A 111,525-nucleotide genomic window follows, 5' to 3' on the forward strand; every position below is an offset into this window, starting at 1 on the left:
AACGGCCGAAGTTACCTGGCGCATCATTGGCATAGATCAAAGGCGGTCGGACAACCACCAACTCCATACCTTTACCCCGGAGCAAAGTCCCCAGCTCCTGCTCAGCCTCGTATTTGGAGATGGCATAGGGCGCATGTGGGCCGGCTGGAGAATCTTCGTTGAAAGCCTGTTGCCGGGTGCTGTTACCGTTAACGCCAATTGAACTGACAAACACGAAACGCTTCACCCCAGCCTCGAGCGCACGGGTAGCCAACCGGACAGTCGCATCTCGGTTGACTTCACGAAATGCGGCGAGCGGGTCTGCAACCTTGTCAGTGAGTATATGGGCACGTCCAGCGAGATGAATAATGCAATCCACCGTCGGGAACTCGCCGGCAAACGTGGCTGGATCGGTCAGATCAGCTTCGATGTACGTCACAGAAGGTATTCTTTCAACAACCCGCCGTACCACCGCAATCACCGCATACCCTGTCCGAGCAAGCTCACAGCACAAGGCCGATCCGACGAATCCTGATGCACCGGTCACCATGACAGCTTTCATGCTGCGCGCCCATCAGCAAGGGCGTTCAACACCTGAAGAGCCAGACTCTCGTAGGTATAATGCTCCAGGACCGCATCACGCCCTCTTTGCCCCATTGTGCGACGCTCGTCTTCGCTCAGCAGCAACAGACGGAAGATGGCTGCAGTAATATCCTCAGGGGCATCTGGGTCGGCAGATACACCGCAATCGTAGTCACTAACCGGGTCGTTCCCTGCCTTGCAGGCGAAAATGACTGGCAACCCAACCAGCATGTAATCCCATAGCTTGTTGGGGCTCACGCCAAAGCGGAAGATCGGTTCTGACTTGAGCGAGATGTAGCCCGCCGACGCCAGCTTCAGGACAGCCATGATAGTCTCTTTGGGCTGCTGATCGAAAAACTCCACTAGCCCGCTGGCATCCTGTGCGGCAATCGCCTTGAGTTGCTCTTTGCACTCTCCCTTGCCCACCAGAATGATTCTGATACTTGCACCACGCTCGCGCAGCAGTCCGGCAGAGCGAACCAATCCCTCCAGAGCATTGGGTTCGCCGTGCGCTCCAGCATAGATCACAACGAAAACACCCTGCTCCTTGAGAACTTGTACATGCCGGACCAAATCACTTGAACTCACAGCGCTATCAGGAGAGATATCGCTGCTGTCAACGCCATTCGGAACCCACAGGAACTTTCCAGCGGCAAGTCCTTTGTCGGCCATGTGCGGCTCCGCACATGGCAGCAGACTGATGATCTTATCAGCTCGCGCATAGGAGAATCTTTCGATCCAACCGGTAACACGCACCAGGGGATTGTCAGCTTTCAAGCCTCCCAGTTCGACCAGACTCAAAGGCCAGATATCGCGCACCTCAAATACAAATTTCGCACCTAGCAGGCGAGCAGCCAGCCAACAGCTAACGACGCCAAACGGGTGAGGCGATGAGTAGATAATCGCATCCGGCGTTCCACGCTTCAGGGCCAAGATCAGGCAGAATGGCAGCAACATCATGGTAAATATGAGCATCGATAGCATTCTGCCCACGCCATTGCCCAAATAGCGCAAAGTAGGTACATATGCGTATTCGGCTCCATTTACACAGGTGACGCCCGAACGCTTTTCATCCGGTTCCAGCAGATGGTGATAGCCTGCCGAGATTATGACCGACCGATGCCCAGCCTGATTCCAAAACTTGGAGAAATAATAAGGCCGCCAATAACGACCAACTCCGGGGCCGCCAGCATAGGGATGCACATACCAGACGTTCATGGAACTAAATAAATCCTTTATTTAAACTCGACACGCAAAGCATCACAGCTTGGCAAGATATTCAGCAATCCGAGAAGAGGCTTGACCGCCTCCGTAAAGCTGACCATCGTCTTGAATGGTCTTTCCCAGGCTAGTCCGTGCAGATTCGACAATCATGTCGCGGGCCGCTCCCACAAGAACGTTGGCTCCACAGGTCACTAGCTCCACCCATTCGGTCTGGTCACGCATGGTCACGCAGGGCTTGCCGAAGAAGAATGCTTCTTTCTGAACACCGCCGCTGTCCGTGAGCACCAGGCCAGAGCGTTGCAACAGCCAGATCATTTCCAGATATCCGACAGGATCGATAACCTGCACTTCCAGCTTGAGCCCTAGGCGCTCGATGACACCGCGGGTACGTGGATGCAGGGGTAGCACCACAGGTGCAACATTAATCTGGATTTCATTCAGAGCCTCGACTATCGAAGTCAGGCGAACTGGATCGTCGGTGTTCTCGGCACGATGCAGGGTCGCGAGAATAAACCCATCTTGTGACGCAAGTCCAATTGGCGAGGTTGCACGCTGCGCAAAGAATAGAGCGCTATCCTGCATCACATCACCCACGTTGACTATCTTCGCAGCCTTTCTTTCGAAACCTTCATTCTTGAGATTATCAATTGCAACTCGAGTAGGGCAAAACAGAATATCACTAACCTGATCAGTAAGAATACGGTTAATTTCCTCCGGCATCCGCATATTGAAACTTCGCAGGCCGGCTTCGATGTGTGCGATAGGAACATGCAGCTTGGAGGCAGCCAACGCTCCAGCCAAGGTAGAGTTGGTATCGCCGTATACCAATACGCGATGAGGTTTCTCCTTGAGAATTACATCCTCGATCTCCATTAGCATACGCCCGGTCATTTGGCCGTGAGTACCACCATGGATATCCAACTGGTAATCCGGCTTTGGAATACCCAGCTGTTCGAAAAATATTTCAGACATATTGGCATCAAAATGCTGACCAGTATGAACGATGATTTCCGAAAGGGTCTGCTGCTCAATGATAGCCTTTGAAACCACACTCGCTTTAATAAACTGCGGACGCGCACCAATGATGGTCAGAATTTTCATATGGAATCTCGCTTACTCAGTAGATCGGAATAGAACCGCGCTAGTTTGCGCCCTTCCAAATCCCAGTTATAACGTTCGTTCACTGCCCGCTGGCCATTACGTCCCAGCGCTGCCGCCTCACACGGATTACTTACCAGATAGTCGATCGCTTCAGCAATGGCAGCAGGACTTAGAGGATCTACGCATATACCACAATTGCTACCTTCAACAATTTCCCGCCAGAGAGGAAAATTGGAAGCGATCACAGGGATTCCCGACGACATATACTCGAACATCTTATTAGGTTGTGCATCAACATGATTAGGCATTGGGAGAAATGTCACCAACCCGGCAACAGAGTCACCGAGTACACGACGAACATCTTCTCGATCAAGCTGACCATGTTCGTTAACGGAGTTCCATCCCTTGAGCGCTCTGACTTCTTTTTCTATCTCTGGCTCTGAAAACTTTCCCACTAAATTCAAGCGCGCCGAGGACTTCAAGCACTCAAGACTCTTAACGACTTCACGAACACCACGAATGGAAGTGATACCACCGACGTAGCAGACTTCAGTTTTCTTGCTTGCCCAAGGAACCATCGCATCCAACTCACCCAACATGGGAAAGTTATTAATATCTAGAACATTCCCATTAATATTTTTAAATTTTTCACGAATATGCGGCGTTGCCGTAAGGACTGCATCCAGCTTAGGGCATGCATATTTCTCATAGCAGGAAAATAACACAGCCACTACACGGCGTAAAAACGGTCGCATGTAAGGTTTACTCAGCAGTTGCTTCGGCACATCCTCATGGGAGTCGAAGATAACCTGCTTACCTTGCTTTTTCAGTCGAAGACCAACAGGTATCAGTTCGGGATCATGAAAATGATAGACATCAGCCCCAAGCGCCAAAGCCTGTTCATAAATTTTTCGGGTGGTTTTTAGAATACGATTCAAGCGACCTGAGAGTACTCCGACATCAACAATCCTTACACCATCCTTGACTTCATCACCCTTACCATCTGCGACAACCAGATACACATCGTATCCGTATTGAGAGAGTGTTCTACACTGCTTTCGAAATATACGAATATCATAACGCGAGTGAACCGATGTCAAATGAGCAACTTTAGTCATGACGGCCCCGGTCATCACGAGTAGACATTGATGCGACGACCCAGCGCACGCTGGACAATCATTTGAACTTTTTTCGCAATCCTCTGTCGAGAATCCCAGTTGGCAAACTCCGAATAGTCATGAACAGGTGCATTCATCAACTCTTCAAATTGAGCCTGGGTGATTCGCATCTTCTTGCAGAAATATTCGATATCAAACTGCAGTTCATCTGCATCATATAGCGGCTCAGCCAGTTTAGCCTGAGCTTCGTCACGCGTCATTTGCCCAGACAAAATCATGCTGGAGTAGTGCAGTTTGCGTTTATCATAGCCAAACTTGGTCGGTAGATAGTAGTTCTGGAAAAGCTTGGTGAAAATCGACTCTCCATGCTTTCGCGCGTAAGAACGATAGCCTATCGTTTCTTGAAGGAAGGTTTCAGCCTTGGCCTTATCATAGGCCATGAAATTCAACGGACGGACCGTTCTCATTCCTTTGACAAAGGGATACCAGAAATAGTACTCAAGAAAACTAATAGTCTTGTAGTCCCTTAGCGGACGCTCACCATATTTTTTGTGAATAGCCTTTAGGTTTATTGCATCCATAGCGCTGCCGTGCCATGTATCTGGGAATACTGCCTCAGTGGCCAAATTACCACCACTCAGAATGTACTTAATATTATTCTTCACAGCAAAGTGATACATACTAGCGAAGAAGGCATGATCTTGAGGCACATCCTGATTGGCGACAGCAGCTTTCATATAAGCCAACTGAAGATCACGAATTTCCTCCCAGTTTATTACATGAGTATGTAAATCAAAACCGCAATATTTTACAATCTTTTCAATATTACTGACTGCAAGTTCGCTATTCCAGCCGGCGTCCACATGCACAACCAGTGGGCGCAAGCCAAGATCCTTGACCTTTACAGCAAGATAGGAACTATCTACGCCGCCACTAAGGCCAATGATGCAGTCATAATCCTTACCTGAACCGTCCTTCTTGATCTGCCCAATTATCTTTTGAAGGCGCTGCTCACCACTAGCATCGGAAAACAGCTGCCGGGACTGAACATTGTCAAATTTATGGCAGTGATTACAGACTCCCGCCTCATCAAATACGATTTCAGCGTCAGATGTATCCATAACACAGCGCGAACAGATCTTCATCACAACAACCTCCCGAAGCACTCACCTCGGCCTGCCTAATGGAACGCCCCACTGACAAACTCAAATTTAGTTCGACAATCTTGAAGCGCATATAGCGTTGCCAACAAGCGTCCTTGCCATAAATAACTCAGCTCACTCTAACCGACGTCGAGCTTGTTGACATCCGGATAACTAATCAGTACCGCACGATGCTTGCCATGGAAAACGAATAGGCTTCCCGCCGCTACTGCCGACACACACGTACGCTCAAAAAGATCGATGAGGTCAGCGATGGAGCCAGCTCCACCACAGGCGATCACTGGCACATGGACGTTAGAAGCGATATTTTCCACTAGAGCGTTGTCGAAGCCTTTCTGCACTCCATCTCGATCAATAGAATTTAGAAAAATCTCACCCACTCCAGCCTCTTCGAGCGCTTGCGCCCACTCCAATGGGGAGCGTTTCATGTCGCGCGTCCCATTCTCTGAGAACACGGAGTGTCCTCCCCAGAAACCCTTGCGGCAGTCGATAGAGCCAACTACGCTTTGCGAACCAAACTTATCGGCAATTCTTCGAATCAACGAAAGATCCATAAGAGCGGCGGTATTTATCGAAACTTTTTCGACACCTAGGGAAAAGATTTTTTCCGCATGCTCCAATGTCTTGATACCGCCCCCATAGCAAATAGGCATAAAACACTCACCAGCCACTTCCGCGATCAACTCATAGTTAGGCTCTTGATTGAGCCTGGAAGCATCTATATCCAGCAAAATCAGTTCGTCGACTTCTTTCTCATTGAAGATGCGTATTGCGTTGATCGGGTCTCCAACGTACTTGGGCTCCTTGAACTTCACGGTTTTCACTAGACCGCGATCCTTGAGCAGCAAGCATGGGATAACGCGCCTCCGGACCATCAGACAAGCTCCACGAAGTTTTTGAATAACTGCATACCGAATTTATGACTCTTCTCAGGATGAAACTGAAATCCGAAAACATTATCCCGAGCCACCGCCGCAGTGAATTTTTGCCCATAATTACAACTCAACAGGATATCGTCTGGGTCTTTCGGAACCATATAATAACTATGAACAAAATAGAATCGGCTTTGCTCGTTTATACCGCTAAGTATAGGATGCTCCAATTGCGGGGACACTTGATTCCAGCCCATATGTGGAACCTTTCGGTCGTCACGCCTTTCGAAACGGACGCTATCCATATCGATCCATCCAAGCCCCGGTTCCGCTCCCTCCTCAGATCGCAGCCCCAGCATCTGACTCCCGAGACACACCCCCATGACCGGCTTTCGTTTGATCATGACCTGCTCTGTCAGTACATCCACCAGCCCACTCTTGCGTAGTGTTTGCATTCCGGCGTCAAAAGCACCGACACCAGGCAAAATCAGTTTCTCCGCCTGCTCGATATCCTCTCGGCTATCGGATGCCTTGGCTTTGGCACCAACTCGCTTCAGCATGTTCAAGACTGAAGCAATGTTACCTACACCGTAATCAATAACAACGATCACTTGGCATCTCCCTTGGCACACTGGAAGGACATCCAGAAATAGACAAAATACATAACAGCATATGCTATGGAGTAAAACCACAACACCGAGTCGACAGAGTCAGGCAAGGTAAAACAGATAAACGTCAGGAGCAACAAGGCTAGCTGCCACAACAAATCCATACTCTGCCGCTGGGCAATATAGATTGTATAGCTGAGCGGACTCACCACGAAACGCATATAAAACAACGGAACCATCAATACAGCATAACGCCCCGACTCAGCCCACGCTTCGCCAAAGACTAACCCAAAGGCCCACTCGCCAATGAACCAAAATATAATAAAAGGAGGTAGCGCGAGGACGGCAAGCAACCTGAAAGTCTTGAGGAAGATACCTCGGCAATTACCAAACTCTCGGTAGTCACGAGCGGCTTGTTCTTTGAACACATCGAGCACCGAAGCAGCCAACAAGGAAATGGGAGCTCCCATTATCTTCAGAGTCAGGGCAAACCAGCCTGCACTGTCTCCACCAAACTTTGCCGCCAATAAAATCACAGGCACCTGACTGGCAACCGTGTTGACCAGATCCGCAGGCAGAGAAAACTTCGGGAAATTGATGTACTGTACCGCTACTTGTCGTACCATACGCCACGGTGTCTCGATACAATTTAAAATCAGCGACTTTCCTACCCAAAGGGCCGCAAGCGCCGTGGCTACGACGACACCAAACAGCTGGCCATAGATCAGCCCTGATACGCCCTCCAGTAAATATGCAGCTGAAACTTGTGCAACGGCAATACATGCAGCCAGGCTTACACGAGCAACTCCCAACCGATTAAAAGATTGTTGAAATGTAAGTAACGACAAGACTAGCTTATTTATCCCCAACCCCAGCGAAGCCACCGCCAATGCGAACCAGTATTCACCGATCACAACTGGCATCGACTCAATCAGATGTCTACCTATAACAACAGCAATCGCCACGGCAACGAAAATCAATAGTGTCAACTGAAGTATCAGCTTGACGATTGCCTGGAGTTCGCCCTCTTCTCGAGTCGAAAAAATAGCCAACTCATAGCGCCCAGTAACTACAACTGCAAAAATCGTAGCGAACGATAGCCAAACACTGAAAGCGCCCATTTCAGCAGGAGAATACAGACGAACCAGTAGCAGAGTGACACCAATCGTTATGAGCTGTGCTCCCAAGGTGCCTACTAATACTCGTGCGACACGGTTGATAAAAGCCGCACTCATAGAGTTTTTCCTAAAGACATCTTGAGTGGAAAAGAAATTAGCGCAAGGAAAAGCAGCATCAAGAAAACACCAGAGCCAAGCATTACAGTTAGCAGGGACTGCTCAAGAATCTTTGTAGTAAATAACAAAGCAACCGGAATGGCCATGAATGCACCATACCTCGAAAATAAGAAATTCATGAGAACGACACTACCGCCCACCAACATCGACTCAGCCATAACCCCCACATAACCCAACTGCATATAGGCTATCGCGAAGAAGTTTACATTCGCATTCATATCGGGATTATTGAAAATTTCCGTCCCCAGACGAAAGCTCAACGGCTCAGTCCTACCCTGACCCAAGAGCGCGCCCAACAGGGTATCCCTGTAATAATTGGATCCGAACTGAGACACAAACTGATCAACTGCCCCCAACAGGGTGGAAGGCACAATAAAAGCACGACGTAGAAAATAATCATTCAAGAATGAATAGCCAAACACCTCATGTTCCAACGCCCCTAAAAGCAAAAGCATCAATAGTGCGCAGACAACCCAAGACACTCTGACCTGACCGAATCGTCGAAAATAAACCATCAGGCCATAAATTAGAAACAACACGACAAAAGGATACTTCTGTCCAAACGCTCCCCACAGCACTAGTGCATTGACAATACCCAGGACCAAGTAGAACCATTGTCGTCTGTAGACCCCCCAGGCAAACAACACAGGAAAGAATGCCTGGGTACCGATTGACGACAAGTAGCCGTTTGCAGAACCCGCAGCAAAAACCTCACGAGCAAGTGCACGGCGAGCATACTGCCCAGCAAAGTCAAAGGAAAAATAACCAGCGCTTTTAAAGAAAATAAACACAAGCACTACTATGTTGAGTACTGACAGTAGCACTAACATTCGCCTTCCTTGGTTTTCTCGCTGCAATGCACCTAGCGGATGGAATCTTATCTTATTGACAATGCCGATGATCAAAATACCAAAAGCAATTGCCAGAGGCACGCCAGCCCATGGTTGCGCATCCGGAGAATATTGATTAGCTCCATTAAGAACCAATGAATGAGGAACAAGTATTACAACTAATAATGTAACTAACAGATCACCTGGCCTGCGAATTGCCCCTCCACACAACAGGGCACAGATGAGCGCCAAGACCATCAAGTACGGATACAAGCCGAAGTCGACAGTTTTTTTCGCAGACCCCATATAATCATAGAGATGATAGATATAATTATTATTCACCCACACTGTCGCTGAAAAGAAAGCAAACAGTAACACTGTGTTCAGCAGAATAGACCTGTCGACTCGAGCAAGTATATACATCCGTCAATTCGTCAACGCAGCACAGATGATTTTGATGGATGCCGTATCCAGATAGGGATGCATGGGTAGGCTCATTACTTGAGTAGCAGCCTTGTCACCCACTGGTAGTTTCGCTTTCTCATCCGCAACAGCAGGCTGCTTATTAAGCGGAATAGGGTAATGCACAGCAGTTGGAACCCCGGCAGCTTTCAAAGAAGCCTGAACAGACTCTCGATTATCCATACGCACCGTATACTGGGCATAAACACTGATGTTATTCACTTCAATAAACGGCGTGCCGATACCGACCTGTTTCAGTGATAGGTCATACTCCGCGGCTACCTTCTGGCGCAACGCAATCTCCTCCTCGAAAATTTCAAGCTTCGGTAGAAGAATCGCAGCCTGCAATGTGTCCAACCGACTATTCACCCCCACACGAATGTGATGATAGCGGCGGTCCTGACCATGCCGGGCAATTTGACGAATAGCAGTAGCCAGTTCATCGTCGTTAGTGAAGATCGCTCCACCATCCCCATAGCAACCCAACGGTTTGCTCGGGAAGAAGCTGGTGCAGGCAACGGTACTCAGATTACAAGAACGCTTACCCTTGTACGAAGCACCGAAGCTCTGTGCAGCATCCTCAATGACAGGGATACCATATTTGGAGGCAATGGCGTTGATTGCATCGAAGTCTGCACACTGGCCATACAGCGAAACAGGAATGATAGCCTTCGTACGCGGTGTGATCGCAGCCTCCAGCAACTGCGGATCAAGATTGTAGGTGCGTGGATCAATATCCACGTAAACCGGCTTGGCTCCCAAAAGCGCGACGGTCTCCGCTGTCGCAACATAAGTAAAACCAGGGGTGATTACTTCGTCACCTGGGCCAACACCCAAGGCCATCTGCACAATCTGTAGAGCGTCAGTACCGTTGGCGCAACTGATGCAGTACTTAGCGCCGACGAAATCGGCGAGGCGATCCTCAAGCTCAGTGACTTCCGGGCCAAGAATGTACTGCCCGTGTCTCAGCACGCGCTGGATACCGGCATCGATCTTGTCCTTGATACGCGCTTGCTGGTTCTTCAGGTCGATGAATTCAATCATGGTCACACGTCCACCTTGCTCAGGATCTTTCCATTGAGTACATAGCGCGCACCGGAGTGTGAGCAGACAGCTTCGCCCTGCTCGTTCAGCTGCAGCTGCTCACCGAATTCGCTCATCCAACCAATCTGTCGAGCGGGCACGCCTACCATCAGGGCATAAGATGGAACATTCTTGTTAATGACCGCACCCGCACCCACGAAGGCATATTCACCAATAGTCACGCCACAGACGATAGTGCAGTTGGCACCAAGCGTGGCACCTTTTTTTACCAACGTGTTACGGTACTGATCCTTGCGCTCGATCAACGAGCGGGGGTTGTAAACGTTGGTAAATACCATGCTCGGCCCGCAGAACACGCCCTCTTCGAGAGTGACATTGTCATATACCGACACGTTGTTCTGGATCTTGCAGCGATCACCAATAACGACCTTGTTGCCGACGAATACGTTCTGACCCAACGAAACCCCTGCGCCAATCCGGGCACCTGCACAGATGTGCACGAAGTGCCAAACTCGGGAGTCGCTACCGATCTGCGCACCGTCGTCGACGATCGCGCTGGGGTGCTGATAATAACTCATGGCTTGAGACTCACACTCGATTGTGGTTGTTCAAACAGCCGCTGCAATTGACGGCTCGCGAAATATCCATAGCGGCGAGCCCCCACCTCGTTAAGGTGATGGCTATCCTGGTAAATAAGCTCTCCGTCCTGATAAGGAGCATCGGCGAAGAAGGCGCTGGTAGAAAAATCCATGAACCGTACGTTTGGAATACCCTCGGCTAGAGCACGCAACAGCTGGTTCGCACCTTGCCAGCTGGAGCTAACAAGCGGAGCTGACAAACCCAGCTCCCTGAAACGACGCACACGCTGCACGTTTGATTCGAACATCGGTATCTGCCCGAGTAGAACGACCTGCTTGCCGGCATAGCTGGTATCGACAAGGAAGGCACGCATAGCCTGGGCAAATGCCGGACTCTGCATCTGATACTGCCACATGCCCGCCACAATGATCTTGTCAAAGTTCAACATTGATTGGGCAACTGCATCAATCTGCGCTTGGCAGGGTTTCCGCGCCCAACGGGGCAAACGTTCAAGATCGAAAGCAGGTATAGGCACACAACTGCTTCCGGTGAGTACTCGGTAAGCCACACCTGACTCGTTGCCAACCACGTCGAAGAAGTAGTTAAGCTGCGCAGCATGGCTATCACCGATCACCAGCACACGGGGTACGGCATTGACGCTGCCTCGCTTGCACTCCCCTACCTGAACACCATGGCAGATCGACTCTGGTGCAGCGTAGCGCGTCAACTGAATTGGCGCCGGCGCCACAACCAACACATTGAACTGCGCCCCCCCCGTAACCACTATAGCTACCACACTGGCGGCCAACATCCACTTCAGCGCCTGCTGGCGCAGACCCACAGCCTTTCTGGCAGGTGTCTCGATGTAGCGGTATGAGAACCAGGCCAGCAGGAACGAACCTGTGAGAAATGCCAACAGCGCCACGAAGCTCAATTCGTATTGGCCGGTGTAGTAACGGATGAATGCCAGAATTGGCCAGTGCCACAGATACAACGAATAGGAGATACCACCTATCCAGACCATGGGCCTGCTGGCCAGCAGCAGGCTGGCAGGGCCACGTCGGGCAGCAATGAGCAGAGCGGCTCCCAGGCATGGCAGGAGCGACCAGAATCCGGGAAAGTGCTGCTTGTCGATGATAATGAAGGAGCAGACCAGCAACGCCGCCCCCAATAACCCCGCAAGTATCGCAAGCCTGGCGGGTAGCTCACGATCACGTAATGATAATGCGACAACAGCTCCCGACATGAACTCAGGTACACGAGCTAGCAAGGCGAAGTACTGAGCATCTTGGCTGCCGCTGAATACGCAATAGCCACTCCAAATGAACAGCAAAATAGCTAATAGGATGAACACCGGCAAGCGCCATCGACATGGCAGGCACATGAACAGTACAGGGTAGAACAGATAAAACTGCATCTCGATGGCCAACGACCAAGTATGCAGCAGCGGCAGCTCTTCAGCTCTCGGAGCAAAGTAACTACCAAAATTAGCGAAATAGTGATTACTGGAAAAAAATACAGATGACTGTAGACTTTTTTCAAAAAAAACATAGTCATCAGGCAGAAACAGAATTGTCGAGACAATGCAGACAATCGCCAACATGACGAAATAGGCTGGAAAAATACGTTTGATACGGCCCGCGTAAAACTCTACCAGATCAACTTTTACACCGCGCTCGACCAGTAAGGCGGTAATGATAAACCCGGAAATGACGAAGAACACGTCAACGCCGACAAACCCAGCCCTGAGCCAGGCACTGTTGGCGTGGTAAGCTAGCACAGCCAGAACTGCAACAGCCCGCAGCCCCTGGACATCCAGCCGAATGTTTCTGCCTGAACTTACCGCGACCATACCGTTCAGCAATTTAGAGCTACTAGATGACATGCTGATGAATGATCCTGCGGAAACCTGCTGTAAACAGGTGACCGAGGACGGCCACCTCCTTTTCTACCTCAACGCGCAAGCGCCGCGACGAACGGATGCCCTTCGTTATCAGAGGCCGGTACGATGACGGCGCTGCGAATGGTATTGACAGTTTCCACACAATGACGAGCGTCATCGATGCCATAACCACGACCAGCGAGAATTTCTTCGTAGCTGGTTGTATGTAGATCGGTAAAGCCTTCAGAGAACTCCATTTCCTCACCGTTGACGGTAATCGAACGATAGGTCGGCTTTTTGCCCTTGACCGACTCCGGCAGGTCGTTAGCATCCACGGACAGAAACCAACGCACACGGGCCTGCTCGTACTCCAGATAACCAGCTGCCTTGTACTCGGAAGTGAAGTGCACAACATTACGCTGCAGCTTGCCAAAGATGAAGTGCAGCATGTCGTAGAAGTGCACACCGATGTTGGTAGCCACGCCGAACGACTTACGTGGATCTCCCTTCCAGCTTTTCAGATACCAGTTGCCGCGGGAAGTAATGTAAGTCAGATCGACCTCGTACTTATGCGGACTTTTTTCGCGGGCGACCTTGTCCTTCAATGCGATGATCGCCTGGTGATGACGCAGTTGCAGAATGTTGTAGAGGCGCTTATCGGTTTCGCGCTCGATAACAGCCAACTGATCGAGCATCTCTGGGGTTGGAACAAGCGGCTTTTCGCAGATTACGTCGCAACCCAAGCGCAGACCTGCAGCGATATGCGGGTAGTGCAGGTAATTGGGCGAGCAGATCGATACGTAGTCCAGCGCGGTAGCAGAGTCGCGCTTGAGGTTGCTCGCATGATCAAGAAAGAACTCGAACTCGGTAAAAAACTCGCTCTGGGGAGAGATGCTATCAATAATACCGACCGAGTCATTGATGTCATAGGCCGAAACCAGGCAGTTACCGGTGTCTTTGATGGCGCGCATATGGCGAGGAGCGATGTAGCCGGCAGCACCGATGAGAGCGAAATTTTTCATGGTTCGTCCTATGGAAATGAGCGGATCCGCCCGGCCTTCTGGCACGAGCGGATGGACATGCTGGGATGGGTGATCAAGCCTTGATGATGTGTGCCGCCGGGGAGCGGTACTTGCCACGGCTGTCAACAACTAGCTTGGCTTCGGCCTTGATCAGCTCATAGTCAAACTTGTCATGGTCGGTCGCAAGCACTACAGCGTCGAACCTAGCCAGGTTTTCGGCAGTCAGCGGCTCACTGCTCAGTTCGAAGTGGTGTTCACGCATCTTCGGGAACACCGGCACATGCGGATCGCTATAGGCGACCATCCCACCCTTGGCTTCGATCAGCTCCATGATTTCCACGGATGGCGACTCGCGCATGTCGTCGACATTCTTCTTATAAGCGATACCCAATACCAGTACACGACTGCCCTTGAGGGCCCTGCCTGCCTCGTTCAGGCCATCCATGAGTTTGCCCAGTACGTATTCCGGCATGGCCTGGTTGACCTCACCAGACAGTTCGATGAAGCGGGTATGCAGTCCGTATTCGCGAGCCTTCCAAGTCAGGTAGAAGGGATCGATCGGGATACAGTGCCCGCCCAGTCCCGGCCCTGGGTAGTAAGGAGTGAAACCGAACGGCTTGGTCGCCGCAGCATCAACCACTTCAAAGATGTCGATACCCATGCGATCAGCAACGATCTTCATTTCGTTGACCAGACCGATATTGACCGCGCGATGAATGTTCTCCAACAGCTTGGTCATCTCGGCGGCCTTGGTGGAACTGACCGGCACGACCCGGTCGATGGCCTGTTCATACAGGGCAATGCCGACTTCCAGACACTGAGGAGTGTGACCACCGATCACTTTCGGAATGGTACGAGTCTCGAAGTTCGGGTTGCCCGGATCTTCACGCTCCGGAGAATAGACCAGGTAGATGTCCCGGCCAACCACGAGGCCACCCTCCTGCACGCGTGGCAACAACTCTTCCTCGGTAGTTCCCGGATAGGTGGTACTTTCCAGCGAAACCACCTGCCCTACGCGCAGATACGGTTTTAGTGCGTCGGTGGTATTGATGACAAAGCTCATATCCGGCTCGCGATACTTGTTCAGCGGCGTCGGCACACAAAGGATCAGGGCATCACATTCACTGACACGGCTGAAATCGGTCGTAGCCTCGAAACCGCTTGCACGGGCCTTAGCAATTTTGGCTTGCGGAATATGTTCGATATAGCACTGCCCGGCATTAAGCTTGTCAACCTTGACATCATCGATATCGATACCCAAGACATCGAAACCAATGGCGTTGTATCGCAGCATCAGTGGTAAACCGACATAACCCAGACCCACGATACCAATCAAGGCCTGTCGGCTTTTGAACTTCTCTACCACTGTGTTAACATCTATCATTTTCCAACTCACCTCAATTTTACCTGCCCGCGCCTGCGACCGCACAACGGGAACTTAAATCTTCCACGATTCATTCGTCAGTCGAGTGAATCCTTTCTGCGACCACTCTCGACATCTTCACAAGATCGATAAAGAAGGGATACTGTCGCTTTCCACAGCACCTGGCGGCAATGGCCAAAAATGAAGGGCGTCGTAATCATAGGCGCTAGGGAACCTCCGAGCAAGTTGGCTTTTGCCGTGCAGAACGGCACTCTGGTCCACCCATGCCCTTCCGGACCACAATGCTAACTCGCTTTCGAGCAGGCCTTCAGCCTGCCCAGCTCACGCAGGCTCCTATACATTTTGCGCCTCCACAGACCTGGTAACCGCCCTGGACTGCCAGTCAAGCCGAGCTTATCAGCATCCACGAAACCGGTTTTCGCACGATCCAGTTGACACCCGAAGACCCGACTCGACCCTGACCAAGCCTGCGCCGTATTAAGCACAGTCCTGTAAATCACCCCGCGATTGCCGAGCTTCGAATACGGCTACGACACGTAACGACCTGCCAGGCAACTTGGCATCTTCTCGCACACCCGACACCAGGAACCAGACACCACCGCAACAGACGTCACATACCCACAACCACAGCTCAACTGTTAACCTCTGCGTTCAAGGAGCCAAGGCACAGGAGACAGAGCTGAGGAAACACCGCATGGAAACGTTCTCACCCCTCAGCAATCGAGCCACCCAACGAAAACCTACTCCACAAAATTACTCGACCAAAGTACGTGCAACGCATCACCACTTCAATAACTAGCTCTTTCCTAACGAGCATACTTCTTCAAAAAAATCCGGCACAACGCCAGAAAACCACCAAGCACACCACCAATTATCAACCCAAAAATCAAAATCATCGCTCTCCTTGGACGAACTGGTGAGTCCGGCGTTTCTATCGGACCGTCTTGTCGAAAAACAGAAACCCGCTCCGAATTAACACGCAAGCTACTCAGCAATAACTGCTGCTCCTGAAGAGTACGCAACGCCGGAATAAAAGGATCATCAGAGCTACGCGCCTCCAATGTCTGAATCTCGGCCATAATCGCCTTACTGCCACGCATATACATCAGACTTCCATTCATGATAGCCGAGAGCTCCTCAGAGGATTGCCCACTGATCAGTGGAGGCTCCTCCAATTTCAGCGCACCTGCGACCTTCAACGCCTCCTTGAGCTGAACAATACGATCTTCACGTCTTGCCTTGGCATTCTCTCGCAAGTTCTGTATGCGCTGCTCAATATCTCGAGCCTTGACCTCAATCTCGCGATGCGCATTGTTCAACATTTCCTGAATAGAAATCTCGGCCGCATCAGCTATATACCGACGAACCCAACTCGCCGCACGCTCCGGATCCTCCTGTTCAATCGCAACAAGATAACGACCCGGAAAGTCTTTCCCCGGCAAACTAATACTTATCTGATCAGTGAACCTTTTATAGAGCGCATCACGCGAAACCGAACGAAGCTCTTCATCCAAAGAAGGCAAATAGGTCTCATTGAAAAAACGATGACGAGTTCCATCAGCCTGCAGGTTGCGAACAAAAACAGAGTACACATCCTGGACCTTGAAGGGACCAAGCCCGGTTTCCCTGGTACGTCCCTGATTGAAACCTGCCACATCACTCAACGACGGAGGCAAAATCGCTATGCGGGCCTCATAGACAGGAGTACTGAGAAAAGCGTAGATAGCTGCAAACAAAATACCTAGCAAAGAAAATATAAGAACTATCCACTTCTCCTCCCATAATCCTCGAACCAGCTCAACCAGATCGATATCGCCAGCTACACCGCCGTGCTTTTGTATTTCGTCAGTCATCGAAAAGTCCAGCTACTCTTCCGGCCAATCATTGAAAACCAATTATAATTAGCCAATTTTTAATTAGAAGTTTTACACACTAGCAAGGGAAAGACAGAGCGCCCAGAAGACACATTACCGACAGCGAACTCAACAGGATGAATTACGTGCAAGCAATACATGAAACTCTCCGCCAAAAGCCTCAATGCATCTTGACCATCAGAAACGAAAGTAGTTCCATAAAAGCTTGACCTTTGGCGAAGACCAACCGGGAGCGACACGATGCCATGAACCAAGCCTCCATCTACAGACTCCAGCCAAACCAGTAAGACATGGTAACTCAGCACCCCCTCTAACAGGACACCCATCCCACCCGACCTTCCAAGCATTGTGTAGTCATCTAGATGCGAATAGCACTCGAGCCCACAAAGACCAGGCAGGGACTCGAGCAGACCTCACCGCAGGGCGGTAGACTGAGATACTGCGAGTTCTTTTCGAGTACGAGACAGATCAGATCTTGCAGATCTGAGACGCACTTTGGCACGAGCCAGAAGAGGCACGCTGATCAACATACCAATAATACCGCCAGCAATAAATGCTAACGCAACATAAAGGACCACAGGTAAATCTGGCGTGGCAAGACCAAAGAGTTCAAAGCTGACGCTTTGCCGGTTCTCCAAAGCAACCACAATCATGAAAAGGGCGACAACTAACAGCCCCACCGCCATTAACGTACGCTTGACCCAAAGCATGGCAACTCCAACATCTGAACAAGGCAGAGATCACTCCGGCTCGTTGACCCGATCCCGCAACTCCTTGCCCGGCTTGAAGTGCGGCACGAACTTGCCGTCGAGGCGTACCGACTCCCCGGTCTTGGGGTTGCGACCGACGCGCGGGGCGCGGTAGTGCAAGGAAAAGCTGCCGAAGCCACGGATCTCGATCCGGTCCCCGGTCGCCAGGGCCTGGGACATTTGCTCCAGCATGGTCTTGATTGCCAACTCGACATCCTTCGCGGACAGTTGCCCCTGATGGGTAACGATCCGTTCGATCAACTCCGACTTGGTCATGGTTTTCCCTTCTTTTTCAAGCGGCTAGATCAGCTCAGGTCTCTTTTAGCATGCTGATCAGTCTTTGAACAGGTCCAAGAAGGGGAAAACGAAAAAGGGCGGCCTAGGCCGCCCTTTTTCATGATGGATCAGAGACTTAGCCCTGATTCTCCATCTGAGCACGGATCAGATCACCGATGGTGGTCGGACCAGCGCTTTCTACTTCCTGCTTACGCAGTTCTTTCATTGCGTCCTTCTCGTCGTCGACGTCCTTGGACTTGACGGAGAGGCTGATGACGCGGCTCTTGCGGTCGATGCTGATGATCTTGGCTTCGACTTCCTCGCCTTCCTTCAGGACGTTGCGCGCGTCTTCGACGCGGTCACGGCTGATTTCGGAAGCCTTCAGGATACCTTCGATGTCGTCGCCCAGGCTGATGACAGCGCCCTTGGCGTCGACTTCCTTCACGGTACCGCGGACGATGCTGCCTTTCTCGTGCAGGGACGCGTAGTTGGAGAACGGATCGTCTTCCAGCTGCTTGATGCCCAGGGAGATGCGCTCGCGCTCCGGATCGACCGACAGGATGACGGTTTCCAGCTCGTCGCCCTTCTTGAAGCGACGTACGGCTTCTTCGCCGACTTCGTTCCAGGAGATGTCGGACAGGTGGACCAGGCCGTCGATGCCGCCGTCCAGACCGATGAAGATACCGAAGTCGGTGATCGACTTGATGGTACCGGAGATACGGTCACCCTTGTTGAACTGGCTGGAGAAGTCTTCCCACGGGTTGGATTTGCACTGCTTGATACCCAGGGAGATACGACGACGCTCTTCGTCGATGTCCAGAACCTGAACTTCCACTTCATCGCCAACCTGGACGACTTTCGACGGATGGATGTTCTTGTTGGTCCAGTCCATTTCGGAGACGTGTACCAGGCCTTCCACGCCCTCTTCCAGCTCGGCGAAGCAGCCGTAGTCGGTGAGGTTGGTGACGCGGGCCATGACGCGGGTACCTTCCGGGTAACGCGCCTTGATGGCAACCCACGGGTCTTCGCCCAGTTGCTTCAGGCCCAGGGATACACGGTTGCGCTCGCGGTCGAACTTCAGGACCTTGACGTCGATCTCGTCGCCAACGTTGACGATCTCGGACGGATGCTTGATGCGCTTCCAGGCCATGTCGGTGATGTGTAGCAGGCCGTCTACGCCGCCCAGGTCCACGAATGCGCCGTAGTCGGTGAGGTTCTTGACGATACCTTTGACCTGCTGGCCTTCCTGCAGCGATTCCAGCAGAGCTTCACGCTCGGCGCTGTTCTCGGCTTCCAGGACGCTGCGGCGGGAAACGACAACGTTGTTGCGCTTCTGGTCGAGCTTGATGACCTTGAACTCGAGCTCTTTGCCTTCCAGGTGGGTGGTGTCGCGAACCGGACGAACGTCGACCAGAGAACCCGGCAGGAACGCGCGGATGCCGTTGACGTCGACGGTGAAACCGCCCTTGACCTTGCCGTTGATGACGCCCTTGACCACTTCGTCGGCAGCGAAAGCCGCTTCCAGAACAATCCAGCTCTCGGCGCGCTTGGCTTTCTCGCGGGACAGCTTGGTCTCGCCAAAGCCGTCTTCTACCGCGTCCAGTGCGACGTGGACTTCGTCACCCACCTTGATGGTCAGCTCGCCCTGTTCGTTGTAGAACTGCTCGACCGGGATGACGCCCTCGGATTTCAGACCGGCATGGACGGTGACCCAGTCACCATCGATGTCGACCACGATGCCGGTGATGATGGCACCCGGCTGCATGTCGAGGGATTTCAGACTTTCTTCAAAGAGTTCTGCGAAGCTTTCGCTCATGTTCATACCTGTAGTCAAAGGCCCGGAAGGGCCCGATTCCGCATCACCAGCCAATGCGGTCAAGTCATTAAATGAAGCCGCAGGACAATTTGCTGGTTTCCTGCTAGCTTCTGATTGCACTCCCGAATGGGAATGCCCAGTTGGGTTGTTCTGCGATGGCGCCAGGCAAGTCGGGAGGCAACCCTCGCCACACCTGCAAAACGCCACAACATAAGGTCTGGAATATTAGCAACCAGGCCCTATATCGTCAATTCCCGCGCCGAAACCTCAGACGTCCCAGCCCTGCCGCTCGCAGTGCCGGATGATCGTCTCGACCACCGCCTCGATGCTCATTTCGGTGGAGTCCAGCAGGATCGCGTCATCGGCCGGTTTCAGCGGCGCGACCGCGCGCTGGCTGTCGCGCTCGTCGCGCTCGCGGATTTCTTCCAGCAAGGCAGACTGGTCGACATCCGCGCCCTTCGCCTTCAACTGCAGGTAGCGTCGACGCGCACGCTCCTCCGCCGAGGCGGTGAGGAAGATCTTCAGAGGCGCATCGGGAAACACCACGGTGCCCATGTCGCGGCCGTCGGCCACCAACCCCGGCGCTTCGAGGAACGCCCGCTGGCGCTGCAGCAACGCATCGCGCACGGCCGGTAAGGCGGCGACCTGTGAGGCGCCGGCACCGACCTGCTCGGTACGGATCACATCGGTCACTTCCTCGCCTTCGAGAATGATGCGCTGCCCATGGCTGCCATCGGCGGCGACGAACTGCACATCGAGGTGCGCAGCCAGGACCTTCAGCGCCTCTTCATTGGTCAGGTCGACACCATGGTTGACCGCGGCGAACGCCAACAGCCGATAAAGCGCCCCGGAATCCAGCAGGTTCCAGCCCAGGCGCCGGGCGAGCAGCCCGGCGACCGTGCCCTTGCCGGCGCCACTGGGGCCATCGATGGCGAGCATCGGTACAGCGCCGTTCATCAATTGTTCTCCACGGCGACCCGGATACCGGTCTGGGCACACAGGGCGAGGAAGTTGGGGAAGGAGGTGGCGACGTTGGCGCAGTCGTGGATGCGGATCGGCCCGCTGGCACGCAGCGAAGCGACGCTGAAGGACATGGCGATACGGTGGTCGCCGTGCGCCCAGACTTCGCCGCCACCGAACGCACCACCCTCGATGACGATGCCATCCGGGGTCGGCTCGGCCTTCACGCCCAGGGCCTTCAGGCCGTCGGCCATGACCTGGATACGGTCCGACTCCTTGACCCGCAGCTCTTCGGCGCCACGCAGGACCGTGCGCCCCTCGGCGCAGGCGGCAGCCACGAAGAGTACCGGGAACTCGTCGATGGCCAGTGGCACCAGGTCCTCGGGAATGTCGATGCCCTTGAGCCGCGCGGAGCGCACGCGGATGTCGGCGACCGGCTCGCCGCCGACCTCGCGCTGGTTTTCCAGGCTCAGGTCACCACCCATCAGGCGCAGGATCTCGATGACGCCGACGCGCGTCGGGTTGATGCCGACGTGCTGCAGGACCAGTTCCGAACCCTCGGCGATACTGGCGGCAACCAGGAAGAAGGCTGCCGAGGAAATGTCGGCCGGGACCTCGATATGGGTGGCGCTCAACTTGTGCCCGGATTCGACCTTGGCGGTGCTGCCCTCGACCACCACCGGATAGCCGAAGCCGCGCAGCATGCGCTCGGTGTGGTCGCGGGTCGGCGCCGGCTCGGTGACCGAGGTCTCACCCGCGGCGTAGAGCCCGGCGAGCAACAGGCAGGACTTCACCTGGGCGCTGGCCATCGGCATGTCGTAATGCATACCGGTGAGGCGCTGGCCGCCGCGAATGGTCATCGGCGGACGGCCTTCCGGCCCCGTCTCGATTACCGCGCCCATCTCGCGCAGCGGCTTGGCTACGCGATTCATCGGCCGCTTGGAAAGGGAAGCGTCGCCGGTCAGGGTGCTGTCGAACGGCTGGGCCGCCAGCAGACCGCTGAGCAGACGCATGGAAGTACCGGAGTTACCCAGGTAGATCGGCCCAGGCGGCGCCTTGAGGCCGTGCAGGCCAACGCCATGGACGGTGACGCGGCCGTTCTGCGGCCCCTCGATCACCACTCCCATGTCGCGGAACGCCTGGATGGTTGCCAGTGCGTCCTCGCCCTCGAGGAAGCCCTCCACTTCGGTGGTGCCTTCGGCCAGGGAGCCGAGCATGATCGAGCGATGGGAAATCGACTTGTCGCCCGGTACCCGGATGGTTCCGGACAGGCTGCCGCCCGGCTGGGCCAGATAAATCAGGTCGTTGTTGTGCATGGCGTCCACATAGGCCCGACGGGCCAGGATTTTGCTGAAATGCTCACGGGCTACCCGGGCGCGCGTGAAAACGCCCAACAACTGGTGCCCGTCCCCAGTGTCGACGGCCTCGCGCAGCGCGTCGAGGTCGTCACGAAAAACATCCAGTGTACGCAGCACCGCCTCGCGATTGGCGAGAAAGATGTCGTGCCACATCACCGGGTCGCTGCCGGCGATCCGCGTGAAATCACGGAAACCGCCGGCGGCATAGCGGAAGATCTCCAGGTTCTCGCTGCGCTTGGCCAGGGAGTCGACCAGGGTGAAGGCCAGCAGGTGAGGCAGGTGGCTGGTGGCCGCCAGAACCTCGTCGTGATGCTCGACCTCCATGTGCTCGACGTCCGCGCCCAGCGCGCGCCACAGGCTGTCGACCAGCGCCAGCGCGTCGGCATCGGTCTCCGCGGAGGGCGTGAGAATCACCTTGTGCCGGCGGAACAGGGTCGCCTTCGCCGCGGTCACTCCGCTCTGCTCGGAACCCGCGATCGGATGCCCCGGTACCAGGTACCGCGGCATCCCGCCGAACGCGACACGCGCGGCACGCACGATATTGCCCTTGGCGCTGCCAACGTCGGTCAATACAGCCTTGCCCAGGTCGAGCTTCGCCAGGTCAGCCAGCACCCGCTCCATCGCCAGGATCGGCACCGCCAACTGGACCACGTCGGCGCCGACGCAGGCGCGGCCAAGATCCTCCTCGCAACGGTCGACCACGCCGAGCTCCACCGCCAGGCGGCAAGACTCGGCATCCCGATCCACGCCGACCACTTCCCGGAACAACCCTTTGCTCCGCAACCCCTTGGCGAAGGAGCCGCCGATCAGGCCCAGCCCCACCACCACCAGGCGGCCCAGCTTAGGGGTCGACTGTTGCAGCGGCGTGACCTCAGTCATGCGCCAGCACCTTGCCCAGCGCCTGGAGGAAACGATCGTTCTCTTCCGGTAGCCCGATGGAGACGCGCAGGAAGGTCGGCATCCCGTAGCCAGCCACCGGACGCACGATCACACCTTCGCGCAGCAGCGCCTGGTAGACCGGACCGGCATCGCGAGCCAGATCCACGGCGATGAAGTTGCCCTTCGAGGGAATCCAGGACAGGCCCAACGCGTGGAAGCCATCCTCCAGCTGCGCCATGCCGGAATCGTTTAGGCGGCGACTCTGCGCCAGGTAGTCATGGTCGTCCAGCGCCGCGCAGGCAGCCGCCAGTGCCAGGCTATTGACATTGAACGGCTGGCGCACGCGGTTGAGCACATCGGCCACCGCCTTGCTCGAAAGCGCGTAGCCGACCCGCAGCGAAGCCAGGCCATAGGCCTTGGAGAAGGTCCGCGAGACCAGCAGGTTGGGGTGCCGCGCCAGGTAGTCCAGGCCATCGGGCAGCTCATCTCCCTCGGCGTATTCGATATAGGCCTCGTCCAGCACCACCAGCACCTCCGCCGGCACCTGGGCGAGGAACCGCTCCAGGGCGTCCGCACCGAACCAGGTCCCGGTCGGGTTGTTCGGGTTGGCGACGAACACCACGCGAGTTTGCCCATCGATGGCGGCGAGCATCGCTTCCAGGTCATGCCCCCAGGCGCGCGCCTTGACCGCCCGCCCCTCGGCGCCCACGGCCTGGGTGGCGATCGGGTAGACGGCGAAGGCATGTTCGCTGAACACGGCGTTCAGACCAGGCGCGAGGTAGGCACGGGCGACCAGGTCGAGAATGTCGTTGGAGCCGTTGCCCAGGGTCACCTGCGCCGCATCCACCGCGCAACGCTCGGCCAGCTTGCGCTTGAGTTCGAAACCGTTGCCGTCAGGATAACGGGTCAGTTCCGCCAGTTCGGCGCGGATAGCCTCCAGCGCCTTTGGGCTCGCACCCAGCGGGTTCTCGTTGCTGGCGAGCTTGACGATCGCCGCAGGGTCGATGCCCAGCTCGCGGGCCAGTTCGTCCACCGGCTTGCCAGGGACGTAGGGCGACAACTTTTGCACCCCCGGCTGGGCCAGGGCAAGGAAATCGGACATGGATAGTTCAGCCTCGACGCGGGACGGGGCATTCATCGATGACCCGTCTCTTCGGAATGACAGCGCGCTCAGAGCACCGCTTTCGGATAGGAGCCCAGGACCTTCAGGGCGACGGCTTCCTGGCCGATCTTCTCCAGGACGTCCTTGATCAGCGGTTCTTTATGGTGGCCGACGAAATCGATGAAGAACACGTAGGTCCATTTGCCGCTGCGCGACGGGCGGGTTTCGATGCGGGTCAGGTCGATACCATTGTTGTGGAACGGTACCAGCAGCTCGTGCAGGGCCCCCGGCTTGTTGCGCATGGAAACGATGATCGAGGTCTTGTCGTCGCCGGTCGGCGGCACCTCCTGGTTGCCGATGATCAGGAAGCGCGTGGAGTTGTCCGGGCGGTCCTCGATCTTCTCGTGCAGCTTGCTCAGGTCGTACAGGCTGGCCGCCATGTCGCCGGCGATCGCCGCCGAATTCCACTCGCTCTTCACCCGCTTGGCCGCGTCGGCGTTGCTCGACACCGCCACCCGCTCGACGCTCGGGTAGTGCGAGTCCAGCCACTTGCGACATTGCGCGAGGGATTGGGCATGGGAATAGATCCGGGTGATGTTGTCGGTCTTGGTGGTTTCGCCGACCAGCAGGTGATGGTGGATACGCAATTCGACTTCGCCGCAGATCACCATGTCGTGCTCGAGGAAGCTGTCGAGGGTATGGTTGACCGCCCCCTCGGTGGAGTTTTCCACAGGCACCACGCCGAAGTTCACCGCGCCGGCGGCGACCTCGCGGAACACCTCGTCGATCGCCGCCATCGGCGTGCTGATCACCGCGTTGCCGAAATGCTTGAGTGCCGCGGCCTGGGTAAAGGTGCCCTCGGGTCCGAGATAGGCCACTTTCAGCGGCTGCTCGAGCGCCAGGCAGGACGACATGATCTCGCGGAACAGCCGCGCGACCTCTTCGTTGTCCAGCGGCCCCTTGTTCAATTGCATGATGTGCTTGAGCACCCAGGCTTCGCGCTCGGGACGGTAGAACACCGGCGCCTCGCCCTCGCCCAGGGTCTGGGTCTTGACTCGCGCCACGTCCTGGGCGCAACGGGCACGCTCGCTGATCAGCTCGAGCAACTTCTCGTCGAGGCTGTCGATGCGCAGGCGCAAGGCCTTGAGCTGGTCCTGGTCCGCCATCAGCCGTGCTCCTTCTCGAACTCCGCCATGTATGCGACCAGCGCCTCGACCGCGTCCAGGCCAAGGGCGTTGTAGATGGAAGCGCGCATGCCGCCGACCGAGCGGTGGCCTTTCAGGTTGAGCAGCCCGCGCGCCTCGGCGCCTTCCAGGAACGGCTTGTCGAGACGCTCGTCGGCCAGGCGGAACGGCACGTTCATCCAGGAGCGGGCGCTCGGCTGGATCGGGTTGGTGTAGAAGTCGCTGGCATCGATGGTCTTGTACAGCAGGTCCTTCTTGGCGCGGTTGCGCTGCTCCATCGCGGTCACCCCGCCCTGCTCCTTCAGCCATTCGAAGACCAGGCCGGACAGGTACCAGGAGTAAGTCGCCGGGGTGTTGTACATGGAACCGTTGTCCGCGGCGGTCTTGTAGTTGAGCATGGTCGGACAGACGCTGCGGGCGCGGCCGAGCAGGTCTTCGCGAACGATCACCACCACCAGGCCGGACGGGCCGATGTTCTTCTGCGCCCCGGCATAGATCAGGCCGAAGCGGGACACGTCGAGCGGGCGCGAGAGGATGTCGGAGGACATGTCGGTGACCAGCGGCACGTCGCCGGTCTCGGGAATCCAGTCGAACTCGAGGCCGCCGATGGTCTCGTTGGAGGCGTAGTGCACATAGGCCGCGTCCTTGGTCAGCGTCCACTCGTTCTGACCCGGAATGGCGAAGTAGTCGTACTCCTTGGCGCTGGCCGCGACATTCACGGTGCCATAGCGACGAGCCTCCTCGATGGCCTTCTTCGACCAGATACCGGTATCGATATAGTCGGCGACGCCATCTTCGGGCAGCAGGTTCAGCGGAATCTCGGCGAACTGCTGGCTGGCGCCGCCCTGCAGGAACAGCACCTTGTAGTCCGAGGGAATGTCGAGCAGGTCGCGCAGGTCCTGCTCGGCCTTGCTGGCGATGGCCACGTAGTCATCACTACGGTGGCTCATTTCCATGACCGAAAGGCCCTTGCCCCGCCAGTCGAGAAGCTCGGCCTGGGCACGTTGCAGAACTGCGTCGGGAAGCGCCGCGGGACCGGCGCAGAAATTGAAGGCTCGCTTGCTCACATCCACTCTCGCTATAGGTAGGGCGGATAGCCGTGAGTTATCCGCCGAGGTCATCGGCCGGGCGGGCGCAGGCGCCCGCCCCGAGCCTTACTCTTCGTTGCCTTCCGCTTCCGCCGCGGGCTCGGACTCGGACTCGGCCGACTCGCCCAGAGATTCGGCAGCTTCCTCGCCCTCGGGCAGGTCCTCGTCATCTCCGCCCGACGGCTCCTGGACACGCTCCAGACCGACCAGTACCTCGTCGCTGGCGAGCTTGATCAGGGTTACGCCCTGGGTATTGCGGCCGGACAGGGAGACTTCGTCGACACGCGTCCGCACCAGGGTGCCCTGGTCGGAAATCAGCATGATCTCCTCGCCTTCCTGGACCTGTACCGCGGCGATCAGCGCGCCGTTGCGCTCGTTGGTGACCATGGCGATCACCCCCTGGCCGCCACGGCCGCGACGCGGGAACTTGCTCAGCGGGGTACGCTTGCCGAAGCCGCGCTCGGAGGCGGTGAGGATCTGCGCCCCGGACTCCGGAATCAGCATGGAGATCAGCTGCTGCCCCTTGCCCAGGCGCATGCCACGTACGCCGCGGGCGTTGCGGCCCATGATGCGCACCACGCTCTCGGCGAAGCGGATCACCTTGCCGGCGCTGGAGAACAGCATGACTTCCTTGGCGCCATCGGTGATCGCGGCGGCGATCAGGGTGTCGCCCTCTTCCAGCTTGAGCGCGATCAGGCCGCTGCTGCGCGGACGGCTGAACTGCACCAGCGGGGTCTTCTTCACGGTACCGAAGGCGGTGGCCATGAAGATGTAGGCGCCGGTCGGCTCGGCCACCAGCTCGGCGGTCTCGCCCTCGACTTCCTCGACCTCGGCGGCCTCGACCACCTCGCCCTCGAGCACCGCGCCTTCGGCTTCGTCGAGGTCGTCATCGGCGCCACCGTTCTGCTGCAGCGCCTCCAGGTCGATCTGCAACATCGCGGTGATCCGCTCGCCCTCATCCAGCGGCAGCAGGTTCACCAGCGGCCGGCCACGCGCGGTACGCGAGGCTTCCGGAATCTCGAAGGTACGCAGCCAGTAGACCTTGCCCTTGCTGGAGAACAGCAGGAGGGTCGCATGGCTGTTGGCCACCAGCAGGTGTTCGATGTAGTCCTCGTCCTTCATCCCGGTGGCGGACTTGCCTTTGCCGCCGCGACGCTGCGCCTGGTAGGCGGCCAGCGGCTGGGACTTGGCGTAGCCGCCGTGCGAGATGGTCACCACGCGGTCTTCCTCGGTGATCAGGTCGGCGATGGTCAGGTCGACCTGGGAAGCCACGATCTCGGTGCGGCGAGCATCGCCGAATTCGGCCTTGACCGCTTCCAGTTCCTCACGGATCACCTCCATCAGGCGCGCCGGGTTGGTCAGGATGCGGATCAGCTCGCCGATCAGGTTGAGGATTTCCTGGTATTCGGAGAGCAGCTTCTCGTGCTCCAGGCCGGTCAGGCGATGCAGGCGCAGCTCGAGGATCGCCTGGGCCTGCTCCGGCGACAGGTAGTACTTGCCGTCGCGCAGGCCGTACTGCGGATCCAGGTCTTCCGGACGACAGGCGTCGGCGCCGGCACGCTCGACCATCGCTTCCACCGCGCTGGACTCCCAGGCAGTGGCGATCAGGCGTTCCTTGGCCTCGGCCGGGGTCGGCGAACTCTTGATCAGCTCGATCACCGGGTCGATGTTCGACAGGGCGACCGCCTGGCCTTCCAGGATGTGCCCGCGCTCGCGGGCCTTGCGCAGCTCGTAGACGGTACGCCGGGTCACCACTTCGCGGCGGTGGCGGACGAACACCTCGAGCATGTCCTTCAGGTTCAGCGTGCGCGGCTGGCCGTCGACCAGGGCCACCACGTTGATGCCGAACACGCTCTGCAGCTGGGTCTGGGCATAGAGGTTGTTGAGGACCACCTCGCCCACCTCGCCGCGACGCAGCTCGATGACCACGCGCATGCCGTCCTTGTCAGACTCGTCGCGCAGCTCGGAAATACCCTCGATCTTCTTCTCTTTCACCAGCTCGGCGATCTTCTCGATCAACCGCGCCTTGTTCAACTGGTACGGCAGCTCGGTGATGATAATCTGCTCGCGACCGCCGCCCTTCTCCATCTCCTCGACGACGGCGCGGGCACGGATGTAGATGCGCCCGCGACCGGTGCGGTAGGCCTCGATGATCCCGGCGCGGCCGTTGATGATGCCGGCGGTGGGGAAGTCCGGACCGGGGATGTACTGCATCAGCTCATCGACGGTCAGGTCGGGGTTGTCCATCAGCGCCAGGCAGCCGTCGATCACTTCGCCGAGGTTGTGCGGCGGGATGTTGGTCGCCATGCCCACGGCGATACCGCTGGAACCGTTGACCAGCAGGTTGGGAATCTTGGTCGGCATGACCGCCGGGATCTGCTCGGTGCCATCGTAGTTGGGCACCCAGTCGACGGTTTCCTTTTCCAGGTCCGCCAGCAGTTCGTGGGCCAGCTTGGCCATGCGCACTTCGGTGTATCGCATGGCTGCGGCGTTGTCGCCGTCCACCGAACCGAAGTTGCCCTGGCCGTCTACCAGCATGTAGCGCAGCGAGAACGGCTGCGCCATGCGCACGATGGTGTCGTAGACCGCGGTGTCGCCGTGCGGGTGGTACTTACCGATCACGTCGCCGACCACACGGGCGGATTTCTTGTAGGGCTTGTTCCAGTCGTTGCCCAGCTCGCTCATGGCATAAAGCACACGGCGGTGCACCGGCTTCAGGCCGTCACGTGCATCCGGCAGGGCCCGCCCGACGATCACGCTCATCGCGTAGTCGAGATAGGACTGTTTCAGCTCGTCTTCGATATTGACCGGGAGAATTTCTTTGGCCAGTTCGCCCATGAGAAGCCTGGTTCCTTTTTCTGGTGGAACTTCGCCGCCTCGATCCTGAGGCAAACGAAGTAGGTCGGCGCATGCCCGAGCAGCGCCAACTCACTACAAATCAACGACTTGAGTCAAGGATTCGCGCACTCTCGAGGCCCCTCCGCGGGGCGCTCGAATAACCGTCGGAGCTTACCACAGCCCACGCCCCAGCCCAAGGCAAAGGCCCTGGCGGGGACGACCTCCAGTCGCCTCGTTCAATGCAGGCGCTTGCGGCTCATCAGGGCGGCCATGCGCTCGGCGTCGGGACGCTCGACGACGCCACGCTCGGTCACGATGGCATCGATAAGGTCCGCCGGGGTCACGTCGAATACCGGATTATAGGCATCGACCTCGGCCGCCACCCGTCGCCCGCCGATTTCCAGCAGTTCGCGACCGTCGCGCTCTTCGATCGGGATGTCCTCGCCGCTCTCCAGGTTCATGTCGATGGTCGAACTCGGCGCCACCACCATGAAGCGCACGCCGTGGTGCATGGCGTTGACCGCCAGCTGGTAGGTGCCGATCTTGTTGGCGACATCGCCATTGGCGGTGATGCGGTCGGCGCCGACGATGACCCAGGTGATGTTTTCGGTCTTCATCAGGTGCGCGGCGGCCGAATCCACGTTCAGGCTGACCGGGATGCCTTCGTTGGCCAGCTCCCAGGCGGTCAGTCGCGAGCCCTGGAGCCAGGGCCGGGTTTCGTCGGCGTAGATGCGATTGACCAGGCCTTCCAGGTGCGCGGCGCGGATCACCCCCAGCGCGGTGCCGAACCCGCCGGTCGCCAGGGCGCCGGTATTGCAGTGGGTGAGGATGTTCTGCGGGCTGCCCTGCTGCTTGCGGATCAGCTCCATGCCCAACTGGGCCATGGTCAGGTTGGCCTCGCGGTCGCTTTCATGGATGGAGATCGCCTCGGCTTCCAGCACCGCCAGCGGCTGGTCGCCCTCTTTCATTCGCTCCAGACGGTCGCGCATGCGGTTCAGCGCCCAGAACAGGTTGACCGCCGTGGGTCGCGAGTCGGCCAGCAGGCGGAAGTCCTCCTCCAGCGCGGCGCGCCAGTCGCCGCCCTGCGCCAGGCGCGCGCGGGCGCCAAGGACGATGCCGTAGGCGGCGCTGATGCCGATGGCCGGCGCGCCGCGCACGACCATATCGCGAATGGCCTTGGCCACCTCGGCCGCCGACTCGTGTTCGAGCCAGACCTCCTCCTGGGGCAGCAGGCGCTGATCCAGCAACCGCAGCGTACCGTCCCGCCACTCGATCGCCTTGACCCGCTCGGCCGCCAGCAGTCGCTCTCGCATGCACACACCTCTCGCTGAATCACGGAAAAGCTGCGGATTATAACGAGCCCCAGCCGCGGACGCTCGGGTATACTTCCGGCTTCCCGCTCTGCGCCCAGGATGCGCCGCCATGCCCAACGTCCGTAACCCCTTCGACCTCCTCCTGCTGCCGACCTGGATCGTCCCCGTGGAGCCCGCCGGGGTGGTGCTGCGCGACCACGCGCTGGGCATCCGCGACGGCCAGATCGCCCTGGTCGCGCCGCGCGAGCAGGCCATGCGCCATGGCGCCACGGAAATCCGCGAATTGCCGGGCATGCTGCTCGCCCCCGGTCTGGTCAACGCCCACGGCCATTCGGCGATGAGTCTGTTCCGCGGTCTCGCCGACGACCTGCCGCTGATGACCTGGCTGCAGGACCACATCTGGCCGGCCGAAGGCCAATGGGTCAGCGAGGATTTCATCCGCGACGGCACGGAGCTGGCCATCGCCGAACAGGTAAAGGGCGGCATCACCTGTTTCTCCGACATGTACTTCTATCCACAGGCCATCTGCGGCGTGGTCCATGACAGCGGGGTCCGCGCCCAGGTGGCGATCCCGGTACTGGACTTCCCGATCCCCGGCGCCCGCGACAGCGCCGAGGCGATCCGCCAGGGCATGGCGCTGTTCGACGACCTCAAGCACCACCCGCGCATCCGCATCGCCTTCGGCCCGCACGCACCTTATACGGTGAGCGACGACAAGCTGGAGCAGATCCTGGTGCTCACCGAGGAACTCGACGCCAGCATCCAGATGCATGTCCACGAGACCGCCTTCGAGGTGGAGCAGGCCATGGAGCGCAACGGCGAGCGCCCGCTGGCCCGCCTGCACCGCCTCGGCCTGCTCGGCCCACGCTTCCAGGCGGTGCACATGACCCAGGTAGACAACGACGACCTGGCGATGCTGGTGGAAACCAACAGCTCGGTGATCCACTGCCCGGAATCCAACCTCAAGCTGGCCAGCGGCTTCTGCCCGGTGGAAAAGCTCTGGCAGGCCGGGGTCAACGTGGCCATCGGCACCGACGGCGCGGCGAGCAACAACGATCTCGACCTGCTCGGCGAGACCCGCACCGCGGCGCTGCTGGCCAAGGCCGTGTACGGCCAGGCCACCGCCCTCGACGCCCACCGCGCGCTGCGCATGGCCACCCTGAACGGCGCCCGCGCGCTTGGCCTGGAGCGCCTGATCGGCTCCCTGGAAGCCGGCAAGGCCGCCGACCTGGTGGCCTTCGACCTGTCCGGCCTGGCCCAGCAACCGGTCTACGACCCGGTTTCGCAACTTATCTATGCCAGCGGCCGCGACTGCGTGCGGCACGTCTGGGTCGGCGGCAGGCAACTCCTCGACGACGGCCGCCTGCTCCGTCACGACGAACAGCGCCTGATCGCCAGGGCCCGCGAATGGGGGGCGAAGATCGCCGCCAGCGACAGGTCCTGAACCGCGGCGGGCCGCCCCGCTGCGACAAACTGACATAGGAAGGCGAACCGCCGCCGGCCCCATCCCTCCGCCAAAGCTGGCAACATGAAGGATTGGATTCCGCCGCCGCGGCCCTTCCCCCAAAGGCTTCACTCTTCAACGGGAACGATTATGAGCAACGTCGACCACGCCGAGATCGCCAAATTCGAGGCACTGGCCCATCGCTGGTGGGACCGCGAGAGCGAGTTCAAGCCGCTCCACGACATCAACCCGCTGCGCGTCAACTGGATCGACGAGCGCGCCGGCCTGGCCGGCAAGAAGGTGCTCGACATCGGTTGCGGCGGCGGCATCCTCAGCGAAGCCATGGCCCAGCGCGGCGCCAGCGTCACCGGCATCGACATGGGCGAAGCGCCGCTCGCGGTGGCGCGCCTGCACCAGCTGGAATCCGGCGTCGCCGTCGACTACCGGCAGATCACCGCCGAGCAGATGGCCGAGGAAATGCCCGGGCAATTCGACGTGGTCACCTGCCTGGAGATGCTCGAACACGTGCCGGACCCGGCCTCGGTGATCCGCGCCTGCCACCGCCTGGTCAAGCCGGGCGGACAGGTATTCCTCTCGACCATCAACCGCAATCCCAAGGCCTACCTGTTCGCGGTGATCGGCGCGGAATACATCCTCCAGTTGCTGCCGCGCGGGACCCACGATTTCCGCAAGTTCATTCGTCCGTCGGAACTCGGCGCCTGGTCGCGCGAGGCCGGTCTCGAGGTCAAGGACATCATCGGCCTGACCTACAACCCGCTGACCAAGCACTACAAGCTGGCCAACGACGTCGACGTCAACTACATGGTCCAGACCAAGCGGGAGGCGTGAAGCGCATGCGGCTCAAAGCGGTACTGTTCGACATGGATGGCACCCTGCTCGACACGGCGCCGGACTTCATCGCCATCACCCAGGCCATGCGTGCCGCCCACGGCCTGCCGCCGGTGGACGAGCAACGGGTGCGCGACGTGGTCTCCGGCGGCGCGCGCGCGATGGTTGCCGCGGCCTTCGGCCTGTCGCTGGACAGCCCGGAAGTGGAACCCCTGCGCCAGGAGTTCCTCGACCGCTACCAGGAGCATTGCGCGGTTCTCAGCCGGCCCTACGACGGCATCCCCGAACTGCTCGCGGCGATCGAGAAAGCCGGGTTGATCTGGGGCGTGGTGACCAACAAGCCGGTGCGCTTCGCCGAACCGATCATGCAGCGCCTGGGCTACGCCGAGCGTTCCAGGGTGCTGGTCTGTCCGGACCACGTGACCCGCAGCAAGCCCGATCCCGAGCCGCTGCTACTGGCCTGTAGCCAGCTCGGCATCGATCCGTCGAGGGTGCTGTTCATCGGCGACGACCTGCGCGACATCGAATCCGGCCGCGACGCCGGGACCAAGACCGCGGCGGTGCGCTACGGCTACATCCACCCCGAAGACAACCCCGCGCACTGGGGCGCCGACGTGATCGTCGACCACCCGCGCGAACTCATCGACGTTCTCGACCGCGCGCTCTGCGACTGCTGATCCGCAGCGCCGCCGACAGACAACGACCCGCCGCCAGGCGGGTCATGCATTCAAAGGATTCGACATGTTCCAGTACTCCGCCCGCCCCGACCTGCTGAAAGACCGCGTGATCCTGGTCACCGGCGCCGGCCGCGGCATCGGCGCCGCCGCCGCCAAGACCTTCGCCGCCCACGGCGCCACCGTGCTGCTGCTGGGCAAGACCGAGGAGTACCTGAACGAGGTCTACGACGCCATCGAGGCCGCCGGCCATCCGCAGGCCGCCGTGATCCCGTTCAACCTGGAGACCGCCCAGCCGCACCAGTTCGAGGAACTGGCGGCAACCCTGGAGAACGAGTTCGGCCACATCGACGGCCTGCTGCACAACGCTTCGATCCTCGGTCCGCGCTCACCGATGCAGCAGATTTCCGGGGAGAACTTCATGCGCGTGATGCAGGTGAACGTCAATGCCATGTTCATGCTGACCACCGCCATGCTGCCGCTGATGAAGCTCTCCAGCGACGCCTCAATCATCTTTACCTCGAGCAGCGTGGGCCGGAAGGGCCGCGCCTACTGGGGCGCCTATTCGGTATCGAAGTTCGCCACCGAGGGCCTGATGCAGACCCTTGCCGACGAACTCGACGGTACCAGCGCGATCCGCGCCAACAGCGTCAACCCCGGCGCCACCCGCACCAGTATGCGCGCCCTCGCCTACCCTGGGGAAAACCCGCTGAACAACCCCACCGGCGAGGAGATCATGCCGGTCTACCTGTACCTCATGGGGCCGGACAGCGCCGGCGTCAACGGCCAGGCCTTCGACGCCCAGTGATTCCCCGGCAGCCTCGCCGCCCGGCGAGGCTGCCCTGTCCTTCCCTTCCCTCTTCCCGTCCGGAACTTCCCATTCTTTTTGCATATTTTTCCCACTGAGTGGGAAAGTGGTTTCATTTTCCGGGAAATCGCCTTCACCCTGTGGGTCAAGGAGTTCCCATGTCGAAGCATTCCCCCACCGATCGCCTGCTGCAGATCCTCATTGCCCTCGGCCAGGCTCCCGAAGCCCTGTCTGCCAAGGAGCTGTCGCTGACCCTGGGGCAGCCGCTGAGCAGCACCTACCGGCACCTGAAGACCCTGTTGCGCTGGGGCCTGGCCGAAGAACAGGCCGGCCAGGGCCGCTACCTGCCCGGCCCGGCCTGCCTGCAACTGGCGAAGAAATTCGATCGCGAGGCCTCGCTGATCGGTCTCGCCAAACCGGAACTCAAGCGCCTGGCCGACCTGAGCCAGGAGAGCGTGGCGCTGATGGTGGCCAGCAACCAGCAGGCGATCTGCCTGGAACTGTTCGACAGTCCGCAGCCGCTGCGCTGCTGCTACCAGAAAGGGCTGGCGCAGCCGCTGTTGCATGGCGCCTCGGCCAAAGCCCTGCTGGCGCACCTGGAGGACGAACGGCGCGAGGAGCTGTACCTCGCCCAGGAACTCTCCGCCGAGCGTATCGACAAGCTGGAGCAGGAACTCCGGCTGATCCGCGAACAGGGCTACGCCGTCAGCCAGGGCGAGATCGACGAAGGCGTCTGGGGCATCAGCGTACCGCTGCTGGACAGCCGCCAGCGCCTGCACGGCGCCCTCAGCCTGATGGCCCCCGCCTTGCGCGCCCAGTCGCGCAGCGAATGCTTGCGGCAATGGACCCTCGACGCCGCCGCGCGACTTTCCGCGCGGCTGGACTGACCGACAGGAGTTTCGATGTACCCCGCCCCCGACATGAGCCTCTGGCAAGGCCGGATCGATAGCCAGGAAGGCGCCGACGCGCGGCGCTGGCACCAATGGATGCGTCCCTACGCAGACGACGCCGAAGCGGCCAGCGTGCTGCTCGGGTTCGCCAGCGACGAAGGCGTGCGCCGCAACCAGGGTCGCCAGGGCGCGCGCCACGGACCGCCAGCCTTGCGTCGCGCGCTGGCCAACCTGGCCTGGCACGGCGAGCAAGCGATCTACGACGCCGGCGACATCGTCGCCGGCGACGATCTGGAAGCCGCCCAGGAATGCTACGCGCAACGCGTCGCCGACCTGCTCGCGTGCGGCCACCGGGTGGTCGGACTGGGCGGCGGCCACGAAATCGCCTACGCCAGCTTCGCCGGCCTCGCCCGCCACTTGAGTCGGCATGAGCGCCTGCCGCGCATCGGTATCCTCAATTTCGACGCGCATTTCGACCTGCGCCACGCCGAACGGGCCAGCTCCGGCACGCCGTTCCGCCAGATCGCCGAACTCTGCCAGGCCAGCGACTGGCCGTTCGCCTACTGCTGCCTGGGCATCAGCCGCCTGAGCAACACCGCGGCGCTGTTCGACCAGGCCCAGCGCCTGGGTGTGCGCTACCTGCTGGACCGTCAGTTGCAGCCGTGGAACCTGGAACGCAGCGAAGCCTTCCTCGACGGCTTCCTGCAATCCGTCGACCACCTCTACCTGACCGTTTGCCTCGACGTACTCCCGGCCGCCCAGGCGCCCGGCGTCAGCGCGCCCTCGGCGCACGGCGTGGAGATGCCGGTGGTGGAGCACCTGGTCCGCCGCGCCAAGGCCAGCGGCAAGCTGCGCCTGGCTGACATCGCCGAACTCAACCCGCAACTCGATAGCGACCAGCGCACCGCCCGGATCGCCGCGCGCCTGGTCGACAGCCTGGTCAACTGATCGCCCTTTCGCCCACACAACAACAATAGAGCCACGCCATGCCGACATTGCACCTGGACGCCCTGTCCACCACCGCCCTCGCCCTGCTCCTGCTCGCCCTCGGCAGCCAATTGAAGAAGCGCAGCCGCTGGCTGACACGTCTGTGCGTACCGTCGCCGGTGATCGCCGGCTTCGGCTTCGCCTTCCTGGTCTGGCTGCTCAGGGATCGCGGCTGGCTCGACATCGGCCTCGACACCAGCCTGCAGACACCCCTGATGGTGGCGTTCTTCACCACCGTCGGCCTCGGTGGCAGCCTCGGCCTGCTGCGCAAGGGCGGCAAGACCCTGCTGGTCTACCTGTCGGCCTGCTGGGCGCTGGCGATACTGCAGAACCTGATCGGCGTCGGCAGCGCCGGACTGCTCGGCCTCGACCCGTTGCTCGGGATCATGGCCGGCGCGGTCTCGCTGGAAGGCGGCTTCGGCGCGGCGGCGGCCTTCGGCCCGGTTGCGGAAGGGCTCGGCGCCCAGGGCGCGACCACCGTGGCGCTGGCCTCGGCCACCTTCGGCATGGTCGCTGGCGGGCTGCTCGGCAGCCCGGTGGCGCGCTGGCTGATCGAACGCAACCGCCTGCCGGTGCAGGCGGAAAGCGACAATCGGCTGGAAGCCCTCGGCCAGCAGGAGCGACGCCAGCATGCGGCGGCCACGCTGGACGGCAATCTCCTGCTGCGCCTGCTGACCTGCGTGCTGCTGGTGATGGTGCTCGGCTTCTGGCTCGGCGACGCGCTCGAGGAACGCCTGGGCCTGGTGCTGCCCAGTTATGTCGGGGCGATGTTCATCGCCATCGTCCTGCGCAACCTCGACGACCGGCTCGGCTGGCTGCGCATTCCGGACCACGCCGTCGGTACCCTGGGCGACGTCTGCCTGGGCATCTTCCTGACCATGGCGATGATGAGCCTGAAGTTCTGGGAGCTGGAGAACCTCGGCCTGCCGCTGCTCGGCGTACTGTTCATCCAGGTCGCGGTGCTGTTGCTACTGACGATCTTCGTGCTGTTCCGCCTGCTCGGCCGCAACTACGACGCCGCGGTGCTCTGCGCCGGCTTCCTCGGCCACGGCCTGGGCGCCACGCCCAACGCGGTGGCCAACATGGGCGCGGTCTGCGAGCACTATCGGGTGTTCTCGCACAAGGCCTTCATCATCGTGCCCCTGTGCGGCGCGGTACTGATCGATCTCGTCGCCATCCCGGCGATCACCTGGTTCATCAACGCCTTCAGTTGAACCATGGCGGCGCTCCGCTAGCGGAGCGCCAGCTTTCCGACGAGCGCCTCGGCCACTCGCCAGCAAAACGCCATTATTCCGTCGAAATCTCTCCGAAATTCCTACAGAATGTGGAAACCATTCCTAGGAAAACCTGTCTGTGCCTCTGATTTCTCCGTTCTTCAGTTGGCTGGCACGAAACTCGCCTTAGCCCTACTGTCGCCGTCTTTCGCGCCAGAGGTTCCGCGCATGGCTCCTCCCAAGCAGTCCAATACCATCGATTTCGACGCCGCCAAGCAGAAGCGCGGCCCCCAGCCCGGCGGCAACGCCAGCGGGCCGCGCGCCAGCAACCTGACGGAGTTGCGCCAGCAACTGACCCTACAGTTGCAGAGCAGCCTGGAGGCAGAGCGGATTCTCGGCCTGTTCTTCGAGGAAGTCCGCCAACTGATCCCGCTGGACGCCCTTGGCTACCGCCATCCGGGCTCCGACCTGCGCCTGGAGTTCGGCAGCAGCGCCAAGCATTCGGTGAGCTATCGCCTGAGCCATGACAGCGACTACCTCGGCGAACTGATCTTCCGTCGCCGCCAGCGCCTCGGCGAAGACGAACAACGGCAACTGGAGAGCCTGCTCGGCACCCTGCTGTTCCCGCTGCGCAACGCCCTGCTCTATCGCGCCGCGATCCAGACCGCCCTGCGCGACGCCCTGACCGGCACCGGCAACCGCATCGCCATGGACCAGGCGCTCGGCCGCGAACTGGAACTGGCCCGGCGCAACCTGCAACCGCTCTCGGTGCTGATGCTCGATATCGACCACTTCAAGCGGGTCAACGACCACTACGGTCACGCCGTCGGCGACGAAGCCCTCAAGGCCGTGGCGGAAACCATCAAGGACCACCTGCGCAATGTCGACATGGTGTTCCGCTTCGGCGGCGAGGAATTCCTCGTCCTGCTGTCCAGCACGCCGCTGCAGGCTGCCTGCATGGTCGGCGAACGCCTGCGCCAGGCGGTGGAGGAACTGGACTACCGGCACGCCGGCGAACCGCTGAAGCTGTCGATCAGCCTCGGTTGCGCCGACCTGCGGCCCGGCGAAGGCAGCGACGACCTGCTGCGACGGGTCGACGAGGCGCTCTACGAAGCCAAGCGCGACGGCCGCAACCGCCTGCGCTGCGCCTGAGGCTTGCCGACTCGCACACCCCGAAGCGCGGAGCGGGCGCATCGGGCGACGGCAGTAGCAACGGCTCTCACCGGCGCAGTCACGGTTTCCGCCAAGGTCCTGCCTCTTATGGCTGCGCCGGCTCGTCCGGGCCGCCAAAGGCCTGGCGCAAGCGGACGCGCTTCTCCAGCAGCCAGCCGCTGGTTTCCTTGCCGTCTCGAGCCACGTACATGACGTTCAGCCACTCGCCGCTCGGCTTGTAGACAGTGATGAAGTCGCCGGGAATCACGAAGACCCCGGTGACACAGTCGGCACGCGGCGCGCTGTGGAAATAGGCGCGCCCCTTGTCGATCACCTCGCCCTCCAGCGGCGGACGGAAGTTGTCCTCGGGGCCGGCCGTCGCCTCGCCAAGGCTTGCGCAGCTCTGCGCCGGCATCGCCGCATCCGCGGCCAGCCCGGCGACGCTCCATAGCATGCAGAGCGCGATAGCCAGGATCCTGTGCATTTCACCACCTCCTTGCGTGCGGGCGACCATTAGACACCGATTCCCAGGCATGAAAAAGGCCCCCGAAGGGGCCTTTCCAGGGCGCTTTCCGCTCAGCGGCGGAAGCCCGGACGCATACCGTCGCCGGCCGGTTTCGGCCGCCGCTTGACCTGCGGCTTGCGGGCCGCCGGCTTGTCGCCCGGCGCGCTGGCCGGACGCTCGTCGCGCGGCTTGCTCGGGCGCGGCTTGCGGTTGCTCTCGCGGGGCCGCTCGGCAACCGGAGTGCCCTGCTCGCGCCCCTTGCGCTCGGCGCTCGGCTGCGGACCGCGCGCGGGACGCGAAGCCGGCGCGCGACGAGCGGCATTTTCGCCGTCCTCGCGCCGCGGCGCACGCTTGCGCCCGGCTTCCGGACGCTCGCTGCGCGCCAGCGGACGGGCCTGCTTGCGCTGCTGGCGTTCGGCCTTCTCGCGCGCCTTGGTGGTCATGCCCGGCAGGGCCACTGGCTTGAGGCCGACTTCCTCGCTGAGGATGTCGATCTCGCGCTGGTCCATTTCGCGGTAGCGGCCCATGGTCAGCTCGGAGGTCAGGAACACCGGGCCGAAACGCACCCGCTTGAGGCGGCTGACCACCAACCCCTGGGATTCCCACAACCGGCGCACCTCGCGGTTGCGGCCCTCCATCACTACGCAGTGGTACCAGTGGTTGAAGCCTTCGCCGCCCGGCGCCTGCTGGATATCGCTGAACTTGGCCGGGCCGTCCTCGAGCATCACGCCGTTGAGCAGGCGCTCGATCATCTCTTCGGTGACCTCGCCGCGCACCCGTACCGCGTATTCACGGTCCATCTCATAGGAAGGATGCATCAGGCGGTTGGCCAGTTCGCCATCGGTGGTGAACAGCAGCAGGCCGGTGGTATTGATGTCCAGGCGACCGACATTGATCCAGCGACCGGTGCGCAGGCGCGGCAGGCGGTCGAAGATGGTCGGGCGGCCTTCCGGATCGTCGCGGGTGCAGACCTCGCCTTCCGGCTTGTTGTAGATCAGCACGCGACGGACACTCTCGGCGGCCTCTTCGCGGCGGATCAGGTGGCCATCGACGGTGATAGCATCGTGGCTGTCGACCCGCTGGCCGAGGCTGGCCACGCTGCCATTGACGTTGACCCGACCTTCGGCGATCCACACTTCTACGTCGCGCCGGGAACCGACGCCGAGACGGGCGAGGACTTTCTGCAATTTTTCCCCGACCGGTACGTGGGGATTCTCTGGGGTATCGTTCATCTGGGCACCTCCCGGTGTGGCTGGCAACGAATCGAAGGGCGCGCATCATACGCGCTTCGTCAGGACAAAGCACCGTCCCCGGGCGGAAACCCGGACAATCCCGCTAGACTAGGCCGGGTTCACCCACCCCGCCACCCGGAGGCTCCGGTGCACGATGTCCCTCCCTTCAGCGGCGCCAAGCTGGCGCTGTTCTATGGCGACCACCTGGTCGTCTACAAACGCGACGAAAAACCCGGCATTCCCTTCCCCGGCTACTGGGACTTTCCCGGCGGCGGCCGTGAGGGCCTGGAGACGCCTGCCGAATGCGCCCTGCGCGAACTCGAGGAAGAGTTCTCCATCCGCCTGGAAGAACCTCGTATCGAATGGCAGCGACAGTATCCGAGCACCAGCGGCAGCGCGCCCTTCGCCTACTTCCTGGTGGCGCGCCTGGAGGACCGCGAGTTCGAGGCCATCCGCTTCGGCGACGAAGGACAATACTGGCGATTGATGGAGGTGGACGCCTACCTCGCGCATGCCATGGCCGTACCCTACCTGCAGAGCCGGCTCGGCGACTATCTGCGGGAACGCCGGCGCATCGGCGAATAACGCCGATGACGTTAGCCGTTCCACGCCCCGGATAATCCGGACGGCATAAAAAAACCCGGCCGAAGCCGGGCATGCCCAGGCGGGCAGTCTCAGTGTCTGCGGTGCTCGGCGAAGCGCTCCAGGGCTTCGCGGCTGAGGCGCTCGACCTGGGCCCAGTCGCCGCGGTCGACCACGGCCTTGGGCAGCATCCAGGTGCCGCCGACGCACATCACGTTGGGTACCGCCAGGTAGTCGGCGAGATTGTTCAGGCTGACGCCTCCGGTGGGGCAGAAGCGGATATCGGGGAATGGTCCCGAGAACGCCTTCAGCGCCGCCGGGCCGCCGCTGACTTCGGCGGGAAACAGCTTGAAGCGGCGGTAGCCATGGCGGTAGGCGAGCATGATCTCGGAAGCGCTGGCCACGCCGGGCAACAGCGGGACTTCGCTGTCCAGGGCGAAGCGCAGCAACTCGTCGGTGCAACCCGGGGTGACCACGAAGCTCGCCCCGGCCTTTTCCGCGGCAGCGAAGGTCTGCGGGTCGAGCACGGTGCCGGCGCCGATACGCAGGTGCGGGCGCTCCTCGCTGAGGCGCCGGATGGCGGTCAGCCCGTGCGTCGTGCGCAGGGTGATCTCCAGGGCGGTCAGGCCGCCGGCGGCGAGGGCATCGGCCATCGGCAGGATGTCCGCCTCGCGGTCGATGGTGATCACCGGGAGGATGCGCGCCTCCCGGCACAGCGTGTCGATGCGGGCGGTCTTCTGTTCAAGGTTGTGCATGGCTACAGCTCCGCCACTCAGGGGTACCAATGGATCGTCAGCGGCGCGCGGAGGAAGGCGCGAACCGGCATCCGCCGTTCGTCCTCGACCGCCAGCGCGGCGTTCAGGGTGGCCAGCTTGGACTGGCCCTGGATCGCCAGCAGCTGCACCTTCGCCGCCGCCAGCACGGCGCGCGGCAGAGTCAGGCGCTGGTGCGGCACGCTCGGCGCCCACATCGGCAGGCAACGGCGCGTCCCCTGGGGATCCATCGCCAGGTCCAGGCCAGGGCTGTTCGGGAACAGCGAGGCGGTATGGCCGTCGTCGCCCATGCCGAGGACCAGCACGTCGATCGGCAATGGCAGCTCGTGCAGGTGATGGTCGGCCAGCTCGGCCGCTTCCTCCAGGCTCGCCGCCGGCTGGCAGAGGCCGATGAAGCGCGCCTTCGCCGCCTCGCCACGGAGCAGGTGGCGGCGAACCAGGCCGGCGTTGCTATCGGCATGCGACTCCGGCACCCAGCGCTCGTCGGCCAGGCTGACGGTGATCCGCGACCAGTCCAGCGGCTCCTCGCTCAAGGCTTCGAGGAAGGCCACCGGACTGCGCCCACCGGACACCACCAGCAGCGCCTGGCCCTGCTCGGCCAGCGCCGAGCGCAACCGGCCGGCGACCTCGGCGGCCAGGCCGCGGGCCTGCTCGGCGGCGCTGCCCCAGACCTGCAGGCCGACGCCGGCCGGCAGCTTCAACTCAGAAATCGCCATACCAACTCCTCCCATCGCGGGCCACCAGGGCCACCGAGGCCACCGGCCCCCAACTCCCAGCCGGATACGGCTTGGGCGCTTCGCTCAGGCGTTCCCAGCCAGCGATCAGCTGGTCGCACCACTTCCAGGCGAACTCCACCTCGTCCTTGCGCACGAACAGGTACTGGTTGCCCTGGGTGACCTCCAGCAGCAGACGCTCGTAGGCATCGGGAATCCGCGCCGCGTGGTAGGTCTCGGAAAAACTCAGTTGCAGCGGGCCGGTACGCAATTGCATGCCCTTGCCCAGGCCCTGGTCCTTGGTCATCACTTGCAGGGAGATACCTTCGTCCGGCTGCAGGCGGATGATCAGCCGGTTGCTGATCAGCGAACGCTGCTCGGGAGCGAAGATGTAGTGCGGCGGCTCCTTGAAGTGGATGACGATCTGCGACAGCTTCTGCGGCATGCGCTTGCCGGTGCGCAGGTAGAACGGCACGCCCGACCAGCGCCAGTTGCGGATGTCCACGCGCAGGGCGACGAAGGTTTCCGCGTCGCTGTCGCGATTCGCATGTTCCTCCTCCAGGTAGCCCGGCACTGCCTTGCCGTCGCTGAAACCGGCGGTGTACTGCCCACGCACCACGCGCGAAGCCAGTTGTTCGGCGGGAATCGGCTCGAGGGCGCGGAGGACCTTGACCTTCTCGTCGCGAATGCTGTCCGCCGAAAGGTCGCTGGGCGGATCCATGGCGATCAGGCAAAGCAGTTGCAGCAGGTGGTTCTGCACCATGTCGCGCAGTTGCCCGGCCTGGTCGAAGTAGCCCCAGCGGCCTTCGATGCCGACCTTCTCGGCCACGGTGATCTCCACGTGGGAGATGTGGTTCTGGTTCCACTGGGTCTCGAAGAGGCTGTTGGCGAAGCGCAGGGCGATCAGGTTCTGCACCGTCTCCTTGCCCAGGTAATGGTCGATCCGGTAGATGCGGCTTTCCGGGAAGAACCGGGCGACTGCCTCGTTGACCTCGCGGGACGACTCCAGGTCATGACCGATGGGCTTCTCCAGCACCACCCGGGTGCGCTCGGCGAGACCGGCGGCGGCGAGGTTCTCGCAGATGCCGCCGAACACCGAGGCCGGCGTGGCGAAGTAGGCGACCAGCGGCAGTTCGTCATCCACCGCCTCGCGCAAGCCGACATAGGCCTGCGGGTCGAGGAAGTCCATGCTCAGGTAGTCGAGGCGTTCGCGGAAACGCTGCCAGACCACGTCGTCCCACTCCTTCGCCGGCACTGCCAGGCGCAGGCGCTGCTCCAGCGTCGCCAGGTGTTCGGCGGGAGCGCCTTCGTCACGGGCCAGGGCCAGGACGCGGGTATCGCGGTGCAGCAGGTTCTCACGATCGAGTTGGTAGAGCGCCGGGAACAGCTTGCGCAAGGCGAGATCGCCCAGCGCACCGAACAGCGCTAACGTGCAAGGCAGAACGCGGACATCAGGCATTTGTTGTTACCAACCAAATATTGAGTGATATTGAGCCATCCACTGCGCAATTAAGACAAATATGTAGTAATTAAACAACATATTTTTCCCAGCCCGCCACGCTGTTGGTCGCATGCCGGCCTGACGTTAGGATAGGCGCCGCCGCCGGCCCTTCCCCGCCGGGCCGACAGAACACGAGGAACCCGGATGAAAAACCTGCTGGAGCAGATCCAGAGCCGCCTGGACGAACTGAACAAGGCGGAGCGCAAAGTCGCCGAGGTCATCCTGCAGAACCCGCAGCAGGCCACCCGTTTCAGCATCGCCGCCCTGGCCCAGGCGGCAGCGGTCAGCGAACCGACGGTGAACCGCTTCTGTCGCTCCTTCGGCATGAGCGGCTATCCGGAACTGAAGATCCAGCTGGCCCAGAGCCTGGCCAGCGGCGCTGCCTTCGTAACCCAGGCGGTAGCCGAGGACGACGGGCCGGAAGCCTATACGCGGAAGATCTTCAGCAACACCATCGCCTCCCTCGACAGCGCCCACAAGTTGCTCGACCCACGCGTCATCGACCGCGCCGTGGACCTGTTGATCCAGGCCCGGCAGATCCACTTCTTCGGTCTCGGCGCCTCGGCCTCGGTAGCGCTCGACGCGCAGCACAAGTTCTTCCGCTTCAACCTGGCGGTGAGCGCCCAGGCCGACGTGCTGATGCAACGGATGATCGCCTCGGTGGCGCATACCGGCGACCTGTTCGTGGTGATTTCCTATACCGGACGCACCCGCGAGCTGGTGGAGGTGGCGCACCTGGCGCGGGAGAACGGCGCCTCGGTGCTCGGCCTGACCGCCGCCGGCTCGCCGCTGGCCAGGGCCAGCACCCTGTGCCTGGACATCCCGTTGCCGGAGGACACCGACATCTACATGCCGATGACTTCGCGGATCGTCCAGCTCACTGTGCTCGACGTACTGGCCACCGGAGTGACCCTGCGCCGCGGCGTGGACTTCCAGCCGCACCTGCGGCGGATCAAGGAAAGCCTGGTGCCAACCCGCTATCCCCTCGACGAGGACAACTGACCGCCCGCCTATTGCAGGCCGGCGGCGAGACTCAGGCGCATGCGTTCGCCGGGCGCCAGGATCAGCCCGCCCGGGCGGTAGCCAGCGGCGCCGATACAGAGGAAGCGTTCCGCTTCGCCCGGCTCGACCTGCTCCACCGGGCGGCTGCCGGGGTGCCAGATCACGCTGCCGGCGCTGACGTTCTTGTCGATCCGCAAGCGGCGGTTCCAGCCGCCGTCCTCCAGCACCAGCGATCCGGGATGGTAGAGCACCTGCTTGACCGCGCCGCGCGGTATCCAGGTTCCCGGAATCCGCGAAGCGCCGCGCTGGCCGCGAGCCGACTCCAGCTCCATGCCGTGCACCACCACCCGGCTCAGCGCGCCGACCCGCCAGTAGGGCTGCAGGGCGAAGCTGAACAGGCAATCGTCGTCTTCCTCATGGTAGCTGCACAGCTCCAGCTCCAGGCGCTGGCCAAGGCGCGCATCGAGGCGCACGTGCCAGTCCTCCAGGTCCAGTTGCCAGCTCACCACCACCTTGCTTTCGTCGGCGTAGGCATCCAGCAGGCGCCATTCGCGTTGCCGCGCCCAGCCCTGCTGCGGCCATTCGCTGCCGTTCGGATGGCTGCCGAACCACGGCCAGCAGACCGGGATGCCGCCGCGCACCGGCGCGCTGCTGAGGGCCGGCCATTCGCTGGCGCACCACAGCAACGGGCGTTCGCCCTGCGGCTGGAAATGCAGGAGCTGCGCCCCTTGCCGACTGAATACGGCCTGGCACAGCGGATGGTCGATCAACAGCAGATCGCGACGTTGGAAGCGTACCCAGTCGAACGGTCGCTTGGCCCGCATGGAATGAAAGAAACGCTGCAGCGGATGCTCAAGCATGTCCGATTGTCCTACCCTCTCCCCTTCCCGGAAAGCCCGGGCGTGCATCCGTGTAGTTTTACTACATTTCGCACGCAAGCCCCAAATGATCGGCACAGGAAAAGCGTAGTCGGTTTGTAACAGGCAGCCGGGAAGAGCGGTCGCCGGAAAAAAACGGCCCGCCCGAAACGCTCGGGCGGGCCCAGGCACAACACCGGAGCAGGCAACGCGACGGTCAGAACACCGTCTGGATCTTGATCCCCGCCACCAGCGCGTTGTCGACCTCGTCGACCCCGCCCGGCTGCTTGATGTACTGCAGGTTCGGCCGCACCGTCAGCCAGTCGGTCACATGCACCCCGTAGTACAGCTCGGCGTTGTACTCGGTGTCCTGCAGCGGCTGGTACAGCGGGTTGTCGTAATCGTCGATGCCGTTCACCTGGTTCACCAGGCGCTGGCGCTTCTTCACATCGTCGTTGACATGGATGCGCGCGATGCCCAGGCCGATGTCGTCCTTCGGCCGCGCGTCGAACGGACCCTTGTAGACCACCCCGAGCTGCTGGTAGTTGTCCACCACGTTGGTCGCCTTGTCGTGGACCGTCAGGTTGGCGAACAGGCTCAACCCGCGCGAGGCATCGCCGTTGTGCGAAGTGACCTGCTGCTGCGCCACCACCCACCAGCCATGCTTGCTGCCGCGCGACTTGAAGTCGTTGCCGGTCAGCCCCTGCGGCTGGCCGTCGACGTCGTCGTAGACGTCATCGGCCTTCGCCGTGCTGTAGTAGTAGCCCAGCCGGTACTCGCCCGGCAGTTGCTCGGCGCCGACCTTCGGCTGCCAGATCAGCTCCACCGGCAGCAGCGCGCCCTTGGTCCCGCTGCCGCTCATCTTGAAGCCGTTGCCGGTCTCCAGGTTCGACGGGTTCTGCTCGTAGGCGCCGACCTGCACGTACCAGTCCGGCGCGAAGTTGTACTTCACCCGCAACGCCCACTGGCTGACCGGCCAGTTGTACCAGATGCTCCCCGCCCAGTTGCCCACCTGCGAGCCGCAGAAGGCCAGGTTCTGGAAATCGCAGGGGAAGCTGTTGAAGTCCTCGCCCTCGCCGAAACGGCCGAATTTCACGTCCAGCGCGCCGTCGAAGTACTGCTGCTTGAGCCACAGCTGGGTCAGCCGCCAGGTCTGCCCGCGGCCCCAGACCTCCTGCACCGAGCTGATGTGCCCGGCACGCGGGTCGCCGATGCGGTCGTTGGAAAGGTTCTTGCCGTTGCGCTCGGTGACGGTGAACTGGAACTCGGTAGCCTTCCAGCCGAGGATCTTCTCCAGGTCCATGTGCACGCCCAGGGCGAACTGGTCGGTGTAGCGTCCTGTCTTGTCGTCGTCATAGCCGCCGTCGAGGTTGGCCGCCGCCTCGCCGACGTACTCCAGCTTGAAGTCGTAGCCCTTCTCCAGCAGCTCGGTGCGCTTGCCGCCCCAGTCGCCGAGCATCCATTTCGAGTTCGGGGAGAACGCCTCGGCGGCGTGCGCCGCGCTCCCCAAGCCCAGCGCTCCAAGGGCAAACAGGCAGCCAACGGTCCTGGCGGCCGGTCTGGTTTTCTTGTTCTTGTACATTTCCAGCGTCCTCGTGGTTGTGGTCTAGGCAGTACGAAAGGATTCAGGAGTTCTTCTGGCGATTGCCGTTCAAGGCGGTGACCTTCTCCGCCGCCACGCCCGCCGTGCGCACGGCCACGCGCTCGCCGCTCTGCGCGTCGAACAGCAGGACCCGCGCGGGATCGAAGCGCAGGCTCATGCCGCTGCCCGCGGCCGGCGCGACGTCCGGCGCCAGGCGGCAACAGACCTTGACCTGGTTGACGGTGACGAAGACCAGGGTGTCCGGCCCGGTCGGTTCGAGCACCTCGACCTCGGTACGCAGGTCATGGGCAGCGCTGCCATCGCCCAGGGCGATCTGCTCCGGTCGTACGCCGAGGATCAGCTCGCGCCCCTCCTCCAGGCTGGGCTCCAGGCTCAGCGGCAGTTCGATACGGTCCTGGCCGCTATCGAGCAGGCCGGTCCAGCGTCCGTCCCGGCGCTGCAGGCGCAACGGAATGAAATTCATCGGCGGCGAACCGATGAAGCTGGCGACGAACAGGTTGGCCGGGTCGTTGTAGATCTGCTGCGGCGTGCCGAACTGCTGGATGACGCCGTCCTTCATCACCGCCACCTTGTCGCCGAGGGTCATGGCCTCGATCTGGTCGTGGGTGACATACACGGTCGTGGTCTTCAGCCGCTGGTGCATCAGCTTCAGCTCAGTGCGCATTTCCACCCGCAGCTTGGCATCGAGGTTGGACAGCGGCTCGTCGAACAGGTAGACCTTGGGCCGCCGCGCCAGCGCCCGGCCCATGGCCACCCGCTGCTGCTGGCCGCCGGAGAGCTGCGAGGGCTTGCGTTCGAGCAGGTGCTCGATCTGCAACAGCCTGGCCACCCGCGCCACCTCCTCGTCGATGGCGGCCTGGGGCATCTTGCGGATCTTCAGGCCGAAGGCGATGTTCTCGCGCACGCTCATGGTCGGGTACAGGGCGTAGGACTGGAAGACCATGGCGATGTCGCGGTCCTTGGGGCTCATGCCGCTGATGTCCTGGCCGTCCACCAGGATCGCACCGCCGGTGATGCTCTCCAGCCCGGCGATGCAGTTCATCAGGGTCGACTTGCCGCAACCCGAGGGCCCGACGAGGATCAGGAATTCGCCGGAGTCGATCTTCAGCCGGATGTCCCTGAGGGTATCCGCCAGGCCGCTGCCGTAGCTCTTGTGCAGGTTGCGCAGTTCGAGGGTTGCCATGTTTCGTTCGTCTCCGGGGTCAGCGACCCGTCTCAGCCTTTCACGGCGCCGGCGGTGAGGCCGCGCACGAAGTACTTGCCGGCCAGTACGTAGACCACCAGCGTGGGCAGCGCGGCGATCATCGCCGCGGCCATGTCGACGTTGTATTCCTTGACCCCGGTGGTGATGTTCACCAGGTTGTTCAGGGCCACGGTGATCGGTTGCGAATCGCCGCTGGCGAACACCACGCCGAACAGGAAGTCGTTCCAGATCTGGGTGAACTGCCAGATCAGGCAGACCATCACGATGGGCGTGGACATCGGTAGCAGGATGCGCAGGAAGATGGTGAAGAAGCCGGCGCCGTCCAGGCGCGCGGCCTTGACCAGGGCATCCGGGATCGCCACGAAATAGTTGCGGAAGAACAGCGTGGTGAAGGCCAGGCCGTAGATCACGTGGACCAGCACCAGGCCACTGGTGGTATTGGCCAGGCCGAGCTTGCCGAGGGTGAAGGACATCGGCAGGAGGATCACCTGGAACGGCAGGAAGCAGCCGAACAACAGCGCGCCGAAGAACAGCTGGGAACCGCGGAAGCGCCACATCGACAGCACGTAGCCGTTCAACGCGCCGATGAAGGTGGAGATCAGCACGCCGGGCACGGTGATCAGCACCGAGTTCCAGAAGAACGCGCCGACGCTGTCCCAGGCCTTGAGCCAGCCGATGACGGTGAAGGTGTCGGGCAGCGACAGCAGGTTGCCGGTGCGGATGTCGTCCGGCGTCTTGAAGCTGGTCAGCAGCATCACCAGCAGCGGCACCAGGTAAAGCGCGCAGGCGCCCCAGAGGGTCAGGTGCACGGCCAGGCGGCTGACGCTGAAGCTCGGGTTCAGGGACGCGTCACGCATGGCGCTTGCCTCGCAGTTCGGAATACAGGTAAGGCACCACGATCGCCAGTACAGCGCCGAGCATCAGCATCGCGCTCGCCGCGCCGAGCCCCATCTGGCCACGGGTGAAGGTATGCGCATACATGAACATCGCCGGCAGGTCGGAGGAATAACCCGGGCCGCCGGCGGTCATCGCCGCCACCAGGTCGAAGCTCTTGATCGCGATATGGGCGAGGATCATCAGCGCGCTGAAGAACACCGGGCGCAGGCTCGGCAGGACGATGCGCAGGTAGATGGTCGGCAGGCTCGCACCGTCGACCTGGGCGGCGCGCACGATGGCCGGGTCGACCCCGCGCAGGCCGGCGAGGAACAGCGCCATGACGAAGCCGGAGGCCTGCCACACGGCGGCGATCACCAGGCAGTAGACGACCCGCTCCGGGTCCACCAGCCAGTCGAAGCGGAAACCTTCCCAGCCCCAGTCGCGGAGCAGCTTGTCCAGGCCCAGGCCCGGATTGAGCAGCCACTTCCAGGCGGTGCCGGTGACGATCATCGACAACGCCATGGGATACAGGTAGAGGGTGCGGATGAAGCCTTCGCGGCGGATGCGCTGGTCCAGCAGCACTGCGAGGAACACTCCGAGCACCAGGCAGATGGCGATGAACGAGCCGCCGAAGAGCAGCAGGTTCTTGCTCGCCACCCACCAGCGGTCGTTGTCCCACAGGCGCTGGTACTGGCTCAGCCCGGCCCACTTGTAGCTGGGCATGAAGCGCGAGTTGGTGAAGGACAGCAGCAGCGTCCAGCCAATGTAGCCATACATGCAGAACAGCACCACGACCACGCTTGGCGCCAGCACCAGCTTCGGCAGCCAGCCTTGCAGGCGATCGAGTGGCGAGACGCGACGAGGCGCTACCGGAGCCGTGGGATAGACAGGGGAATTGGTCGCCATGCGTTTTCTCGCGTGCGAAGGAACCCACCCGTGCCGCTCGGCGGCACGGAGCCAGTCGGGAGGATCGAGCGGAGCCCTGGCCGGGATCCGCGCCAGGGACTTACTGCGCCGCCGCCTCGATGGCGGCCGCCAGTTGCTGGGCGGCCTTCTGCGGATCCGCGGCGGGGTCGTTGAAGAAGTTGGTCACCACGTCGAAGATCGCCCCCTGCACGTAGCTGGAAGCGGCCATGCTGTGGGCCATGCTCGGCACCAGGTTGCCGTCCTGGGAAGCCTGCTTGAAGTCCTTCATCGACTGCTGGGCGCAACTGTCGAACGGCGCCATGTCGGCGTCCAGGCGAACCGGGATGGAGCCCTTGTTGAGGTTGAAGTCCTTCTGGAAGGACGGGTCGAGCACGCTGCGCGCCAGGTCTTCCTGGGCCTTGCGGTTCTCCGCGTTGCTCAGCTTGAACATCACCAGCGAGTCGATGTTGTAGTCGAAGGCTTTCTGCGTGCCGGGGAACGGCAGGCACTGGTAGTCCTTGCCCGGCACCTTGCCGGCGGCGGTGAACTCGCTCTTCGCCCAGTCGCCCATGATCTGCATCCCGGCCTTGCCGTTGATCACCATCGCCGTGGCGGCGCTCCATTCGCGACCGGCGGCGTCGGCATCGACGTAGCCGCGGAGCTTCTTCAGCGCGGCGAACACCTCGACCATCTGCGCTCCGGTGAGGGTCGCCTTGTCCTGTTCGACGAAGGCCTTGCGATAGCCTTCCGGGCCCATCTTGCTCAGCACCAGGTTCTCGAACACGGTGCCGTCCTGCCACGGTTGGCTGCCATGGGCCAGCGGCGTGAAACCGGCGGCCTTGAGCTTGTCGGCGGCGACGAACAGTTCGTCGAGGGTGGTCGGCGGGGTGGCGCCGGCCTTCTTGAACACTTCCGGGTTGATGTAGAGCCAGTTCACCCGGTGTACGTTGATCGGCACTGCTACGTAGTCGCCGTCGTACTTCATGATCTGCGCCACCTGCTTCGGCAGCAGGCTGTCCCACTTGCCTTCGGCGGCCACCGCGTTGAGGTCGGCAAGCAGGCCCAGTTCGCCCCACTCCTGGATATCCGGCCCCTTGATCTGCGCCGCGGCCGGCGGATTGCCGGACACCGCGCGGGTCTTCAGCACGGTCATCGCCGCCTCGCCGCCACCGCCGGCCACGGCGAAGTCCTTCCAGGTGTGGCCCTTGGCTTCGACCAGCTTCTTCAGGGTTTCGGCGGCGCGCTTCTCGCCGGCGGAGGTCCACCAGTGCAGCACTTCGACTTCGCCGGCCTGGGCCAGCAGCGGGGAGAGACAGAGGGAGGAAAGACAGATGACGGCAGAGAGGCGACGGATCGCATTCATGAGGAAAACCTTCTTCTTGTTATTCGGAGCAAGTCTGCGCTTGCAATGCTTCGAGTCTATTCAAGCGTTCCGCGTCGCGGGTAACGAAGCGATCCGGGTTTGTCACGGAGTGGTTACATTGGGATTGAGGCAGAGCAGAAAAATCTGGACTTGAACTCGGCAAGGCGGTTTCGCGACAGAAACCTCCTACAACACGAGAATGACCTCCAGCAGCACCTCCCTGCGCGCCAGCACCTTGTCGTTCCAGAACCGCAGTACCCTGGACCCCGGCTCTCCAGCCAGGCATCGGCCGGCGAACCCACATGCTGCCCGCCATCCAGTTCGATCACCAGCATCCGCTCATGGCAGACGAAATCGACGATGTACGGCCCGAGAACCTTCTGCCGACGAAACTTCAGCCCGAGCAATCGATGCCCGCGCAAACACTGCCATAGCGCCCGCTCCGCCTCTGTCTGCGGCTGCCGCAGAACGCGGGAGAACCTCGTGCCTGCCCGCCTCGTTCAAGGGCCCGACAGGCCAGCCCATCACTCCAGCCCCAGGCGCGGCAAGCGCAGGCTGACCCGCAGGCCGCCCTCGCGACGGTTCTGCAAACTGACTTCGCCGCCATGGGTGTGCGCGATGTTGCGCGCGATGCCCAGGCCCAGCCCGTAGCCCTGCCCTCGCGGAGACAGACGGAAGCGCGGCTCGAAGATCTGTTCCAGGCGCTGCTCGGGCACGCCGGGGCCGTCGTCGTCGACGTGCAGCACCACCGCTTCCGGCCCGTCCTCCAGGCTCAGGCGGGCGCGTTCGCCGTATTTCAGCGCATTGTCCAGCAGGTTGCCGATACAGCGCTTGAGCGCCAGGGGCTTGCCCGGATAAGGCTCCGCGGCGCGACCGACGACCTCCACCCGGCCATCGGCCAGGTAGGGCTCGGCGATGTGCTGGAGCAACAGGTTGAGGTCGACCGACTCGACGTTCTCGTGGATATCGGTGTCCTTCACGCACTGCAGCGCGCCCTTCACCAGCAGTTCCAGCTCGTCCAGGTCGCGCCCGAACTTCTCCTGCAAGCGCTCGTCCTCGAGGAGTTCTACCCGCAGGCGCAGGCGGGTGATCGGCGTGCGCAGGTCGTGGGAGATGGCGCTGAACAACTGCCCGCGCTCGTTCAGGTAGCGGTCGATGCGCTCATGCATGGTGTTGAAGGCGCGCGCCACCTCCACCAGTTCGCTGGCGCCGCGCTCCTCCAGCGCTGCCGACGGACTGCCCAGGGCCAGGTCGCGGGCGGCGCGCGCCAGGCGCTTGAGCGGACGGCTCTGCCAATGCATCAGCAAACCGGTGAAAAGCAGCAGCAACAGGCTGGTGAAAACGATCGAGAGCACCTGCTGCGGTTGCAGTCCCTCGGGTTCCAGGCTGACGTACGGCGCCGGCATCAGGCTGGCGATGTACAGCCACTCGCTGTCGCCGATGCGGATCTGGGTCACCAGCACCGGCGGGTTCACCGGCTCCAGGGTCAGCGCGTAGTGCGCCCAGGAACGCGGCAGCTCGTCGAGCTTCAGCGCGCCGTTGAACAGGCGCAGCTCGTCGGGACTGACGAATTCGACCTGCAGCTCGACCTCCTTGCCCAGGCGTTGGTGCAACACGTCCTGGACGATCTCCAGCACCGCCTGCTTGTTCGGCGTGTCCGGCAGGGCACGCATCTCCAGCGGCCGGTCGTTCAGCGAGACGAAGAAGCGCGTACCGCCCATGCTGCGCAACTGGTCGAGCACCAGCGGACGGTAGCCGAGCGGCAGGGAACGGAAGTAGCTGACGCTGGCCGCCATCGAGTAGGCCAGGCTGCGCGAGCTGGTGAGCAGGCCCTCGCGCTGGCTGGAGCGCAGGTGCGACAGCCAGAACAGGCTGGAAAGCCCTTGCGCGACCAGCACCGCGAGCAGGGTCAGGAGCAGCATGCGCCCGAGCAGCGAGCGCGGCACCGGCGACCAGCGCCGCCGTTCGCTCATGGCTGCAGGTGCGGCCGCACCTGCGCCGCCAGCAGGTAGCCACTGCCGCGCACGGTCTGGATCAGCCGCGGCGCCTTGCCGGTGTCGCGCAGGCGCTGGCGCAGGCGGCTGACCGCCATGTCGACGATGCGCTCCAGCGGCAGCACCTCGCGGCCGCGGGTGGCGTTGGCGATGGTGTCGCGGTCGAGGATCTGCTGCGGATGGTCGAGGAACAGCTTGAGCAGGGCGAAATCCGCGCCGCTGAGGAAGAACTCCTCGCCGTCCTCGTGGAACAGTCGGTGGCTGACCGTGTCCAGCCGCCAGTCCTCGAAGGCCAGTACGTCGCCACCGCGCACCTGGGTGAACTGCGCGCGGCGCAGCAGGGCCTTGATCCGCGCCAGCAGCTCGCGCGGGCTGAACGGCTTGCCCAGGTAGTCGTCGGCGCCCAGTTCCAGGCCGATCACCCGGTCGGCCTCGTCGGAACTGGCGGTGAGCATGATGATCGGCATGCAGGCCAGGCGCTGGTGGGAGCGAATCCAGCGACAGAGGCTGAAGCCGTCCTCGTCCGGCAGCATCACGTCGAGGATCGCCAGGCTCGCCTCCTCCTCGCACAGCGCCTGGCGGAAGTCGGCGCCCCGCGAGACGCTGCGGACCTGGAAGCCGGCGCGGCTCAGGTAGGTCTCCAGCAATTCGCGGATTTCCTGGTCATCGTCCACCAGCAGGATCGATCGTCCGTTCGCGCTCACGAGGCTCCTCCTTATGCGGTTGCTCGACGCCGACTCAACCCTCGGCGTCCAGGGCCTGCTGCAGGGCGACTCCGGCGCCGAGCAGGCCCGGATGTTCGGCGGTCATGACCCACACCGGTACGTCCTGCAGGTAAGCGCCGCTAGTCTTGCCACGGCTGGCGAAGGCCTCGGCGAAGCCGCTGGCGATGAAACGCTCGAGGAAACGCGGGACGATGCCGCCGGTAATGTAGACGCCACCGAGCGCGCCGACGGTGAGCACCGCGTTGCCGGCGACCCGCGCCAGCCACAGGAAGAAGTGCTCCAGCACGGCGTCCGCCTGGGCGTCGCCGGCCATGGCCAGGGCACCGACTTCCGCCGCACTGCTCGCGCGTACGGCGACCCCGTCCAGGGCACAGCTGATTTCATAGAGGGCGAGCAGGCCGTTGCCGGACAGTGCGCGCTCGGCGGAGACATGTCCGTAGCGCGCCTGCAGGCCCTGCCAGAGCGCGAAGTCGCGCGGCGAAGTGACCGGCAGGTCGACGTGCCCGCCCTCGCAGGGCAGCACTTCCCAACGTCCCCCGCCCAGCGGCAGCAGGCTGCCGACGCCAAGGCCGGTGCCGGGACCGATGATCAGCCGGGCGCGATCCGCCTGGGCACTGCCGGCGCGGACCTGCACCAGCTCGTCCGCACCTAGCCGCGAGGCGGCCCAGGCCATGGTGCTGAAGTCGTTGACCAGCAGCAGGTGATCCAGCCCCAGCTCCTCGCGGAACGCGGCACGATTGATCACCCAGTGGTTGTTGGTGAAACGGAAATCGGCCGCCCCGACCGGACCGGCGCAGGCCAGGCAGACCGAGTCGATGTTCGCCACCGATTCGCCGATCCGCGCCAGGTAGTCGCGCACGGCCAGTTCAGGCCGCGGGTAGTCGGCGCAGGCGAGCACCTCGATGGATTCCAGGCGCTGCCCGCGCCAGAGCGCGAAACGCGCATTGGTGCCGCCGATATCGCCGACCAGGCCGAGGCCGCCGGCGCTTCTCTTGTTGTCGTTATTCATCGTCGTTGAACCGCAATGCCCCGCGCCAGGGCGGGACGGTCGGCAGATGTTGCCGGAGAGACAGCCGCCAGCCAAGCGCCGGCGGATATCGACCTATCAGAATCAGCGCCAGCCGTTGAGGCTCTCGGTAAAGCTGCAGGCGCCCTCTTCCGCGCTGCTCATGGCGTTGCGCATGAAGGCGAACAGCTCGCGGCCGCAACCGAGATTGCCGTCCTGCGGCGCCGGCTCCAGGCTGCGCGCCTGCCATTCGGCGTCGTCGACCAGCACCCGCAACTCGCCGTTCACCCCATCCACCCGCACCCGGTCGCCGTCGCGCAGGCGCGCCAGCGGACCGCCGGCGATGGCCTCCGGACTCACATGGATGGCCGCGGGCACCTTGCCCGACGCCCCGGACATGCGCCCGTCGGTGACCAGCGCCACCTTGAAGCCACGATCCTGCAGGACCCCGAGGAACGGCGTGAGCTTGTGCAGCTCCGGCATACCGTTCGCCCGCGGGCCCTGGAAACGCACCACGGCGACCAGGTCGCGCTCCAGCTCGCCGGCCTTGAAGGCTGCGGCCAGGCTGGCCTGGTCGTGGAAGATCCGTACCGGCGCCTCGACCACCTGGTGTTCCGGAGCCACCGCCGAGACCTTCATCACGCCGCGACCGAGGTTGCCCTCCATCAGGCGCAAGCCGCCTTCGGCGGAGAACGGCTTGTCCAGCGGACGCAGGATGGCTTCGTCGAGACTCCGTTCCGGCCCTTCGCGCCAGACCAGCCGGCCATCCTCGAGGAACGGCTCGCGGGTGTAGCGGCGCAGGCCGGGGCCGGCGACGGTCTGTACGTCCTCGTGAAGCAGCCCGCCGTCGAGCAGTTGGCGGATCAGGAAGGACATGCCGCCGGCCGCCTGGAAGTGGTTGATGTCGGCCTGGCCGTTCGGATAGATGCGCGCCAGGGTCGGCACCACATGGGACAGCTCGGACATGTCCTGCCAGGTCAACTGGATGCCCGCCGCCTGGGCGATCGCCAGCAGGTGCAGGGTGTGGTTGGTCGAGCCGCCGGTGGCGAGCAGCGCCACCACCGAGTTGACGATGGCCTTCTCGTCGACGATCTCCGCCATCGGCACGTAGTTGCCGTTCTCGGGGGTCAGCCGGCTGGCCTGGCGTGCCGCTTCGCGGGTGAGTTCGTCGCGCAGCGGGGTGTTCGGGTTGACGAAGGAGGCACCGGGCAAGTGCAGGCCCATCACCTCCACCAGCAACTGGTTGGTATTGGCGGTGCCATAGAAGGTGCAGGTGCCGGGTGCATGGTAGGAGGCCATTTCCGAGGCCAGCAGCTCTTCGCGAGTGGCCTTGCCCTCGGCGAACAGTTGGCGCACCGCGGCCTTTTCCTTGTTGGAGATGCCGGTCGGCATCGGCCCGGCCGGGACGAACACGGTGGGCAGGTGGCCGAAGCGCAGCGAGCCGATCAGCAGGCCCGGCACGATCTTGTCGCAAACACCCAGGCACAGCGCTGCATCGAACATGTTGTGAGACAGCGCGATGGCGGTGGACATGGCGATCACGTCGCGGCTGGCCAGCGACAGTTCCATGCCCGGCTCGCCCTGGGTCACCCCGTCGCACATGGCCGGCACGCCGCCGGCGAACTGGCCGACCGAACCGATCTCGTGCAGCGCCTGCTTGATCAGCCCCGGAAAGCGCTCGAACGGCTGGTGCGCCGAGAGCATGTCGTTGTAGGCGGAAACGATGGCCACGTTGGCCTGGTTCATCAGCCGCAGGGTCTGCTTGTCGCTTTCGCCACAGGCCGCGACCCCGTGGGCGAGGTTGCCGCACGGCAGGGTGCCGCGGTGCGGCCCCTTGCTGGCCGCAGCCCGGACCATCTCGAGGTAGCGCTGGCGAGTGGCCGCGCTACGGGCCTGGATGCGGCGGGTGACTTCGAGCACACGAGGGTGCATGGCAGATTCTCCTACAGACTATCAATTGTTGTTTTTACAACATAATCATCGGTTGAAGGATGTTTACTTTTCTTTCTGGACGAAATGTAATGGTTTTTACCACAACAATAGAAAAGAGACGACCTCATTATGACTATCCGCCTGGCCATCAACGGCTTCGGTCGCATCGGCCGAAACGTTCTTCGCGCCCTGTATACCGGCCACTACCGCGAACAGTTGCAGGTAGTGGCGATCAATGACCTCGGCGACGCCGCGGTCAACGCCCACCTGTTCCAGTACGACAGCGTCCATGGACGCTTTCCCGGCGAGGTCGAGCACGATGCCGAAAGCCTGCGGGTGATGGGCGACCGCATCGCCGTCAGCGCCATCCGCAACCCGGCGGAACTGCCCTGGAAGAGCCTCGGCGTGGACATCGTGCTCGAGTGCACGGGGCTCTTCACCAGCCGCGACAAAGCCGCTGCCCACCTGCAGGCCGGCGCCGGCAAGGTGCTGATCTCGGCGCCCGGCAAGGACGTCGACGCCACCGTGGTCTACGGCGTCAACCACGAGGTGCTGCGCGCCTCCCATCGGATCGTCTCGAACGCCTCCTGCACCACCAACTGCCTGGCACCGGTGGCCCAGGTGCTGCATCGCGAGCTGGGCATCGAGCACGGCCTGATGACCACCATCCATGCCTACACCAACGACCAGAACCTCTCCGACGTGTACCACCCGGACCTGTACCGCGCACGTTCGGCGACCCAGTCGATGATCCCCACCAAGACCGGCGCCGCCGAGGCGGTCGGCCTGGTCCTGCCGGAACTCGCCGGCAAGCTTACCGGGCTGGCGGTGCGGGTGCCGGTGATCAACGTGTCGCTGGTCGATCTCACCGTGCAGGTGGCCCGGGATACCAGCGTAGACGAGGTCAACCGCCTGCTGCGCGAAGCCAGCGAGGGCTCTCCGGTGCTCGGCTACAACACCCAGCCGCTGGTGTCGGTGGATTTCAATCACGACCCGCGCTCGTCGATCTTCGACGCCAACCACACCAAGGTCAGCGGCCGGCTGGTCAAGGCGATGGCCTGGTACGACAACGAGTGGGGCTTCTCCAACCGCATGCTGGACAGCGCCCTGGCGCTGGCCGCCGCCCGCGACTGACGCGCCTCAGCGGAACTTGCGCCGACCGCGCGCCTGCAACGCCAGCAGGCGCAGGTCGGCCTCGGCGAGGATCAGTCGCTGCTCGGCCTTGTCCGCGCGCTTCCAGGCACGGATTTCCTGGCGCGTACGCCCGCAGCCACGGCACACGTCGGCATCGAACTCACAGATATTGATGCAAGGACTTTTCAAGCGTTCCCCCTTTTTCGGCGCGGACCGCAACCGGTCCTCGCCCGTCACTTCACGACAGGCGGCGGGCCGGCGTCCAGGAGGGAATGACTATCGGGCCGATCGAGCGGCCCGCGGTCACTCGGCCTCGGCGTCGCGCAGGCTTTCGTAGGCAGGCGCGGCATAGATGCCGGCCTCGACGCAGAGCGCCATGACCCGCGGCAGGTCCTGGGTATAGACCAGCACCGCCTGCAACTCGTCGTCCAGCGGCTCGCTGAAATCCACCAGCACGTAGCCGCCCTTTTCCGGATACATGCTGCTCAGTTGCACCTGGATACGGTTGAGGGCGACCAGCGGCTCGGTCTTGAGCAACTGCTTCGGCTTGATGTTGAACGCCACGTCCTTGCCGAAGGAGGCGACGATCCGGGCGAACAGCTCGGCATAGGTGTCGGCCTGGAACAGCACGATATCCGGCAGGCTACCGACCACCACCCACTCGCCGAGCGGGATCGGGAAGCTGTCGTCGTAGTTGATGTCCGGGTTGGCGGCGAGGAACCCTGCCGGATCGGCGTAGGCCTGGGCCGCCTCGTCGGCGATCCGCCGGATCTCCTCGGCGCCCATGCAGCCGGTGCTGATGAGGGTGATCAGTTCGTTCAGGGTCTCTTTCATGGGGAGTTCCAGGGTCGATGAAACGGAGCGGGCCGGCCTCGCCGGCGCGGCCGGATGAATTCTACAGGGTGGAACGACGGTCAGCGGCGCGGCCAGTCGTCGTCGGCGTCCAGTGCCTCGCGCTCCTCGCGCATGGCCTCCGCCAGGGCGCGCTCTTCGTCATCGGGATCGGCGCCCGCGACAGCCTCCGCGACGGCAGGCTCGACGGCTTGCTCCGCGACCACGGGAATTGGCCCAGCCGCTGGCTCGGCGGACTCGTCGCCCTGCTCCGAGGGCTCCGGAGGGTCGAGCAGGTCGTCGAAGTCGGTCTTCAGGCCCTGCTCCATCTCGTCCAGTTCCAGCAGCAGGCTGCGGAAGCTGGTTTCCTCGCGCGGCTTCTCCGGCTCGCCGGCCTCCCCCTCGATCTCCTCGAGGCTTTCCCCGGCCTCGGCGATGGCGCGATCGGCCAGGGCCTGGATCGAGGCAGGAATCGCATCCTCGTCGAGATCGTCGCGCGGCGGCTGCGCCGCGGGCGCCACTTCGACCGGCGGTTCCGGCTCGGGCTCCATCTCGCGCAGCGCCGACAGCGGCGGCAGCTCGTCGAGGCTCTTCAGGTTGAAATAATCGAGGAACGCCTTGGTAGTCGCCAGCATCGCCGGGCGCCCCGGCACCTCGCGGTAGCCAACGATGCGGATCCACTCCCGCTCCATCAGCGTCTTGACGATCTGGGTGTTCACCGCCACGCCGCGGATCTCCTCGATCTCGCCACGGGTGATCGGCTGGCGGTAGGCGATCAGCACCAGGGTTTCCAGCAGCGCGCGCGAATAGCGCTGCGGACGCTCCTCCCAGAGGCGGCCGACCCACGGCGAGAAACGCTCGCGAATCTGCAGGCGATACCCGGACGCGACTTCCTTCAGCTCGAAGGAGCGCCCTGCGCAGGACAGTGCCAGGATCGCCAGGGCGTCGCGGAACTGCCCCGGCTCCGGCCGCTCTGCCTCGTCGAACAGCTCGGCCAGGCGTTCCAGCGACAGCGGCTTGCCGGCCGCGAGGAGGATGCCTTCGAGCAGGGTGGCGAGTTCGTGGGGATCGGACAGGTTCATCGTCGCAACGGATACCGGAGCCAGGAAGAGGGAAAGATAGCGGAATCGGGCATGCAGCTTAACAGGCCACGGCAGGGAGCGAAGCCGGAAGCTCGGAAAAGGCGACCGTCCGCAGGGGGACGAACGGCCAGCGGCGCGGCGCGCTCACTCGAAATCGTCTTCCAGGGCTTCCTCCAGGGTTTCGCCTTCCTCCGCTTCGCGGGCTATCCGCAGGCGCACATGGATGGCGCCGAAAGCCTCGTTCTGCACCAGTTCCACCATCTGCTCCTTGACCAGTTCGAGGATCGCCATGAAGGTGACCACCACGCCGAGCTTGCCCTCCTCCAGGGTGAACAACTGGATGAAGGGCACGAAGGCGCCGCCTTTCAGGCGCTCCAGCACTTCGCTCATGCGTTCGCGGGTGGACAGTACCTCGCGGGTCACCTGGTGGCTCTCGAACAGGTCGGCGCGGCGCAGCATCTCGCCCATCACCAGCATCAGCTCCTGCAGCGCCAGCTCCGGCAGCAGCTTGCGCGCCCGCGCCTCGGGAGCAGCCACCGCCGGCACCAGCACGTCGCGGCCGACCCGGGGCAGTTCGTCGAGGTCTTCGGCGGCCTTCTTGAACCGTTCGTACTCCTGCAGGCGGCGGATCAGCTCGGCCCGTGGATCTTCCTCTTCCTCCTCGGCTTCCGCCGAGCGCGGCAGCAACATGCGCGACTTGATCTCCGCCAGCATCGCCGCCATCACCAGGTACTCGGCGGCCAGCTCCAGGCGCACCGCCTTCATCAGCTCGACATAGCCCATGTACTGGCGGGTGATTTCCGCCACCGGGATATCCAGGATGTCGATGTTCTGCTTGCGGATCAGGTACAGCAGCAGGTCGAGCGGGCCCTCGAAGGCCTCGAGGAAGACCTCCAGCGCGTCCGGCGGGATATAGAGGTCCTGCGGCAGCTCGGTGACCGCCTCGCCGTAGACCAGCGCCAGTTGCAGCGGCACCCGCTCGGCGGCGGGTTCGGCTGGAGGGGTGTCGGCGTTGGCCGGGTTATCGTCCTGCATCGGTAGGCTCGTGGTGGGCGGATTCGGGCGGCGCTCAGGCCGGCTGCATGAACGGCGCAGGATCGCCGCAACCCACGCGGATCACTTCGGGATCGGTGTCGGTCAGGCTGATCACGGTGGAAGCCTCGCCGCCGCCATAGCCCCCGTCCACGATCAGGTCGACCTGGTGTTCCAGCACCTGGCGCATTTCATAGGGATCGTTCAGCGGCTCGCCGCTGCCGGGCATGATCAGGCTCACGCTCATCAGCGGTTCGCCCAGTTCCTCCAGCAGCGCCCGGGCGATCGGACAGTTCGGCACGCGCAGGCCGATGGTGCGGCGCTTGGGGTGCAGGAGCATGCGCGGCACCTCGCGGGTGGCGCTGAGGATGAAGGTGTAGGGACCGGGGGTGTGCGCCTTGAGCAGGCGGAACAGGCCGGTGTCGACCTTGGCATAGACGCCCAGCTCGGAAAGGTCGCGGCAGACCAGGGTGAAGTTGTGCTTGTCGTCCAGTTGGCGGATGCGGCGGATGCGATCCACCGCGGTCTTTTCGCCGATGCGGCAGCCCAGGGCATAGGACGAGTCGGTGGGATAGACGATCACCCCACCCTGGCGGACAATTTCCACCGCCTGCTTGACCAGCCGCGGCTGGGGATTTTCCGGATGGATCTGGAAGAACTGGCTCATTCGGCCCCCTTGGCTTCGGAATGACGTTCGGTATCGCGAAAATGCCTGGCGAAACGCGGCCACATGGCCGGAAGGTCCTCTGGAACCGCACGGTACATGCCCAGTTCGGACCAGTCGCCCGGCGCGTGGAAATCGCTGCCGGCGGTGACCATCAGGCCGAACTCGCGGGCCAGGATCGACAGGGTACCGACCTGTTCGGCCGGCTGCACGCCATTGACCACCTCGATGGCGTGTCCGCCGGCCTGGAGAAAGTCGGCGACCAGGCGCCGGCGCTTGGTCCGGGTGAAATCATAATGATACGGGTGCGCCAGGCTGATCCAGGCGCGCGCCTCGCGCAGGCAGCCGACCACTTCCTCCAGGGTCGGCCAGTGCTGCTTGACGTCTCCCAGCTTGCCGGCCCCCAGCCACTTGCGGAACGCGTCGGCGCGATCCTTGACCCAGCCGCCCTGGACCAGGAACTCGGCGAAATGCGGCCGCGCCGGCGCGTTGCCGCTGTCGCCCAGGGCCCGCTGGATCGCCCGCGCGCCCTCCAGCGCACCGGGCATACCCTTGGCCGCAAGCCGCCGGTCGATTTCCTCGGCGCGCGCCCAGCGGCCCCGGTGCAGGGCTTCGGTCGCCTGGCGCAGGGGAGCGGCGTCGAGGTCGAAACCGTAGCCCAGCACATGAATGGTGGCACCGCCCCAGGTGCAGGACAGCTCGATACCGTTGACCAGTTCGATACCGAGTCGAGCGGCCGCCTGGTGGGCTTCCGGCAGGCCTTCCAGAGTGTCGTGGTCGGTCAGCGCCAGCAGCCCGACGCCTTTCTCGTGGGCCCGCTGCACCAGGGCGGCGGGCGCGAGCACGCCATCGGAGGCGGTACTGTGGCAATGCAGATCGACACGCATGGCTGAATCCTGATTCCAGTGAAGAATGGTGATGAAGCAACGCCGATTCGTTGCCTCGCGGTATCGAGACGTACCGTTCATGGGTCCGGGGAGCTTGCTCCACCTGGCGAATGCGCCTGCGGCACAGGCCTGACGCATTCGGAAAGACAGGATGACTGTTTCAGAACATCCAGAGGTTGCTATTATGCCGTTTCAACCGTGTCCTGACTGCCACCATGAAGCAATTCATCGATTTCATCCCACTGATCCTGTTCTTCATCGTCTACAAGATAGACCCTCAGAACGTCGAGTTCGCCGGGTTCAATCTGAGTGGCATCTACGGCGCGACCGCGACCCTGATCCTCGCCTCGGTGATCGTCTACGGCGCCCTCTGGCTCAAGCACCGCCACCTGGAAAAGAGCCAGTGGTTCACCCTCGGCGCCTGCCTGGTCCTCGGCGGCCTGACCCTGGCCTTCCACGAGGACACCTTCCTCAAATGGAAGGCGCCGCTGGTCAACTGGCTGTTCGCCCTGGCCTTCGCCGGCAGTCACTTCATCGGCGACAAGCCGATGATCCAGCGCATCATGGGCCATGCCATCCAGTTGCCGCAGGGCCTCTGGGTGCGCCTGAACATCGCCTGGGTGGTGTTCTTCCTGGTGTGCGGCTTCGCCAACCTGTACGTGGTCTTCACCTATCCGAACTTCTGGGTGGACTTCAAGGTGTTCGGCAGCCTCGGCATGACCTTGCTGTTCCTGATCGGCCAGGGCCTGTTCCTGGCTCGCCACCTGCACGACGCCGATACCGGCGAAAAGCCCAAGGACTGACATGCTCTACGCGATCATCGCCCGTGACATCCCCGCTTCCCAGGAACGCCGCCTGGCCAGCCGCCCGGCCCACCTGGCCCGTCTCGAACAGCTGAAGGAAGAAGGCCGCCTGGTACTCGCCGGCCCGCACCCGGCGATCGACAGCAACGACCCGGGCGCCGCCGGCTTCACCGGCAGCCTGATCGTCGCCGAATTCGATTCGCTGGCCGCGGCGCAGAGCTGGGCCGAGGCCGATCCCTACCGGGCCGCCGGGGTGTACGCCGAGGTGGTGGTCAAGCCGTTCAAGAAAGTCCTGCCCTGAGGCAGTCGCCGGGTACCGGCGGCCGGCCCGGTCGCCCTCCCGGCAAACGTTTTCGCACCGGACGCCGCTTTCCGGTGCCCGCCGCAGCGCAACCAGGCCGGCCCGGCGCTTTCGCCAAGCCGGAAGGGCGAACCGGAAGACAGTGCAATCCGTCGCTTCATCGGTACAAGGAGTCATGATGCGTCCATCCGCTGCCCATTGCCTGCTGCTGAGCCTGGGAGCTTCCCTGGCCCTGGCCGAGGAACCCGCGCCGGCACCGATTCCAGCCGCGCAGCCTTCCATTACGCAGGCTACCGCCGAACTGGAGCGCCGCCTGGTGGAAACGGAACGCCAGCGCGACGAACTGGTCAGTCGTATGCGCCAGGAGAACCGCCAGTTGCGCGAGCAGCTGCAGGCGGCCCAGGCGCAGCGGCAACCGCCGCTGCTCACGGAAGAGCAGACCTGGTATGTCGCCGGCGCCGCCACGGCCCTGCTCGCGTTCGTCCTCGGTGCCCTGAGCCGCGGCCGCCGGCGACAGCGACGCGAATGGATCAATTGAGCGACACTCGATGAGCGAACTGCTGTTGATCGACGATGACCGGGAGCTCTGCGAGCTGCTCGGTACCTGGCTGGTCCAGGAAGGTTTCTCCGTGCGTGCCAGCCACGACGGCGCCCAGGCCCGTCGCGCCCTCGCCGAGCAGACACCGGATGCCGTGGTGCTCGACGTGATGCTGCCGGACGGTAGCGGCCTGGAACTGCTCAAGCAACTGCGCGGCGACCATCCCGACCTGCCGGTGCTGATGCTGTCCGCCCGCGGCGAGCCGCTGGACCGCATCCTCGGTCTGGAACTGGGCGCCGACGACTACCTGGCCAAGCCCTGCGACCCGCGCGAACTCACCGCACGGCTGCGCGCCGTGCTGCGGCGAACCCACCCGGCGCAACCCAGCGCGCAGATGCAACTGGGCGACCTGTCGCTGAACCTGACGCGCGGCGTGGCGCAGATCGACGGCCAGGAGATCAGCCTGACCCTTTCCGAAAGCCGCATCCTCGAAGCGCTCCTGCGCCAGCCCGGCGAGCCGCTGGACAAGCAGGCCCTGGCGCAACTGGCGCTGGGCCGCAAGCTGACCCTCTACGACCGCAGCCTGGACATGCACGTCAGCAACCTGCGCAAGAAGCTCGGCAGCCACCCCGACGGCAGCCCGCGCATCCTCGCCCTGCGCGGCCGCGGCTACTACTACAGCCACTGAGCGGGTTTCGTCAGCCCGCCGACACAAGGTCTTTACCCAAGCTTTACCCAGGGCTGACCGCGCTTGACCTTGACCTCCCTAGACTGGGCTCATCCGGTAAATGGCCGGACCCAGAAAGGAGAAACACCATGCGCAAGACGCTAACCGCCCTGTTCATCGCCGCCGCCCTGCCGACCTTCGCCATGGCCGCGCCCGCCGCCAACGACCTGCCACCCCCGCCGATGGAAGGCGGCCACATGATGGGCCAGCACGGTCCCCGGCATGGCGGCCCGATGAAGGAACTGGACCTGACCCGCGAACAGCGCCAGCAGATGGGCAAACTGATGGGCGAACAAATGAAGGCCCGCCACGAGATCACCCAGCGCTACCTGGCCAAGCTGCCGGCGGCCGAGCAGAAGGCCCTGAAGGACGAACTCAAGGCCAGCCACGAGAAGACCCAGAAGGACATCCGCGCCCTGCTCACCCCCGAGCAGCAGAAGAAGTTCGACGAACTGCAGAAGAAGCGCGAGCAGCGCAAGGCAGAGTGGGCCGAATTCCAGCAATGGAAGGCCGACAAGAAGTCCAACTGACGTCCGAGCCACCGCTACCGGGTCCTCCGGTAGCGGTCTTCCGACCAGCCGGAATCGCATATCCTAGGGGTTTACCCTCGCGGCCGGCCCGACATGCGATTCAACAGGAAAACCATGCGTTCACTCTTCTGGCGAATCCTCGCCGCCTTCTGGCTGGCCCTGCTGCTGGTCGCCGGGCTGTCCATCCTGCTGGGTCGTGCGCTGAACCAGGACACCTGGATCATCGCCCGCCATCCTGGCCTGAAGGATCTCGCCGAGCAGTGGACCGCCCTCTACGAAGAACAGGGCAGCTACGCGGCCCAGGGCTTGCTGGAGCAACGCCGTCGCGACTACGGGATTTCCATCCAGGTACTCGATGAAAGCGGCCAGCGCCTGGTCGACGGCACCTACCTGCCGCGCCCCCACCACCGCCCGCCGCGCACCAGCGACCGCAACCTGCCGCGCTTCCCCTGGCGCCAGCTGAGCCAGGAATACGTCAGCCCGCAGAGCAACCATACCTATCTGTTCATCTACCGCATCCCGCACCCGGAGCTGGAGGCCTGGCACCGCGGCAGCCTGCTCTGGCCGCTCAGCGCGCTGGGCATCGCACTGGTGGTGCTGACCCTGTTCAGCCTGCTGCTGACGCTGTCCATCACCCGTCCGCTGAACCGTCTGCGGCGCGCCGTGCACGACCTCGGCCAGACCGCCTACCAGAAGGACAGCCTGGCCCGCCTGGCGCGGCGCGGCGATGAACTGGGCACCCTGGCGCGCGATTTCAACCGCATGGGCGAACGCCTGCAAAGCCTGATCGGCAGCCAGCGTCAGTTGCTCCGCGACGTATCCCACGAACTGCGCTCGCCGCTGGCTCGCCTGCGCATCGCCCTGGCCCTGGCCGAACGCGCCGAACCGGAAGCGCGGGCGCAGATGTGGCCGCGCCTGGAACAGGAATGCGACCGCCTGGAAGCGCTGATCGGCGAGATTCTCGCCCTCGCCCGGCTCGACGCCGAACCCGGCGCGAGCCAACGGATCGCCCTGCTACCGCTGCTCCAGCGGCTGCGCGAAGACGCCCTGCTGCTGGCTCCGGAACAGGATATCCGCCTGGAGGTGGCGCCTGACCTGAGCATCGACGGCTGGCCGGACATGTTCGAACGCGCGGTAGACAACCTGCTGCGCAACGCCGTGCGCTTCAACCCCGTCGGCCAACCCCTGGAGGTGCGTGCCAGCAGCGCCGGCGACTACCTGCGCCTGAGCGTCCGCGACCATGGGCCAGGCATCGCCGCCGAACTGCAGGAGCAGTTGGGCGAGCCGTTCTTCCGCGCACCCAACCAGAGCAGCCCGGGACACGGCCTGGGCCTGGCCATCGCCCGCCGCGCCATCGAGCGCCACGGCGGGCACCTGCGCCTGGGCAACCATCCCGACGGCGGCTTCATCGCCACCCTCAGCCTGCCGCTACGGCGCAAGGCGACCGAATGACGCCGCGCCCAGATGAACAATTCCCCAGGAGCATCCGGCATGACTCTTCCCGCTTCGTTGTTCCTCGATGAACGCCCGCTCGCCCAGGCCATCGCACCGCCGCCGGAACCTCCCGGCGACGAACCGCAATCGCTGGTCCTGGCGGTCGAGCTGGGACAGGTCGCCCAGCAACTGCGGCATCGCTGGGCGCGCCTCGACCTGAACCTGCCGGAACGCGGCACCTGGCCGCTGGAAAGCTGGCGCCCGGCCTTGCACGAGGCGCTCTACGGCCTGCTCGGCGGCGCCGCGCAGGCCCGCCCGTGGCAGCGCATCACACTGAATCCGGCGCTGGACGCACGCCACGGCCGGCTGCGCCTGGACATCCTCGGCCAGGCGGAAGAAGGCCGGCGCTGGCTGCCGGCGGCCGTGGAAGCCGCCCGACGACTGGCCGGCTGGCAGGGCGGACGACTGCTCTGGCACGCCCAGGGCGCGTATTGGTGCGTACGCCTGCTGTTGCCGCTCAGCCCGGCCAGGCGCTGACGAAGGCCGTCGGGTCGAGTTCCGCCGGCGTGCGCAACTCGCCCATCGGCGTACCCAGGTAGACGAAGCCGATGATCCGCTCCTGCTCGCCGAGCCCCAGGCCGGCGTGCACCACCGGATCGGTGGCCATCTCGCCGGTCCGCCACATCGCCCCCAGTCCCTGGGCATAGGCGCCCAGCACCAGGCCGTGGGCGGCGCAGCCGGCAGCCAGCAGTTGCTCAGCGTGCGGCACCTTCGGGTGGTCCTGCAGGCAAGCGACCGCCACGACCAGCAGCGGTGCGCGCAGCGGCATGTTGCGGGCCTTGGCCAGCGCTTCCTCGGCGGCGTCCGGCTGGCGGCTCGCCAGGGCGCGGGCGTAGAGGTCGCCCAGGGCCCGGCGGCCTTCGCCCTCTACCAGGATGAAGCGCCAGGGCCGCAGTTGCCCGTGGTCCGGGGCACGCAAGGCGACCCGGAACAGCCGGTCGAGCTGCTCCGGCGAGGGCGCGGGATCGCTCAGGCGGGCGTGGGAAACGCGAGTGAGCAAGGCGTCGAGAGCCTCCATGGGCGAACTCCTGTCAGAAACGAAATCGCCATTGTAGACGCAATCGCCAGGCTCACGCCCGCTCTCAGGCGACCCGTCCCGGCGCCAGGTGCGGCTGCAGCGGCGGGGTCAGCGGCGGCAGGCCGTAGGCGGCGCGCGCGGCATCGCAGGCCGGGTTGGGCTGGCCGTTGGCCCAGGCCGCCTCGAACTCGCGGCAGGTACTCGAGCGCTGCTCGTAGACGGTGCAGCGAACGCCGCAACCGACCTCGCCGAGCAGCCCGACGCAGCGTGCCGGCTTGTTCTCGGTACCGCTCATGGCAACCATCTGCGGGCTGATGCGGACGGTCAGTTCGTCGGGTACGACGCCGCCTGCGGAACGGCACTCGCCCCAATAGAAAGACACACGAAAATGCGCACAGCAGGCGCCGCAGGTAAGACACGGATTGTCAGTGGACATGGTTGGCAGAACACCAGAGAAACCGGCGAGCGCCGGCGGGCGAAGCGAGATTCTAGCGATTTCGCGGCAGCTGTGAAGAGGGGTGCAGCGGCAGATTTACTCTCCGCGGACGGCTGGTAGAATGGCCGGTCCGCCACAGCCCAGAGCCCCACGATCCATGGCCTTGCCGACCCTACGTATCCTCGGTTTCATCATCGGCATCTTCCTGATCACTCTGGCCGCCAGCATGCTGGTCCCGATCCTGACCATGCTCGCCTTCGACCGTACCGAAGGCATCCAGGCATTCATCTGGTCCAGCGTCGCCACCTTCGTCACCGGCCTCGGCCTGGTCCTGCCGGGACGTCCCGAGCATGTCCACCTGCGCCCGCGGGACATGTACATGCTCACCGTATCGAGCTGGGTGCTGGTATGCATCTTCGCCGCCCTGCCGTTCGTCCTGCAGCAGCACATCAGCTACACCGATGCCTTCTTCGAAAGCATGTCGGGAATCACCGCCACCGGCTCCACCGTGCTCAGCGGGCTGGACGACATGTCCCCGGGCATCCTCATCTGGCGCTCTCTGCTGCACTGGCTGGGCGGCATCGGCTTCATCGCCATGGCCGTGGCGATCCTGCCGATGCTGCGGATCGGCGGCATGCGCCTGTTCCAGACCGAATCCTCGGACCGCTCGGAAAAGGTCCTGCCACGCTCGCACATGGTCGCCAAGTACATCGTCGCCACCTATGTCGGCATCACCCTGCTCGGCAGCCTGGCCTTCTGGGGCGCGGGCATGAGCCCGTTCGACGCGGTCAACCACGCCATGTCGGCGATTTCCACCGGCGGTTTCTCCACCTCCGACCAATCCCTGGCCAAGTGGAAGCAGCCAGCGGTTCACTGGACCGCGGTAGTGGTGATGATCCTCGGCAGCCTGCCGTTCGCGCTCTACGTCGCCACCCTGCGCGGACACCGCAAGGCGCTGATCAAGGACCAGCAGGTCCGCGGCCTGCTCGGCCTGCTGCTGGTGACCTGGCTGCTGATGGGCACCTGGTACGCGGTAACCTCCAAGCTGCCCTGGATGGATGCTTTCCGCATCGTCGCAGTGAACGTCACCTCGGTGGTCACCACCACCGGCTTCGCCCTTGGCGACTACAGCATGTGGGGGCACTTCTCGATCATGCTGTTCTTCTACCTCGGCTTCATCGGCGGTTGCTCCGGTTCTACCGCCGGCGGTATCAAGATCTTCCGCTTCCAGGTCGCCTATACCCTGCTCAAGGCCAACCTCTACCAGTTGATCCATCCGCGCGCAGTGCTCAAGCAGAACTACAACGGCCATCGCCTGGACGAGGAAATCGTCCGCTCGATCCTGACCTTCTCGTTCTTCTTCGCGATCGTCGTCTGCCTGCTCGCCCTCGGCCTGTCGCTGATCGGCCTGGACTGGATGACCGCGCTCACCGGTGCCGCCAGTACCGTGGCCGGCGTAGGCCCGGGGATGGGGCCCATCATCGGCCCCTCGGGCAACTTCGCCAGCCTGCCGGACGCCGCCAAGTGGCTGCTGGCCGCCGGCATGCTGCTCGGTCGCCTGGAGATCATCACCGTGCTGGTCCTGCTGACCCCGGCGTTCTGGCGCCACTGAGCGCTCACGGGCCTGTCTGCAATGGCTCTACTCAGGGACTGAAAAGCCGGTGTAAGCTTCTGCACCATGACGACACAGCCGCAACCCGGCCACGTGAGCCTGGATAGCTCCACCCAGCCCGCCCGCGTCAGAGCCATAGGTGATTGGACGCTCGCCCACTACACGGCTCTGGAGCGCGAGGTGACGCGCCTGCGCAGCGAAGTGGCGGGCAACGCCAGCTTCGACCTGAGCCAATTGGGCGCCCTGGATACCGCCGGCGCCGCCCTGCTCGCCGAATTGCTCGGCGCCGAGCGCCTGGCCGACCTCGCCGAGCTGGAGCCCGGCCTGCCGCGCGAGCGCCAGGCCCTGCTGAAGACCGTCGGCCACGCCCTGCACGACTTCTGCGAGCCGGAGAAACCCAAGCCGCCAACCACCGCCATCGAACTGCTGGCTCGCATCGGTTGTGCCATGGAGACCTTCTGGCTGCACCTCAAGGCACTCCTCGGCTTCATCGGCCTGACCCTGGAGACCCTGTTCCGCAGCCTGGTCCGCCCGGCCAGTTGGCGGGTCACGCCGCTGGTGGCGAACATCGAGAAGAGCGGCCTGGACGCGGTGCCGATCATCGCCCTGCTGACCTTCCTGGTCGGCGCGGTGATCGCCTTCCTCGGCGCCACGGTGCTGGCCAACTTCGGCGCGACCATCTACACGGTCAACCTGGTGGTGTTCTCCTTCCTCCGCGAGTTCGCCGTGCTGCTCACCGCGATCCTCATGGCCGGCCGCACCGCCAGCGCCTTCACCGCACAGATCGGCTCGATGAAGGCCAACGAGGAGATCGACGCGATCCGCGCCCTCGGCCTCAACCCCATCGAGCTGCTGGTGCTGCCGCGGGTGCTGGCGCTGCTGGTATCGCTACCGATGCTGACCTTCGTCGGCATGCTCTGCGGCATCGTCGGTGGCATGACCGTCTGCGCCTGGACCCTGGACATCCCGCCGGCGATGTTCCTGTCGATCATGGAGGACGGAATCGGCGTACAGCATTTCCTGGTCGGTATCAGCAAGGCCCCGCTGTTCGCCTTCCTGATCGCCGTGATCGGCTGCCTGGAAGGCTTCAAGGTCAGCGGCAGCGCCCAGTCGGTGGGCGAGCACACCACCACCAGCGTGGTCCACTCGATCTTCGTGGTGATCCTGCTCGACGCCCTCGCCGCGCTGTTCTTCATGGAGATGGGCTGGTGAACCAGGACAACCCGCAGGCGATCATCCAGGTCCGCGACCTGTGCAACCGTTTCGGCGCCCAGGCGGTCCACGAGCACCTCGACCTCGACGTCCGTCGCGGCGAGATCCTCGGCGTGGTCGGCGGCTCCGGCACCGGCAAGTCGGTGCTGCTGCGCAGCATCGTCGGCCTGCGTCGGCCGACCTCCGGCAGCGTGCGGGTGTTCGGCGAAGACCTGCTGCAACTGCCAGAGGAGCGCCGCTCCCTGGTCGAACGGCGCTTCGGCGTGCTGTTCCAGCAGGGCGCGCTGTTTTCCTCGCTTACCGTGGTGGAGAACGTCGCCCTGCCGCTGATCGAGAACGCCGGCCTGCCGCGCGCCGACGCCGAGCACCTGGCCCAGGTCAAGCTGGCCCTGGCCGGGCTACCGGCCAACGCCGGCGACAAGTATCCGGCCTCGCTTTCCGGCGGCATGATCAAGCGCGCCGCCCTGGCCCGCGCCCTGGCGCTGGACCCGGACATCCTGTTCCTCGACGAGCCCACCGCCGGCCTCGACCCGATCGGCGCGGCGGCCTTCGACAACCTGATCCGTACCCTGCGCGACGCCCTCGGCCTGACCGTGTTCCTGGTCACCCATGACCTGGACACCCTGTACACCATCTGCGACCGGGTCGCCGTGCTGTCGCAGAAGAAGGTCCTGGTAGTCGATACCCTGGAACGGGTCGCCGCCACCGACGACGCCTGGGTCCGCGAATACTTCCACGGGCCGCGCGGGCGCGCCGCCCACCAAGCCGCCGCCGTGCCGGAGAATCACTGAGATGGAAACCCGAGCCCACCATGTGTTGATCGGCCTGTTCAGCGTGATCGTGATCGGCGCCGCCCTGCTCTTCGGCCTGTGGCTGGCCAAGTCCGGCTCGGAGGGCAAGTTCAACTACTACGACATCGTCTTCAACGAAGCGGTCAGTGGCCTTTCCCAGGGCAGCTCGGTGCAGTACAGCGGGATCAAGGTCGGCGACGTGGCCTTCCTCCGCCTCGATCCGAAGGACCCGCGCAAGGTCTGGGCACGCATCCGCGTGGTGGCCAGCGCGCCGATCAAGCAGGACACCACCGCCAAGCTGGCGCTCACCGGGATCACCGGCACCTCGATCATCCAGCTCAGCAGCGGCACGCCCGCCAGCCCGATGCTGGAGGGCAAGGACGGGAAGATCCCGGTGATCGTCGCCACGCCCTCGCCGCTGACCCAGTTACTGAGCAACGGCGAAGACCTGATGGGCAACATCAACCAGCTCATCGCGCGCTTCAGCAACCTGCTCTCCGAGGAAAACACAGCGCGCATCAGCCGCACCCTCGACCATCTCGACCAGGCCACCGGCGCGCTCTCCGCCGAGCGCGAGAACGTCAGCGCGGTGATGCAGCAGTTGGCCCAGGCGAGCAGGCAGGCCAACGCCGCCCTGGCCCAGGCCAGCGAGTTGATGCGCAGCGCCAACGGCCTGCTCAACGAGCAAGGCAAGGGGATGCTGGAAAACGCCAACAAGACCATGGCTTCGCTGGAGCGCACCAGCGCCACCCTCGACCAGTTGATCAGCGAGAATCGCCACTCGCTGGACGGCGGCATCCAGGGACTCGCCGAGCTGGGCCCGGCGGTCAGCGAACTGCGCGATACCCTGGCGGCACTGCGCGGAATCAGCCGGCGCCTGGAAGAGAACCCGGCGAACTACCTGCTGGGCCGGGAAAAAACCAAGGAGTTCACCCCATGAGGCTCGCCCTTCGCCCGCTGCGTCGCCTGTCCCTGGCCGCCGGCCTGGCCGCGCTCGCCACCCTCGGCGCCTGCTCGATCCTGCCGGAGGCGCAGGTCCTCCAGGTCTACCTGCTACCGGTGCACAACCCTCCGGCCAGCGCCGCCGCGCGGCCGGTCGACTGGTCGCTGCGGATCGCCCGGCCGCGTACCAGCCTGGTGCTGGAGAGCCCGCGCATCGCGGTGCGCCCGCACGGCGACGAAATCAGCGTGTACCAGGGCGCGCGCTGGAGCGATCCGGCGCCGTCGCTGCTGCGCGATCGTCTGATGCAGGCGTTCCAGGCCGACGGCCGGGTCCGCGGCCTGAGCAGCGACGACAGCAACCTGCAGGCCGATTTCGAACTGGGCGGCGACCTTCGCGCCTTCCAGACCGAGTACCCGAACGGCCAGGCCAGCGCGCTGATCCGCTACGACGCGCGCCTGGTGCGTACCGACGACAAGCGCGTGGTCGCCAGCCGGCGTTTCGAGGTCAGCCAGCCGGTGGATGGCAAGAAGGTCGCGGCGGTGGTCAGCGCCTTCGGCAAGGCCGGCGATACGCTGTCGGCCCAGGTTCTCGACTGGACCCTGCGCCAGGCCTCGGCGCAACCCGCCGTGCAGCCCTGAAGCGTCCCGCCTGGCCTGGCGACTAGCCCGGGCGCTCCTGGCGGCGCGCCCGGTATTCGTTGGGCGTGCAGCCGAACCAGCGGCGGAATGCCCGGAAGAAATTGCTCGGATCGGCGAAACCCAGCAGGTAGGCGACTTCCAGCAAGGTCAGGCCGGGCTGCTGGAGATACTGTTCGGCCATATCCCGGCGCGTGTCGTCGAGCAGTTGCTGGTAGCTGGTGCCTTCTTCCTGGAGGCGCCGTTGCAAGGTGCGCTGCGACAGGTGCAGCGCCTGGGCCACCCGTTCGCGCTTGGGCTCTCCCTGCGGCAGCAGCCGGCACAAGGTCTGCCGGGTCAGATGGGTAATGCGGCTGGTACTGAAACGCGCCAGGTATTCGCCGGCGAAGCGATCGTGCAACTGGGCCAGCGCCTCGTTGGCCGAGGGTAGCGGCGTCTCGAGGTCGACGCGGGAAAACACCAGCGCGAACTCCTCGGCGTGAAAGCGCAGCGGCGCGCGGAACAGCTCGACATAGGGTGCCAGCGGCTCGCGGGGCGCGCCGGGCAGCTCCACCGCCAGCGGGTCCAGCGACCGGCCGGTGATCCAGCGGACCATGTCCACCAGGTAGGCCAGCGAGCATTCGGCACTCTGCGGTGGCGCCGGCAGGCGATCGCCATGCACCGTGACGCCGATTCGATAGCCCTGCGGCGTGCGGCGGAAAGTCAGGTCGGACGCTTCCGCGATGATCCGCTGGTAGCGCTCCAGGCGCGCGAAGCCTTCCGCCAGGTTGCGGCTCGACATCAGCGCATAGCCGACGACGTGGAAAGCCGGGCGCCGGACCCGGGCGATGTTCAGGGCGATCGCCGGGTTGCCGCTGAGCGCCACCGCACGCTGCCACAGACGGCTCATGGCGTCCTGCGGGAAGCGCGCGTCGGGGTCCTGCAAGGCCTGGTAGTCGAGGCCCAGCTCGGCGAACAGCTGGCGTCCGTCGAGGCCTTCCAGCTCCAGGGCGAGGACGATGCCCTGGACCCAGCTGGACAAGGTTGTACGTTCCGGCATCGGTCTCTTCTTGTTCTGGCGGGAGGCACGCCGACCGTCGTCCGGCCTGGCGGCCCAAGGATACTAAACTGGCCCTGTATGTCATCCGCGACATCGTGCGGCCCGCACTACACTGCGCGGACACAACGAGAGGAGGCATTCCATGAGCAGCCCTGATGACGAGCGTTTCCACAGTTTCGCCGAGTTCTACCCCTACTACCTGCAGGAACACAGCAACGCGGTGTGCCGCCGCCTGCACTACGTCGGCAGCCTGCTGGTGCTGGCGGTGCTCTTCCACGCCGTGGCCAGCCAGCAGTGGCTATGGCTGCTGGCGCTGCCGCTGGTGGGCTACGGCTTCGCCTGGGTCGGCCACTTCGTCTTCGAGAAGAACCGCCCGGCCACCTTCAAGTACCCGCTGTGGTCGTTCATGGGCGACTGGGTGATGCTCAAGGACGCTTTCACCGGCCGCATCCGCTTCTGACCCATCCGCGCGGCTGGCCCCCGGGCCGGTCGCTCCCCCGTGACGACCGTCGGTCCCGGATCGGCGCGCTTTCCTGAACTATCGATCAGCTGTCACTGGCCGCCGCGCAAACGCTTGGTTAAGATTCCGCCAGCAACCTGGCCACCCGCCATTCCCCAGGCGGAAAGCTCACGAGGCCGAGCCGGGACGAAAATACACAGGGATCCTCTCCAGCGCATGAAGCCTACCCTCCCCGACCGCTCGCCGACGAGCCGGTCCGTCGCGTCCATGCGTGAATACTATTCGCGCGTGCTGGCCTATATCGCCTGTGGCGCCAGCATCGCGGCGGGAACCTACACCCAGTATTTCAGCTACGGCATCCTCTGGATGGTGCCCTATGCGCTGCTCTACCCGCACCTGGCGTACCACCTCGGCCAGCGCTTCCGCCAGCACGACCCGCGCAAGGTGACCCGCGCCCTGCTCGCGGTCGACGCCGTGCACTGTGGCCTGGGCATGGCGCTGCTCGGCTTCTCCGTGGTGCCCAGCCTGATGTTCCTGCTGGTGCTGAGCTTCACCGCGCTGGTCATCGGCGGCCTGCGCCTGCTCGGCATGGCCTTGCTGGTATCGGCCAGCAGCGCCCTGCTGGTCGCCGTGCTCGTCGCCCCGCCGCTGCTGGGCAATACCCCGGTCGAGGTGGCCGCGGTCAGCATCCTGTTCTGCGGACTGTACATCTGCATCACCGCCTTCTTCGGCCACCAGCAGGGCCTGCGCCTGGCCCAGGTGCGCCAGGAGATCGCCCGCGAGCAGGAAAAGGCCGCGCGGCTCGCGCGCAACCTGGCCAAGTACCTGTCGCCGCAGGTCTGGGAAATGATCTTCAGCGGCAAGAAGAGCGTGCGCCTGGAAACCCAGCGCAAGAAGCTCACCGTGTTCTTCTCCGACATCCGCGGCTTCACCGAGCTATCCGAGGAACTGGAAGCCGAGGCCCTGACCGACCTGCTCAACAACTACCTCAACGAAATGTCGAAGATCGCCCTCAAGTACGGCGGCACCATCGACAAGTTCGTCGGCGACTGCGTCATGGTGTTCTTCGGCGACCCCAGCACCCAGGGCGCGAAGAAGGACGCGGTGGCGGCGGTATCGATGGGCATCGCCATGCGCAAGCACATGAAGGTGCTACGCCAGCAGTGGCGGGCCCAGGGCATCACCAAGCCGCTGGAAATCCGCATGGGCATCAACACCGGCTATTGCACGGTGGGCAACTTCGGCGCCGACACGCGCATGGACTACACCATCATCGGCCGCGAAGTGAACCTCGCCAGCCGCCTGGAAAGCGCCTCGGAAGCCGGCGAAATCCTCATTTCCCACGAGACCTACTCGCTGATCAAGGACGTGATCATGTGCCGCGACAAGGGCCAGATCGCGGTCAAGGGCTTCAGCCGCCCGGTGCAGATCTACCAGGTGGTGGACTCGCGCCGCGACCTCGGCGCCGCGCCCAGCTACGTCGAGCACGAATTGCCCGGCTTCTCCATGTACCTGGACACCAACAACATCCAGAACTACGACAAGGAACGGGTCATCCAGGCCCTGCAACAGGCCGCCGAACGCCTGCGCGACAAGGTCATCCTCTAAGTTCGTCGAACGCCGCCGGCAGTTCGTCGCGCCATTCCGGCGCAGTCCGTGGGCCGCTCGCCTGCAGCGCCAGGAACTCCTCCGCCGAAACCCGCCAGGACTGCTCCCGCGCCCAGCGCCCGCAGGCCTGGCGATCCAGCGCCAGCGCCTGGCGGCAGGCTTCGCCAAGATCCTCGTGCATGACCCCGGTCACGCCCTGCTGCAATACATCCAGCGGCCCCGGCACGGCGAAGGCCGCCACCGGCACGCCACAGGCCAGGGCTTCGAGCATCACCAGGCCATAGGTATCGGTCAGCGAGGGGAACACCAGCACCGAGGCCGCCCGGTAGGCGTCGGCCAGCGCGCGGCCATGGCGGTAGCCGAGAAAACGCGCCTGTGGATAGCGCTGCTCCAGCGCCGCCCGCTGCGGGCCGTCGCCCACCAGCCATTTTTCGCCCGGCAGTTCGAGATCGAGGAACGCCTCCAGGTTCTTTTCCGTCGCCAGCCGCCCGACATACAGGAACACCGGCGGCCGCTCTTTCGCCGGAGGTGTCTCGGCGGGATGGAACAGTTCGGTATCGACGCCCTTGCGCCACAGCCGCAGGTGCTGGAAGCGCCAGGCGCAGAACTCGTCGCGCAGGCGCGGGGTGCTCACCAGCACCGCCCGGCTCGGCCGATGGAAGGTGCGCAGGAAGGCATAGCCCCAGGACAACGGCAGCCACGGACAGCGGTCACGCAGGTATTCGGGAAAGCGCGTATGGATCGCCGAGGTGAAGTCCAGGCCGCGCTTGCCCAGCCAGCGCCGCGCGGCCCAGCCGAGCGGCCCCTCGGTGGCCAGGTGCACGGCATCCGGGGCGAAGGCCTCGATCAACCCGCCGAGGCGCCAGAGGTTCCAGGCCAGGGGGATTTCCGGATAGCTGGGACAGGGCAGGCAGCGGAAGTCGGCGGGCGACAGCACCCGTACCTGGTGGCCCAGCAGTTCCAGCTCGCGCTGCAGGGCCAGCAGGCTGGTGACGACTCCGTTGACTTGCGGTAACCAGGCGTCGCTGACGATCAATAGCCTCATGCCGCCGGCTCGACCGCCGCGGCCTGCGCCGCCAGCCGCGCCTGCTCCTCGGCCAGGCGGTAGAGCTGGATGCTGCCGTCCCAGTGTTCGATCAGCGCCGTGCAGGACTCCACCCAGTCGCCGCAGTTGAGGTAATCGACGCCCTCGATGCGGCGGATCTCGGCATGGTGGATGTGCCCGCAGACCACCCCGTCGAGCCCGCGCTTGTGGCACTCGTGGGCGATGGCTTCCTCGAAGTCGCTGATGAAGTTCACCGCGGTCTTGACCTTGTGCTTGAGGTACGCCGACAGCGACCAGTAGCCGTAGCCCCAGCGCCGCCGCCAGTGGTTCAGCCAACGGTTGAGGAGCAGGGTGAACTCGTAGGCGGAATCGCCGAGGAACGCCAGCCAGCGGTGGTAGCGGGTGATCACGTCGAACTGGTCGCCGTGTATCACCAGCAGCTTGCGGCCGTCGGCGGTACTGTGCACCGCCTCGTCGACCAGGCGGATGTTGCCGAGGATCAGGCTCGAATAACGGCGCAGGAATTCGTCATGGTTGCCGGTGACGTAGATCACCTCGGTGCCGCGCTTGCTCAGGGTGAGCAGGCGGCGGATCACGTTGGTGTGCGCCTGCGGCCAGTAGATGCCGCCGCGCAGCTTCCAGCCGTCGATGATGTCGCCCACCAGGTAGATGCGATCGGCGTGGTAGCGCTTGAGGAACGCCGCCAGGTGTTCGGCCTGGCAATCCCGCGTCCCCAGGTGGACATCCGAGATCCACAGGGTCCGGACCCGCTGCTTGCGGTTCGAGGTGAAGCGTTGCGCGGTGCTCATCGGCGGGTCTCCGACGGTGTTTTTCCGATCTTGGCCGGCGCCGGTGAAACGACTGTGACAGGCCGGCGACCGTTGCGTGACAGGGCCCGGCTGTCTGTCGCCGGCGCCAGCGGGTAGACTGGGCGCCTGCCTCCGGGAGCTTCGCCATGGGTTCGATCCTTTCCCTGCGCCACTACAGCCACGACCAGATCGTCCACAGCCATGACCATGCCCAATTGGTCCTGGGCCTCAGCGGCTGCCTCGACTTCGAGGTCGAGGGGCGCGGCAGCCGCGTGTTGCGGCAGACCTTCGCGGTGGTTCCGGCGCAAGCCCGGCATGCCTGCTCGAGTCCCTCCGGCAGCCGCTGCCTGGTCCTCGACCTGCCCTGCGACGGCAGCCTGCTGCTGGGCCTGGGCGAACACGCCGAAGCCGGCAGGCGGCTGTTCGAGCGACCGCAGGCGCTGTCGCTGACGCCCGCCCAGGGCCAACTGGTGAACTGGCTGGCCAGCGGCCCGATCAACGACCCGGTGATCGCCCACCAGGGCGCCGGCCTGCTCCTCGCCAGCCTGGCCAGCGAGCGCCAGCCGCCGCGCCAGCAGCCCCGCCTGCCACTGGCCAGCCTCGACGCCTACCTCGACCGCCATGCCGCCCATCCGCTACAGGTAGCCGACCTGGCGCGGCTGGCCGGTCTTTCGGTGGCGCGCTTCCACAGCCTGTTCCTCGCCGAGACCGGACAGACGCCCATGGACTACGCGCGCAGCCGACGCCTGCACCAGGCCCACGAACTGTTGCTGGAGAGCAGCCTGGCGGTGGGCGAGATCGCCGCCCGGGTCGGCTACGCCTCGCAGAGCGCCTTCACCGCAGCGCTGGTCCGCGAGTTCGGCGTCACCCCGCGACAACTGCGTCGCGAGTCCCGCGACAAAACCGGCTAGCCGCACGACAGACAAATCCGTCACGACTCCTTACTCTCTGCCCATCGACAGAACAGGAGTCAGCATGGACATCATCGAATGGCAGGATTTCGAACGCGTCGAACTGCGCGTCGGCACCATCCTCAGCGCCGCTCCCAACCCCAAGGCACGCAAACCCGCCTATGTCCTCGAGGTCGACCTCGGACCGCTCGGCCTGCGCACCTCCAGCGCGCAACTGACCGCACACTACCAGGCCGAGCAACTGGTCGGACGCCAGGTCCTCTGCGTCTGCAACTTCGCTCCGAAGCAGATCGCCGGGGTGCGCTCGGAGGTCCTGGTCACCGGGGTCTACGATAGCGAGGACAAGGTGGTCCTGGCCGGCTTCGACAAGCCCCTGCCCAACGGTGCGCGCCTGGCCTGAAGGATCCCCATGAATCGACGTTCCGCCCTCGCCGCCCTGCACGGCGGCGCCCTCCTCTTCGGCCTGACCGGGGTGTTCGGCAAGCTGGCCAGCGCCTCCCCCGGGGTGATCGTGTTCGGTCGTGCGCTGTTCGCGGTGCTCGCCCTCGGCCTCTTCGCCCGCCTCGCGGGCCAGGCCTGGCGCGCCCTGGGACCCGCGCAATGGCTGCGCCTGGCGCTCTGCGGCCTGCTCCTGGCCGGCCACTGGGTGAGTTTCTTCATCGCCGTGAAGACCGCCGGCGTGGCCATCGCCACCCTCGGCTTCGCCAGCTTCCCGGCCTTCACGGTAATCCTCGAAGGGCTGCTCTTCCGCGAGCGCATTCATCTCGCGGAAGGACTGCTGGTGGTCCTGGTCAGCCTTGGCCTGGTGCTGGTCACGCCGAACTTCGACCTCGCCAGCGGCGCCACCCTCGGCCTGCTCTGGGCGATCCTTTCCGGCCTGCTGTTCGCCCTGCTGTCGCTGGCCAACCGTAGCAACAGCGGGCAGGTCGGCCCGGTGCAGGCGGCGCTCTGGCAGAACCTGGTAGTCGCCCTGTGCCTGCTGCCATTCGCGGTCGGCGAACTACCGGCGCTACCCGCTCTCGACTGGCTCTGGCTGGCCCTGCTGGGCGTCTTCTGCACCGGCCTGGCGCACAGCCTGTTCGTGGCCAGCCTGGCGGTGGTCAAGGCCCGCACCGCGGCACTGGTATTCGCCCTGGAGCCGGTCTACGGGATCGCCTTCGCCTGGCTGCTGTTCCATGAGACGCCGGGGCCGCGGATGTTCCTCGGCGGTGCCCTGATCATCCTCGCCATCGTGCTGTCGGCGCGCCTCGGTGCACGGGGCAGGAAAACCGCAGTCGGCGACGAACGAGGCGATCCCGAGCGCGCCTGAATCCGCCCCGGCCGTCACACCGGCAACCATCGAAAGTCCGCAGGGAATAAAAAAACCCGGTCGAACACGCGGGGGGAAGGGGTTCGACCGGGTGCTGCGTCCAATCACCGGAGCGTTGGCAGAGGGACGCAAAGGGAGGTATCGGTTTCCAGCGCCTGCCGCATCCGCTCACGGGCTCGCGCCAGGCCTTTCTCACGGAATTCCGGGCCCATGTTCATGCCCTCCGCGTGGATGAAGGTGACGTCGTGGATGCCGACGAAGCCCAGCACCTGGCGCAGATAGGGTTCCTGGTGATCGAGACCACCGCCGGCGTAGATCCCGCCGCGGGCGGTGAGAACGAAGGCGCGCTTGCCCTGTAGCAGGCCTTCCGGCCCCTGCTCGGCGTAACGGAAGGTCAGGCCGGCGCGCAGCACATGGTCGAACCAGCTCTTCAGGCTGCTGGGAATGGCGAAGTTGTACATCGGTGCCGCCAGCACCAGCACGTCCGCCATCCGCAACTCCTCGGTCAGGCGATTGGAACGCTCGAGGGCGCGCCTTTCCGCAGCGCTATGGCCATCACAGGGGGTGGTCCAGGCTCCCAGCAATAATTCATCGAGGTGCGGCAGCGGCTCGCGCGCCAGGTCGCGGACCTGGAAGCGATCAGCGGGATGCGCGATTTTCCAGTGGGAGATGAATTCCGCCGTCAGCAGGCGGGAAACCGAGCCCCGTTGGCGGGCACTGCTCTCGATAACCAGGACACGGGACATGACTCGACCTCCACCCACTGCGCTACAACGATGGAGGTGAGGGTAGAGAATGATTAATCGATTAAAAAGTTGAAAAAACCGCTGTTAAATATCGACCAGGTTGATTTATAAACAGGCACCACCTAGTCTTTCGGTGAGAGAACGCTCTATTTCGCGATCTTGCAGGTCAGCTTGATCCGCAACTTGATGATGTCGCGGCCGAACTGCGCGGTGAAGTTGCTGTTCTGCCCGGGCTGGATCACGCCCTTGCGCACTTTCGGGGTCTCCGGGCCGTTGCGGAACACCGCCGTGCACTCTGCCGCCTGGCCTCCCAGGTTGGTGAGAAGGATCGCGCCCATGTCGCGCCCGATGTCCTGGGTGCTGTAGGAGACCTCGGTGCCGTTGAGTTGCGGGTCGACCTCGATCGGATAGGCGAAAGCGGACAGGGGCAGCAGCGATAGTGCGAAACAGCAAAGCCTTTTCATGGCCGGACTCCCGGTAGCGACAGATGGAAAAATGGCAACACCCTGAAAACCACGGCATCCCGTACGTCAAGAGAATGGACAGCTACCCCGTACAGGACGCCGACGACACGATAAGCGAAGTCGCCCCTCCGGCGCACTCGTCATCGCCTGCCGGCCGCGGAAACGCCGGCGAGGCATCCCTGCATTCGAGGAGGCGGAAATGAAAGCGCCACGCGTAACCCTGGACCAATGGCGGACCCTGCAGGCGGTGGTCGACCACGGCGGCTTCGCCCAGGCCGCGGAAGCCCTGCACCGCTCGCAATCGTCGATCAGCTATACCGTGGCGCGCATGCAGGAACAGCTCGGCGTGCCGCTGCTGCGCATCGACGGACGCAAGGCGGTGCTGACCGAGGCCGGCGAAGTATTGCTGCGCCGTTCGCGGCAACTGGTCAAGCAGGCCGGGCAACTGGAGGAACTGGCGCACCACATGGAACAGGGCTGGGAACCCGAGGTGCGCCTGGTGGTGGACGCCGCCTACCCCACCGCGCGGATCGTCCGCTCGCTGTCCGCCTTCATGCCGCAGAGCCGCGGCTGTCGCGTGCTGCTGCGCGAGGAAGTGCTCTCCGGCGTCGAGGAAGCGCTGATCCAGGGCGCCGCCGACCTGGCGATCAGCGGCCTGATCATTCCCGGCCACCTCGGCGCCGACCTCAGCGTGGTCGAGTTCGTCGCCGTGGCCCACCCCGACCATCCGCTGCACCGCCTGCAACGCGAACTGACCCACCAGGACCTGGAAACCCAGATGCAGGTGGTGATCCGCGACAGCGGCCGGCTACAGCCGCGCGACCACGGCTGGCTGGGCGCCGAACAGCGCTGGACGGTGGGCAGCCTGGCTACCGCGGCGACCTTCGTCGGCAACGGCCTGGGCTTCGCCTGGCTGCCGCGACACATCATCGAGCGCGAACTGCAGAGTGGCCAGCTCAAGCCGCTGCCGCTGAGCCAGGGCGGCGTGCGGCAGAGCCGCTTCTACCTCTACACCAACAAGGAAAAGCCGCTCGGCCCGGCCAGCCAGATCCTCATGGAAATGCTCAAGTCGTTCGCCAACGTACCGCTCAACGCGCCCTTCGCGGCGCCCGAACCGGCCGCCGAGTGAACGCAGATGCCTGACTTCCAGCACCGCGACTGCACCCTCGTCTACGACGACCACCCCGGTCCCACCGAGCGCGCGCCGGTCCTGCTGCTGCACGGTCTCGGTTCGAGCGCCCGCGACTGGGAATACCAGTTGCCGGCCCTGCTGGGCCGCTACCGCCTGCTGGTCCCGGACCTGCGCGGCCACGGCCGCTCCGGCAAGCCGCGCGGCGGCTACAGCATGGCCGGCTTCGCCGAGGACTGCGCGGCGCTGCTCGACCGGCTCGGCTGCGGCCCGGTACACCTGGTCGGCATCAGCATGGGCGGGATGATCGGCTTCCAGTTGGCCTGCGACCGACCCGACCTGCTGCGCAGCCTGACCATCGTCAACAGCACTCCGGAAGTCATCCCGCGCAAGCCTCGCGAACATCTGGAGGTGGCCAAGCGCAAGCTCCTCTCGCGCCTGCTCAGCCTGCGGACCATCGGCCGCGCCCTCGGCCGGCTGTTGTTTCCCAAGGCGGAACAGGCCGGGCTGCGAGAGAAGATCGAGGCGCGCTGGGCGGAGAACGACAAGCGCGCCTACCTGGCCAGCCTCGACGCGATCATCGGCTGGGGCGTGCAGGAACGATTGGCCGAGATCGCCTGTCCGACCCTGGTGATCAGCGCGGATCGCGACTACACGCCGGTATCGCTGAAGCAGGCCTATTGCGAGCGGATCGCCGACGCCCGCCTGGTGGTGGTGGAGGACTCCCGCCACGCCACGCCGATGGACCAACCCGAGATTTTCAACACCACCCTGCTCGGCTTCCTCGCCGATATCGATAAAACCAAGGAACAACCATGCTCAAACGTCTCCTGATCGCCGCCTGCACCCTGCTCTTCGCCGGTTCCCTGCTGGCCGCCACGCCTGCCGCCAAGCCGCACGTCCTGATCGCCACCAGCCTCGGCGAGATCGAGGTAGAACTCGATCCGGCCAAGGCGCCGATCAGCGTGAAGAACTTCCTCGAGTACGTCGACAGCGGCTACTACGACGGCACCCTGTTCCACCGCGTGATCCCGGGCTTCATGGTGCAGACCGGCGGCTTCAGCGCCGGCATGCAGGAGAAGAAGACCCGTGCACCGATCAAGAACGAGGCCGACAACGGCCTGCTCAACGAGCGCGGCACCCTCGCCATGGCCCGTACCGGAGTGGTCGATTCGGCCACCAGCCAGTTCTTCATCAACCTGACCGACAACGACTTCCTCAACCATGGTGCCCGCGACTTCGGCTATGCCGTGTTCGGCAAGGTGGTGCGTGGCATGGGCGTGGTCGACCAGATCGCCAAGGTTCCCACCACCCGCCGCAACGGCTTCGCCGACGTGCCGAGCGACGACGTGGTGATCCTGTCCGCCAAACGCCTCTGAGTCCAGCCGCAGGGGCTTGATCCGGCGGGCCCAGGACGGGCCCGCTCCAGAAGAGAGCCATCATGCTTTATCGTCGTTTCGAACGTCTGATCGACCCGTTCCGCAGTGCTTCCGAACGCATGCCGCCCAGCGAAGTGCTGCGTTTCTATGTCTACTTCCTGCGCCAGGTCTGGCCGGTGTTCCTGGCCCTGCTGGTGGTCGGCCTGATCGTCGCGCTGATCGAGGTGGCGCTGTTCAGCTACCTCGGCCGCATCGTCGATCTCGCCCAGAGCACGCCCAGCGCGGAGTTCTTCCGCGTGCACGCCAACGAACTGATCTGGATGGCGGTGGTGGCGCTGGTCCTGCGCCCGCTGTTCAACGCCCTGCACGACATGCTGGTGCACCAGAGCATCAACCCGAGCATGACCAACCTGATCCGCTGGCAGAACCACCGCTACGTGCTCAAGCAGAGCCTCGGCTTCTTCCAGAACGATTTCGCCGGGCGCATCGCCCAGCGCATCATGCAGACCGGCAACTCGTTGCGCGATTCGGCGGTGCAGGTGGTGGACGCCCTCTGGCACGTGCTGATCTATACCGTCAGCGCCCTGGTGCTGTTCGCCGAGGCCGACTGGCGCCTGATGATCCCTCTGGTGCTGTGGGTGTTCGCCTACGTCGGCGCCCTCGCCTACTTCGTTCCCCAGGTCAAGCGCCGCTCGGTGGAGGCCTCGGATTCGCGCTCGAAGCTGATGGGGCGGATCGTCGACGGCTACACCAACATCACCACGCTGAAGCTGTTCGCCCACACCCGCCAGGAAGAGGACTACGCCCGCGAAGCGATCGGCGACCAGACCCTCAAGTCGCAACGCGCCGGGCGCGTAGTGACCTCCATGGACGTGACCATCACGGTGATGAACGGCGTGCTGATCACCGGCACCACCGGCCTGGCCCTGTGGCTGTGGAGCCAGGAGCTGATCTCGGTGGGCGCCATCGCCCTGGCCACCGGGCTGGTGATCCGCATCAACAACATGTCCGGCTGGATCATGTGGGTGGTCGGCGGCATCTTCGAGAACATCGGCCAGGTCCAGGATGGCATGCAGACCATCGCCCTGCCGCGCAAGGTGGTCGACCGCGAGGACGCCCGGCCGCTGCGGGTAGAGCGCGGCGAGGTGGAGTTCGAGCACATCGCCTTCCACTACGGCAAGGGCAGCGGCGTGATCCAGGGTCTCGACCTGAAGGTCCGGCCCGGCGAGAAGATCGGCCTGGTCGGACCTTCCGGCGCCGGCAAGTCGACCCTGGTCAACCTGCTGCTGCGCCTGTACGACCTGGAGAGCGGACGCATCCTGGTCGATGGCCAGGACATCGCCGGGGTGACCCAGGAAAGCCTGCGCGCGCAGATCGGCATGGTCACCCAGGACACCTCGCTGTTGCACCGCTCGATCCGCGACAACCTGCTCTACGGCCGCCCCGGCGCCAGCGACGCGGAACTCATGGAAGCGGTGCGCAAGGCTCGCGCCGACGAGTTCATCCCGCTGCTCAGCGACGCCGAGGGCCGCCGCGGCTTCGACGCCCATGTCGGCGAACGCGGAGTGAAGCTCTCCGGCGGCCAGCGCCAGCGCATCGCCATCGCCCGGGTGCTGCTCAAGGACGCGCCGATCCTGATCCTCGACGAAGCGACCTCGGCGCTGGACTCGGAAGTCGAATCGGCGATCCAGGAAAGCCTGGAGACCCTGATGCAGGGCAAGACGGTGATCGCCATCGCCCACCGCCTGTCGACCATTGCGCGCATGGACCGCCTGGTGGTGCTGGACAAGGGCCACATCGCCGAAAGCGGCACGCATGCCGAGTTGCTCGCCCATGGCGGCCTCTATGCGCGCCTCTGGCAACACCAGACCGGCGGCTTCGTCGGCGTCGACTGAAGCCTCGGCACCGGGCGGCGGCTCGCGCCGCCCGGCCTGGGTGACCTTGTCAAAGGCTCTGCAACGGGCCTTTTCGCGGCAATCATCACCGCCGTCGATCTCGACTAGCACGCGCTTCGATTTTTTCCGCCAGCGAAACGGTGTTCTTATCGAACCCGTGCCCCGGCTCGATCCCGACGCCTGCCGCATCGTCCCCGTCCACCTGGCGTCGGCCACGGACGACCAAGGATGCCAGTGCTCGGTACCGGGGATTTCGCCCCATCGCTACGGAGAATCACAGAATGAAACTTGCCTCTGTCGTGTCCGCCGTCATCACCAGCCTCGCCCCCATGGCCTTCGCCCAGGACGTGGACAAGGACCCGGGCCGCGGCCTGCCGGTCGAGGAATACCACTACGGCATGCAACTGGACGTGAAGAATGTCCTGCACCGTACCGACAATTCGACCAGGACCGGCGTAGTGCCGGTGACCGTGGTCTACGAGGACCATAGCGGCGAGCTGCACAAGATCCGCTTCCTCGAATGGGGCGGCAGCACCAGCAACGGCTGAGCGGACGCCACGCCCTATCGTTCCGGCCCCCTTCAGGCCTGGCGGTAGGGCAACAGGCCGTGGGCCTCCTCGGCGTAGGCGCGCACACCCGCCCGCTCCTGTTCGAGGAACTGCGCCACGGCATCGCGCAGACCGGGATGCGCCAGGTAGTGCCAGGAGCGCGTCAGCACCGGCTCGAAACCGCGGATCAGCTTGTGTTCGCCCTGGGCGCCGGCGTCGAAGCGCGCCAGGCCGGCGCCGATGGCGAATTCCAGGCCCTGGTAGAAGCAGGTCTCGAAGTGCAGCCGGTCGAACTCGGCCAGGCATCCCCAGTAGCGCCCGTACAGGGTATCTCCAGCGACCAGGCTGAACGCCATCGCCACCGGCTTGCCACGCTGGTGGGCGAAGACCACGCGGATCGCCTCCGGCATGCGCTCGGCCAGCAGGCCGAAGAACTCGCGGCTCAGGTAGGGATCGCGGTCGCGCACCAGGTAGGTGTTGGCGTAGCAGAGATAGACGAAATCCCACTCCAGTTCGGACAACTGGCCGCCTTCCCGCCATTCGAACTCGATGCCCTGTCCGCCGACCTGTTCGCGCTCCTTGCGCAGTTGCTTGCGCTTGCGCGAACTGAGGGCCTCGAGGAAGTCCTGGAAGTCCCGATAGCCGCGGTTGTGCCAGTGGTACTGGCAACCCAGGCGTTCGAGCCAACCGTCACGCGCGGCAAGCAAGGTGTCCGCCCGGGCGTCGGTGAAATTCACATGGATGCTCGACAGACCGCTCGCCTCGGCCTCCTCGCCAAGGGACGCGAGCAGCCCCTGCAACCCTTCGTCCTCGCCCAGCAGGCGCGCACCGGCGACCGGGGTGAAGGGCACCCCTACCAGCAGCTTCGGGTAGTAGCGGATACCGGCCCGCTGGCAGGCGTCGGCCCAGCTCCAGTCGAACACGTATTCGCCGTACGAGTGCGCCTTCACATAGGCCGGCAGCGCCGCGCACAGCCGCCCTTGCGGATCGCGCAGCACGCGATGAGCCGGGCGCCAGCCGGTAGCGGGCGTCACGCTGTGGCTGTCTTCCAGCGCGGACAGGAAAGCATGACGCAGGAATGGCTGGGCGGGAGGCAGCAAGGCGTCCCACTCGGCGGCGTCGATATCGGCAAGGGTGGCAAGCGTCTGGATCGGCATGCGCGCCAGTCTGGCGCGAGACGCAAGGCAAGTGAAGCCGGTCGATGGAAAAAAGCGCCCGGCGGACCCGCGATGAAACCGCCCTTCTCCAAGCGAAGGCTTCGATCCATCCTACGTAGAGCGGATAACGCCAACGGCGTTATCCGCCGATACCCCGCCGCAACGGCGGAGCGAAAGCTGGGAACCCTCCGCGTAGGGCGAATAACGCCGGAGGCGTTATCCGCCGATACCCGCCGCGACGGCGGACAACCGCGACGGCATTCCCGATCGGGCCCTAGATCATGCCCAGCAGCAACAGGACCAACAGCACCACCAGCAATGCGCCGATGATCCCCGAGGGCCCGTAGCCCCAGTTGCGCGAATGAGGAAAGACCGGCAGGCCGCCGATCAGCAGCAGGATCAGGATGATCAGAAGAATCGTACCGAGACTCATGGGCGTCGCTCCTGTTCGGCTCATGGGGCAAAGGGCGGGAGATTCCGCCCTTGTAGTTCTCGACCCCCGCCGAGCAACGAAGATTCAATAAATCCGCGACCTCCAGCCTCAGTGGATGACCTTGGGCGCCGGCCCCTTGAGCAGACGCATGAACATCAGCGCCACCGCCTGGGCGTCGCCGAGGGCGGTGTGGCGACCGCTGACCGGCACATCCAGGGCCCGCGCCAGGGTGTCGAAGCGCAGGTCGATGTGTGCGTCGGGAAAATGCCGGCTGACCTTCCGGTGGTACAGCGACGAAATCTCGATGGAGGGGTTGTGCAACTGTCGGTCGAGGAGCTGGCGCAGGTGCCGGTTCAGCACGGCGACATCGAACGACAGATAGTAGCCCAGCAGCGGTCGGTCGCCGATGAACGCCAGCACCTGGCGCAGGGCCTGCTCCAGCTGCAACTGTCCCTCCAGGTCGGCGCGGCGCAGCTTGTGGATGCGGATCGACTCCGCATCCAGGCTCGGCGGCGGCTCGACGTAGAGTTCCAGGCGCTCGCCCATGACCAGTTTGCCGCGCCGCACCAGCACCGCGCCGATGCTGAGGATGTCGGCACGACGCGGGTCGAGGCTGGTGGTCTCGAGATCGAGGGAGATCACTTCTTCCGCCTCGACCGCCTCGTGCATCCACCAGTACAGCCGGCGGCGCCAGCCCGGCCAGCGGCTGTCGGGCAACTTGACCATGGTGTTCATCGGGTCTCCAGGTGGAATTGACGGGCCACGCTCTGCTTGAACTTCTTCACCACATGCAGGCCGTAGCGCAGCATGTCGCGATCGTGGCGGCTCATGCCGCTGACGTCCAGGCCCTGCTGGCGACCGTCGCGTTGGCCGGCCAACTGGCGGGTCAGGCGCAGTTGCAGGAACAGCTCGAAAGACTCGCTCAGGTCGTCCGCCAGGCGTGCTTCGAGGACCTTGTGTCGCTTCAGCGCCTCGATCCGTGCCAGGGTCCCGCGGGTCTCCAGGCCTTCGCGCAGGGCCAGGGTGCGGATGCCGTGGACGATGGGGAAGATCCCGCCGCGCTTGAGATCGAGGCGGGCGTCCTGGGTTTTCAGCTGGCCGAGGAAGGTCAGCGGCGTATCGAATTGCAGGGCCGCCGCCGCGATATCCACCAGCCAGCGCTCGCCGCCGTCGGCGAAACCGCGCAGTTGCCGACGCAACGGCTCGAACAGCTGCAGGTTGCCGGCCACCGGCCAGGCATCGGCCAGGATCGACAGGCGCAACAGCTGCTCCGGCTTGCCCTCCAGCAGCGTCCCGCGCAGCTCCGCCTGCCAGGCCGCCAGCGGCTTGCACCATTCCGGCCGACTGGCCATTACCCCTCCGGGACAGGGCGGATAACCGAACTCCAGCAAGGCCGCGCTGAAGCGCTGCATCATCGCCAGGGCCTGTTCCTGCGGCAGATCGTCGGCCAGGACCAGGGCATTGTCCTGGTCGGTCTTCAGCAACTGCTCGCCGCGTCCTTCGCTGCCCATCACCAGCAAGCAGCAGCGCCCGCGCAGGGTTGGCGGCAGCAACAATTCGAAAAGCCGTTCGAGCAATTGCTCGTTGAGCGCGCTGACCAGCTGCATGATGAAGCGCAGGCGGATACCGTTGCCGGCCAGGGTAGCGATCAGGGTGTCCAGGGTTTCCGCGCAGCGGCGCAGGTCGCCGAGGTCGTCGGCGCGGGCGATGCGCAGCGCCAGGACGTGGGAATGGGTGGAGAACAGGCTGAGCACCTGGGTCAGGTGCAACAGGCCGATCACCTGACCGTCCTCCGTGACCGCGACCCGCTCGATACGCTGGCGCGTCATGAGGATCATCGCGTCGAACAGGAAATCGCCCAGTTCGACGCTGGCCAGCGGACCATGGGCCAACGGCCCGATAGCCTCCAGCTCGCTGCGCCCGTCGCGGAAGTGCGCGCTCATGAGGTCGGTGCGGGTGACGATGCCGAGCTCGGGCCCGTCCCTCTCCAGCCGCACCAGCAGGGCATCGGCGCCGTGGCTCAATTGCAGGCGCGCGGCGTCGCCGAGGGACAGCGAGGCCTCCACCTCCAGCGCCGGCAGCAAGTGCTCGCGGGCGATGCGGGTAAGGATGAACTCGGCAAGGTTCTGCCCGTCGCGCTGGGCCAACTGGCGCTTGGCCGCCAGGTCGGCCTGGAAGAACCGGGCGAAACCCGGGTTCTCCCCGCACAACTGGTGGAAGCAACTGGCCGGCAGTTCGTAGACGATGCTTTCCTCGATCGCCAGGTAGCGATGCTTGCTGCTGCCGGAGAACAGCCCGCGGACGTCGAACAGGTCGTCCGCGGCGTACTGGGCGAACACTCGCCCGTCGTCGCCGCGCTCCTCGACCACGCCCTTGAGCAGGACGAACAGCCCGGGGACCGCCGAACCGGCCTCCAGCAAGGTTTCCCCCGGCGCGTAGTAGCCTACGCTGAGGGCCTGCTTGAGGGTCTCGCGCTGATGGGGACGCAACTGGTCGAAGGGCGGCGAGGCGAAGTTGAAACTGTCAGGCATGGCTCATCTCGCTGTAACCGGGACGCTGAAACGAAAGGCGGCGGACCGGAAATCCGGCCGCCGCCTCGGGCTACGTCTTCACGTAGCGCTTAGTGGGCCACCGCGCCAGAGGCGCCCAGGCCGGTCTGGGAACGGATGAACTGCGGGAAGAAGCGCGCCCGCTCCTCGTCGGCCGCCGCCGACTTGTCGGTGATGGAGAAGAACCAGATACCGACGAAGGCGACGATCATCGAGAACAGCGCCGGGTACTCGTACGGGTAGATGGCTTTCTCGTGGCCGAGGATCTGCACCCAGATGGTCGGGCCGAGGACCATCAGGCCCACCGCGGTGATCAGGCCCATCCAGCCGCCGATCATGGCGCCGCGGGTGGTCAGCTTCTTCCAGTACATGGAGAGCAGCAGCACCGGGAAGTTGCAGCTGGCGGCGATGGAGAAGGCCAGGCCGACCATGAAGGCGATGTTCTGCTTCTCGAAGAGGATGCCGAGCACGATGGCGACCACGCCCAGGGCCACGGTGGTCATCTTCGAGACCCGCAGCTCGTCCTTCTCGTTGGCCTTGCCGCCCTTGAACACGCTGGCGTACAGGTCATGGGAGACGGCCGAGGCCCCGGCCAGGGTCAGCCCGGCGACCACCGCGAGGATGGTGGCGAAGGCCACCGCCGAGATGAAGCCGAGGAACAGGCTGCCGCCCACCGCGTCGGCCAGGTGCACCGCCGCCATGTTGTTGCCGCCGATCAGGGCGCCGGTGGCGTCCTTGAAGTCCGGGTTGGTGCTGACCAGCAGGATCGCGCCGAAACCGATGATGAAGGTCAGGATGTAGAAGTAGCCGATGAAACCGGTGGCGTAGAACACGCTCTTGCGCGCTTCCTTGGCGTCGCTGACGGTGAAGAAGCGCATCAGGATGTGCGGCAGCCCGGCGGTGCCGAACATCAGCGCGAAGCCCAGGGAGAATGCCGAGATCGGATCCTTGACCAGGCCGCCCGGACTCATGATCGCCTCGCCCTTCGGATGCACCTTGATGGCTTCGGAGAACAGCGTGCTGACGTCGAAGTTGACGTGCTTGAGCACCATGATCGCCATGAACGAGGCGCCGGAGAGCAACAGCACGGCCTTGATGATCTGCACCCAGGTGGTCGCCAGCATGCCGCCGAACAGCACGTAGAGCACCATCAGGATGCCCACCAGGACCACCGCGACATGGTAGTTGAGGCCGAACAGCAGCTCGATCAGCTTGCCGGCGCCGACCATCTGCGCGATCAGGTAGAACGCCACCACCACCAGCGAGCCGCAGGCCGACAGGGTGCGGATCTGCTTCTGCTTGAGGCGGTAGGAGGCGACGTCGGCGAAGGTGTACTTGCCCAGGTTGCGCAGGCGCTCGGCGATGAGGAAGAGGATGATCGGCCAGCCGACCAGGAAGCCGATCGAGTAGATCAGGCCATCGTAGCCGGAAGTGAAGACCAGCGCCGAAATACCCAGGAAGGATGCCGCCGACATGTAGTCGCCGGCGATCGCCAGGCCATTCTGGAAGCCGGTGATGCGGCCGCCTGCGGCATAGTAGTCGGCCGCCGAGCGGTTGCGCTTGGATGCCCAGTAGGTGATGCAGAGGGTCGCGCCGACGAAGGCGACGAACATGACGATGGCCGAGACGTTCAGCGGCTGGCGCTGCACGTCGCCGGTCAGCGCGTCGGCCCAGAGGGCCGGAGCGAAGGCCGCAAGGCCGAGCGCGGCAAGGAGACGAGCGATCATTGCTGCGCCTCCTTGAGGATTTCCTGGTTCAGGCTGTCGAACTCGCCGTTGGCGCGACGCACGTACAGGCCGGTCAGGATGAACGCGGCAAGGATCAGTCCGACACCCATCGGGATGCCCCAGGTCACGGACGAATCGGGACTGATACGCGCGCCCAGCAGCTGCGGCTGGAAAGCGATCAGCAGGATGAATATCACGTAGAGGCCAAGCATGATCGAAGAAAGTATCCAGGCGAAACGCTCTCGCTTGGCCACCAACTCCTTGAAGCGCGGATTGGTATCAATCCGCTGGTAGATGCTGTCGTTCATTGTTTTTATCCTCACAGCGGGGTGACGCGGAATGTCGTCGATATCCACTGTAGGACGCTGGTGCAAGCGCTCCAGACGACTTTAGTCGTAGCGTTTCGCCAGCCGCTCTAGACCGGTATTTCCGGGCCTTCCGGCAGATTCCGGAGCCAGCCTTCGGCAAGGAAAAACGCCGTGCCCGGTTGCCCGGGCACGGCGTTCCCCGATCGAACCAGCCGTGCTACTGCACCCAGTCCTTGACCCGTCCCGGGTTGGCCGCCACCCACTGCTTCGCCGCATCCTCGGGTTTGGCGCCCTCCTGGATCGCCAGCATCACCTGGCCGACCTCGTTGCCATCCTTCCAGCCGAACTTCTTCAGGAACTCCCAGACCGGCTTGGCCTTGGCCTCCAGCGCCGGGTTGGCGACGGTGTCGACATGCTCGGTATCGCCATAGACCTTCTTCGGATCGTCGAGGAACTTCAGCTTCCACTTGGCGAACATCCAGTGCGGAATCCAGCCGGTCACCACCACCGGCTTCTTCTCGTTCTCGGCACGGGTCAGCTCGGCGATCATGCCGCTGCCGGAACTGGCCACCAGCTTGTAGTCGAGGCCATATTGCTTGATCGCCTCGTCGGTCTTGATCATCACCCCGGCGCCGGCATCGATACCCACCACGCGGCCGCCGAAAGCGTCCTTCTGCGCCTGGAGGTCGGCGATGCTGTTGGCGCTCACGTATTCGGGGACGATCAGGCCGATGCGTGCGTCCGGGTAGTTGATGGCAAGGTTGACCACCTTATCCTTCATCTTCTCGTAGTAGGCGCCGTGGGTGCCCGGCAGCCAGGCCGAGAGCATGGCATCGAGCTTGCCGCGCGCCACGCCCTGCCACATGATCCCCGCCGCCACCGGCATCAGCTTCACCTCGTAGCCGAGCTTCTCGCGGATCACCTCGGCGGCCACATGGGTGGTCGCCACGCTGTCCGACCAGCCGTCCACGTAACCGATGGTGATCACCGGCTTGTCCGCCGCGGCCGCCATCCCCACAGCCGCCGACATTGCCAGGCCCGCACTCCAGCACAACAGTCGTCGCATCATTCGCATCAGACGTACCCCTTGTTCTATGCCGACGGGGACGCTCCCCGGCGGTCGCGGCACTCTGCGGTGCCGCCGTCCATCATCGGCGCGCCCGGACGGCGGACTGCTCTGAGAACGACACCCATCGCACCCGATAACGACATGCCTCGAACTGCGCTGCGGCACGCTGCGGATGTGCTCCGAGACAGTGCGATCGAAGCGCTCTATGCACTCGATTGGACAGGCCGATTTCCGCTTGGCCGAGCGCCTGGATAGGCTTTCGCCAAAGAGGAATGATTCTCGATCAAAGGAGAGCAGCCATGCTCAAGACCCTGACCTTCACCGTCATGCACTTCATCATCGCCTTCAGCGTGGCCTATGCGCTGACCGGCAGCATAGCGGTCGGCGGGCTGGTGGCGGCGGTCGAGCCGCTGTGCAACTCGGTCGGTTTCTACTTCCACGAGAAGATCTGGAAACGCTTCGAGAAAGACGGCGCGCCGCGCCCGGCCAGCGCCCATGGCTGGCTGCACCGCCACGCCTGAAGGGATATTCGCGAGGCACGGCAAGAGGCGGGAAAGACCGATTGGAACGCTGGCTGCAATAACCCACTGCACTACTGAGGCTTGCAGTTGTCATAGCGGCAGTATATTCACTCAGTACTTTTCCCTCGAAGGGATTCCCCCGATGCCCCACTTCCTCCGTTTCGCTGCCCTGCTCGGCGGCCTCGCCCTCGGTTGTGCCAATCTGGCGCAGGCCCGGGACGTGGACGCCGCGAGCTACGGCTATCCACTGACCAACCCGTTCGAGGCGACCATCGCCACCACGCCGCCGGAACTGCGTCCCGAGCTTCCGCACAGCGAGGACATCGACCAGAAGGACTACAGCCTGAAATTGCGCCCGGAGCGCGAGTTCGCCCTGCCGGACAACTTCTGGCCGGTGAAGAAGCTGCGCTACCGCCTGGCCCGCCAGGATCATGCGGCGCCGCTGATCTTCATCATTGCCGGGACTGGCGCCCACTACGCCAGCAGCTTCCCGGAATACCTGAAGAAGCTCTTCTACCAGGCCGGCTACCACGTGGTGCAGTTGTCCTCGCCGACCAGCTGGGACTTCATGGCCAGCGCCTCGCGCTTCGCCACACCGGGCTTTTCCAGCGACGACGCCGATGACCTGTACCGGGTGATGCAGGCGGTGCGCGCGCAGCAGCGCGACCTGCCGGTGACCGACTATTACCTCACCGGCTATAGCCTGGGGGCGCTGAACGCCGCGTTCGTCAGCCACCTCGACGAAAGCCGCCGGAGCTTCAACTTCAAGAAAGTGCTGCTGCTCAACCCACCGGTGAACCTCTACACCTCGGTGAGCAACCTCGACAAACTGGTGGAAACCCAGGTCAAGGGCATCACTGACTCGCGCACCTTCTACGAGGTGGTGCTGAGCAAGCTGACCCGCTACTTCCGGCAGAAAGGCTACGTCGACATCAACGACGCCATGCTCTACGACTTCCAGCAGTCAAAGCAACGCCTGAGCAACGAAGAAATGGCCATGCTGATCGGCACCTCGTTCCGCTTCTCCGCCGCCGACATCGCCTTCACCTCGGACCTGGTCAACCGTCGCGGCCTGATCACCCCGCCGAACTACCCGATCAACGAAGGCACCAGCCTGGAGCCCTTCTTCAAGCGCGCGCTACAGTGCGACTTCGAGTGCTACATGACCGAGCAACTGATCCCGATGTGGCGAGCCCGTTACGACGGCGGCAGCCTGACCCAACTGGTCAACCAGGTCAGCCTCTACAAGCTGCAGGACTATCTGCACGACAGCCCGAAGATCGCCGTGATGCACAACGCCGACGACGTCATCCTCGGCCCGGGCGACCTCGGCTTCCTCCGCCGGACCTTCGGCGAACGCCTGACCGTCTATCCCTATGGCGGTCACTGCGGCAACCTCAACTACAAGGTCAACGCGCAGGACATGCTGGACTTCTTCGCCACGCCCGCTGCCGGACAGACCCAGGTCGCCAGCGCGGCCCTCACCCAGCAGGCAGGAAACTGATCGATGAGCCGAACCGCACACTGGATGTTCGCCCTTCTGCTGAGCGCTGCCGCCAGCGCCCAGGCCGACCAGGCCGCCGCGCCGGCCGAACTGCCGCCACGCAAGCTCGACGGCGACGGTTTCAGCCGTCCACTGGACCAACTCAAGTTCAATCCCGGCCTGGATCAACGCGAATTCGAGCGCGCCACCCTCGACGCACTGAACATGTACGATCCCTGGGAATCCTGGAACCGCCGAGTCTACCACTTCAACTATCGCTTCGACGAGTGGGTGTTCCTGCCCGTGGTACGAGGCTACGAATACGTCACCCCGCACTTCGTCCGCAGCGGCGTGAGCAATTTCTTCGACAACCTCGGCGACGTGCCCAATCTGCTGAACAACCTCGCCCAATTGAAGGGCAAGGCGGCGATGGAAACCACCGCGCGGCTGCTGTTCAACACCACCTTCGGTGTGCTCGGCCTGTGGGACCCTGCGACCAGGATGGGCCTGCACAAGCGCAGCGAGGATTTCGGCCAGACCCTCGGCTTCTACGGCGTGGGCAGCGGCCCCTACCTGGTGCTGCCGATCCTCGGCCCGTCCAACCTGCGCGACACCGGCGGACTGGTGGTGGACTACGTCGGCGAATACCAGGTGAACTACCTCAACGTTCCCCAGGCCAGCGGCGACCACCCGGAGATCACCGCCCTGCGCGTGGTGGACAAGCGCTACAACACCAGCTTCCGCTACGGCCAGATGAATTCGCCGTTCGAGTACGAGAAACTGCGCTACATCTATACCGAGGCGCGCAAGCTGCAGATCGCCGAGTGAGACGAAGAACCGCCGCCCTGGTGCGGCGGTTTCTTTTTCTCAAAACAATCCAATAACTCGATAGGAATCACACAAAACTCGCATCCATATATCGAGCATAGAGGACTATCATCGAGCCATACACGAACCAGGAGGTTCCCATGACCCGCTACCGTGATGTCCTCGAACTGCATACCGGCCACCCCGCCTCCGATGGCGCCGGCGTCCGCCTGACCCGCGTGATCGGCGGCCCTTCCCCGGAACGCTTCGACCCGTTCCTGATGCTCGACCAGTTCGATACCCAGAACCCGGATGACTATGTCGCCGGTTTCCCTTCGCACCCGCACCGCGGCTTCGAGACCGTGACCTACATGCTCGAAGGGCGTATGCGCCACGAAGACCACCTCGGCAATCGCGGCCTGCTCAAGCCCGGCGGCGTACAGTGGATGACCGCCGCCCACGGCATCATCCACAGCGAGATGCCGGAACAGGTGGAAGGCGCGATGCGTGGCTTCCAGCTGTGGGTCAACCTGCCGGCGAAGAACAAGCTGGCCCCGGCCGGCTATCGCGATATCGAGCCGGAAGACGTGCCGCGCCTGGAAACCGCCGGAGGCGTGAAGGTCACGGTGATCGCCGGTCGCTTCGACGACGGCCAGGCGCAGCAGATCGGCGCCGTGGAAAGGCCGGACACCGAGCCGCACTACTACGACCTGCAACTGCCTGCCGGCGGCCGCATCGCCCCGCGCCTGCCGGACGGCCATCGCGTGCTGCTGTACGTCTACGAAGGCAGCCTGACGGTGGAAGGCGAACGCCCGGTGGAAATCGCCACCAATCGCCTGGCTCGGCTGTCCGAAGAAGGGGAACTGAGCCTGCGCAGCGAAGCCGGCGCCCGGGTACTGGTGCTCGCCGGCAAGCCGTTGCGCGAGCCGATCGTCCAGTACGGTCCGTTCGTGATGAACAGCCGCGAGGAAATCGAGCAGGCGCTACGCGACTATCGCGACGGTGTCCTGGCCGTCTGAGCCGTGCGCGAGCCGCCCTTCGGGGCGGTTTTTTCCTTCCGCCTGTCCCGTCCTGAATAAGGTTTACCGCTCGATCCGCAGGAAGCGCTCCAGTTCCGCCCGCTTGCCCATCGCATCGTGGTAGCCCAGTTCGATCAGTTCGCTGCAATAGCCGCGCTCGAACAACAGGTAGCTCAATACCCCCGCCCCGCTGGCGCGGGTCGCTCCGGGACCGCGCAGGAAAAGCCGCAGCACCCGCGACAGCTCCCGGTAGTGCCGCGCGGCGATCTCGTCCAGCGGCCGGCTCGGCGACACCAGCAATACCTCCACCGGCTCCAGCCCACCCGCCTGGCGGCGCACCTCCGGCGCCACCAACTGGCCGATCTGGTTCATCCGCTGCAACTGCTCGATGTCGCCTTCCAGGCTGTCGATGAAGGTGCTGTTCAACAGGTGGGCGCCGATCTGCGCCAGGCTCGGCGGTCGGTCGGACGGCGGCAGGCCGGTCATGGCACTGTCGCCACCGGTGGCCGGGTTGCCGCTGACGCCGATCACCAGCACCCGCGTGGCGCCCAGGTGCAACGCCGGACTGATGGGCGCCTGGGAACGCACCGCGCCGTCGCCGAAGTATTCGCGGTTGATCCGCACCGGCGGGAACAGCAGCGGGATCGCCGCGCTGGCCAGCAGGTGCCGAAGCTCCAGGCGGGTGGGAATGCCCAGGCGCCGATGGCGTACCCAGGGATCGATGGTCGCGCGCCCCTGGTAGAAGGTCACCGCCTGCCCCGACTCGTAGCCGAACGCGGTCACCGCCACCGCGCGCAACTGGCGCTGGCGCACCGCCGCATGAATCCCGGAAAAATCCAGCTCACGTGCCAGCAGCTCATGCAACGGCCGGTTGTCCAGCAACGCCACCGGCACCCGCCGTCCCAGGCCGAGCAGGCTATGGCCGAGGAAGCGCGAGGCCTGGCGGGTCACGCCCGGCCAGTCGCTGCGATAGACATGTTCGGTGCGGAATCCCTGCCAGACCGCGGTCAGGCGCTGGATCGCCTGGCGGAATTGCAGGGCGCCGCAAGCCAGGCCAACGGCGTTGATGGCGCCGGCGGAGGTACCGACGATGACCGGGAAAGGATTGCCGGCGCTGTCCGGCAGCAGGTCGGCGATGGCGGCCAGGACACCGACCTGGTAGGCCGCGCGGGCGCCGCCCCCGGAAAGGATCAGGCCGGTGAGCGGCGGACGTGGGGCAAGGGGATCGGACACAGCGGGGCTTCCGTCATGAACTGCGGCGAGTATAGCCAGACCCCGCGCGCGTCCGGAATGCCCGTCCTCAGCGCTTGCGCCGTTTCGGATAGAGCTTGGCTTCGCCTGGCGGGCGGGTCTTGAAACGCCGGTGCGCCCACAGGTACTGCTCGGGCTGCTGGCGCACGCAGCGCTCGACCCACTGGTTGATCCGCAGGCAATCGGCTTCCTCGCTCTCGCCGGGGAAGTCCTCCAGCGGCGGGTGGATGGTCAGGCGATAACCGCTGCCATCGGCCAGGCGGCTCTGGGTGAACGGCAACACCCGCGCCCGGCCCAGGCGGGCGAACTTGGTGGTGGCGGTGACGGTGGCCGCCGGGATGCCGAACAGCGGCACGAACAGGCTCTGCTTGGCGCCGTAGTCCTGGTCCGGTGCGTACCAGATGGCGCGGCCGCCACGCAGCACCTTGAGCATCGAGCGCACGTCTTCGCGCTCGATGGCGGTGGCATCGAGGTTGTGCCGCTCGCGGCCACGGCGCTGGACGTAGTCGAACACCGGGTTGTCGTGCTCACGGTACATGCCGTCGATGGTGTGCACCTGGCCGAGCAGCGCCGCGCCGATCTCCAGGGTGGTGAAATGCAGGGCCATGAGGATCACCCCCTCGCCCTGCGCCTGGGCCTCGCGCAGATGCTCCAGGCCTTCTATATGGGCAAGACGGGCCAGGCGCGCCTTCGGCCACCACCAGCTCATGGCCATCTCGAAGAAGGCGATGCCGCTGGAGGCGAAGTTCTCCTTCAGCAGACGCTCGCGTTCGGCGGGCGACTTTTCCGGAAAGCACAGTTCGAGGTTGCGCGCGGCAATCTCGCGGCGCGAGCCGACCAAGCGGTACATCAGCGCCCCCAGGCCACGGCCGAGCATCAGCAGGACGGGATACGGCAACTGCACCACCAGCCAGAGCAGCCCCAGGCCGAACCAGAGCGGCCAGTAGCGGGGATGGAGGAAAGCGCTGGAGAAACGGGGGCGATCCATGGACGGTTCCGACGACGATCAAAGCCCGCCATTCTACCCTGCCCGCCGTCCCGGCGGGACGCCGCGTTGCCGATCGATGCCGCCCCGGCTATCTGCCACGCTTGCGGGCATCCGGCGTTCTCGTTATAAGTCCCTGCAATTCAACGACCGACAAGCCCCATGAGCCAAGCCGACCTCCTCGATCAAGACCCCGTATTCCAGCTCAAGGGCAGCATGCTCGCGGTGACCATCCTCGAACTGGCGCACAACGACCTGGCGAGGCTCGAACGGCAACTCGCCGACAAAGTGGCGCAAGCGCCCAACTTCTTCCGCGACACCCCCCTGGTCATGGCCCTCGACAAGCTGCCCGAAGGCGAAGGCCGCCTCGACCTGCCGGCGCTCCTCGAGGTCTGTCGCCGCCACGGCCTGCGCACCCTGGCGATCCGCGCCGGGCGCGAGGAGGACATTGCCGCCGCCCAGGCCCTGGACCTGCCGGTGCTGCCGCCCTCGGGCGCCCGCGAACGACCGCTGGACATCAAGGACAGCGCCCCGCGCAAGCCTGCCGAAGAGCCCAGCCCGAGCGCCGGTGAAGCCAGGCCCGAGCCGGCCAAGGCGGAAGAGAAGCCCGCCGAGCCCGTCAGCCGCCCGACCAAGGTGGTGAAGACCCCGGTGCGCGGCGGCATGCAGATCTACGCCGCCGGCGGCGACCTGATCGTGCTGGCCGCGGTCAGTCCCGGCGCGGAACTTCTCGCCGACGGAAACATCCATGTGTACGGCCCGATGCGCGGACGCGCACTGGCCGGCGTGAAAGGCGACGCCACGGCGCGAATCTTCTGCCAGCAGCTGGCCGCCGAACTGGTCTCCATCGCCGGTAACTACAAGGTCGCGGAGGACCTGCGACGCAGCCCGCAGTGGGGCAAGGCAGTGCACGTCAGCCTGTCGGGTGACGTGTTGAACATCACCCGCCTTTAACGGATACTGCCGCCACTTTCAGGGACCAGAATTCTTACGTTTTTCATTGGGGTGAATCACCTTGGCCAAAATTCTCGTAGTCACTTCCGGTAAGGGTGGCGTCGGTAAAACCACCACCAGCGCAGCTATCGGCACCGGCCTGGCCTTGCGCGGTTTCAAGACCGTCATCGTCGACTTCGACGTCGGCCTGCGTAACCTCGACCTTATCATGGGCTGCGAACGCCGCGTGGTGTACGACTTCGTCAACGTCGTCAACGGCGAGGCCACCCTCACCCAGGCCCTGATCAAGGACAAGCGCCTCGAAAACCTGCATGTCCTGGCCGCCAGCCAGACCCGCGACAAGGACGCCCTGACCAAGGAAGGCGTCGAGAAAGTCATGGCCGAACTGCGCAAGGATTTCGAATACATCATCTGCGACTCCCCGGCGGGCATCGAGAAAGGCGCCCACCTGGCCATGTACTTCGCCGACGAAGCGATCGTCGTGACCAACCCCGAGGTTTCCTCGGTACGCGACTCCGACCGCATGCTCGGCCTGCTGGCAAGCAAGTCGCAGCGCGCCGAGAAAGGCGAGGAGCCGATCAAGGAACACCTGCTGCTGACCCGCTACAACCCAGAGCGCGTCACCAAGGGCGAGATGCTCGGCGTCGACGACGTCGAGGAGATCCTCGCCATCCGCCTGCTCGGGGTGATCCCGGAATCCCAGGCCGTGCTCAAGGCGTCGAACCAGGGCGTGCCGGTGATCCTCGACGAGCAGAGCGACGCCGGCCAGGCGTACAGCGATGCGGTCGACCGCCTGCTCGGCAAGGAAATACCGCATCGATTCCTCGATGTGCAGAAGAAAGGATTCCTGCAAAGACTGTTCGGAGGACGTGAATGAGCCTTTTAGACTTCTTTCGCAGTCGGAAATCGCAGAACAGCGCTTCCATCGCGAAAGAACGACTGCAGATCATCGTTGCCCACGAACGTGGCCAGCGCGCACAGCCGGATTATCTGCCCCAGTTGCAGAAAGACCTGCTGGAAGTGATCCGCAAGTACGTACCGATCGACCAGGAGCAGATCCAGGTGGAACTGGAGAACCAGGGCAACTGCTCGATCCTGGAACTCAACATCACCCTGCCGGATCGTTGATTCGCCCAGGGTCCATACTGCGGCGGCCATTGGCCGCCGCAGTCGTTTCACCGAGCCTGCCCGCCAGGCTCCCTGCCGCCTCCCGGCGATGAGCCCGTTCGCTATGCCGCTGTCCCAGATCCGAATCGTTCACCAGGATGACGCCCTGCTGGTGGTCGACAAGCCCACCCTGCTGCTGTCGGTGCCCGGCCGCGCCGATGACAACAAGGACTGCCTGGTCACCCGCCTGCAGGAAAACGGCTATCCCGAGGCCCGCATCGTCCACCGCCTGGACTGGGAAACCTCCGGCCTGATGGTGCTCGCCCGCGACGCCGACAGCCACCGCGAGCTGTCCCGCCAGTTCCACGACCGCGAGACCGAGAAAGCCTATACCGCCCTTTGCTGGGGCCTGCCGGAACTGGACAGCGGGCGCATCGAACTGCCGCTGCGCTACGACCCGCCGACCAAGCCGCGTCACGTGGTGGACTTCGAGCACGGCCGCCACGCCCTGACCTTCTGGCGTGTGATCGAGCGTCATGAACGCTGGAGCAGGGTCGAGCTGACGCCGATCACCGGCCGTTCGCACCAGTTGCGCGTGCACATGCTCTCCATCGGCCATCCGCTGCTCGGCGACCGCCTCTACGCCAACCCCAAAGCCCTCGCCGCCCACGAACGCCTGTGCCTGCACGCCAGCCTGCTGTGCCTGACCCATCCGCAGAGCGGCGAACGCCTGCGCTTCGAGTCGCCGGCGCCGTTCTGAGCCTTCCCCGCCGCGTCCCGGCCCGCCGGGACGCCGCCCGCCGATTTCCGGTACCCCGTCTTGCCATACAACGACCAGCTTCCGCTTTTTCTGGCCGGCCCCGCCGCCAACGACCTGAACCCCGTCGGACAATACGATAGACTGCATGGATTGCCGTCCGGAGCCACTATGCGCGCAGAACTCAACCAGGGCCTGATCGATTTCCTCAAGGCCTCGCCCACGCCTTTCCATGCAACCGCCAGCCTCGCCCGCCGCCTGGAAGCCGCCGGCTACCGCCGCCTCGACGAGCGCGACGCCTGGCACACCGAAACCGGCGGCCGCTACTACGTGACCCGTAACGACTCGTCGCTGATCGCCATCCGCCTGGGCCGTCGCTCGCCCCTGGAAAGCGGCTTCCGCCTGGTCGGCGCGCACACCGACAGCCCCTGCCTGCGGGTCAAGCCGAACCCGGAGATCGCTCGCAACGGCTTCCTCCAGCTCGGCGTCGAAGTCTATGGCGGCGCCCTCTTCGCCCCCTGGTTCGACCGCGACCTGTCGCTGGCCGGGCGCGTCACCTTCCGCGCCAATGGCAAGCTGGAAAGCCGCCTGGTCGACTTCCGCAAGGCCATCGCGGTAATCCCCAACCTGGCCATCCATCTCAACCGCGCCGCCAACGAGGGTTGGCCGATCAACGCGCAGAACGAACTGCCGCCGATCATCGCCCAGCTGGCGCCGGGCGAGGCCGCCGACTTCCGCCTGCTGCTCGACGAACAGCTGCTGCGCGAGCACGGCATCACCGCCGACGTGGTACTGGACTACGAGCTGTCGTTCTACGACACCCAGTCCGCCGCGGTGGTAGGTCTCAACGACGAGTTCATCGCCGGGGCGCGCCTGGACAACCTGCTGTCCTGCCACGCCGGCCTGGAAGCCCTGCTCAACGCCGAAGGCGACGAGAACTGCATCCTGGTCTGCACCGACCACGAGGAAGTCGGTTCCTGTTCGCATTGCGGCGCCGACGGTCCGTTCCTCGAACAGGTACTGCGCCGCCTGCTGCCGGAAGGCGACGCCTTCAGCCGGGCGATCCAGCGCTCGCTGCTGGTCTCGGCCGACAACGCCCATGGCGTACACCCGAACTACGCCGACAGGCACGACGCCAACCATGGCCCGGCGCTGAACGGCGGTCCGGTGATCAAGATCAACAGCAACCAGCGCTATGCCACCAACAGCGAAACCGCCGGCTTCTTCCGCCACCTCTGCCAGGACAGCGAAGTGCCGGTGCAGAGCTTCGTGACCCGCAGCGACATGGGATGCGGCTCGACCATCGGCCCGATCACCGCCAGCCAGGTCGGCGTGCGCACCGTCGACATAGGCCTGCCGACCTTCGCCATGCACTCGATTCGCGAGCTGGCCGGTAGCCATGACCTGGCGCACCTGGTCAAGGTGCTCGGCGCCTTCTACGCCAGCAGCGAGCTGCCCTGAGCGCCAGGCGCGCTCACGCCCCGGGCATTCGCCCGGGGCCACTCAGGCGTGCGCAGCGTGCCATTCGCTGCGCAACAGCGTGTAGATCGCATGGTCGTGGGCACGCCCGGCGATGATCTCGTTGGCCCGGATCACTCCGTCGCGCCGGAAGCCCTGGCGCTCGGCGGCGCGCTGGCTGCGCAGGTTCTCGGTGGAACAGCGGATCACCAGGCGCTGCCGGTCGTAGCCAAGGAAACCCAGCTCGATCGTCTTCCCCAACGCCCTGGCCAGCAGCCCGCGCCCTTGCGCGGACGCCGCCAGCCAGTAGCCGATGCTGGCGCTGCGACTGTCCTCGGTGAAGTCGTGCAGGTCGATGACGCCGACCAGGCATCCGGATTCGACGATCCCGCAGCGGCAGCTCCTGCGCTCCGCCCACAACCGCTGGCCTTCGCCAATGAAACGGCGGGTATCGTCCACGCTCTGCGTCAGCGGCACCCACGGCATCCAGGGCGCCAGGTGCTCGCTGTTGGCACGTACCAGGCGGAACAGTTCCTCCGCGCGCGGCTGGTCGAGCAGCTCCAGGTGCAGGTCGGACGAAATCGGCAGTATGAACATGCGAGGGCTCCTTTTCCCGGAGCCCCATCCTCGCAGAAGGTGCCGCAGGTCGTCGACGCGTGGCGTTACTGCGGTACCTCGACGCTGATATGGATGGCGTCGTGGCGCCAGAACTCCAGGTCGCAGTCGATCAGCCGACCACGCTGGTCGCGGTTGATCCGGCTGATGCGCAGGGCCGGGCTGCCCACCGCCACCTTCAGCGGCGCCGCAGCCTCGGCATGCAGTGCGGTGGGCACCATGTCGAAACGCACCCGCCCATAGTGGATGCCGTACTCGCTGGCATAGAGTTCGGTCAGCGAGCGGGTCAGGTCGTGGCCGAGGATCCCGGGGAAGTACTGCGCGTTCAGGTAGTGCTCGACATACAGCACCAGCCGCCCGTCCACCCGCCGCGCCCGGCGGATCTGGTAGACGCTGGACAGCGCCGGCAGCTCCAGCAGCTCGCAGACCGCCGCGCTCGCCGGCATCTGCCGGGCCGACAGAACCTCGGTCGCCGGCACCCGGCCCTGTTCGCTGACCATCGCATGGAAGTGACTGCGGACCAGCGGGTTGTAGGCCAGCCGCTCGGGGGAGACGAACCAGCCGCGGCGCTCCTCACGGTAGATCAGGCCCTGCGACTCCAGTTGGATCAGCGCCTCGCGCAGGGTGATCCGGGTCGTCGCGAACAGCTCGCTGAGCTTGCGCTCGGCCGGCAGCTTGCCACCCGCCGGCAGCAGACCATGGCCGATCTGCTCGCTGAGCGCCCGGCAGATCGCCGTTACGGTGGGTAGCGCTTCGTCACGCATCGACAGCTTCCTTATTGGTCTAGTCCAACCCCAACAAGGGGCATTTCCGCCGGCCCGCCCTGTGCCTCCGGCTCGTCTGATGCTAGGAAACCCAGATGACCGGGACGTGACAGGTACAAGACAACGGTCTTCCCGGAGGCGCCCGGCGCCCATGGAATCGAGGGCTTAAGCATGGTCTACGCTTCTGCGGATGCAAGCCGCGGCGATGCCAGGCGCGGCTAGCTGACATGAAACCGTCATCCAGCGGCTCTAGATTGGCCTGGGTCTTGCTGATCTAGACCACACCCGCGGCAGTCCCGCCCGAAGGAGCGTCGAGAACTCCCGAGGCTGCCCGACCGAACCTCTCGAACGAAGGAGCACCGAATGAAACGCATGCTTGCTTCATTGCTGGGAACCACCATCGCCCTCGGCAGCGGCCTGGCGTTGGCGGCCGAAGCGGACCTGCAGGCGCTGGAACAGGCCGCGCGCAAGGAAGGCCAGGTCAACAGCGTCGGCATGCCCGACAGCTGGGCGAACTGGAAGGACACCTGGAAGGACCTTGAGAGCAAGTATGGGCTCAAGCACATGGATACCGACATGAGTTCGGCCCAGGAGCTGGCCAAGTTCAAGGCCGAGAAGGACAACGCCAGCGCCGACATCGGCGACGTCGGCGCCGCCTTCGGCCCCATCGCCGTGCAGCAGGGCGTCAGCCAGCCGTACAAGCCGAGCACCTGGGAACAGATCCCGGCCTGGGCCAAGGACCAGGACGGCCACTGGGCACTCGCCTACACCGGGACCATCGCCTTCATCGTCAACAAACAACTGGTGAAGGACGTACCGCACAGCTGGGCCGACCTGCTGCAGGGCAAGTACAAGGTCACCATCGGCGACGTCAGCGCTGCCGCCCAGGCGGTCAATGGGGTGCTCGCCGCGGCCATCGCCAACGGCGGCGACGAGAAGAACATCAAGCCGGGCCTGGAGTTCTTCGGCAAGATCGCCAAGCAGGGCCGCCTGTCGCTGACCAACCCGGTGATCGCCACCCTGGAAAAGGGCGAGGTCGAAGTCGGCATCGTCTGGGACTTCAACGGCCTCAGCTACCGCCAGCAGATCGACCCGGAGCGCTTCGAGGTGCTGATCCCCTCGGACGGCTCGGTGATCTCCGGCTACACCACCATCATCAACAAGTACGCCAAGCACCCGAACGCCGCCAAGCTTGCCCGCGAGTACATCTTCAGCGACGCCGGACAGATCAACCTGGCCAAGGGCAACGCGCGACCGATCCGCGCCGAGAGCCTGACCCTGCCGGACGACGTGAAGGCCCAACTGCTACCCAACGAGCAGTACGCCAAGGCCCAGCCGATCAAGGACGCCAAGGCCTGGGAGGAAACCTCCAAGCGCCTGCCGCGGCAGTGGCAGGAAGCGGTGATCATCAACATGCAGTGACGCGGAGCGCGGCCGCCCTCCCCGGCGGCCGCCCCGCATCGACGGATACCCCGAATGCGCCACGACGTCATCCTCGTCCTGTTGGACGGCCTCAACCATAGCGTCGCCCGCGACTGCATGGGGCATCTCCAGGCCCTCTGCGGCGCCGGCCGCGGCCAGTCGTACCGCCTGGAATGCGAGTTGCCTTCGCTGTCCCGGCCGCTCTACGAATGCATCCTCACCGGAGTGCCGCCGATCGATAGCGGCATCCTGCACAACGACGTGGTCCGCCTGAGCCAGGAACAGAGCCTGTTCCACTACGCCCGCGCGGCCGGCCTGAGTACCGCGGCAGCGGCCTACCACTGGGTCAGCGAACTGTACAACCGCGCGCCGTTCGACCCGGCCCGCGACCGCCACACCGACGACAGCGCAATGCCGATCCAGCGCGGACACTTCTACTGGAGCGACCACTATCCGGACTCGCACCTGTTCGCCGACGCGGAAAGCCTGCGCCGCCGGCACGCACCGAACTTCATGCTGGTCCACTCGATGAACATCGACGACGCCGGGCACAGGCACGGCCTCGCCAGCCCCGCCTACCGCAACGCCGCGCGGCGCGCCGACGCACTGCTGTCGGAATACCTGCACCAGTGGCTGGCGGCCGGCTACCAGGTGGCGATCACCGCCGATCACGGAATGAACGAGGACCGCAGCCACGGCGGCATCCTCGAGGAGGAGCGCGAGGTGCCGCTGTTCGTCTTCGGCGACGCCTTCAGCCGCGACGACCTGGCGCAACCGCTGCAGACCGACCTCTGCGGCACGCTCTGCGAAATCCTCGGCGCCGCCCACGACAAACCCGTCTGCCGGGAGCTGCTCGACCCATGAAACGACTCTCCGGCAAATGGCTGGCGCTGCTGTTCCTGCTGCCCTTCGCGGCGTTCTTCGTGCTTTTCCAGATAGCGCCGCTGGCCTGGGTCGCGCTGAACAGCCTGAAGGCCAGCGACGCCTGGAGCCTGGCCAACTACCTCGAGCTGTTCGGCTCGCCCTTCTACCGCCAGGCGATCCGCCACAGCCTGGAGATCGCCGGCTGGTCGAGCCTGCTCGGCCTGCTCATCGCGGTGCTCGGCAGCCATTCGCTGCGCCACGTCGACAGCCGCCTGCGCGACTTCGTCATGGCCTTCTCCAACATGACCAGCAACTTCGCCGGGGTACCGCTGGCGTTCGCCTTCATCATCCTGCTCGGCTTCAACGGCGCGCTGACCCTGTTGCTCAAGCAGGCCGGCTGGATCGACGACTTCAATCTCTACTCGAAGACCGGCCTGATAATCCTCTACACCTATTTCCAGATCCCCCTCGGGGTGATGCTGCTCTACCCGGCCTTCGACGCCCTGCGCGAGGACTGGCGCGAGTCCGCCGCGCTGCTCGGCGCCAACGGCTGGCAGTACTGGCGGCACATCGGCATCCCGGTGCTGACCCCGGCGCTGCTGGGCACCTTCGTCATCCTCCTGGCCAACGCCCTCGGCGCCTACGCCACGGTGTACTCGCTGACCACCGGCAACTTCAACGTGATCCCGATCCGCATCGGCGCGCTGGTCGCCGGCGACGTGTTCCCCGACCCGAACATGGCCAGCGCCCTGGCCATGGTGCTGGTCGGCCTGATGACCCTGATCACCCTGGTCCACCAATGGCTGCTGCGCAGGAGCTACCATGTCGCGCGCTGATCGACGTCCTGCCGCGCTCTACCATCGCCTGGTGGTCTGCGCGCTGTTCCTGATCCTGGTCCTGCCGCTGGCGGCGACCCTGCTCTACTCGCTGGCCACCCAGTGGTCGGCGACCCTGCTGCCGGACGGCCTGACCCTGAAGTGGTACCTGACGCTGTGGAGCGACCAGCGCTTCCTGCTGGCCTTCGCCCGTTCGCTGCTGGTCTGCTTCGGCGCCCTGGCGTTCAGCGTGTTGCTGATCCTGCCGCTGATGTTCGTCATCCACTACCACTTCCCGCGCCTGGACGGCGTGATGAACGTGCTCATCCTGCTGCCCTTCGCGGTGCCGCCGATCGTCTCCTCGGTGGGCCTGCTGCAACTCTATGCCAGCGGGCCGCTGGAAATGATCGGCACGCCCTGGGTGCTGGTCGGCTGCTACTTCACCATCGCCCTGCCGTTCATGTACCGGGCGATCACCAACAACCTGCAGGCGATCAACCTGCGCGACCTGATGGACGCCGCCCACCTGCTCGGCGCCAGCACCTGGAAGGCGGCGCTGCTGGTCGTGCTGCCGAACCTGCGCAAGGGGGTGATGGTGGCCCTGCTGCTGTCGTTCTCCTTCCTCATCGGCGAATTCGTCTTCGCCAACCTGCTGGTCGGTACCCGCTACGAGACCCTGCAGGTGTTCCTCAACAACATGCGCAACAGCAGCGGCCACTACACCAGCGCAGTGGTGGTCTCCTACTTCGTGTTCGTCCTGGTCCTGACCTGGGCGGCCAATCGACTGAACAAGGACAAGGCCTGATCATGTCGTTCGTCAGCGTCGAACAGCTCGACAAGAGCTACGGTGCCACCAGCATCTTCCGCGATATCGACTTCGCCGCCGCCCGCGGCGAGTTCGTCACCCTGCTCGGCCCCAGCGGCTGCGGCAAGTCCACCCTGCTGCGCTGCATCGCCGGGCTGACCGAGGTCGACAGCGGGCGCATCCTCATCGACGGCGAGGATGTGGTGCCTTTGCCGCCGCAGAAGCGCGGGATCGCCATGGTGTTCCAGAGCTACGCGCTGTTCCCCAACATGACCGTGCAACAGAACGTCGCCTTCGGCCTGCGCATGCAGAAGGTGCCGGCGGCGGAACTGAAGCAGCGGGTCGCCGAAGCCATCGAACTGGTGGAACTGGGCGAGTACGCCGCACGCTACCCGCACCAACTCTCCGGCGGCCAGTGCCAGCGCGTGGCGCTGGCCCGCTCGCTGGTGACGCGCCCGCGCCTGCTGCTGCTCGACGAGCCGCTGTCGGCCCTCGACGCGCGCATCCGCAAGCACCTGCGCGAACAGATCCGCCGCATCCAGCAGGAGCTGGGGCTGACCACGGTGTTCGTCACCCATGACCAGGAGGAAGCGCTGACCCTGTCCGACCGCATCGTCCTGATGAACGCCGGACGCATCGTCCAGAGCGGCGACGCGGAGACCCTCTACACCGCGCCGGAAAACGCCTTCGCCGCCGGCTTCATCGGCAACTACAACCTGCTCGACGCCGAACAGGCCAGCCGCCTGCTCGGCCAGCCCTGCGCGCAACAGGTGGCGATCCGCCCGGAATCCCTGCGCCTGGGCAACGAACCGAGCGAAGGCGTGCCGGCGCTGGTACGCTCGCACAGTCTGCTCGGCAACGTGATCCGTTACCGCGTCGAGGCCGCCGGGGTGGAACTCACCGTCGACGTCCTCAACCGCAGCGCAGACCGCCTGTATCCGGCCGGCAGTCAGCTGACGCTGGTCATCGATCGCAACAGTATTCGAGAGGTAGCTTGATGAGCCTGGTGATCTTCGACCTGGACGAGACCATGATCCACGGCGACTGCTCCAGCCTGTGGAGCCAGCGCATGGCGAGTCTCGGCTGGGTCGACGAATCCTTCGTCCGCCGCGACGCCGAACTGATGGAGCAGTACGCCGAAGGCAAGCTGTCCATGGACCTGTACATGGACTACACCCTGCAACCGCTGATCGGTCGCAGCGTCGAGGAAGTCGAGCGGGAAGTGGAGGCCTACGTCGAGGAGGTCATCGAGCCGCTGATCTACAGCGA

Annotated in this window: 113 protein-coding genes (2 of these 113 running past the window's edge); 48 read left to right on the plus strand and 65 right to left on the minus strand. The window is 64.0% G+C overall.

Translation table 11 applies throughout. The features are described from left to right. The 25 genes from HMPREF1224_RS18065 to mtnA form a co-directional block, all read right to left on the minus strand. On the minus strand, positions 1-529 hold the 5' portion of the coding sequence (locus HMPREF1224_RS18065; protein ID WP_003124383.1) for an NAD-dependent epimerase/dehydratase family protein. 422 nt of this gene lie to the left of the window's left edge; the window shows 529 of its 951 coding nt (coding positions 1-529); its start codon is at positions 527-529; the stop codon falls past the left edge of the window. An 8-nt stretch (positions 530-537) separates the two neighbouring features. Further along, entirely contained in the window at positions 538-1,779 is a 1,242-nt protein-coding gene (locus tag HMPREF1224_RS18070; protein ID WP_003119729.1) for a glycosyltransferase family 4 protein, read from the minus strand. A gap of 42 nt (positions 1,780-1,821) precedes the next feature. Further along, positions 1,822-2,886, minus strand: coding sequence for a non-hydrolyzing UDP-N-acetylglucosamine 2-epimerase (gene wecB / locus HMPREF1224_RS18075; RefSeq protein ID WP_003113418.1), 1,065 nt, complete (start codon positions 2,884-2,886; stop codon positions 1,822-1,824). Continuing rightward, positions 2,883-4,004 (minus strand): glycosyltransferase family 4 protein, encoded by a 1,122-nt coding sequence (locus HMPREF1224_RS18080; protein ID WP_003115615.1) that lies wholly within the window; start codon positions 4,002-4,004, stop codon positions 2,883-2,885. Before HMPREF1224_RS18080 ends, wecB begins: the two co-directional genes overlap by 4 nt. Before the next feature lie 14 nt (positions 4,005-4,018). After that, positions 4,019-5,152: an N-acetyl sugar amidotransferase gene (locus tag HMPREF1224_RS18085; protein ID WP_003119728.1), complete on the minus strand. Its 1,134-nt coding sequence runs from the start codon at positions 5,150-5,152 to the stop codon at positions 4,019-4,021. A gap of 134 nt (positions 5,153-5,286) precedes the next feature. Next, positions 5,287-6,042 carry an AglZ/HisF2 family acetamidino modification protein gene (locus HMPREF1224_RS18090; RefSeq protein WP_003113421.1) on the minus strand — a complete coding sequence of 252 codons (756 nt, stop codon included), beginning with the start codon at positions 6,040-6,042 and terminating at the stop codon, positions 5,287-5,289. Continuing rightward, positions 6,042-6,650 carry an imidazole glycerol phosphate synthase subunit HisH gene (gene hisH / locus HMPREF1224_RS0112020; protein ID WP_003113422.1) on the minus strand — a complete coding sequence of 203 codons (609 nt, stop codon included), beginning with the start codon at positions 6,648-6,650 and terminating at the stop codon, positions 6,042-6,044. Before hisH ends, HMPREF1224_RS18090 begins: the two co-directional genes overlap by 1 nt. Then, positions 6,647-7,882, minus strand: coding sequence for an O-antigen flipase Wzx (gene wzx / locus HMPREF1224_RS44095; RefSeq protein WP_003119725.1), 1,236 nt, complete (start codon positions 7,880-7,882; stop codon positions 6,647-6,649). Before wzx ends, hisH begins: the two co-directional genes overlap by 4 nt. Continuing rightward, positions 7,879-9,195, minus strand: coding sequence for an O-antigen polymerase (locus HMPREF1224_RS0112030; protein ID WP_003124381.1), 1,317 nt, complete (start codon positions 9,193-9,195; stop codon positions 7,879-7,881). The genes wzx and HMPREF1224_RS0112030 overlap by 4 nt, the downstream gene beginning before the upstream one ends. A 3-nt stretch (positions 9,196-9,198) precedes the next feature. Then, positions 9,199-10,278, minus strand: a complete 1,080-nt coding sequence (wbpE, locus tag HMPREF1224_RS18095) for a UDP-2-acetamido-2-deoxy-3-oxo-D-glucuronate aminotransferase (protein WP_003113425.1) — start codon at positions 10,276-10,278, stop codon at positions 9,199-9,201. 2 nt (positions 10,279-10,280) lie between these two features. Next, positions 10,281-10,856: a UDP-2-acetamido-3-amino-2,3-dideoxy-D-glucuronate N-acetyltransferase gene (gene wbpD, locus HMPREF1224_RS18100; protein ID WP_003113426.1), complete on the minus strand. Its 576-nt coding sequence runs from the start codon at positions 10,854-10,856 to the stop codon at positions 10,281-10,283. Further along, positions 10,853-12,742, minus strand: coding sequence for an acyltransferase family protein (locus HMPREF1224_RS18105; protein WP_010793233.1), 1,890 nt, complete (start codon positions 12,740-12,742; stop codon positions 10,853-10,855). The genes wbpD and HMPREF1224_RS18105 overlap by 4 nt, the downstream gene beginning before the upstream one ends. Positions 12,743-12,810: 68 nt before the next feature. Beyond that, entirely contained in the window at positions 12,811-13,761 is a 951-nt protein-coding gene (gene wbpB, locus HMPREF1224_RS18110; RefSeq protein ID WP_003113428.1) for a UDP-N-acetyl-2-amino-2-deoxy-D-glucuronate oxidase, read from the minus strand. A 73-nt stretch (positions 13,762-13,834) separates the two neighbouring features. Then, positions 13,835-15,145 carry a UDP-N-acetyl-D-glucosamine 6-dehydrogenase gene (wbpA, locus tag HMPREF1224_RS18115; protein ID WP_003113429.1) on the minus strand — a complete coding sequence of 437 codons (1,311 nt, stop codon included), beginning with the start codon at positions 15,143-15,145 and terminating at the stop codon, positions 13,835-13,837. Between the two features lie 806 nt (positions 15,146-15,951). After that, complete coding sequence (locus tag HMPREF1224_RS18120; protein WP_003113430.1) at positions 15,952-16,998, minus strand: LPS O-antigen chain length determinant protein WzzB; 1,047 nt, start codon at positions 16,996-16,998, stop codon at positions 15,952-15,954. Between the two features lie 434 nt (positions 16,999-17,432). Beyond that, positions 17,433-17,729: a LapA family protein gene (locus HMPREF1224_RS44100; RefSeq protein ID WP_003113431.1), complete on the minus strand. Its 297-nt coding sequence runs from the start codon at positions 17,727-17,729 to the stop codon at positions 17,433-17,435. Positions 17,730-17,759: 30 nt separating this feature from the next. Then, entirely contained in the window at positions 17,760-18,044 is a 285-nt protein-coding gene (gene ihfB, locus HMPREF1224_RS18125) for an integration host factor subunit beta (RefSeq protein WP_003091441.1), read from the minus strand. Positions 18,045-18,180: 136 nt separating this feature from the next. Next, complete coding sequence (gene rpsA, locus HMPREF1224_RS18130) at positions 18,181-19,860, minus strand: 30S ribosomal protein S1 (protein WP_003091442.1); 1,680 nt, start codon at positions 19,858-19,860, stop codon at positions 18,181-18,183. Positions 19,861-20,127: 267 nt separating this feature from the next. Further along, the gene (cmk, locus tag HMPREF1224_RS18135; RefSeq protein WP_003091443.1) at positions 20,128-20,817 is read right to left on the minus strand and encodes a (d)CMP kinase; all 690 of its coding nucleotides are present in this window, start codon (positions 20,815-20,817) and stop codon (positions 20,128-20,130) included. Further along, positions 20,817-23,057 carry a bifunctional prephenate dehydrogenase/3-phosphoshikimate 1-carboxyvinyltransferase gene (locus tag HMPREF1224_RS18140; RefSeq protein ID WP_003113432.1) on the minus strand — a complete coding sequence of 747 codons (2,241 nt, stop codon included), beginning with the start codon at positions 23,055-23,057 and terminating at the stop codon, positions 20,817-20,819. Before HMPREF1224_RS18140 ends, cmk begins: the two co-directional genes overlap by 1 nt. Further along, positions 23,050-24,159, minus strand: a complete 1,110-nt coding sequence (gene hisC / locus HMPREF1224_RS18145; protein ID WP_003115433.1) for a histidinol-phosphate transaminase — start codon at positions 24,157-24,159, stop codon at positions 23,050-23,052. The genes HMPREF1224_RS18140 and hisC overlap by 8 nt, the downstream gene beginning before the upstream one ends. 68 nt (positions 24,160-24,227) lie before the next feature. Next, the gene (pheA, locus tag HMPREF1224_RS18150) at positions 24,228-25,325 is read right to left on the minus strand and encodes a prephenate dehydratase (protein WP_003091446.1); all 1,098 of its coding nucleotides are present in this window, start codon (positions 25,323-25,325) and stop codon (positions 24,228-24,230) included. After that, entirely contained in the window at positions 25,325-26,410 is a 1,086-nt protein-coding gene (serC, locus tag HMPREF1224_RS18155) for a 3-phosphoserine/phosphohydroxythreonine transaminase (protein WP_003106701.1), read from the minus strand. Before serC ends, pheA begins: the two co-directional genes overlap by 1 nt. 87 nt (positions 26,411-26,497) lie before the next feature. Beyond that, positions 26,498-29,269, minus strand: coding sequence for a DNA gyrase subunit A (gene gyrA, locus HMPREF1224_RS18160; protein WP_003091448.1), 2,772 nt, complete (start codon positions 29,267-29,269; stop codon positions 26,498-26,500). A 236-nt stretch (positions 29,270-29,505) separates the two neighbouring features. Then, positions 29,506-30,582: an S-methyl-5-thioribose-1-phosphate isomerase gene (gene mtnA / locus HMPREF1224_RS18165; RefSeq protein WP_003091449.1), complete on the minus strand. Its 1,077-nt coding sequence runs from the start codon at positions 30,580-30,582 to the stop codon at positions 29,506-29,508. Positions 30,583-30,691: 109 nt separating this feature from the next. Here mtnA and HMPREF1224_RS18170 point away from each other — a divergent pair, with 109 nt between their 5' ends. The 8 genes from HMPREF1224_RS18170 (at position 30,692) to HMPREF1224_RS18205 (ending at position 38,600) form a co-directional block, all read left to right on the plus strand. After that, positions 30,692-32,026 carry a TRZ/ATZ family hydrolase gene (locus tag HMPREF1224_RS18170; RefSeq protein WP_003113433.1) on the plus strand — a complete coding sequence of 445 codons (1,335 nt, stop codon included), beginning with the start codon at positions 30,692-30,694 and terminating at the stop codon, positions 32,024-32,026. A 150-nt stretch (positions 32,027-32,176) separates the two neighbouring features. Continuing rightward, the gene (gene ubiG, locus HMPREF1224_RS18175) at positions 32,177-32,875 is read left to right on the plus strand and encodes a bifunctional 2-polyprenyl-6-hydroxyphenol methylase/3-demethylubiquinol 3-O-methyltransferase UbiG (RefSeq protein WP_003113434.1); all 699 of its coding nucleotides are present in this window, start codon (positions 32,177-32,179) and stop codon (positions 32,873-32,875) included. Continuing rightward, entirely contained in the window at positions 32,872-33,552 is a 681-nt protein-coding gene (gene mupP, locus HMPREF1224_RS18180) for an N-acetylmuramic acid 6-phosphate phosphatase MupP (protein WP_010895650.1), read from the plus strand. The genes ubiG and mupP overlap by 4 nt, the downstream gene beginning before the upstream one ends. Before the next feature lie 64 nt (positions 33,553-33,616). Beyond that, positions 33,617-34,357: a YciK family oxidoreductase gene (locus tag HMPREF1224_RS18185; protein ID WP_003113436.1), complete on the plus strand. Its 741-nt coding sequence runs from the start codon at positions 33,617-33,619 to the stop codon at positions 34,355-34,357. A gap of 158 nt (positions 34,358-34,515) precedes the next feature. After that, positions 34,516-35,244, plus strand: coding sequence for an IclR family transcriptional regulator (locus HMPREF1224_RS18190; RefSeq protein ID WP_003113437.1), 729 nt, complete (start codon positions 34,516-34,518; stop codon positions 35,242-35,244). A 15-nt stretch (positions 35,245-35,259) separates the two neighbouring features. Beyond that, positions 35,260-36,195: a formimidoylglutamase gene (gene hutG, locus HMPREF1224_RS18195; RefSeq protein ID WP_003113438.1), complete on the plus strand. Its 936-nt coding sequence runs from the start codon at positions 35,260-35,262 to the stop codon at positions 36,193-36,195. A gap of 38 nt (positions 36,196-36,233) precedes the next feature. Further along, on the plus strand, positions 36,234-37,448 hold the full coding sequence (gltS, locus tag HMPREF1224_RS18200; protein ID WP_003105930.1) for a sodium/glutamate symporter: 1,215 nt from the start codon (positions 36,234-36,236) through the stop codon (positions 37,446-37,448). Between the two features lie 228 nt (positions 37,449-37,676). Further along, on the plus strand, positions 37,677-38,600 hold the full coding sequence (locus HMPREF1224_RS18205) for a GGDEF domain-containing protein (protein WP_003105929.1): 924 nt from the start codon (positions 37,677-37,679) through the stop codon (positions 38,598-38,600). Between the two features lie 106 nt (positions 38,601-38,706). On the opposite strand, the gene HMPREF1224_RS18210 is transcribed toward HMPREF1224_RS18205, so the two are convergent. Together HMPREF1224_RS18210 and rluB are read right to left on the minus strand one after the other, a co-directional pair. Further along, on the minus strand, positions 38,707-39,084 hold the full coding sequence (locus HMPREF1224_RS18210; protein WP_003105927.1) for a hypothetical protein: 378 nt from the start codon (positions 39,082-39,084) through the stop codon (positions 38,707-38,709). A 92-nt stretch (positions 39,085-39,176) separates the two neighbouring features. Further along, complete coding sequence (rluB, locus tag HMPREF1224_RS18215) at positions 39,177-40,337, minus strand: 23S rRNA pseudouridine(2605) synthase RluB (protein WP_003113439.1); 1,161 nt, start codon at positions 40,335-40,337, stop codon at positions 39,177-39,179. A gap of 147 nt (positions 40,338-40,484) precedes the next feature. On the opposite strand from rluB, the gene HMPREF1224_RS18220 reads away from it, so the two are divergent. Continuing rightward, complete coding sequence (locus HMPREF1224_RS18220; RefSeq protein ID WP_003107683.1) at positions 40,485-40,922, plus strand: NUDIX hydrolase; 438 nt, start codon at positions 40,485-40,487, stop codon at positions 40,920-40,922. An 89-nt stretch (positions 40,923-41,011) separates the two neighbouring features. Here the strand turns inward: HMPREF1224_RS18220 and HMPREF1224_RS18225 are convergent, their stop codons facing one another. Genes HMPREF1224_RS18225 through zwf form a run of 3 tightly spaced genes read right to left on the minus strand, consistent with a single transcriptional unit; the run spans position 41,012 to position 43,864 of the window. Then, positions 41,012-41,674 (minus strand): bifunctional 4-hydroxy-2-oxoglutarate aldolase/2-dehydro-3-deoxy-phosphogluconate aldolase, encoded by a 663-nt coding sequence (locus HMPREF1224_RS18225; protein ID WP_003119711.1) that lies wholly within the window; start codon positions 41,672-41,674, stop codon positions 41,012-41,014. Positions 41,675-41,691: 17 nt separating this feature from the next. Then, entirely contained in the window at positions 41,692-42,408 is a 717-nt protein-coding gene (gene pgl, locus HMPREF1224_RS18230) for a 6-phosphogluconolactonase (protein ID WP_010793234.1), read from the minus strand. Continuing rightward, positions 42,395-43,864: a glucose-6-phosphate dehydrogenase gene (gene zwf / locus HMPREF1224_RS18235; protein WP_003113442.1), complete on the minus strand. Its 1,470-nt coding sequence runs from the start codon at positions 43,862-43,864 to the stop codon at positions 42,395-42,397. Before zwf ends, pgl begins: the two co-directional genes overlap by 14 nt. Before the next feature lie 186 nt (positions 43,865-44,050). Here zwf and HMPREF1224_RS18240 point away from each other — a divergent pair, with 186 nt between their 5' ends. Continuing rightward, positions 44,051-44,908: a MurR/RpiR family transcriptional regulator gene (locus HMPREF1224_RS18240; RefSeq protein ID WP_003091466.1), complete on the plus strand. Its 858-nt coding sequence runs from the start codon at positions 44,051-44,053 to the stop codon at positions 44,906-44,908. A gap of 8 nt (positions 44,909-44,916) precedes the next feature. Here HMPREF1224_RS18240 and HMPREF1224_RS18245 read toward each other — a convergent pair whose 3' ends face one another. The 11 genes from HMPREF1224_RS18245 to edd all read right to left on the minus strand — a co-directional run bounded on the left by HMPREF1224_RS18245 (position 44,917) and on the right by edd (position 57,374). Continuing rightward, positions 44,917-45,768 (minus strand): D-hexose-6-phosphate mutarotase, encoded by an 852-nt coding sequence (locus HMPREF1224_RS18245; RefSeq protein ID WP_003112064.1) that lies wholly within the window; start codon positions 45,766-45,768, stop codon positions 44,917-44,919. 214 nt (positions 45,769-45,982) lie between these two features. Next, complete coding sequence (gene oprB, locus HMPREF1224_RS18250; RefSeq protein ID WP_003116413.1) at positions 45,983-47,347, minus strand: carbohydrate porin OprB; 1,365 nt, start codon at positions 47,345-47,347, stop codon at positions 45,983-45,985. 43 nt (positions 47,348-47,390) lie between these two features. Next, positions 47,391-48,551: an ABC transporter ATP-binding protein gene (locus tag HMPREF1224_RS18255; RefSeq protein ID WP_010793235.1), complete on the minus strand. Its 1,161-nt coding sequence runs from the start codon at positions 48,549-48,551 to the stop codon at positions 47,391-47,393. A gap of 32 nt (positions 48,552-48,583) precedes the next feature. Continuing rightward, on the minus strand, positions 48,584-49,429 hold the full coding sequence (locus HMPREF1224_RS18260; protein WP_003091470.1) for a carbohydrate ABC transporter permease: 846 nt from the start codon (positions 49,427-49,429) through the stop codon (positions 48,584-48,586). After that, positions 49,422-50,354 carry a carbohydrate ABC transporter permease gene (locus tag HMPREF1224_RS18265; protein ID WP_003091471.1) on the minus strand — a complete coding sequence of 311 codons (933 nt, stop codon included), beginning with the start codon at positions 50,352-50,354 and terminating at the stop codon, positions 49,422-49,424. Before HMPREF1224_RS18265 ends, HMPREF1224_RS18260 begins: the two co-directional genes overlap by 8 nt. A 100-nt stretch (positions 50,355-50,454) precedes the next feature. Further along, positions 50,455-51,717, minus strand: a complete 1,263-nt coding sequence (locus HMPREF1224_RS18270; RefSeq protein ID WP_003091472.1) for an ABC transporter substrate-binding protein — start codon at positions 51,715-51,717, stop codon at positions 50,455-50,457. Between the two features lie 113 nt (positions 51,718-51,830). Then, positions 51,831-52,184: an endonuclease domain-containing protein gene (locus HMPREF1224_RS44110; protein WP_305954747.1), complete on the minus strand. Its 354-nt coding sequence runs from the start codon at positions 52,182-52,184 to the stop codon at positions 51,831-51,833. Between the two features lie 57 nt (positions 52,185-52,241). After that, positions 52,242-53,663 carry a two-component system sensor histidine kinase GtrS gene (gene gtrS / locus HMPREF1224_RS18275; RefSeq protein WP_012613857.1) on the minus strand — a complete coding sequence of 474 codons (1,422 nt, stop codon included), beginning with the start codon at positions 53,661-53,663 and terminating at the stop codon, positions 52,242-52,244. Positions 53,664-53,686: 23 nt separating this feature from the next. Continuing rightward, entirely contained in the window at positions 53,687-54,415 is a 729-nt protein-coding gene (gene gltR, locus HMPREF1224_RS18280; protein WP_003091475.1) for a two-component system response regulator GltR, read from the minus strand. 34 nt (positions 54,416-54,449) lie between these two features. Beyond that, entirely contained in the window at positions 54,450-55,445 is a 996-nt protein-coding gene (locus HMPREF1224_RS18285) for a glucokinase (RefSeq protein WP_003114838.1), read from the minus strand. A gap of 102 nt (positions 55,446-55,547) precedes the next feature. Further along, positions 55,548-57,374, minus strand: a complete 1,827-nt coding sequence (edd, locus tag HMPREF1224_RS18290; protein WP_003091478.1) for a phosphogluconate dehydratase — start codon at positions 57,372-57,374, stop codon at positions 55,548-55,550. A 129-nt stretch (positions 57,375-57,503) separates the two neighbouring features. Here edd and gap point away from each other — a divergent pair, with 129 nt between their 5' ends. After that, positions 57,504-58,508: a type I glyceraldehyde-3-phosphate dehydrogenase gene (gap, locus tag HMPREF1224_RS18295; protein ID WP_003091480.1), complete on the plus strand. Its 1,005-nt coding sequence runs from the start codon at positions 57,504-57,506 to the stop codon at positions 58,506-58,508. 6 nt (positions 58,509-58,514) lie between these two features. Here gap and HMPREF1224_RS18300 read toward each other — a convergent pair whose 3' ends face one another. The 6 genes from HMPREF1224_RS18300 to HMPREF1224_RS18325 all read right to left on the minus strand — a co-directional run bounded on the left by HMPREF1224_RS18300 (position 58,515) and on the right by HMPREF1224_RS18325 (position 63,004). Continuing rightward, entirely contained in the window at positions 58,515-58,697 is a 183-nt protein-coding gene (locus HMPREF1224_RS18300; RefSeq protein WP_003091481.1) for a DUF1289 domain-containing protein, read from the minus strand. A 114-nt stretch (positions 58,698-58,811) separates the two neighbouring features. Next, complete coding sequence (locus HMPREF1224_RS18305) at positions 58,812-59,342, minus strand: hypothetical protein (RefSeq protein WP_003114836.1); 531 nt, start codon at positions 59,340-59,342, stop codon at positions 58,812-58,814. 80 nt (positions 59,343-59,422) lie between these two features. Further along, complete coding sequence (gene scpB, locus HMPREF1224_RS18310) at positions 59,423-60,421, minus strand: SMC-Scp complex subunit ScpB (protein ID WP_003114835.1); 999 nt, start codon at positions 60,419-60,421, stop codon at positions 59,423-59,425. A gap of 144 nt (positions 60,422-60,565) precedes the next feature. Beyond that, a complete protein-coding gene (locus HMPREF1224_RS18315; RefSeq protein WP_003124353.1) occupies positions 60,566-61,318 on the minus strand; it encodes a segregation and condensation protein A in 753 nt (250 codons plus the stop codon). 172 nt (positions 61,319-61,490) lie between these two features. Continuing rightward, a complete protein-coding gene (locus HMPREF1224_RS18320; RefSeq protein WP_003091486.1) occupies positions 61,491-62,120 on the minus strand; it encodes an L-threonylcarbamoyladenylate synthase in 630 nt (209 codons plus the stop codon). Continuing rightward, the gene (locus HMPREF1224_RS18325; RefSeq protein WP_003116406.1) at positions 62,117-63,004 is read right to left on the minus strand and encodes a PHP domain-containing protein; all 888 of its coding nucleotides are present in this window, start codon (positions 63,002-63,004) and stop codon (positions 62,117-62,119) included. Before HMPREF1224_RS18325 ends, HMPREF1224_RS18320 begins: the two co-directional genes overlap by 4 nt. A gap of 215 nt (positions 63,005-63,219) precedes the next feature. Between HMPREF1224_RS18325 and HMPREF1224_RS18330 the strand changes: the two genes are divergently transcribed. The 7 genes from HMPREF1224_RS18330 (at position 63,220) to HMPREF1224_RS18360 (ending at position 67,874) form a co-directional block, all read left to right on the plus strand. Continuing rightward, positions 63,220-63,807: a septation protein A gene (locus HMPREF1224_RS18330; RefSeq protein ID WP_003091488.1), complete on the plus strand. Its 588-nt coding sequence runs from the start codon at positions 63,220-63,222 to the stop codon at positions 63,805-63,807. Position 63,808: 1 nt separating this feature from the next. Further along, positions 63,809-64,108, plus strand: coding sequence for a YciI family protein (locus HMPREF1224_RS18335; RefSeq protein ID WP_003091489.1), 300 nt, complete (start codon positions 63,809-63,811; stop codon positions 64,106-64,108). A 175-nt stretch (positions 64,109-64,283) separates the two neighbouring features. Next, the gene (locus tag HMPREF1224_RS18340; protein WP_003114832.1) at positions 64,284-64,646 is read left to right on the plus strand and encodes a hypothetical protein; all 363 of its coding nucleotides are present in this window, start codon (positions 64,284-64,286) and stop codon (positions 64,644-64,646) included. A gap of 10 nt (positions 64,647-64,656) precedes the next feature. Continuing rightward, positions 64,657-65,334, plus strand: coding sequence for a response regulator transcription factor (locus tag HMPREF1224_RS18345; RefSeq protein WP_003091491.1), 678 nt, complete (start codon positions 64,657-64,659; stop codon positions 65,332-65,334). A 128-nt stretch (positions 65,335-65,462) separates the two neighbouring features. Continuing rightward, complete coding sequence (locus HMPREF1224_RS18350) at positions 65,463-65,903, plus strand: Spy/CpxP family protein refolding chaperone (protein WP_003114831.1); 441 nt, start codon at positions 65,463-65,465, stop codon at positions 65,901-65,903. A gap of 114 nt (positions 65,904-66,017) precedes the next feature. Further along, the gene (locus tag HMPREF1224_RS18355) at positions 66,018-67,355 is read left to right on the plus strand and encodes a sensor histidine kinase (RefSeq protein ID WP_003114830.1); all 1,338 of its coding nucleotides are present in this window, start codon (positions 66,018-66,020) and stop codon (positions 67,353-67,355) included. Between the two features lie 39 nt (positions 67,356-67,394). After that, on the plus strand, positions 67,395-67,874 hold the full coding sequence (locus tag HMPREF1224_RS18360) for a hypothetical protein (protein ID WP_003114829.1): 480 nt from the start codon (positions 67,395-67,397) through the stop codon (positions 67,872-67,874). Here the strand turns inward: HMPREF1224_RS18360 and HMPREF1224_RS18365 are convergent. Beyond that, complete coding sequence (locus HMPREF1224_RS18365; protein WP_003114828.1) at positions 67,855-68,415, minus strand: nitroreductase family protein; 561 nt, start codon at positions 68,413-68,415, stop codon at positions 67,855-67,857. The genes HMPREF1224_RS18360 and HMPREF1224_RS18365 overlap by 20 nt on opposite strands. A gap of 64 nt (positions 68,416-68,479) precedes the next feature. Beyond that, on the minus strand, positions 68,480-68,851 hold the full coding sequence (locus tag HMPREF1224_RS18370; protein ID WP_003114826.1) for a YkgJ family cysteine cluster protein: 372 nt from the start codon (positions 68,849-68,851) through the stop codon (positions 68,480-68,482). A gap of 157 nt (positions 68,852-69,008) precedes the next feature. On the opposite strand from HMPREF1224_RS18370, the gene HMPREF1224_RS18375 reads away from it, so the two are divergent. The 5 genes from HMPREF1224_RS18375 to HMPREF1224_RS18395 all read left to right on the plus strand — a co-directional run bounded on the left by HMPREF1224_RS18375 (position 69,009) and on the right by HMPREF1224_RS18395 (position 74,047). Further along, positions 69,009-70,463: a TrkH family potassium uptake protein gene (locus HMPREF1224_RS18375; protein ID WP_003114825.1), complete on the plus strand. Its 1,455-nt coding sequence runs from the start codon at positions 69,009-69,011 to the stop codon at positions 70,461-70,463. Positions 70,464-70,529: 66 nt separating this feature from the next. Further along, entirely contained in the window at positions 70,530-71,675 is a 1,146-nt protein-coding gene (locus HMPREF1224_RS18380; RefSeq protein WP_003116404.1) for an MlaE family ABC transporter permease, read from the plus strand. Next, a complete protein-coding gene (locus HMPREF1224_RS18385) occupies positions 71,672-72,466 on the plus strand; it encodes an ABC transporter ATP-binding protein (protein WP_003114823.1) in 795 nt (264 codons plus the stop codon). Before HMPREF1224_RS18380 ends, HMPREF1224_RS18385 begins: the two co-directional genes overlap by 4 nt. 1 nt (position 72,467) lies before the next feature. Next, the gene (locus tag HMPREF1224_RS18390) at positions 72,468-73,406 is read left to right on the plus strand and encodes an MlaD family protein (RefSeq protein WP_003114822.1); all 939 of its coding nucleotides are present in this window, start codon (positions 72,468-72,470) and stop codon (positions 73,404-73,406) included. Then, a complete protein-coding gene (locus HMPREF1224_RS18395; RefSeq protein ID WP_003109195.1) occupies positions 73,403-74,047 on the plus strand; it encodes an ABC-type transport auxiliary lipoprotein family protein in 645 nt (214 codons plus the stop codon). Before HMPREF1224_RS18390 ends, HMPREF1224_RS18395 begins: the two co-directional genes overlap by 4 nt. A gap of 22 nt (positions 74,048-74,069) precedes the next feature. Here HMPREF1224_RS18395 and HMPREF1224_RS18400 read toward each other — a convergent pair whose 3' ends face one another. Then, positions 74,070-75,083 carry an AraC family transcriptional regulator gene (locus tag HMPREF1224_RS18400; RefSeq protein WP_003114821.1) on the minus strand — a complete coding sequence of 338 codons (1,014 nt, stop codon included), beginning with the start codon at positions 75,081-75,083 and terminating at the stop codon, positions 74,070-74,072. Positions 75,084-75,225: 142 nt separating this feature from the next. Here HMPREF1224_RS18400 and HMPREF1224_RS18405 point away from each other — a divergent pair, with 142 nt between their 5' ends. Together HMPREF1224_RS18405 and HMPREF1224_RS18410 are read left to right on the plus strand one after the other, a co-directional pair. Further along, the gene (locus HMPREF1224_RS18405) at positions 75,226-75,543 is read left to right on the plus strand and encodes an Mpo1-like protein (RefSeq protein WP_003114819.1); all 318 of its coding nucleotides are present in this window, start codon (positions 75,226-75,228) and stop codon (positions 75,541-75,543) included. Between the two features lie 216 nt (positions 75,544-75,759). Continuing rightward, positions 75,760-77,151, plus strand: coding sequence for a protein CyaB (locus HMPREF1224_RS18410; protein WP_003124349.1), 1,392 nt, complete (start codon positions 75,760-75,762; stop codon positions 77,149-77,151). Here the strand turns inward: HMPREF1224_RS18410 and HMPREF1224_RS18415 are convergent. Beyond that, the gene (locus tag HMPREF1224_RS18415) at positions 77,141-78,196 is read right to left on the minus strand and encodes a glycosyltransferase family 4 protein (protein ID WP_003114817.1); all 1,056 of its coding nucleotides are present in this window, start codon (positions 78,194-78,196) and stop codon (positions 77,141-77,143) included. The two genes, HMPREF1224_RS18410 and HMPREF1224_RS18415, sit on opposite strands and share 11 nt — an antisense overlap. After that, on the minus strand, positions 78,193-79,005 hold the full coding sequence (locus tag HMPREF1224_RS18420) for a UDP-2,3-diacylglucosamine diphosphatase (RefSeq protein WP_003091510.1): 813 nt from the start codon (positions 79,003-79,005) through the stop codon (positions 78,193-78,195). The genes HMPREF1224_RS18415 and HMPREF1224_RS18420 overlap by 4 nt, the downstream gene beginning before the upstream one ends. Before the next feature lie 146 nt (positions 79,006-79,151). On the opposite strand from HMPREF1224_RS18420, the gene HMPREF1224_RS18425 reads away from it, so the two are divergent. From HMPREF1224_RS18425 to HMPREF1224_RS18435, 3 genes are all read left to right on the plus strand, one after another. After that, entirely contained in the window at positions 79,152-79,916 is a 765-nt protein-coding gene (locus HMPREF1224_RS18425) for a helix-turn-helix domain-containing protein (protein ID WP_003114816.1), read from the plus strand. Between the two features lie 64 nt (positions 79,917-79,980). Beyond that, positions 79,981-80,316, plus strand: a complete 336-nt coding sequence (locus HMPREF1224_RS18430; protein ID WP_003109191.1) for a tRNA-binding protein — start codon at positions 79,981-79,983, stop codon at positions 80,314-80,316. Positions 80,317-80,325: 9 nt separating this feature from the next. After that, a complete protein-coding gene (locus tag HMPREF1224_RS18435) occupies positions 80,326-81,225 on the plus strand; it encodes a DMT family transporter (RefSeq protein ID WP_003116401.1) in 900 nt (299 codons plus the stop codon). A 104-nt stretch (positions 81,226-81,329) separates the two neighbouring features. On the opposite strand, the gene azoR3 is transcribed toward HMPREF1224_RS18435, so the two are convergent. Together azoR3 and HMPREF1224_RS18445 are read right to left on the minus strand one after the other, a co-directional pair. Next, entirely contained in the window at positions 81,330-81,971 is a 642-nt protein-coding gene (azoR3, locus tag HMPREF1224_RS18440; RefSeq protein WP_003114814.1) for an FMN-dependent NADH-azoreductase AzoR3, read from the minus strand. A 146-nt stretch (positions 81,972-82,117) separates the two neighbouring features. After that, positions 82,118-82,435 carry a hypothetical protein gene (locus HMPREF1224_RS18445; protein WP_003091533.1) on the minus strand — a complete coding sequence of 106 codons (318 nt, stop codon included), beginning with the start codon at positions 82,433-82,435 and terminating at the stop codon, positions 82,118-82,120. Positions 82,436-82,634: 199 nt separating this feature from the next. Between HMPREF1224_RS18445 and HMPREF1224_RS18450 the strand changes: the two genes are divergently transcribed. The 5 genes from HMPREF1224_RS18450 (at position 82,635) to HMPREF1224_RS18470 (ending at position 87,386) form a co-directional block, all read left to right on the plus strand. Beyond that, positions 82,635-83,564: a PA3225 family LysR-type transcriptional regulator gene (locus tag HMPREF1224_RS18450; RefSeq protein ID WP_003091534.1), complete on the plus strand. Its 930-nt coding sequence runs from the start codon at positions 82,635-82,637 to the stop codon at positions 83,562-83,564. Positions 83,565-83,570: 6 nt separating this feature from the next. After that, complete coding sequence (locus tag HMPREF1224_RS18455; RefSeq protein WP_003114813.1) at positions 83,571-84,398, plus strand: alpha/beta fold hydrolase; 828 nt, start codon at positions 83,571-83,573, stop codon at positions 84,396-84,398. After that, complete coding sequence (ppiA, locus tag HMPREF1224_RS18460; RefSeq protein ID WP_003114812.1) at positions 84,380-84,943, plus strand: peptidylprolyl isomerase PpiA; 564 nt, start codon at positions 84,380-84,382, stop codon at positions 84,941-84,943. The genes HMPREF1224_RS18455 and ppiA overlap by 19 nt, the downstream gene beginning before the upstream one ends. Positions 84,944-85,005: 62 nt before the next feature. After that, positions 85,006-86,838 (plus strand): ABC transporter ATP-binding protein, encoded by a 1,833-nt coding sequence (locus HMPREF1224_RS18465; RefSeq protein WP_010793237.1) that lies wholly within the window; start codon positions 85,006-85,008, stop codon positions 86,836-86,838. Positions 86,839-87,119: 281 nt separating this feature from the next. After that, on the plus strand, positions 87,120-87,386 hold the full coding sequence (locus tag HMPREF1224_RS18470) for a DUF2790 domain-containing protein (RefSeq protein ID WP_003091540.1): 267 nt from the start codon (positions 87,120-87,122) through the stop codon (positions 87,384-87,386). Positions 87,387-87,418: 32 nt separating this feature from the next. Here the strand turns inward: HMPREF1224_RS18470 and HMPREF1224_RS18475 are convergent, their stop codons facing one another. The 7 genes from HMPREF1224_RS18475 to HMPREF1224_RS18505 all read right to left on the minus strand — a co-directional run bounded on the left by HMPREF1224_RS18475 (position 87,419) and on the right by HMPREF1224_RS18505 (position 94,635). Continuing rightward, entirely contained in the window at positions 87,419-88,543 is a 1,125-nt protein-coding gene (locus HMPREF1224_RS18475) for a GNAT family N-acetyltransferase (protein WP_003114811.1), read from the minus strand. A 274-nt stretch (positions 88,544-88,817) separates the two neighbouring features. Continuing rightward, the gene (locus HMPREF1224_RS18480; protein ID WP_003109182.1) at positions 88,818-88,976 is read right to left on the minus strand and encodes a DUF3309 family protein; all 159 of its coding nucleotides are present in this window, start codon (positions 88,974-88,976) and stop codon (positions 88,818-88,820) included. A gap of 108 nt (positions 88,977-89,084) precedes the next feature. Continuing rightward, positions 89,085-89,711, minus strand: coding sequence for a 3'-5' exonuclease (locus HMPREF1224_RS18485; protein WP_003114810.1), 627 nt, complete (start codon positions 89,709-89,711; stop codon positions 89,085-89,087). Further along, entirely contained in the window at positions 89,708-91,507 is a 1,800-nt protein-coding gene (locus HMPREF1224_RS18490) for a CBS domain-containing protein (protein WP_010793238.1), read from the minus strand. The genes HMPREF1224_RS18485 and HMPREF1224_RS18490 overlap by 4 nt, the downstream gene beginning before the upstream one ends. A gap of 89 nt (positions 91,508-91,596) precedes the next feature. Beyond that, positions 91,597-93,252, minus strand: a complete 1,656-nt coding sequence (locus HMPREF1224_RS18495; RefSeq protein WP_003091546.1) for a cation acetate symporter — start codon at positions 93,250-93,252, stop codon at positions 91,597-91,599. Beyond that, positions 93,249-93,560: a DUF485 domain-containing protein gene (locus HMPREF1224_RS18500; RefSeq protein ID WP_003091547.1), complete on the minus strand. Its 312-nt coding sequence runs from the start codon at positions 93,558-93,560 to the stop codon at positions 93,249-93,251. The genes HMPREF1224_RS18495 and HMPREF1224_RS18500 overlap by 4 nt, the downstream gene beginning before the upstream one ends. Positions 93,561-93,777: 217 nt before the next feature. Then, positions 93,778-94,635 (minus strand): glycine betaine ABC transporter substrate-binding protein, encoded by an 858-nt coding sequence (locus HMPREF1224_RS18505; RefSeq protein ID WP_003114808.1) that lies wholly within the window; start codon positions 94,633-94,635, stop codon positions 93,778-93,780. A gap of 293 nt (positions 94,636-94,928) precedes the next feature. On the opposite strand from HMPREF1224_RS18505, the gene HMPREF1224_RS18510 reads away from it, so the two are divergent. The 4 genes from HMPREF1224_RS18510 (at position 94,929) to HMPREF1224_RS18525 (ending at position 98,459) form a co-directional block, all read left to right on the plus strand. After that, entirely contained in the window at positions 94,929-95,150 is a 222-nt protein-coding gene (locus HMPREF1224_RS18510; protein WP_003091551.1) for a DUF2061 domain-containing protein, read from the plus strand. Positions 95,151-95,292: 142 nt separating this feature from the next. Next, the gene (locus HMPREF1224_RS18515) at positions 95,293-96,654 is read left to right on the plus strand and encodes an alpha/beta fold hydrolase family protein (protein ID WP_003114807.1); all 1,362 of its coding nucleotides are present in this window, start codon (positions 95,293-95,295) and stop codon (positions 96,652-96,654) included. Positions 96,655-96,657: 3 nt separating this feature from the next. Further along, a complete protein-coding gene (locus HMPREF1224_RS18520; protein ID WP_003122236.1) occupies positions 96,658-97,461 on the plus strand; it encodes an MlaA family lipoprotein in 804 nt (267 codons plus the stop codon). Between the two features lie 140 nt (positions 97,462-97,601). After that, a complete protein-coding gene (locus HMPREF1224_RS18525; RefSeq protein ID WP_003116397.1) occupies positions 97,602-98,459 on the plus strand; it encodes a pirin family protein in 858 nt (285 codons plus the stop codon). A gap of 63 nt (positions 98,460-98,522) precedes the next feature. Here the strand turns inward: HMPREF1224_RS18525 and HMPREF1224_RS18530 are convergent, their stop codons facing one another. Next, the gene (locus HMPREF1224_RS18530) at positions 98,523-99,692 is read right to left on the minus strand and encodes a patatin-like phospholipase family protein (RefSeq protein WP_003091575.1); all 1,170 of its coding nucleotides are present in this window, start codon (positions 99,690-99,692) and stop codon (positions 98,523-98,525) included. Between the two features lie 67 nt (positions 99,693-99,759). Next, positions 99,760-100,698 carry a lipid A biosynthesis lauroyl acyltransferase gene (locus tag HMPREF1224_RS18535; protein ID WP_003114803.1) on the minus strand — a complete coding sequence of 313 codons (939 nt, stop codon included), beginning with the start codon at positions 100,696-100,698 and terminating at the stop codon, positions 99,760-99,762. Positions 100,699-100,857: 159 nt separating this feature from the next. On the opposite strand from HMPREF1224_RS18535, the gene minC reads away from it, so the two are divergent. The 5 genes from minC (at position 100,858) to HMPREF1224_RS18560 (ending at position 104,974) form a co-directional block, all read left to right on the plus strand. Beyond that, complete coding sequence (gene minC, locus HMPREF1224_RS18540) at positions 100,858-101,649, plus strand: septum site-determining protein MinC (RefSeq protein WP_003114802.1); 792 nt, start codon at positions 100,858-100,860, stop codon at positions 101,647-101,649. Positions 101,650-101,710: 61 nt separating this feature from the next. Further along, positions 101,711-102,526 (plus strand): septum site-determining protein MinD, encoded by an 816-nt coding sequence (gene minD, locus HMPREF1224_RS18545; protein WP_003091579.1) that lies wholly within the window; start codon positions 101,711-101,713, stop codon positions 102,524-102,526. Beyond that, positions 102,523-102,777 carry a cell division topological specificity factor MinE gene (minE, locus tag HMPREF1224_RS18550; protein ID WP_003091581.1) on the plus strand — a complete coding sequence of 85 codons (255 nt, stop codon included), beginning with the start codon at positions 102,523-102,525 and terminating at the stop codon, positions 102,775-102,777. Before minD ends, minE begins: the two co-directional genes overlap by 4 nt. 103 nt (positions 102,778-102,880) lie before the next feature. After that, on the plus strand, positions 102,881-103,516 hold the full coding sequence (locus tag HMPREF1224_RS18555) for an RluA family pseudouridine synthase (RefSeq protein ID WP_010793239.1): 636 nt from the start codon (positions 102,881-102,883) through the stop codon (positions 103,514-103,516). A 168-nt stretch (positions 103,517-103,684) separates the two neighbouring features. After that, positions 103,685-104,974, plus strand: a complete 1,290-nt coding sequence (locus HMPREF1224_RS18560) for a M18 family aminopeptidase (RefSeq protein WP_003114800.1) — start codon at positions 103,685-103,687, stop codon at positions 104,972-104,974. Between the two features lie 42 nt (positions 104,975-105,016). Here the strand turns inward: HMPREF1224_RS18560 and HMPREF1224_RS18565 are convergent, their stop codons facing one another. After that, a complete protein-coding gene (locus tag HMPREF1224_RS18565; protein WP_003114799.1) occupies positions 105,017-105,568 on the minus strand; it encodes a GNAT family N-acetyltransferase in 552 nt (183 codons plus the stop codon). A gap of 65 nt (positions 105,569-105,633) precedes the next feature. Then, complete coding sequence (locus HMPREF1224_RS18570; RefSeq protein ID WP_003091585.1) at positions 105,634-106,350, minus strand: UTRA domain-containing protein; 717 nt, start codon at positions 106,348-106,350, stop codon at positions 105,634-105,636. A gap of 363 nt (positions 106,351-106,713) precedes the next feature. Here HMPREF1224_RS18570 and HMPREF1224_RS18575 point away from each other — a divergent pair, with 363 nt between their 5' ends. The 6 genes in view from HMPREF1224_RS18575 to HMPREF1224_RS18600 are tightly spaced (at most 54 nt apart) and all read left to right on the plus strand, a layout consistent with a single transcriptional unit that may run on beyond the window. Beyond that, positions 106,714-107,772 carry an ABC transporter substrate-binding protein gene (locus HMPREF1224_RS18575; RefSeq protein WP_003160733.1) on the plus strand — a complete coding sequence of 353 codons (1,059 nt, stop codon included), beginning with the start codon at positions 106,714-106,716 and terminating at the stop codon, positions 107,770-107,772. A gap of 54 nt (positions 107,773-107,826) precedes the next feature. After that, complete coding sequence (locus HMPREF1224_RS18580; protein ID WP_003160734.1) at positions 107,827-108,636, plus strand: alkaline phosphatase family protein; 810 nt, start codon at positions 107,827-107,829, stop codon at positions 108,634-108,636. Beyond that, a complete protein-coding gene (locus tag HMPREF1224_RS18585) occupies positions 108,633-109,472 on the plus strand; it encodes an ABC transporter permease (protein ID WP_004351063.1) in 840 nt (279 codons plus the stop codon). The genes HMPREF1224_RS18580 and HMPREF1224_RS18585 overlap by 4 nt, the downstream gene beginning before the upstream one ends. Continuing rightward, a complete protein-coding gene (locus tag HMPREF1224_RS18590) occupies positions 109,459-110,256 on the plus strand; it encodes an ABC transporter permease (protein WP_003091589.1) in 798 nt (265 codons plus the stop codon). The genes HMPREF1224_RS18585 and HMPREF1224_RS18590 overlap by 14 nt, the downstream gene beginning before the upstream one ends. 2 nt (positions 110,257-110,258) lie before the next feature. Next, positions 110,259-111,254, plus strand: coding sequence for an ABC transporter ATP-binding protein (locus HMPREF1224_RS18595; RefSeq protein WP_003109170.1), 996 nt, complete (start codon positions 110,259-110,261; stop codon positions 111,252-111,254). Next, positions 111,254-111,525 carry the 5' end (the start) of an HAD family hydrolase gene (locus tag HMPREF1224_RS18600; protein ID WP_009876814.1) on the plus strand. 379 nt of this gene lie beyond the right edge of the window, so 272 of the gene's 651 nt are visible here — the first part of the coding sequence; its start codon is at positions 111,254-111,256; its stop codon lies beyond the right edge, outside the window. The genes HMPREF1224_RS18595 and HMPREF1224_RS18600 overlap by 1 nt, the downstream gene beginning before the upstream one ends.

The organism is Pseudomonas sp. P179 (genome assembly GCF_000478485.2).
Taxonomy (GTDB): domain Bacteria; phylum Pseudomonadota; class Gammaproteobacteria; order Pseudomonadales; family Pseudomonadaceae; genus Pseudomonas; species Pseudomonas aeruginosa.

Excerpts from the sequence above, each read along its gene's own strand:
- HMPREF1224_RS18565 (WP_003114799.1), bottom strand. The coding sequence starts at position 105,568 with ATGTTCATACTGCCGATTTCGTCCGACCTGCACCTGGAGCTGCTCGAC.
- oprB (WP_003116413.1), bottom strand. The coding sequence starts at position 47,347 with ATGTACAAGAACAAGAAAACCAGACCGGCCGCCAGGACCGTTGGCTGC.
- hutG (WP_003113438.1), top strand. The coding sequence starts at position 35,260 with ATGTACCCCGCCCCCGACATGAGCCTCTGGCAAGGCCGGATCGATAGC.
- HMPREF1224_RS18425 (WP_003114816.1), top strand. The coding sequence starts at position 79,152 with ATGGGTTCGATCCTTTCCCTGCGCCACTACAGCCACGACCAGATCGTC.
- rpsA (WP_003091442.1), bottom strand. The coding sequence starts at position 19,860 with ATGAGCGAAAGCTTCGCAGAACTCTTTGAAGAAAGTCTGAAATCCCTC.
- HMPREF1224_RS18340 (WP_003114832.1), top strand. The coding sequence starts at position 64,284 with ATGATGCGTCCATCCGCTGCCCATTGCCTGCTGCTGAGCCTGGGAGCT.
- HMPREF1224_RS18430 (WP_003109191.1), top strand. The coding sequence starts at position 79,981 with ATGGACATCATCGAATGGCAGGATTTCGAACGCGTCGAACTGCGCGTC.
- mtnA (WP_003091449.1), bottom strand. The coding sequence starts at position 30,582 with ATGCGAGAGCGACTGCTGGCGGCCGAGCGGGTCAAGGCGATCGAGTGG.
- ihfB (WP_003091441.1), bottom strand. The coding sequence starts at position 18,044 with ATGACCAAGTCGGAGTTGATCGAACGGATCGTTACCCATCAGGGGCAA.
- HMPREF1224_RS18370 (WP_003114826.1), bottom strand. The coding sequence starts at position 68,851 with ATGTCCACTGACAATCCGTGTCTTACCTGCGGCGCCTGCTGTGCGCAT.
- HMPREF1224_RS18170 (WP_003113433.1), top strand. The coding sequence starts at position 30,692 with ATGCCCAACGTCCGTAACCCCTTCGACCTCCTCCTGCTGCCGACCTGG.
- pheA (WP_003091446.1), bottom strand. The coding sequence starts at position 25,325 with ATGGCGGACCAGGACCAGCTCAAGGCCTTGCGCCTGCGCATCGACAGC.
- HMPREF1224_RS18575 (WP_003160733.1), top strand. The coding sequence starts at position 106,714 with ATGAAACGCATGCTTGCTTCATTGCTGGGAACCACCATCGCCCTCGGC.
- HMPREF1224_RS18455 (WP_003114813.1), top strand. The coding sequence starts at position 83,571 with ATGCCTGACTTCCAGCACCGCGACTGCACCCTCGTCTACGACGACCAC.
- HMPREF1224_RS18450 (WP_003091534.1), top strand. The coding sequence starts at position 82,635 with ATGAAAGCGCCACGCGTAACCCTGGACCAATGGCGGACCCTGCAGGCG.
- HMPREF1224_RS18285 (WP_003114838.1), bottom strand. The coding sequence starts at position 55,445 with ATGAATAACGACAACAAGAGAAGCGCCGGCGGCCTCGGCCTGGTCGGC.
- HMPREF1224_RS18360 (WP_003114829.1), top strand. The coding sequence starts at position 67,395 with ATGACTCTTCCCGCTTCGTTGTTCCTCGATGAACGCCCGCTCGCCCAG.
- HMPREF1224_RS18210 (WP_003105927.1), bottom strand. The coding sequence starts at position 39,084 with ATGCACAGGATCCTGGCTATCGCGCTCTGCATGCTATGGAGCGTCGCC.
- HMPREF1224_RS18560 (WP_003114800.1), top strand. The coding sequence starts at position 103,685 with ATGCGCGCAGAACTCAACCAGGGCCTGATCGATTTCCTCAAGGCCTCG.
- wbpE (WP_003113425.1), bottom strand. The coding sequence starts at position 10,278 with ATGATTGAATTCATCGACCTGAAGAACCAGCAAGCGCGTATCAAGGAC.
- HMPREF1224_RS18395 (WP_003109195.1), top strand. The coding sequence starts at position 73,403 with ATGAGGCTCGCCCTTCGCCCGCTGCGTCGCCTGTCCCTGGCCGCCGGC.
- HMPREF1224_RS18590 (WP_003091589.1), top strand. The coding sequence starts at position 109,459 with ATGTCGCGCGCTGATCGACGTCCTGCCGCGCTCTACCATCGCCTGGTG.
- HMPREF1224_RS18520 (WP_003122236.1), top strand. The coding sequence starts at position 96,658 with ATGAGCCGAACCGCACACTGGATGTTCGCCCTTCTGCTGAGCGCTGCC.
- HMPREF1224_RS18585 (WP_004351063.1), top strand. The coding sequence starts at position 108,633 with ATGAAACGACTCTCCGGCAAATGGCTGGCGCTGCTGTTCCTGCTGCCC.
- HMPREF1224_RS18225 (WP_003119711.1), bottom strand. The coding sequence starts at position 41,674 with ATGCACAACCTTGAACAGAAGACCGCCCGCATCGACACGCTGTGCCGG.
- HMPREF1224_RS18515 (WP_003114807.1), top strand. The coding sequence starts at position 95,293 with ATGCCCCACTTCCTCCGTTTCGCTGCCCTGCTCGGCGGCCTCGCCCTC.
- HMPREF1224_RS18380 (WP_003116404.1), top strand. The coding sequence starts at position 70,530 with ATGACGACACAGCCGCAACCCGGCCACGTGAGCCTGGATAGCTCCACC.
- HMPREF1224_RS18335 (WP_003091489.1), top strand. The coding sequence starts at position 63,809 with ATGCTCTACGCGATCATCGCCCGTGACATCCCCGCTTCCCAGGAACGC.
- ubiG (WP_003113434.1), top strand. The coding sequence starts at position 32,177 with ATGAGCAACGTCGACCACGCCGAGATCGCCAAATTCGAGGCACTGGCC.
- HMPREF1224_RS18420 (WP_003091510.1), bottom strand. The coding sequence starts at position 79,005 with ATGAGCACCGCGCAACGCTTCACCTCGAACCGCAAGCAGCGGGTCCGG.
- HMPREF1224_RS18485 (WP_003114810.1), bottom strand. The coding sequence starts at position 89,711 with ATGAACACCATGGTCAAGTTGCCCGACAGCCGCTGGCCGGGCTGGCGC.
- HMPREF1224_RS18325 (WP_003116406.1), bottom strand. The coding sequence starts at position 63,004 with ATGCGTGTCGATCTGCATTGCCACAGTACCGCCTCCGATGGCGTGCTC.
- HMPREF1224_RS18570 (WP_003091585.1), bottom strand. The coding sequence starts at position 106,350 with ATGCGTGACGAAGCGCTACCCACCGTAACGGCGATCTGCCGGGCGCTC.
- HMPREF1224_RS18245 (WP_003112064.1), bottom strand. The coding sequence starts at position 45,768 with ATGCTTGAGCATCCGCTGCAGCGTTTCTTTCATTCCATGCGGGCCAAG.
- HMPREF1224_RS44100 (WP_003113431.1), bottom strand. The coding sequence starts at position 17,729 with ATGCTTTGGGTCAAGCGTACGTTAATGGCGGTGGGGCTGTTAGTTGTC.
- HMPREF1224_RS18500 (WP_003091547.1), bottom strand. The coding sequence starts at position 93,560 with ATGAACGACAGCATCTACCAGCGGATTGATACCAATCCGCGCTTCAAG.
- azoR3 (WP_003114814.1), bottom strand. The coding sequence starts at position 81,971 with ATGTCCCGTGTCCTGGTTATCGAGAGCAGTGCCCGCCAACGGGGCTCG.
- pgl (WP_010793234.1), bottom strand. The coding sequence starts at position 42,408 with ATGGCGATTTCTGAGTTGAAGCTGCCGGCCGGCGTCGGCCTGCAGGTC.
- edd (WP_003091478.1), bottom strand. The coding sequence starts at position 57,374 with ATGCACCCTCGTGTGCTCGAAGTCACCCGCCGCATCCAGGCCCGTAGC.
- HMPREF1224_RS18090 (WP_003113421.1), bottom strand. The coding sequence starts at position 6,042 with ATGGTCCGGAGGCGCGTTATCCCATGCTTGCTGCTCAAGGATCGCGGT.
- HMPREF1224_RS18495 (WP_003091546.1), bottom strand. The coding sequence starts at position 93,252 with ATGATCGCTCGTCTCCTTGCCGCGCTCGGCCTTGCGGCCTTCGCTCCG.
- HMPREF1224_RS18400 (WP_003114821.1), bottom strand. The coding sequence starts at position 75,083 with ATGCCGGAACGTACAACCTTGTCCAGCTGGGTCCAGGGCATCGTCCTC.
- HMPREF1224_RS18320 (WP_003091486.1), bottom strand. The coding sequence starts at position 62,120 with ATGAGCCAGTTCTTCCAGATCCATCCGGAAAATCCCCAGCCGCGGCTG.
- HMPREF1224_RS18390 (WP_003114822.1), top strand. The coding sequence starts at position 72,468 with ATGGAAACCCGAGCCCACCATGTGTTGATCGGCCTGTTCAGCGTGATC.
- HMPREF1224_RS18505 (WP_003114808.1), bottom strand. The coding sequence starts at position 94,635 with ATGCGAATGATGCGACGACTGTTGTGCTGGAGTGCGGGCCTGGCAATG.
- HMPREF1224_RS18435 (WP_003116401.1), top strand. The coding sequence starts at position 80,326 with ATGAATCGACGTTCCGCCCTCGCCGCCCTGCACGGCGGCGCCCTCCTC.
- HMPREF1224_RS18415 (WP_003114817.1), bottom strand. The coding sequence starts at position 78,196 with ATGAGGCTATTGATCGTCAGCGACGCCTGGTTACCGCAAGTCAACGGA.
- HMPREF1224_RS18240 (WP_003091466.1), top strand. The coding sequence starts at position 44,051 with ATGAAAAACCTGCTGGAGCAGATCCAGAGCCGCCTGGACGAACTGAAC.
- zwf (WP_003113442.1), bottom strand. The coding sequence starts at position 43,864 with ATGCCTGATGTCCGCGTTCTGCCTTGCACGTTAGCGCTGTTCGGTGCG.
- HMPREF1224_RS18580 (WP_003160734.1), top strand. The coding sequence starts at position 107,827 with ATGCGCCACGACGTCATCCTCGTCCTGTTGGACGGCCTCAACCATAGC.
- wbpB (WP_003113428.1), bottom strand. The coding sequence starts at position 13,761 with ATGAAAAATTTCGCTCTCATCGGTGCTGCCGGCTACATCGCTCCTCGC.
- HMPREF1224_RS0112030 (WP_003124381.1), bottom strand. The coding sequence starts at position 9,195 with ATGTATATACTTGCTCGAGTCGACAGGTCTATTCTGCTGAACACAGTG.
- wbpA (WP_003113429.1), bottom strand. The coding sequence starts at position 15,145 with ATGATAGATGTTAACACAGTGGTAGAGAAGTTCAAAAGCCGACAGGCC.
- HMPREF1224_RS18375 (WP_003114825.1), top strand. The coding sequence starts at position 69,009 with ATGGCCTTGCCGACCCTACGTATCCTCGGTTTCATCATCGGCATCTTC.
- HMPREF1224_RS18255 (WP_010793235.1), bottom strand. The coding sequence starts at position 48,551 with ATGGCAACCCTCGAACTGCGCAACCTGCACAAGAGCTACGGCAGCGGC.
- cmk (WP_003091443.1), bottom strand. The coding sequence starts at position 20,817 with ATGAACGGCGCTGTACCGATGCTCGCCATCGATGGCCCCAGTGGCGCC.
- HMPREF1224_RS18265 (WP_003091471.1), bottom strand. The coding sequence starts at position 50,354 with ATGGCGACCAATTCCCCTGTCTATCCCACGGCTCCGGTAGCGCCTCGT.
- HMPREF1224_RS18260 (WP_003091470.1), bottom strand. The coding sequence starts at position 49,429 with ATGCGTGACGCGTCCCTGAACCCGAGCTTCAGCGTCAGCCGCCTGGCC.
- HMPREF1224_RS18525 (WP_003116397.1), top strand. The coding sequence starts at position 97,602 with ATGACCCGCTACCGTGATGTCCTCGAACTGCATACCGGCCACCCCGCC.
- minC (WP_003114802.1), top strand. The coding sequence starts at position 100,858 with ATGAGCCAAGCCGACCTCCTCGATCAAGACCCCGTATTCCAGCTCAAG.
- HMPREF1224_RS18185 (WP_003113436.1), top strand. The coding sequence starts at position 33,617 with ATGTTCCAGTACTCCGCCCGCCCCGACCTGCTGAAAGACCGCGTGATC.
- HMPREF1224_RS18535 (WP_003114803.1), bottom strand. The coding sequence starts at position 100,698 with ATGGATCGCCCCCGTTTCTCCAGCGCTTTCCTCCATCCCCGCTACTGG.
- HMPREF1224_RS18405 (WP_003114819.1), top strand. The coding sequence starts at position 75,226 with ATGAGCAGCCCTGATGACGAGCGTTTCCACAGTTTCGCCGAGTTCTAC.
- HMPREF1224_RS18345 (WP_003091491.1), top strand. The coding sequence starts at position 64,657 with ATGAGCGAACTGCTGTTGATCGACGATGACCGGGAGCTCTGCGAGCTG.
- HMPREF1224_RS18595 (WP_003109170.1), top strand. The coding sequence starts at position 110,259 with ATGTCGTTCGTCAGCGTCGAACAGCTCGACAAGAGCTACGGTGCCACC.
- HMPREF1224_RS18120 (WP_003113430.1), bottom strand. The coding sequence starts at position 16,998 with ATGACTGACGAAATACAAAAGCACGGCGGTGTAGCTGGCGATATCGAT.
- ppiA (WP_003114812.1), top strand. The coding sequence starts at position 84,380 with ATGCTCAAACGTCTCCTGATCGCCGCCTGCACCCTGCTCTTCGCCGGT.
- HMPREF1224_RS18355 (WP_003114830.1), top strand. The coding sequence starts at position 66,018 with ATGCGTTCACTCTTCTGGCGAATCCTCGCCGCCTTCTGGCTGGCCCTG.
- HMPREF1224_RS18475 (WP_003114811.1), bottom strand. The coding sequence starts at position 88,543 with ATGCCGATCCAGACGCTTGCCACCCTTGCCGATATCGACGCCGCCGAG.
- HMPREF1224_RS18070 (WP_003119729.1), bottom strand. The coding sequence starts at position 1,779 with ATGAACGTCTGGTATGTGCATCCCTATGCTGGCGGCCCCGGAGTTGGT.
- minE (WP_003091581.1), top strand. The coding sequence starts at position 102,523 with ATGAGCCTTTTAGACTTCTTTCGCAGTCGGAAATCGCAGAACAGCGCT.
- gltS (WP_003105930.1), top strand. The coding sequence starts at position 36,234 with ATGCCGACATTGCACCTGGACGCCCTGTCCACCACCGCCCTCGCCCTG.
- HMPREF1224_RS18305 (WP_003114836.1), bottom strand. The coding sequence starts at position 59,342 with ATGAAAGAGACCCTGAACGAACTGATCACCCTCATCAGCACCGGCTGC.
- gyrA (WP_003091448.1), bottom strand. The coding sequence starts at position 29,269 with ATGGGCGAACTGGCCAAAGAAATTCTCCCGGTCAATATCGAAGACGAG.
- HMPREF1224_RS18480 (WP_003109182.1), bottom strand. The coding sequence starts at position 88,976 with ATGAGTCTCGGTACGATTCTTCTGATCATCCTGATCCTGCTGCTGATC.
- gap (WP_003091480.1), top strand. The coding sequence starts at position 57,504 with ATGACTATCCGCCTGGCCATCAACGGCTTCGGTCGCATCGGCCGAAAC.
- HMPREF1224_RS18445 (WP_003091533.1), bottom strand. The coding sequence starts at position 82,435 with ATGAAAAGGCTTTGCTGTTTCGCACTATCGCTGCTGCCCCTGTCCGCT.
- HMPREF1224_RS18465 (WP_010793237.1), top strand. The coding sequence starts at position 85,006 with ATGCTTTATCGTCGTTTCGAACGTCTGATCGACCCGTTCCGCAGTGCT.
- HMPREF1224_RS18080 (WP_003115615.1), bottom strand. The coding sequence starts at position 4,004 with ATGACTAAAGTTGCTCATTTGACATCGGTTCACTCGCGTTATGATATT.
- scpB (WP_003114835.1), bottom strand. The coding sequence starts at position 60,421 with ATGAACCTGTCCGATCCCCACGAACTCGCCACCCTGCTCGAAGGCATC.
- HMPREF1224_RS18140 (WP_003113432.1), bottom strand. The coding sequence starts at position 23,057 with ATGACTGAGGTCACGCCGCTGCAACAGTCGACCCCTAAGCTGGGCCGC.
- HMPREF1224_RS18190 (WP_003113437.1), top strand. The coding sequence starts at position 34,516 with ATGTCGAAGCATTCCCCCACCGATCGCCTGCTGCAGATCCTCATTGCC.
- HMPREF1224_RS18410 (WP_003124349.1), top strand. The coding sequence starts at position 75,760 with ATGAAGCCTACCCTCCCCGACCGCTCGCCGACGAGCCGGTCCGTCGCG.
- HMPREF1224_RS18470 (WP_003091540.1), top strand. The coding sequence starts at position 87,120 with ATGAAACTTGCCTCTGTCGTGTCCGCCGTCATCACCAGCCTCGCCCCC.
- HMPREF1224_RS18330 (WP_003091488.1), top strand. The coding sequence starts at position 63,220 with ATGAAGCAATTCATCGATTTCATCCCACTGATCCTGTTCTTCATCGTC.
- rluB (WP_003113439.1), bottom strand. The coding sequence starts at position 40,337 with ATGAACGATACCCCAGAGAATCCCCACGTACCGGTCGGGGAAAAATTG.
- HMPREF1224_RS18365 (WP_003114828.1), bottom strand. The coding sequence starts at position 68,415 with ATGGAGGCTCTCGACGCCTTGCTCACTCGCGTTTCCCACGCCCGCCTG.
- HMPREF1224_RS18350 (WP_003114831.1), top strand. The coding sequence starts at position 65,463 with ATGCGCAAGACGCTAACCGCCCTGTTCATCGCCGCCGCCCTGCCGACC.
- HMPREF1224_RS18205 (WP_003105929.1), top strand. The coding sequence starts at position 37,677 with ATGGCTCCTCCCAAGCAGTCCAATACCATCGATTTCGACGCCGCCAAG.
- HMPREF1224_RS18510 (WP_003091551.1), top strand. The coding sequence starts at position 94,929 with ATGCTCAAGACCCTGACCTTCACCGTCATGCACTTCATCATCGCCTTC.
- HMPREF1224_RS18270 (WP_003091472.1), bottom strand. The coding sequence starts at position 51,717 with ATGAATGCGATCCGTCGCCTCTCTGCCGTCATCTGTCTTTCCTCCCTC.
- wecB (WP_003113418.1), bottom strand. The coding sequence starts at position 2,886 with ATGAAAATTCTGACCATCATTGGTGCGCGTCCGCAGTTTATTAAAGCG.
- wzx (WP_003119725.1), bottom strand. The coding sequence starts at position 7,882 with ATGAGTGCGGCTTTTATCAACCGTGTCGCACGAGTATTAGTAGGCACC.
- HMPREF1224_RS18105 (WP_010793233.1), bottom strand. The coding sequence starts at position 12,742 with ATGTCATCTAGTAGCTCTAAATTGCTGAACGGTATGGTCGCGGTAAGT.
- hisC (WP_003115433.1), bottom strand. The coding sequence starts at position 24,159 with ATGTCCGATTTCCTTGCCCTGGCCCAGCCGGGGGTGCAAAAGTTGTCG.
- HMPREF1224_RS18555 (WP_010793239.1), top strand. The coding sequence starts at position 102,881 with ATGCCGCTGTCCCAGATCCGAATCGTTCACCAGGATGACGCCCTGCTG.
- HMPREF1224_RS18490 (WP_010793238.1), bottom strand. The coding sequence starts at position 91,507 with ATGCCTGACAGTTTCAACTTCGCCTCGCCGCCCTTCGACCAGTTGCGT.
- wbpD (WP_003113426.1), bottom strand. The coding sequence starts at position 10,856 with ATGAGTTATTATCAGCACCCCAGCGCGATCGTCGACGACGGTGCGCAG.